This is a genomic window from Rhizobium sp. RU35A (assembly GCF_900156005.1).
GTDB lineage: Bacteria > Pseudomonadota > Alphaproteobacteria > Rhizobiales > Rhizobiaceae > Neorhizobium > Neorhizobium straminoryzae.
On record NZ_FTMR01000014.1, the window covers coordinates 1 to 100,465 of the forward strand.

Annotated in this window: 89 protein-coding genes and 1 tRNA gene; 38 read left to right on the forward strand and 52 right to left on the reverse strand. The window is 64.2% G+C overall.

Translation table 11 applies throughout. The features are described from left to right. The first annotated feature begins 351 nt into the window (after nucleotides 1–351). The 5 genes from F3H95_RS23405 (at nucleotide 352) to F3H95_RS23425 (ending at nucleotide 7,987) form a co-directional block, all read left to right on the forward strand. Nucleotides 352–1,296 carry a phosphoribosylaminoimidazolesuccinocarboxamide synthase gene (locus F3H95_RS23405; protein WP_149747733.1) on the forward strand — a complete coding sequence of 315 codons (945 nt, stop codon included), beginning with the start codon at nucleotides 352–354 and terminating at the stop codon, nucleotides 1,294–1,296. Between the two features lie 22 nt (nucleotides 1,297–1,318). Beyond that, nucleotides 1,319–1,924, forward strand: coding sequence for a TetR family transcriptional regulator (locus F3H95_RS23410; protein ID WP_188134463.1), 606 nt, complete (start codon nucleotides 1,319–1,321; stop codon nucleotides 1,922–1,924). A 152-nt stretch (nucleotides 1,925–2,076) separates the two neighbouring features. Further along, nucleotides 2,077–3,285: an efflux RND transporter periplasmic adaptor subunit gene (locus F3H95_RS23415; RefSeq protein ID WP_143127927.1), complete on the forward strand. Its 1,209-nt coding sequence runs from the start codon at nucleotides 2,077–2,079 to the stop codon at nucleotides 3,283–3,285. A gap of 44 nt (nucleotides 3,286–3,329) precedes the next feature. After that, nucleotides 3,330–6,434, forward strand: coding sequence for an efflux RND transporter permease subunit (locus F3H95_RS23420; protein ID WP_143127928.1), 3,105 nt, complete (start codon nucleotides 3,330–3,332; stop codon nucleotides 6,432–6,434). Nucleotides 6,435–6,547: 113 nt separating this feature from the next. Continuing rightward, a complete protein-coding gene (locus F3H95_RS23425; RefSeq protein ID WP_143127929.1) occupies nucleotides 6,548–7,987 on the forward strand; it encodes an efflux transporter outer membrane subunit in 1,440 nt (479 codons plus the stop codon). A 129-nt stretch (nucleotides 7,988–8,116) separates the two neighbouring features. Here F3H95_RS23425 and efp read toward each other — a convergent pair whose 3' ends face one another. Continuing rightward, the gene (efp, locus tag F3H95_RS23430; RefSeq protein ID WP_143127930.1) at nucleotides 8,117–8,686 is read right to left on the reverse strand and encodes an elongation factor P; all 570 of its coding nucleotides are present in this window, start codon (nucleotides 8,684–8,686) and stop codon (nucleotides 8,117–8,119) included. A gap of 179 nt (nucleotides 8,687–8,865) precedes the next feature. Between efp and epmA the strand changes: the two genes are divergently transcribed. Both epmA and F3H95_RS23440 read left to right on the forward strand, forming a co-directional pair. Beyond that, entirely contained in the window at nucleotides 8,866–9,930 is a 1,065-nt protein-coding gene (gene epmA, locus F3H95_RS23435) for an EF-P lysine aminoacylase EpmA (protein WP_149747735.1), read from the forward strand. Beyond that, nucleotides 9,927–10,985 carry a lysine-2,3-aminomutase-like protein gene (locus tag F3H95_RS23440; protein WP_149747736.1) on the forward strand — a complete coding sequence of 353 codons (1,059 nt, stop codon included), beginning with the start codon at nucleotides 9,927–9,929 and terminating at the stop codon, nucleotides 10,983–10,985. The genes epmA and F3H95_RS23440 overlap by 4 nt, the downstream gene beginning before the upstream one ends. Before the next feature lie 83 nt (nucleotides 10,986–11,068). Here the strand turns inward: F3H95_RS23440 and F3H95_RS23445 are convergent, their stop codons facing one another. Beyond that, nucleotides 11,069–11,944, reverse strand: a complete 876-nt coding sequence (locus tag F3H95_RS23445) for a D-alanyl-D-alanine carboxypeptidase family protein (protein ID WP_149747737.1) — start codon at nucleotides 11,942–11,944, stop codon at nucleotides 11,069–11,071. 282 nt (nucleotides 11,945–12,226) lie between these two features. Here F3H95_RS23445 and F3H95_RS23450 point away from each other — a divergent pair, with 282 nt between their 5' ends. Further along, entirely contained in the window at nucleotides 12,227–14,812 is a 2,586-nt protein-coding gene (locus F3H95_RS23450; RefSeq protein WP_188134464.1) for an aminotransferase class III-fold pyridoxal phosphate-dependent enzyme, read from the forward strand. Nucleotides 14,813–15,216: 404 nt separating this feature from the next. Continuing rightward, the gene (locus F3H95_RS23455; protein WP_143124218.1) at nucleotides 15,217–15,447 is read left to right on the forward strand and encodes a hypothetical protein; all 231 of its coding nucleotides are present in this window, start codon (nucleotides 15,217–15,219) and stop codon (nucleotides 15,445–15,447) included. Between the two features lie 77 nt (nucleotides 15,448–15,524). On the opposite strand, the gene F3H95_RS23460 is transcribed toward F3H95_RS23455, so the two are convergent. Further along, on the reverse strand, nucleotides 15,525–15,761 hold the full coding sequence (locus F3H95_RS23460) for an Lrp/AsnC ligand binding domain-containing protein (RefSeq protein WP_143124219.1): 237 nt from the start codon (nucleotides 15,759–15,761) through the stop codon (nucleotides 15,525–15,527). A gap of 76 nt (nucleotides 15,762–15,837) precedes the next feature. Next, nucleotides 15,838–16,740, reverse strand: a complete 903-nt coding sequence (locus F3H95_RS23465) for a LysR family transcriptional regulator (protein ID WP_149747739.1) — start codon at nucleotides 16,738–16,740, stop codon at nucleotides 15,838–15,840. Nucleotides 16,741–16,848: 108 nt separating this feature from the next. Between F3H95_RS23465 and F3H95_RS23470 the strand changes: the two genes are divergently transcribed. From F3H95_RS23470 to F3H95_RS23480, 3 genes are all read left to right on the forward strand, one after another. Beyond that, complete coding sequence (locus F3H95_RS23470) at nucleotides 16,849–18,132, forward strand: FAD-binding oxidoreductase (protein ID WP_149747740.1); 1,284 nt, start codon at nucleotides 16,849–16,851, stop codon at nucleotides 18,130–18,132. Nucleotides 18,133–18,191: 59 nt separating this feature from the next. Next, on the forward strand, nucleotides 18,192–19,733 hold the full coding sequence (locus tag F3H95_RS23475; protein WP_149747741.1) for an aldehyde dehydrogenase family protein: 1,542 nt from the start codon (nucleotides 18,192–18,194) through the stop codon (nucleotides 19,731–19,733). A 108-nt stretch (nucleotides 19,734–19,841) separates the two neighbouring features. Further along, the gene (locus F3H95_RS23480; RefSeq protein WP_149747742.1) at nucleotides 19,842–20,837 is read left to right on the forward strand and encodes a P1 family peptidase; all 996 of its coding nucleotides are present in this window, start codon (nucleotides 19,842–19,844) and stop codon (nucleotides 20,835–20,837) included. Nucleotides 20,838–20,869: 32 nt separating this feature from the next. Here F3H95_RS23480 and arsK read toward each other — a convergent pair whose 3' ends face one another. The 6 genes from arsK to F3H95_RS23510 form a co-directional block, all read right to left on the reverse strand. After that, nucleotides 20,870–22,075, reverse strand: coding sequence for an arsenite efflux MFS transporter ArsK (arsK, locus tag F3H95_RS23485; RefSeq protein ID WP_143124224.1), 1,206 nt, complete (start codon nucleotides 22,073–22,075; stop codon nucleotides 20,870–20,872). Then, nucleotides 22,072–22,821 (reverse strand): arsenical resistance protein ArsH, encoded by a 750-nt coding sequence (gene arsH / locus F3H95_RS23490; RefSeq protein WP_149747743.1) that lies wholly within the window; start codon nucleotides 22,819–22,821, stop codon nucleotides 22,072–22,074. Before arsH ends, arsK begins: the two co-directional genes overlap by 4 nt. Then, the gene (arsC, locus tag F3H95_RS23495) at nucleotides 22,796–23,218 is read right to left on the reverse strand and encodes an arsenate reductase (glutaredoxin) (protein WP_149747744.1); all 423 of its coding nucleotides are present in this window, start codon (nucleotides 23,216–23,218) and stop codon (nucleotides 22,796–22,798) included. The genes arsH and arsC overlap by 26 nt, the downstream gene beginning before the upstream one ends. Before the next feature lie 3 nt (nucleotides 23,219–23,221). Next, nucleotides 23,222–24,280, reverse strand: coding sequence for an ACR3 family arsenite efflux transporter (gene arsB / locus F3H95_RS23500; protein ID WP_143124227.1), 1,059 nt, complete (start codon nucleotides 24,278–24,280; stop codon nucleotides 23,222–23,224). A gap of 2 nt (nucleotides 24,281–24,282) precedes the next feature. Next, a complete protein-coding gene (locus F3H95_RS23505) occupies nucleotides 24,283–24,630 on the reverse strand; it encodes a metalloregulator ArsR/SmtB family transcription factor (protein WP_149747745.1) in 348 nt (115 codons plus the stop codon). 99 nt (nucleotides 24,631–24,729) lie between these two features. Further along, a complete protein-coding gene (locus F3H95_RS23510) occupies nucleotides 24,730–25,314 on the reverse strand; it encodes a PAS and helix-turn-helix domain-containing protein (protein ID WP_149747746.1) in 585 nt (194 codons plus the stop codon). A gap of 78 nt (nucleotides 25,315–25,392) precedes the next feature. Here F3H95_RS23510 and F3H95_RS23515 point away from each other — a divergent pair, with 78 nt between their 5' ends. Then, nucleotides 25,393–26,115, forward strand: coding sequence for a CoA transferase subunit A (locus F3H95_RS23515; protein ID WP_149747747.1), 723 nt, complete (start codon nucleotides 25,393–25,395; stop codon nucleotides 26,113–26,115). After that, a complete protein-coding gene (locus tag F3H95_RS23520) occupies nucleotides 26,115–26,759 on the forward strand; it encodes a 3-oxoacid CoA-transferase subunit B (protein WP_149747748.1) in 645 nt (214 codons plus the stop codon). Before F3H95_RS23515 ends, F3H95_RS23520 begins: the two co-directional genes overlap by 1 nt. 96 nt (nucleotides 26,760–26,855) lie before the next feature. Here F3H95_RS23520 and F3H95_RS23525 read toward each other — a convergent pair whose 3' ends face one another. The 7 genes from F3H95_RS23525 to F3H95_RS23555 form a co-directional block, all read right to left on the reverse strand. Next, nucleotides 26,856–28,241 carry an FGGY-family carbohydrate kinase gene (locus tag F3H95_RS23525; RefSeq protein ID WP_149747749.1) on the reverse strand — a complete coding sequence of 462 codons (1,386 nt, stop codon included), beginning with the start codon at nucleotides 28,239–28,241 and terminating at the stop codon, nucleotides 26,856–26,858. Continuing rightward, the gene (gene rhaM / locus F3H95_RS23530; protein WP_149747750.1) at nucleotides 28,238–28,558 is read right to left on the reverse strand and encodes an L-rhamnose mutarotase; all 321 of its coding nucleotides are present in this window, start codon (nucleotides 28,556–28,558) and stop codon (nucleotides 28,238–28,240) included. Before rhaM ends, F3H95_RS23525 begins: the two co-directional genes overlap by 4 nt. Continuing rightward, nucleotides 28,555–29,577 carry an ABC transporter permease gene (locus tag F3H95_RS23535; protein ID WP_143124234.1) on the reverse strand — a complete coding sequence of 341 codons (1,023 nt, stop codon included), beginning with the start codon at nucleotides 29,575–29,577 and terminating at the stop codon, nucleotides 28,555–28,557. Before F3H95_RS23535 ends, rhaM begins: the two co-directional genes overlap by 4 nt. Beyond that, nucleotides 29,574–30,563, reverse strand: coding sequence for an ABC transporter permease (locus F3H95_RS23540; RefSeq protein ID WP_149747751.1), 990 nt, complete (start codon nucleotides 30,561–30,563; stop codon nucleotides 29,574–29,576). Before F3H95_RS23540 ends, F3H95_RS23535 begins: the two co-directional genes overlap by 4 nt. A 9-nt stretch (nucleotides 30,564–30,572) precedes the next feature. Further along, entirely contained in the window at nucleotides 30,573–32,105 is a 1,533-nt protein-coding gene (locus tag F3H95_RS23545; protein WP_149747752.1) for a sugar ABC transporter ATP-binding protein, read from the reverse strand. A gap of 163 nt (nucleotides 32,106–32,268) precedes the next feature. Then, nucleotides 32,269–33,213 carry a rhamnose ABC transporter substrate-binding protein gene (gene rhaS, locus F3H95_RS23550; protein ID WP_244618116.1) on the reverse strand — a complete coding sequence of 315 codons (945 nt, stop codon included), beginning with the start codon at nucleotides 33,211–33,213 and terminating at the stop codon, nucleotides 32,269–32,271. 116 nt (nucleotides 33,214–33,329) lie between these two features. Beyond that, nucleotides 33,330–34,142 (reverse strand): DeoR/GlpR family DNA-binding transcription regulator, encoded by an 813-nt coding sequence (locus F3H95_RS23555; protein WP_143127553.1) that lies wholly within the window; start codon nucleotides 34,140–34,142, stop codon nucleotides 33,330–33,332. A 202-nt stretch (nucleotides 34,143–34,344) separates the two neighbouring features. On the opposite strand from F3H95_RS23555, the gene F3H95_RS23560 reads away from it, so the two are divergent. The 3 genes from F3H95_RS23560 (at nucleotide 34,345) to F3H95_RS23570 (ending at nucleotide 39,071) form a co-directional block, all read left to right on the forward strand. Further along, a complete protein-coding gene (locus F3H95_RS23560; protein WP_149747753.1) occupies nucleotides 34,345–36,441 on the forward strand; it encodes a bifunctional rhamnulose-1-phosphate aldolase/short-chain dehydrogenase in 2,097 nt (698 codons plus the stop codon). Nucleotides 36,442–36,598: 157 nt separating this feature from the next. Beyond that, a complete protein-coding gene (gene rhaI / locus F3H95_RS23565; RefSeq protein ID WP_149747754.1) occupies nucleotides 36,599–37,891 on the forward strand; it encodes an L-rhamnose catabolism isomerase in 1,293 nt (430 codons plus the stop codon). Between the two features lie 301 nt (nucleotides 37,892–38,192). Next, nucleotides 38,193–39,071 (forward strand): crotonase/enoyl-CoA hydratase family protein, encoded by an 879-nt coding sequence (locus tag F3H95_RS23570; protein WP_185969966.1) that lies wholly within the window; start codon nucleotides 38,193–38,195, stop codon nucleotides 39,069–39,071. A 155-nt stretch (nucleotides 39,072–39,226) separates the two neighbouring features. Here F3H95_RS23570 and F3H95_RS23575 read toward each other — a convergent pair whose 3' ends face one another. Next, the gene (locus F3H95_RS23575; RefSeq protein ID WP_149747755.1) at nucleotides 39,227–41,719 is read right to left on the reverse strand and encodes an ATP-binding protein; all 2,493 of its coding nucleotides are present in this window, start codon (nucleotides 41,717–41,719) and stop codon (nucleotides 39,227–39,229) included. After that, nucleotides 41,716–43,866: an EAL domain-containing protein gene (locus F3H95_RS23580; RefSeq protein ID WP_143127548.1), complete on the reverse strand. Its 2,151-nt coding sequence runs from the start codon at nucleotides 43,864–43,866 to the stop codon at nucleotides 41,716–41,718. Before F3H95_RS23580 ends, F3H95_RS23575 begins: the two co-directional genes overlap by 4 nt. Before the next feature lie 327 nt (nucleotides 43,867–44,193). Between F3H95_RS23580 and F3H95_RS23585 the strand changes: the two genes are divergently transcribed. Next, the gene (locus F3H95_RS23585) at nucleotides 44,194–44,412 is read left to right on the forward strand and encodes a hypothetical protein (RefSeq protein WP_143127547.1); all 219 of its coding nucleotides are present in this window, start codon (nucleotides 44,194–44,196) and stop codon (nucleotides 44,410–44,412) included. A gap of 152 nt (nucleotides 44,413–44,564) precedes the next feature. Continuing rightward, the gene (locus F3H95_RS23590) at nucleotides 44,565–45,107 is read left to right on the forward strand and encodes a hypothetical protein (RefSeq protein WP_188134465.1); all 543 of its coding nucleotides are present in this window, start codon (nucleotides 44,565–44,567) and stop codon (nucleotides 45,105–45,107) included. Here the strand turns inward: F3H95_RS23590 and F3H95_RS23595 are convergent. Then, nucleotides 45,094–45,312 (reverse strand): DUF1674 domain-containing protein, encoded by a 219-nt coding sequence (locus F3H95_RS23595; protein WP_143127545.1) that lies wholly within the window; start codon nucleotides 45,310–45,312, stop codon nucleotides 45,094–45,096. The two genes, F3H95_RS23590 and F3H95_RS23595, sit on opposite strands and share 14 nt — an antisense overlap. 145 nt (nucleotides 45,313–45,457) lie before the next feature. Here F3H95_RS23595 and htpX point away from each other — a divergent pair, with 145 nt between their 5' ends. From htpX to purH, 4 genes are all read left to right on the forward strand, one after another. After that, a complete protein-coding gene (gene htpX / locus F3H95_RS23600) occupies nucleotides 45,458–46,489 on the forward strand; it encodes a zinc metalloprotease HtpX (protein WP_149747756.1) in 1,032 nt (343 codons plus the stop codon). Next, nucleotides 46,486–47,895, forward strand: a complete 1,410-nt coding sequence (locus F3H95_RS23605; protein ID WP_244618111.1) for an RsmB/NOP family class I SAM-dependent RNA methyltransferase — start codon at nucleotides 46,486–46,488, stop codon at nucleotides 47,893–47,895. The genes htpX and F3H95_RS23605 overlap by 4 nt, the downstream gene beginning before the upstream one ends. A 99-nt stretch (nucleotides 47,896–47,994) precedes the next feature. After that, nucleotides 47,995–49,683, forward strand: coding sequence for a heparinase II/III family protein (locus F3H95_RS23610; RefSeq protein WP_149747757.1), 1,689 nt, complete (start codon nucleotides 47,995–47,997; stop codon nucleotides 49,681–49,683). A 113-nt stretch (nucleotides 49,684–49,796) separates the two neighbouring features. Further along, nucleotides 49,797–51,413: a bifunctional phosphoribosylaminoimidazolecarboxamide formyltransferase/IMP cyclohydrolase gene (gene purH / locus F3H95_RS23615; protein WP_149747758.1), complete on the forward strand. Its 1,617-nt coding sequence runs from the start codon at nucleotides 49,797–49,799 to the stop codon at nucleotides 51,411–51,413. A 216-nt stretch (nucleotides 51,414–51,629) separates the two neighbouring features. Here the strand turns inward: purH and F3H95_RS23620 are convergent, their stop codons facing one another. Both F3H95_RS23620 and F3H95_RS23625 read right to left on the reverse strand, forming a co-directional pair. Continuing rightward, the gene (locus F3H95_RS23620) at nucleotides 51,630–52,958 is read right to left on the reverse strand and encodes an MFS transporter (RefSeq protein WP_143127561.1); all 1,329 of its coding nucleotides are present in this window, start codon (nucleotides 52,956–52,958) and stop codon (nucleotides 51,630–51,632) included. Between the two features lie 96 nt (nucleotides 52,959–53,054). After that, nucleotides 53,055–57,803, reverse strand: a complete 4,749-nt coding sequence (locus F3H95_RS23625) for an NAD-glutamate dehydrogenase (RefSeq protein ID WP_149747759.1) — start codon at nucleotides 57,801–57,803, stop codon at nucleotides 53,055–53,057. Nucleotides 57,804–57,951: 148 nt separating this feature from the next. On the opposite strand from F3H95_RS23625, the gene pdxY reads away from it, so the two are divergent. Then, nucleotides 57,952–58,821: a pyridoxal kinase PdxY gene (gene pdxY / locus F3H95_RS23630; protein WP_149747760.1), complete on the forward strand. Its 870-nt coding sequence runs from the start codon at nucleotides 57,952–57,954 to the stop codon at nucleotides 58,819–58,821. 148 nt (nucleotides 58,822–58,969) lie between these two features. Beyond that, on the forward strand, nucleotides 58,970–59,632 hold the full coding sequence (locus tag F3H95_RS23635) for a carbonic anhydrase (RefSeq protein ID WP_143127539.1): 663 nt from the start codon (nucleotides 58,970–58,972) through the stop codon (nucleotides 59,630–59,632). 50 nt (nucleotides 59,633–59,682) lie between these two features. Here F3H95_RS23635 and F3H95_RS23640 read toward each other — a convergent pair whose 3' ends face one another. Then, entirely contained in the window at nucleotides 59,683–60,495 is an 813-nt protein-coding gene (locus tag F3H95_RS23640) for a lytic murein transglycosylase (RefSeq protein ID WP_143127538.1), read from the reverse strand. Between the two features lie 231 nt (nucleotides 60,496–60,726). Then, a complete protein-coding gene (locus tag F3H95_RS23645) occupies nucleotides 60,727–61,761 on the reverse strand; it encodes an aspartate-semialdehyde dehydrogenase (RefSeq protein ID WP_143127537.1) in 1,035 nt (344 codons plus the stop codon). Nucleotides 61,762–62,180: 419 nt separating this feature from the next. On the opposite strand from F3H95_RS23645, the gene F3H95_RS23655 reads away from it, so the two are divergent. From F3H95_RS23655 to F3H95_RS23665, 3 genes are all read left to right on the forward strand, one after another. After that, entirely contained in the window at nucleotides 62,181–63,269 is a 1,089-nt protein-coding gene (locus tag F3H95_RS23655; RefSeq protein ID WP_143127536.1) for a glycosyltransferase family 4 protein, read from the forward strand. Further along, nucleotides 63,266–64,198 carry an NAD-dependent epimerase/dehydratase family protein gene (locus F3H95_RS23660; RefSeq protein WP_149747762.1) on the forward strand — a complete coding sequence of 311 codons (933 nt, stop codon included), beginning with the start codon at nucleotides 63,266–63,268 and terminating at the stop codon, nucleotides 64,196–64,198. The genes F3H95_RS23655 and F3H95_RS23660 overlap by 4 nt, the downstream gene beginning before the upstream one ends. Before the next feature lie 67 nt (nucleotides 64,199–64,265). Further along, on the forward strand, nucleotides 64,266–66,173 hold the full coding sequence (locus tag F3H95_RS23665; protein ID WP_244618117.1) for a nucleoside-diphosphate sugar epimerase/dehydratase: 1,908 nt from the start codon (nucleotides 64,266–64,268) through the stop codon (nucleotides 66,171–66,173). A gap of 55 nt (nucleotides 66,174–66,228) precedes the next feature. On the opposite strand, the gene F3H95_RS23670 is transcribed toward F3H95_RS23665, so the two are convergent. Then, nucleotides 66,229–67,038, reverse strand: coding sequence for a phosphatase PAP2 family protein (locus F3H95_RS23670; protein WP_188134466.1), 810 nt, complete (start codon nucleotides 67,036–67,038; stop codon nucleotides 66,229–66,231). A gap of 333 nt (nucleotides 67,039–67,371) precedes the next feature. On the opposite strand from F3H95_RS23670, the gene F3H95_RS23675 reads away from it, so the two are divergent. Then, nucleotides 67,372–68,235, forward strand: a complete 864-nt coding sequence (locus tag F3H95_RS23675; protein ID WP_244618112.1) for a glycosyltransferase family 2 protein — start codon at nucleotides 67,372–67,374, stop codon at nucleotides 68,233–68,235. 24 nt (nucleotides 68,236–68,259) lie between these two features. On the opposite strand, the gene rfbC is transcribed toward F3H95_RS23675, so the two are convergent. The 9 genes from rfbC to F3H95_RS23720 all read right to left on the reverse strand — a co-directional run bounded on the left by rfbC (nucleotide 68,260) and on the right by F3H95_RS23720 (nucleotide 75,902). Next, nucleotides 68,260–68,805: a dTDP-4-dehydrorhamnose 3,5-epimerase gene (gene rfbC / locus F3H95_RS23680; protein ID WP_149747764.1), complete on the reverse strand. Its 546-nt coding sequence runs from the start codon at nucleotides 68,803–68,805 to the stop codon at nucleotides 68,260–68,262. Next, nucleotides 68,805–69,689, reverse strand: coding sequence for a glucose-1-phosphate thymidylyltransferase RfbA (gene rfbA, locus F3H95_RS23685; protein ID WP_143127532.1), 885 nt, complete (start codon nucleotides 69,687–69,689; stop codon nucleotides 68,805–68,807). Before rfbA ends, rfbC begins: the two co-directional genes overlap by 1 nt. Nucleotides 69,690–69,696: 7 nt before the next feature. Continuing rightward, the gene (gene rfbD, locus F3H95_RS23690) at nucleotides 69,697–70,581 is read right to left on the reverse strand and encodes a dTDP-4-dehydrorhamnose reductase (protein WP_149747765.1); all 885 of its coding nucleotides are present in this window, start codon (nucleotides 70,579–70,581) and stop codon (nucleotides 69,697–69,699) included. Between the two features lie 3 nt (nucleotides 70,582–70,584). Beyond that, nucleotides 70,585–71,646: a dTDP-glucose 4,6-dehydratase gene (gene rfbB / locus F3H95_RS23695; protein ID WP_149747766.1), complete on the reverse strand. Its 1,062-nt coding sequence runs from the start codon at nucleotides 71,644–71,646 to the stop codon at nucleotides 70,585–70,587. A 130-nt stretch (nucleotides 71,647–71,776) separates the two neighbouring features. After that, the gene (locus tag F3H95_RS23700) at nucleotides 71,777–72,532 is read right to left on the reverse strand and encodes an ABC transporter ATP-binding protein (RefSeq protein WP_143127529.1); all 756 of its coding nucleotides are present in this window, start codon (nucleotides 72,530–72,532) and stop codon (nucleotides 71,777–71,779) included. A gap of 3 nt (nucleotides 72,533–72,535) precedes the next feature. Continuing rightward, nucleotides 72,536–73,339, reverse strand: a complete 804-nt coding sequence (locus F3H95_RS23705) for an ABC transporter permease (RefSeq protein ID WP_149747767.1) — start codon at nucleotides 73,337–73,339, stop codon at nucleotides 72,536–72,538. A 297-nt stretch (nucleotides 73,340–73,636) separates the two neighbouring features. Then, nucleotides 73,637–74,746, reverse strand: a complete 1,110-nt coding sequence (gene leuB / locus F3H95_RS23710) for a 3-isopropylmalate dehydrogenase (RefSeq protein WP_149747768.1) — start codon at nucleotides 74,744–74,746, stop codon at nucleotides 73,637–73,639. Between the two features lie 150 nt (nucleotides 74,747–74,896). Beyond that, nucleotides 74,897–75,502, reverse strand: a complete 606-nt coding sequence (leuD, locus tag F3H95_RS23715) for a 3-isopropylmalate dehydratase small subunit (protein ID WP_143127526.1) — start codon at nucleotides 75,500–75,502, stop codon at nucleotides 74,897–74,899. A gap of 166 nt (nucleotides 75,503–75,668) precedes the next feature. Beyond that, complete coding sequence (locus tag F3H95_RS23720; RefSeq protein WP_143127525.1) at nucleotides 75,669–75,902, reverse strand: hypothetical protein; 234 nt, start codon at nucleotides 75,900–75,902, stop codon at nucleotides 75,669–75,671. Between the two features lie 113 nt (nucleotides 75,903–76,015). On the opposite strand from F3H95_RS23720, the gene F3H95_RS23725 reads away from it, so the two are divergent. Continuing rightward, nucleotides 76,016–76,918 carry a CoA ester lyase gene (locus F3H95_RS23725; protein ID WP_149747769.1) on the forward strand — a complete coding sequence of 301 codons (903 nt, stop codon included), beginning with the start codon at nucleotides 76,016–76,018 and terminating at the stop codon, nucleotides 76,916–76,918. Beyond that, the gene (locus F3H95_RS23730) at nucleotides 76,915–77,121 is read left to right on the forward strand and encodes a DUF1737 domain-containing protein (protein ID WP_143127523.1); all 207 of its coding nucleotides are present in this window, start codon (nucleotides 76,915–76,917) and stop codon (nucleotides 77,119–77,121) included. The genes F3H95_RS23725 and F3H95_RS23730 overlap by 4 nt, the downstream gene beginning before the upstream one ends. An 81-nt stretch (nucleotides 77,122–77,202) precedes the next feature. Here F3H95_RS23730 and F3H95_RS23735 read toward each other — a convergent pair whose 3' ends face one another. Beyond that, entirely contained in the window at nucleotides 77,203–77,646 is a 444-nt protein-coding gene (locus F3H95_RS23735) for a metallopeptidase family protein (protein WP_143127522.1), read from the reverse strand. 171 nt (nucleotides 77,647–77,817) lie between these two features. On the opposite strand from F3H95_RS23735, the gene F3H95_RS27525 reads away from it, so the two are divergent. The 5 genes from F3H95_RS27525 to bfr all read left to right on the forward strand — a co-directional run bounded on the left by F3H95_RS27525 (nucleotide 77,818) and on the right by bfr (nucleotide 84,588). Continuing rightward, nucleotides 77,818–78,795 (forward strand): hypothetical protein, encoded by a 978-nt coding sequence (locus F3H95_RS27525; RefSeq protein ID WP_244618113.1) that lies wholly within the window; start codon nucleotides 77,818–77,820, stop codon nucleotides 78,793–78,795. Between the two features lie 13 nt (nucleotides 78,796–78,808). After that, on the forward strand, nucleotides 78,809–80,263 hold the full coding sequence (locus F3H95_RS23740; RefSeq protein WP_280177856.1) for a DNA polymerase Y family protein: 1,455 nt from the start codon (nucleotides 78,809–78,811) through the stop codon (nucleotides 80,261–80,263). Further along, entirely contained in the window at nucleotides 80,260–83,637 is a 3,378-nt protein-coding gene (locus F3H95_RS23745) for an error-prone DNA polymerase (RefSeq protein WP_149747771.1), read from the forward strand. The genes F3H95_RS23740 and F3H95_RS23745 overlap by 4 nt, the downstream gene beginning before the upstream one ends. Nucleotides 83,638–83,825: 188 nt before the next feature. Then, on the forward strand, nucleotides 83,826–84,137 hold the full coding sequence (locus tag F3H95_RS23750; RefSeq protein WP_149747772.1) for a (2Fe-2S)-binding protein: 312 nt from the start codon (nucleotides 83,826–83,828) through the stop codon (nucleotides 84,135–84,137). Beyond that, on the forward strand, nucleotides 84,103–84,588 hold the full coding sequence (bfr, locus tag F3H95_RS23755) for a bacterioferritin (RefSeq protein ID WP_143127518.1): 486 nt from the start codon (nucleotides 84,103–84,105) through the stop codon (nucleotides 84,586–84,588). The genes F3H95_RS23750 and bfr overlap by 35 nt, the downstream gene beginning before the upstream one ends. 115 nt (nucleotides 84,589–84,703) lie before the next feature. Here bfr and F3H95_RS23760 read toward each other — a convergent pair whose 3' ends face one another. After that, nucleotides 84,704–85,675 carry a quinone oxidoreductase gene (locus F3H95_RS23760; RefSeq protein ID WP_210248585.1) on the reverse strand — a complete coding sequence of 324 codons (972 nt, stop codon included), beginning with the start codon at nucleotides 85,673–85,675 and terminating at the stop codon, nucleotides 84,704–84,706. 109 nt (nucleotides 85,676–85,784) lie between these two features. On the opposite strand from F3H95_RS23760, the gene F3H95_RS23765 reads away from it, so the two are divergent. Continuing rightward, nucleotides 85,785–86,657, forward strand: coding sequence for a LysR family transcriptional regulator (locus F3H95_RS23765; RefSeq protein ID WP_149747773.1), 873 nt, complete (start codon nucleotides 85,785–85,787; stop codon nucleotides 86,655–86,657). Between the two features lie 111 nt (nucleotides 86,658–86,768). Here F3H95_RS23765 and F3H95_RS23770 read toward each other — a convergent pair whose 3' ends face one another. From F3H95_RS23770 to rplU, 14 genes are all read right to left on the reverse strand, one after another. Further along, nucleotides 86,769–87,299, reverse strand: a complete 531-nt coding sequence (locus F3H95_RS23770) for an RNA pyrophosphohydrolase (protein WP_149747774.1) — start codon at nucleotides 87,297–87,299, stop codon at nucleotides 86,769–86,771. A gap of 7 nt (nucleotides 87,300–87,306) precedes the next feature. Continuing rightward, on the reverse strand, nucleotides 87,307–88,503 hold the full coding sequence (locus tag F3H95_RS23775) for a divergent polysaccharide deacetylase family protein (RefSeq protein WP_244618115.1): 1,197 nt from the start codon (nucleotides 88,501–88,503) through the stop codon (nucleotides 87,307–87,309). Between the two features lie 153 nt (nucleotides 88,504–88,656). Next, the gene (locus tag F3H95_RS23780) at nucleotides 88,657–89,991 is read right to left on the reverse strand and encodes a S41 family peptidase (RefSeq protein WP_143127515.1); all 1,335 of its coding nucleotides are present in this window, start codon (nucleotides 89,989–89,991) and stop codon (nucleotides 88,657–88,659) included. Further along, a complete protein-coding gene (locus F3H95_RS23785; protein WP_143127556.1) occupies nucleotides 89,981–91,378 on the reverse strand; it encodes a murein hydrolase activator EnvC in 1,398 nt (465 codons plus the stop codon). Before F3H95_RS23785 ends, F3H95_RS23780 begins: the two co-directional genes overlap by 11 nt. Nucleotides 91,379–91,512: 134 nt before the next feature. Then, nucleotides 91,513–91,995, reverse strand: a complete 483-nt coding sequence (gene rlmH / locus F3H95_RS23790; protein ID WP_149747775.1) for a 23S rRNA (pseudouridine(1915)-N(3))-methyltransferase RlmH — start codon at nucleotides 91,993–91,995, stop codon at nucleotides 91,513–91,515. Between the two features lie 111 nt (nucleotides 91,996–92,106). Further along, nucleotides 92,107–92,550, reverse strand: coding sequence for a ribosome silencing factor (gene rsfS / locus F3H95_RS23795; RefSeq protein ID WP_143127513.1), 444 nt, complete (start codon nucleotides 92,548–92,550; stop codon nucleotides 92,107–92,109). Between the two features lie 52 nt (nucleotides 92,551–92,602). Then, complete coding sequence (locus F3H95_RS23800) at nucleotides 92,603–93,247, reverse strand: nicotinate-nucleotide adenylyltransferase (protein WP_149747785.1); 645 nt, start codon at nucleotides 93,245–93,247, stop codon at nucleotides 92,603–92,605. Nucleotides 93,248–93,288: 41 nt separating this feature from the next. Next, nucleotides 93,289–94,569, reverse strand: a complete 1,281-nt coding sequence (locus F3H95_RS23805; RefSeq protein WP_149747776.1) for a glutamate-5-semialdehyde dehydrogenase — start codon at nucleotides 94,567–94,569, stop codon at nucleotides 93,289–93,291. Beyond that, nucleotides 94,559–95,731 (reverse strand): glutamate 5-kinase, encoded by a 1,173-nt coding sequence (gene proB, locus F3H95_RS23810; protein ID WP_188134467.1) that lies wholly within the window; start codon nucleotides 95,729–95,731, stop codon nucleotides 94,559–94,561. The genes F3H95_RS23805 and proB overlap by 11 nt, the downstream gene beginning before the upstream one ends. Nucleotides 95,732–95,736: 5 nt before the next feature. Beyond that, nucleotides 95,737–96,804 (reverse strand): GTPase ObgE, encoded by a 1,068-nt coding sequence (gene obgE, locus F3H95_RS23815; protein ID WP_143127510.1) that lies wholly within the window; start codon nucleotides 96,802–96,804, stop codon nucleotides 95,737–95,739. A gap of 175 nt (nucleotides 96,805–96,979) precedes the next feature. Further along, nucleotides 96,980–97,552: a GNAT family N-acetyltransferase gene (locus tag F3H95_RS23820; protein WP_149747777.1), complete on the reverse strand. Its 573-nt coding sequence runs from the start codon at nucleotides 97,550–97,552 to the stop codon at nucleotides 96,980–96,982. Beyond that, nucleotides 97,549–98,184 carry a GNAT family protein gene (locus tag F3H95_RS23825; RefSeq protein ID WP_143127508.1) on the reverse strand — a complete coding sequence of 212 codons (636 nt, stop codon included), beginning with the start codon at nucleotides 98,182–98,184 and terminating at the stop codon, nucleotides 97,549–97,551. The genes F3H95_RS23820 and F3H95_RS23825 overlap by 4 nt, the downstream gene beginning before the upstream one ends. A gap of 134 nt (nucleotides 98,185–98,318) precedes the next feature. After that, nucleotides 98,319–98,588: a 50S ribosomal protein L27 gene (gene rpmA, locus F3H95_RS23830; RefSeq protein ID WP_149747778.1), complete on the reverse strand. Its 270-nt coding sequence runs from the start codon at nucleotides 98,586–98,588 to the stop codon at nucleotides 98,319–98,321. A 41-nt stretch (nucleotides 98,589–98,629) separates the two neighbouring features. Continuing rightward, the gene (gene rplU, locus F3H95_RS23835) at nucleotides 98,630–98,941 is read right to left on the reverse strand and encodes a 50S ribosomal protein L21 (protein ID WP_143127506.1); all 312 of its coding nucleotides are present in this window, start codon (nucleotides 98,939–98,941) and stop codon (nucleotides 98,630–98,632) included. A 319-nt stretch (nucleotides 98,942–99,260) separates the two neighbouring features. On the opposite strand from rplU, the gene F3H95_RS23840 reads away from it, so the two are divergent. After that, nucleotides 99,261–99,350 (forward strand) — tRNA-Ser (locus tag F3H95_RS23840). A 284-nt stretch (nucleotides 99,351–99,634) separates the two neighbouring features. Here the strand turns inward: F3H95_RS23840 and F3H95_RS23845 are convergent. Together F3H95_RS23845 and F3H95_RS23850 are read right to left on the reverse strand one after the other, a co-directional pair. Then, nucleotides 99,635–100,048 carry a DUF2190 family protein gene (locus tag F3H95_RS23845; RefSeq protein WP_149747779.1) on the reverse strand — a complete coding sequence of 138 codons (414 nt, stop codon included), beginning with the start codon at nucleotides 100,046–100,048 and terminating at the stop codon, nucleotides 99,635–99,637. Nucleotides 100,049–100,062: 14 nt separating this feature from the next. Continuing rightward, nucleotides 100,063–100,278, reverse strand: coding sequence for a hypothetical protein (locus tag F3H95_RS23850; protein WP_149747780.1), 216 nt, complete (start codon nucleotides 100,276–100,278; stop codon nucleotides 100,063–100,065). Nucleotides 100,279–100,465: the final 187 nt, after the last annotated feature.

The following is a 100,465-nucleotide window of genomic DNA, read 5'->3' on the forward strand; positions in this document are numbered from 1 at the left end:
AAACCCAGCAGCAAAACCGCTAACCCGCCAGAACAAGAGACACCGTCGCCAGCAGCGCCGCCGCCCTCGTTGATGAACCGGCTTATACGAGCCACTCGGACGTCGGTCAACTGCCTCTTTCACAAAAAAACGGAAAAAGTAACAAACCATTGGAATTTAACGGATTTATGAAGGGCTTCAATTTCGGCAGCCAACATTGCCGAAATTTACGGCAGCCAAAGCCTGTTTTCCGGGCACGCTGGCCATCTCTTGCAAGGGCTAGCGTCTTGTCCCCGCGGGAGCGGACATGCGATAGAAAAGGACAGATACCATCCGGCCCGCTGCGGCCCGCTTCAAGGAAAGTCTTCAACCGTGCACCTTCTTGCAGAAGCCTCGATCCCGGAACTCCCCAAGCACTACCGGGGCAAGGTTCGCGACAATTATGATCTTCCCGACGGGCGCCGGATCATCATTGCCAGCGACCGGCTGAGCGCCTTCGACCGGGCGCTCGCCGTCATCCCGGACAAGGGACGGGTCCTGACCCAGACAGCGCGCTACTGGTTCGAACAGACCGCCGATATCTGCCCCAATCACGTTCTCGCCTATCCCGACCCGAATGTCGTGATCGGCAAGCGGCTCGACATCCTGCCCGTCGAGATCGTCGTGCGCGGCTATCTCGCGGGTACAACCGGCACTTCGCTGCTGACCCTTTACAAGAAAGGCATCCGCAGCATGTACGGACTGACGCTTCCGGACGGCCTGCGCGACAACCAGGTGCTGCCCGAACCGGTGATCACGCCGACCAGCAAGGCTTTCGACGGCGGGCATGACGAACCGCTCTCGCCGGGCGACATCGTGAGCAACGGCCTGCTGACGTCGGACCAGTGGGACACGGTCAGCCGGTACGCGCTTGCACTGTTCTCCCGGGGTCAGGCTCTGGCAGCCGAACGAGGCCTGATCCTGGTCGACACAAAATACGAGTTTGGCGTCGACGCGGACGGCACCATCCTTCTCGCGGATGAAATCCATACGCCCGACTCCAGCCGTTACTGGATGGCCGAGAGCTATCCGGCCAGGTTCGGGGCAGGCCAGCGTCCGGAAAGCTTCGACAAGGATTTCGTGCGCAGCTGGGTGGCGGAACGCTGCGATCCCTACAGGGACGCGATTCCGGAAATCCCCGCCGACCTGATCGCGCAGACAGCGACCGTCTATCGCCATGCCTATGCCTGCATCACCGGCGAGGTGCTCGAGCCGATCGCGCCCGGGACGGACATTCTGGCGCGCGTGCGCAAAAACCTGGCCCCGTTCTTCACCTGAGACCCTGACGGGAAGCGACGCCATGGCACGACGACCGAGACGCAAGGCCGAAGATACAAGAGCCGAAATTCTCGCGACGGCGGAGCGCCTGTTTCGCGAAAACGGGGTTGCCGGAAGCTCGGTTGCCCATATCGCCCAGGCCTTGTCCATGTCGCCCGCCAACGTGTTCAAGCATTTCCATTCGAAAGCAGCGCTGACGGATGCGATCTGCGACAGCAAGATCGATGTGATGATTGCAAGACTTCAGGCGCTGGAGGTGGACGCTCCCGCGCCGGAGCGTCTGGGCATCATCGCCCACCGCCTGATGGAGGCGCATCTCGCTTCCCTGCACGATACGCCCTACATCCTCGAAATGCTCTATTTGCTCTCCAAGTCGGACCTGAAGAGCGGCATGCGCTACAAGATGATGCTGGAAGACCTGTTTCTCGATATCATCAGGCATGGCATGGACAGCAGCATTTACCACAGTACGGACCCGCAGCGTGCCGCATGTGCGGCGGCCTCCGCTTTCGCCTCTGTTCTGCACCCGATCTTCCTTGCCAATGCGCCCGAAGAGGAATTGACGCATCGCTGTGATGACCTGATCTGGCTTGTGAACGCTGCGCTGCAAAATCCGCTTGTGAAGTGACGGTTTCTCGATTACGTCACCATTGGTGCAAAACAACCCTGCCACGCGCCGGCTGGCCGATTTGTGTCTTGCCGCCGTAACCCGACGACTGCACACTGCATGGCATTTTCGCGCGCGCGCCCCGCGCCATGCTCCCAGAATGGATGCCCCTGATGACACTACGTCGACTCGCCGTACCTCTGATCCTCTCGCTTGCGCTGGCCAGCTGCAGCGACCAGGGAAAATCCGCCGGTGGCGCGGGCGCAGCCGGTGCAGGTGGCCAGCAGCGGCCGCCTGCCAAGGTCAGCGTCGTCACGTTGAAGCAAGGCGAACGGCCCCTGACGCGGGTGCTTCCGGGACGGGCCGTTGCCTTCCGCACAGCCGATATCCGTCCGCGCGTCAACGGCATGATCGAGGAGATCGCCTTCAAGGAAGGCAGCGAGGTCAAGGCCGGCGACATTCTTTACAAGATCGACGACGAGACCTACGCGGCCTCGCTGGAAGAGGCCAAGGCGACGTTGGCGAAGGCGGAGGCGAGCGTACCGAGCGCGGAAGCCAACTTCAATCGCTACGAGCGACTGGTCAACAGTGGCGCGACGCAGATCGAATACGAAAACGCCCGCGTCTCCCTGCTGCAGGCGCGCGCCGACGTGGCGCAGGCCAAGGCGGCATTGCAGACCGCACAGATCAATGTCGGCTATACCGCAATCCGCGCGCCCTTCGATGGTGTCACCACCATTTCCAATGTCAGCATCGGCAACATTGTCACGGCCAACCAGACGACGGCGCTGACGACGCTGCGCCAGCTTGACCCCGTTTATGTGGACCTGACCGATTCGGCGGCCCATCTTCTGGAACTGCGTGCAGCGATCGCGGCCGGCCGGCTGAAGGGCAACCCGACCCAGGCCGACATCACGCTGGCGCTTGAGGATGGCACGCGCTATCCGCGCACCGGCAAGCTCGACATGTCGGAACTCGCCGTCAGCGAAACCACCGGCACCTACCAGATCCGCGCCGTCTTCGACAATCCGGACAATCTCATCCTGCCCGGCATGTATGTCCGCGCCACCGTGATCGTCGGCTATGAAAACGGCTTCCTCATTCCGCAGCGCGCCGCAACCCGCAATCCGAGCGGCAGCCTGACCGCCATGTTCGTCACCAAGGACAACAAGGTGGAAAGCCGTACCTTCGACAACAGCCAGCTCTCCGGCAACAACTGGCTGGTAACGTCGGGCGTCAACGACGGAGACCGGCTGATCGTCGACGGGCTGCAGAAGATCGCGCCCGGCGCCCCCGTCGAACCGGTCGAGGCCACGGTCAACGATCAGGGCTTCGTGGTGGAGGCACAGGCACCCGCCCAGGCTCCGGCGGCAAAACCTTGAAACGCAGGCATGGACGCGCACAGGCAGGCGTGAAGGGCTGATCAATGGCACATTTCTTTATCAACCGGCCGATCTTTGCATGGGTGATCGCGATCATCATCATGCTGGGTGGAGCTCTCGCGATCACGACATTGTCGATCGCGCAGTATCCCGAAATCGCGCCGACCACGGTGCGCATCTCTGCGACCTATAATGGCGCGAGCGCCGAGACGGTGGAAAAATCGGTGACGACCATCATCGAGGACGCCATGACCGGCCTCGATGACCTCACCTACATGACCTCCTCGTCGAGTACCGGCTCGTCCAGCGTCACGCTGACCTTCGGCAATTCCATTCTGCCGGACATTGCCCAGGTTCAGGTGCAGAACAAGCTGCAACTCGTGCAGTCGCAGCTGCCGGACGTGGTGCAGACCGCGGGGATCACCGTCACGCGCTCCACCTCGAGCATCCTGCTCGTCGGCGCGCTGGTGTCGACCGATGCCAAGCGCACGCCCGTCGAGCTCGGCGACATCTTCTCCACCCAGATCGAGGACCAGATCAAGCGTCTGGAAGGTGTCGGCAGCATTCAGGTGTTCGGCACCGGCTATGCCATGCGCATCTGGCTCGACCCCTACAAGCTCAACAAGTTCCAGCTGACGCCGAACGACATCACAACGGCGATCCAGGCGCAGAATACCCAGGTCTCCGTCGGTTCGATCGGCGCCCAGCCGGTGGTCGAGGGCCAGCAGATCAATGTGACGGTGACCGCGCAGAGCCAGCTTCAGACCGTCTCCCAGTTCGAGGCGATCATCCTGAAGACGGAAACAGGCGGCGCGACCGTGCGTCTCAGCGACGTGGCTCGCATCGAGATCGGTCAGGAAAGCTACTCCACGAACACCCGCTCGAACCGCAATCCGGCTACCGGCTTCGCCGTGAATCTGGCGACAGGGGCCAATGCGCTCGACACCGCAGACCGCGTGAAGACAGCGCTCAACAGCATTGCACCGTCCCTGCCGAAAAATGTCGTCATCACCTATCCCTATGACACGACGCCCTTCGTCCAGCTGTCGATCGAGAAGGTGGTGCATACGCTGATCGAGGCGATCATCCTCGTCTTCGTCGTGCTGCTGGTTTTCCTGCAGAACCTGCGGGCGACCTTCATCCCGATGATCGCGGTGCCCGTGGTCCTGCTCGGAACCTTCGGCATCCTGGCGCTGACAGGCTATTCGATCAATACGCTCACCATGTTCGCCATGGTTCTTGCCATCGGCCTTCTGGTGGATGACGCGATCGTCGTGGTCGAGAACGTCGAACGCATCATGTCGGAGGAAGGGCTGTCACCCAAGGAAGCCACCGAGAAGTCGATGGGCGAGATCACTGGCGCCATTGTCGGCATCGCGCTGGTGCTGACGGCAGTCTTCATTCCCATGGCTTTCTTCGGCGGCTCGACCGGCATCATCTATCGCCAGTTCTCGGTCACCATCGTCTCGGCCATGCTGCTCTCGGCACTGGTCGCCATCGTACTGACGCCGGCGCTGTGCGCCACCATGCTGAAGCCGATCAACCATCACGGCGAGAAGCGCGGCCTGGCCGGCTGGTTCAACCGCAATTTCGACCGCACCACCGGCGGTTACGTGGCAACGATCGGCTATCTGCTGAAACGCCCGCTTCGGGTGATGGTGATGTTCGCCATCGTGGTCGGCGGCTGCGCCTGGTTCTTCGCCAAGCTTCCCAGCGCCTTCCTGCCGCAGGAAGACCAGGGCGTGCTGATGACCATCGTCCAGCTGCCGAACGGCGCCACTGCGGCGCGCACGCAGGAGGTCATCAAGAAGATCGAGGACTACTATCTCGACAAGGAGAAGGATGCGATTCGCGACGTCTTCTCCGTTTCGGGCTTCTCCTTCACCGGCTCCGGCCAGAATTATGCAATGGTCTTCGCCAAGCTGAAGGACTTCGACCAGCGCACCGATCCGAAACTGGCGGCCTCGGCCGTGGTCGGACGGGCAATGGGCTATTTCTTCACGATCCGCGATGCCATGGTCTTCCCGCTGCAGCCGCCGGCCATTCCAGGTCTCGGCAATTCCAGCGGTTTCTCCATGTATCTGGTCGACAGCGGCAAGAACGGAACCGAGGCTCTGACACGTGCCTCGCAGCAGCTGATCCAGCAGGGCAATGCGAACCCGAATGTCAGCTCGCTGCGCTCCAACAGCCCGCCGGCCGAAACACAGCTGAAGTTCCTGCTGGACCAGGAAAAGATGGGGGCCATGGGCCTCGACATCGCCTCGGTCAATTCCATGCTGTCGACCATCTTCGCCGGGCGCGACGTCAACGATTTCACGCTGAACGGCGAACTGAAGCCGGTCTATGTGCAGGGTGATGCACCCTATCGCATGAAGCCGGATGCGATCGACAACTGGTATGCCCGCAACGGCAGCGGCGAAATGGTGCCCTTCTCCTCCTTCATCAAGACGCAATGGGTGAGCGGGGCTCCGACACTGGCACGCTTCAATGGCGTCAGCGCCATCTCCCTGGATGGTTCGGCCGGAGCAGGCGTCAGTTCAGGCACGGCCATGGACACCATGGAACAGCTGACCAGGCAGATGGATGGCGGCTATACCGTTGCCTGGCAGGGTATTTCCTACCAGGAACGCCTGTCCGGTTCGCAGGCGCCGCTACTCTATGCGCTGTCGGTTCTCGTGGTCTTTCTCTGCCTGGCGGCGCTTTACGAAAGCTGGTCGATCCCGTTCTCGGTCATCATGGCGGTGCCCGTCGGCGTGCTGGGCGCACTGGTGGCGGCCACCTGGTTCGGACAGTCCAACGACGTCTACTTCAAGGTCGGCCTTCTCACGACCATCGGCCTGGCGGCCAAGAACGCAATCCTGATCGTGGAATTCGCCAAGGACCGGCAGGCGACAGGCACGGGGCTGGTGGAGGCAACGCTGGAAGCGGCACGCCTGCGCCTGCGCCCGATCATCATGACCTCGCTCGCCTTCATCCTCGGCGTCGTGCCACTGGCAATTGCGACGGGCGCTGGCTCGGCCGCCCAGAACTCGATCGGCATCGGTGTGCTCGGGGGTATGCTTTCTGCAACACTGCTGGGAATTTTCTTCGTTCCCTCGTTTTTTGTGGTGGTGAGAAAGCTGTCTGCGGGTAGAAAAACGACGCATTAACGATTTGTATACGGGATGCTCCATCCCGCTCATATCACGCGGGGCGCCCTTACGGCGGGGCGCCTTATAAAAGAGTATCGGTGAATGAATTCATCGTCCAACAGGGTACAGTTATGACCTCCATTCGCGTAGCAGCTCCCCTCGTCATGCTTCTGCTGTCCGGCTGCGTCCTCGGACCAGACCACAAGGCGCCCGAAATTTCGCTTCCGCAGAAGTTCGCCGAGGGCGGCGCCAAGAGCAATGGCGACGTATCGACCGATGCCTGGTGGACGGCTTTCAGCGATCGGCGCCTGAACGGTCTGATGAAGCAGGGCCTGGATCAGAACATCGACATCAAGACGGCCATGGAGCGCATCAACCAGGCGCAGGCCAATGTCGTCACCGCCGGTGCAGGCGCACTTCCCGACCTGACGCTCGCCTCCTCTGCTTCCCGCAGCGGCGCCGAAGGCCTGGGCAAGACGCCTGATTCGTCGGTCAGCACCAAGGTCTCCGGCGGCCTGGACGTCTCCTGGCTGCTCGACGTGTTCGGCCGCTACAAGCGCAACAAGGAAAGCGCGCTCGCCTCGCTCGACGTGGCCTATGCCAATGTCGACACGGCACGCCTGTCGCTGCTCTCCTCCGTCGCGGCGGCCTATATCGATGCCCGCTACTATCAGGAGCGCATCCAGATCGCTCAGCAGAACCTCAAGTCCCGTCGCGAGACGCTGGACCTGACGCGCCTGCAGCTGGAAGCCGGCGCCGCCTCGCGTCTGGACGTCGTGCAGGCCGAAGGTCTGGTCAACTCCACAATCGCCGACATTCCGGGCCTCGAAACCAACTATCGCAAGTCGGCCCACCGCATCGCGACGCTGCTCGCGCTGCCGGCCTCTTCGCTGGTTTCGGATCTCCAGAAGGGCGCCGGCCAGCCGGTGGCCCGCTTCAACCCGAAGTCCGGCGTTCCGGCCGATCTCATCCGCAACCGTCCGGACATTCGCGCCGCCGAGCGTCAGCTCGCCGCAGCCGTGGCCAATATCGGCGTTGCAGAAGCCCAGCTCTATCCGAGCATCAGCCTCGGCGGCTCGATCACGCCCTCCTATACCAACCCCACTGGCGGCTCGATCACCCGCAACGTCACCTGGTCCTTCGGCCCCAGCCTGAACCTGCCGATCTTCGACGGCGGACAGCTGCGCGCCAACCTGAGCTCGGCCGAATCCAAGGCGCGCGAAGACTATCTGAGCTGGAAGCAGACGGTACTCAGTGCCGTGGAAGAGGTGGAAAACGCACTGGCAGCCGTAACCCGCGACAGCCGCACCGTGTCCGCCCTGCGCGATACTGTCCGCTCCTACCAGGAAGCACTGGAGCTTTCGACTGCAAGCTATCGTGACGGCGCCTCCTCGCTGCTCGACGTGCTCGACGCCCAGCGCTCGGTTTCCAGCGCCCAGGCGAACCTTGCTGCCGCCATCCAGCAGCAGGCCCAGGATTATGTGACCCTGAGCGTGGCAATCGGCGGCGGCTACAACTGGGGCAAGGGTCCGACGGTTCTTGCCGCGGCAGCCACCAAGCGTCCCCAGTAACGCCCGGTGCGATTGACGACCAAAATAAAGCCCCGGATCCTGCAGGATCCGGGGCTTTTTCATGAATAGAACCAGTGGCCGAGAGAGCGAATGGAGGATGCCGTTGCATCCTCCAGACTGGGCCGGAACTCAGTCCTTGGCGCGCTCGACGTAGGAATTGTCTTCGGTGGCAATGACCACACGGGTGCCGGCATCGATATGCGGCGGTACCATGGTGCGAAGGCCGTTCGACAGGATCGCCGGCTTGTAGGAGGACGAAGCCGTCTGGCCCTTTACGACCGGCTCGGTCTCGACGATTTCAAGCGTCACGTGGCGCGGCAGTTCGAGCGCCAGCGGCACGCCCTCATGAATCGACAGGATGCAGGTCATGCCTTCCTGCAGATAGGCCTTCTGCTCGCCCATGGTCTCCTCGCTGACGACGACCTGGTCATAGGTTTCCGGGTTCATGAAGTGGAAGCCTTCGCCGTCTTCGTAGAGGTACTGGAAGTTGACGTCTTCCACGAAGGCGCGCTCGACCTGTTCCGTCGTGCGCCAGCGCTCCGACACCTTCACACCGTCAACGATGCGGCGCATGTCGACCTGAGTGACCGGCGTGCCCTTGCCCGGGTGGAAGTTCTGGGCCGTCAGCACGACATAAAGCTTGCCGTCGACTTCGAGAACATTGCCCTTGCGGACGGAGGAGGCGATAATCTTGACCATGGGGTTTCCTTGTGACTGCCTTGGCTTGTCAGTTCCGTGAATGCGTCGTAGAGGACCAGCCGTGGGCCAGCCTGAAGGACGCCTGATCTTTATTCCCGGGCGACCTACCGCAAATTGGCGAAAAGTGGAAGCCTTCGCACGTCAAGGCTCCGAAGAAAGCCCGAAAAGGAACGTCTCCTGTGTCGCACGCCCCCTCATCCTCACGCGCAAGCTGGTGGCGGCCGGACGTGCATGCGGATCGGCGTCCCTTCCTGATCGCCCGCAGCCGCATTCAGGCGGCCTTTCGCACCTTCTTTGCCGAGCGTGATTTTCTCGAGGTGGATACGGCGACCCTGCAGGTCTCGCCCGGCAACGAGGCGCATCTGCATGCCTTCTCCACCACCGCGATGACGACCGATGGCCGCGCCCTGCCGCTTTACCTGCACACCTCGCCGGAATTTGCCTGCAAGAAGCTGCTTGCGGCCGGGGAGAGGCGCATTGCCTGCTTCGCGCATGTCTATCGCAATCGCGAACGCGGGCCGCTGCACCATCCCGAATTCACCATGCTGGAATGGTACCGGGCGGGCGAGGATTACACGCAACTAATGGACGATTGTGCCGCGCTGCTGGCGCTGGCCGCCGACACCGCCGGCACCCGGCAGTTCGCCTATCGCGGCATGACCTGCGATCCCTTCGCCGAACCGGAGCGGCTCAGCGTCGCCGAAGCCTTCCAGCGCCTTGCCGGCATCGATCTTCTGGCCTCGGTGGAGCCGGACGGAACGACGGACCGCAACCACTTGGGCGACCAGCTGACCAGGGCCGGCATCCGCCATGCGCCGGACGACACCTGGACCGACCTCTATTCCCGCGTGCTGGTGGAAAAGGTCGAGCCCGGTCTCGGCCAGGACCGCGCCACGATCCTCGACCGCTACCCGATCTGCGAGGCGGCGCTGGCGCGCCCTGCCGCGGACGATTCCCGTGTCGCCGAGCGTTTCGAGCTTTACGCCTGCGGCGTGGAACTCGCCAATGCCTTCGGCGAACTGACCGACCCCGTCGAACAGCGCGCCCGGTTTACGGCGGAAATGGCAGAAAAGCAGCGCGTCTACGGCGAGACCTATCCGCTGGACGAGGATTTTCTGGCAGCGCTCGCGCTGATGCCGCAGGCCAGCGGCATCGCGCTCGGCTTCGACCGGCTGGTGATGCTGGCAGCCGGCGCCACCCGCATCGACCAGGTGATGTGGGCGCCTGTGGCGGAGTGGGAATGACCGCACCGCGCGCCCTCAAGACCCCGCAGGATCTCGCCGATGCCGGCCTGCTGCCCGCAGAGCAGCTGGCGGAGGCGCAGGCGGTTGCAGCGCGCTACGCGATTGCCGTGACGCCCGCGATCGCCGGCCTGATCGACCCCGCCGATCCCGCCGATCCGCTGTCCCGGCAGTTCCTGCCCGATATCCGCGAGCTGACGGTGACGCCGGAGGAGAGGGCCGATCCGATCGGTGACGGCGCGCATTCGCCGGTCAAGGGCGTGGTGCACCGCTATCCGGACCGCGTGTTGCTGAAGGCCGTGCATGTCTGCCCCGTCTATTGCCGCTTCTGCTTCCGCCGCGAGATGGTCGGACCGACCGGCGACGGCACGCTGTCGGCAACGGAGCTTGCCGCAGCCCTCGCTTACATCCGCAGCCGCCCGGAGATCTGGGAGGTGATTCTCACCGGCGGCGATCCGCTGGTCCTGTCGCCGCGGCGTCTCGCCGAGATGCTCGGCGGCCTTCGCGACATCGCGCATGTGAAGATCGTACGCTTTCACAGCCGCGTGCCGGTGGTCGATCCTCAGGCCATCAATCCGGCCCTGATCGCAGCGCTGAAGGCAGCCGGCAAGGCCGTCTATGTGGCACTACATGCCAACCACCCGCGCGAGATGACGCAGGAAGCCCGCGCCGCCTGCGCCCGCCTCGTCGATGCCGGCATCGTCATGATCAGCCAGACCGTGCTGCTGAAAGGCGTCAACGACGATCCGGCTGTGCTGGGCGACCTGATGCGCGCCTTCGTCGAAACCCGCATCAAGCCCTATTACCTGCACCACCCGGATCTCGCCCCCGGCACCGGTCATTTCCGCCTTGAAATTGCCGAGGGCCAGCGGATCGTCGCGGCGCTGCGCGGCAACCTCTCCGGCCTCTGCCAGCCGACCTATGTGCTGGACATTCCCGGCGGCTACGGCAAGGCGCCGCTCGGCCCCTCCGCCGTGCGCGCCGCCGGCGAGGGCTGCTATGCCGTCAGCGACTATCGGGGCGAAGAGCATGCCTATCCACCGCAGGATCCTGCCTGATCGATCAAGAAGATGGCCACACCTCTTGTGCGACAGACGATGACCGAGCGGGTCGGAGGCCCGCAGCGGAGCCAACCCGACGCTCAATAAAGCCCGACGGCGCCGCCAATGGTGGGAGAAGATGCGGCCTGGGCAGCGGCGGGGTTTTGCAGATACTGGCGGAAGAGGTTCACCATCTGCTGGTCGCGCGCCTTGTCGGTGGGATAGCCCAGCACGACGCCGATATAACGCCGGCCGCCGGCCATCACCGATGTCACGACATTGTAGCCGGAGGCGCTGGTATAGCCGGTCTTGATGCCGTCGACGCCGGGATAGAGGTCCAGCATGTAGTTGTGGCCGGTGAGCGGCTTGCCACGAAAATTCGTGGTCCTGGTGGCAAACAGCGGGAACTGGCGGGGAAAATGCTGCATCAGGGCAAGCCCCAGCACCGCCATGTCGCGCGCGGTGGTGAACTGGCCATCCGCGGTGAGGCCCGTTGCAGTGCGAAACGTGGTTTTCGTCATGGAGAGCTGGCGGGCTTTGGCCGTCATCATATCGGCAAAGCGGTCTTCTGTGCCGCCGAGACGTTCGGCAAGCGCAACCGCCGCATCATTGGCCGAAATCACGATGATGCCGTTGACCGCCTCGCGCACGCTGACGGTGCCACCCGGCGCAACGCCGAGCTTGTAGGGCACGGTTCCGGCAGCATGGGCGGATATCGGGATCTGCTCGTCCCAGGAGAGCCTGCCCTTACCGAGAGCCTCGAAGGTTAGATAGAGCGTCATCATCTTGGTAAGCGAGGCCGGCCGGATCGGCTGATCGGCGTTGTCGGCCGTCAGGATCGCCCCGGTCGAGGCATTGACAACGAGGCTTGCCTGGGCGGCATAACCCGGCCGCGATGCGCCAAGGGCGAGCGTGAACCCAAGGCCAAGGACAAGCGCCGGCAGCAGCCGTGCCGGCATGCGCATGAAGGGCTGCATGCAGTTCTCCCGGATGTTTGGATCCGCCCGGCACCGCAGCAGCAGTCGGACGGTCCGATCTCCATCTCTGCCATCATCCCGTCGGACAAGACAGGTGCCGACACATAGCGCAGTTTTGCCTGCGGTGGGGAGGAAGACGAGCGCCGTCGATCACAAAGCGGCGAGCACGCCTGCCGAAGGAGGCGGCGCACGCCCCTCGCCCGGACTCTCTTCTGTCTGGAGGCTATGGACGAACCCGCTGATCGCGCTAATCTTCCTGCCATGATGGCGGGGGAGATGCGCATGGCCGACAGTCAGCCTGGGCAGCAGGACGAGATGCATGAACAGCACGGCCAAGTAGACGCAGGCGGGACCTTGCAGGACAGCCCGCCCGCCCCGGAACTGGAGGCGCTGCTCTGGCAGGCGTTCGGGATCTCCGGCACGCTGACCACGCTTCCGGATGCGCCCGGCGCCTTCGCCGTGATCGACACCGAGCACAGCTACCGGCTGGACATCACCGGCGATACCACCCTGTGCGAGACGCTGGTGCGGCAGGCCGGCATCCTGGAGGCGCTGGAGGCAACGGGCAGCCAGACGCTTCTGCAGGTGCCGCATCCCGTGCGCAGCCGCAGCGAACAGCTTCTGGTGCCCCTTTCAGAAAAGGACGGGGAGGCTGGCCCCTGGGTGCGCGTGCTTGCCCTGCCGGACGCCGACCGCAGCAGCGGTCCGCTTCCCGTATCGTCCGCGACCGCCGCCCGGCTTGGCCGTTTCGTCGCCGAACTTACACGCCAGCTGGCAGTGATCGAGGAGGCCGGGCCCGCGAGCGGCGAGGCGTCCGCGACCGCACCGCTTGCCTCACCGCTCGACCTGCGGCAGGCGGGGCCTCTGGTCGTCAAGCTGCTGCGCTCCGTCGGCGATCCGCAGGTGCGCAATCCCGTCGCGAAATGCATGGTGACGGCACTGCGCCAGATCCAGCCGCTCGGCGCCGATCTTCGCCGGCAACTGGTGCATCATGCGCCGACCAGGGCCGAACTGGTGATCGCAGATGGAGACGGGCAGGGCTGGGAGCCCATCGGTTTCCGCACGGCCGGCGCGCTGGGCGAGGGCTGGATCATCGCACCCCTCGCCGCCCTTCTGGCAGACCTGATGTCGGGAGCCGGTGCCGATCCCTTCGCAGGGTTGCCGGCGCTTTCCGCCTTTCATGCCGCGCTACCGCTGACGGAGGCGGAACTGAAGGCGCTGTGGCCTCTCACCCTGATCCGCATCGCCTTCCTGCGCGCCGAGGCCGAACAGCAGGCCGTGGCGGCGCCGGAGGATGCGGCAGGGCTTGAGGCGCGCGAGACGGCGCGCCGTCTGTTCCGCGCCGCAAGTGACGTTCACCCCGCTTTCATGGAGGCAGCGATCCTGGATGCCGTCGGCTGGCCGCAGGAGCCCGTGGCAGCGCTCGAGCCGCTTTTGCCGCAGATCGATGTCGGTGCCATCCGGCTGGCGGATCTGTCCGTGGCAAGTCCGCTGTTTGCCGAGGGCAATTGGGAGGACCCGGAAATCGACTGGCGGCTTCTGGCGCGCGTGGCCTTCGACAGTCGCATGGGCGCGACACGTTTTGGCGAATACCGCCTGTCGCGGGGCGGGGCGCCCGGCGAGGTGGAGGCAGAAAATCTCGCGCTCCATGTGGATCTCTGCGTGCCGGCCGGAACGGTGGTGGCAGCCCCGATGGGAGGCGTGCTGCATCTCGGCGACAACCGCATCGTCCTTGCCGGCAAGGGGGTCAGCCTGCAACTGGAGGGGCTGGACTGCCCGCTGAACGAAGCCACCGCTCTGTTTGCCGGGGATCCGATCGGCGTCGTGGCCGGCACAGAGGGTGCCGTCGGCGGGCTGCGGATCCGTCTGAGCCGCGTATCGGACCTGATGCCGCCCCTGTTTGCCCCGCACCGGCTCACGCCGGTCTGGCGGCGGCTGGCGCTGTCGCCCTCGCTGGTGCTGGGACGCGATGTCGATGCGCCGGAGGTTGCAGCTGCACCGCTGGCGCGCGGCTGGCGCGACACCGTGTTCGACAGCCATGGCCGCGCCTTCATCGATCTGTCCGGGGCGGCGGGCCTGGTCGGCCACGGCCATCCCGACATGGCCGAAGCCGCCTACCGGCAATGGCTGACGCTGGCAGGCGTGCAGGGCACCGGTGCGGATGCCGATTTTCGCCGGGCACTGCTCTCGCTGCTGCCGGACGGGCTGGCGACCATCGTGGCGCTGACCGACGAGGACCAGGCCATGGTGATCGCGCTTGACCTGGCTGAACGGCTGGCATCCGATCCGGCTACCCCCCTGTCGATCGCCGATGAGCGCCGCACCGGCTTTGGCCGTCTCGGCAGCCGTTCATGGGGTTTCGAGACGGAGGAGGTCCTGCCCGATATCGTCGTCACAGGGTCGCCGGTGCCGGGCGCTCCGCTTGCGGCCGTCGTTCTGCAGGCGCGCCACGCGGGCGATGCCGCTGACCCCGATCTCGAGACGGCCGATGCCGTGACCTGCCGCATCGGCTGCGCAGTGCTGGCAAGCTTTGAGCAGCCGGATATAAACGAGGCAACCCGCGAGGTCGCGGATTTTCTGGAAGCGGCGGTGAGGGCCCTCTCCGAGGCCGTGCCGCATCTCCTCAACGTCGAGGGGGGCGGACTGGCGCTCGAACTCGTTCTTGGCCCCGAAGCGCCCTCCGCCTTCGAGCTCGCACGGCATCTGGCGCAGCATGGAATTCTCGCGGCCCGACCGCAGACCCCCGACCGCCTGTCGCTGACGGCACCGCTCTGCCTGTCCCGCGCCAGCGCCGATCGGCTCGTGACGGCGCTTGGTGCCCTGTTTGCAGCACCGCGCCGGGAGCCGGAAACCAGCGCAGAAACCTGATCACGCCTTGCATTTGGCAGCGGAGAGATACGCACCCTTATTTAAGCCCCCTCAAAAATAGGGGTATTATTGCGAACAAGATTTCACAAAGGCGCCCCACTCCTGTCATCAAACAGAAAAAAATTCTAGCTATATCGGTTTGCTATTGAAGTTGTGGAAAGACTCACATATTGTGCGACCTCATAGACGACCGGCACCCGGCCGTCCGGAAGCGCGCAACACCAACAAGGAGAGTGACATGCCGAACCTGATCCGCACTGCCGCCCTTCCCTGGCGTGCGCATGATGTGAAATGCATGGGAACTGTCTCCGCCCCATGCTGTCGAATGTGACGCTTCACCTTCCAGGGTTCTGAACAGTCAAATTCGAATTGCTGTCGTGCACAGCCACACCAGGAGTATGACCATGCAAAAGCAGGTTATCGAATATGGCGGCGAGCCTGTGGGCATCGTCGTTCCCGATCAGGGGCGGCTGAGGTTCATCGCCGTAAAGTTCCACGTCATTGATCTCGACGAGCAGCGTTTTGCTTCGGCAGACGAGGTGCGCCTTGCCATTCGCAACCATGTACGGGCCCAGACGATCGGCGAGAACGCCGTCAATGATCGCGCCGCCACGCTGCGTGCGGCCGTCGCCTGATCCCTCGCCCCATCCCGAAGATCACAGCCGCCCCGCCACTTGGCACGGGCGGCTTCTTTCTGTCTGGACCCGCCTTCTCAGAAGGCGGTGAAGGTGAGCGTCGTCAGCGAGCGCTCGATACCGGCGATGGAGGCGATCTTTTCGTTGACGAACTTGCCGATCTCCTCGCCCTCCGGCAGGTAGATCTTCAAAAGCAGGTCCCAGTCGCCGCTGGTGGAATAAAGCTCCGAGACAAGCTCCGTCTTGTAGATGGCATCGGCAACCTCGTAGGTCTTGCCCGGTGCGCAGCGCAGCTGGACGAAAATCGGCTTCATGACATCTTCCCGCATTGGGGCCGCGAGACAGCGGCCGCACTGATGATGGCCTCGACTATTGGCCGAAGCGGCGTCGTCACGCAACCCGCCCGGACGCGATCTCCTGCAGCAGCCAGTCGCGGAAGGCGGCGAGCGGCGGATAGGAGGCGCGCTCCGGCGGGCAGGCAAGAAAATAGTCGCCGCTGACGATCTCGCCATTGTCGACCGCCGGCACCAGCTGACCGGCCCCCAGTTCGCGCGCAATCAGGAAGCGCGGCAGAAGCGCCACGCCAAGCCCGGCGGATGCCGCCTCCACCATCGTCGAGAACTGGTCGAACAGCATGCCGTGCAGGGCATCGAAGGCAACGGCGCGGGCGCTGAACCAGCCTTCCCAGGCATCCGGCCGGGTGTTGAGGTGCAGGAGCGGCGCGGCGAGCAGATCCGCAGGCGTCTTGATGGCCAGATCCGCGATCAGCGTCGGGCTGCCGACCGGCACCGTCTCCTCCGGCATCAGGAAGGTCAGCGCCGCACCCGGCCAGCGCGCCGTACCGAAATGGATCGCCGCATCCAGCGTGTCGAACCGGAATTCGAAGGGTTCAAGCCGGGTGATGAGGTTCACCGTGATGCCGGGATGCGCCCTGTGAAAGCGCGGCAGGCGCGGTGCAAGCCATCGGCTGCCGAAGAAGGGCAGGATGGCAAGGTTCAGCGTGCCGCCGGCCGGATTGGCGCGCAAATTGAGCGAAGCCGAGGAAATGCGCCGCAGCGCCTCGCGCACCTCGCGGGCATAGGTATCGCCGGCCAGTGTCAGCCGGATCGTCTGGCGCTCGCGCAGGAACAGCACCACGCCGAGCTGCTTTTCCAGCGCCGCGATCTGCCGGCTCACCGCGCTTTGCGTGAGGCCGAGTTCCTGCGCGGCGGCGGTGACGCTGCCGGTGCGCGCCGCCGCCTCGAAGGCCGACAGAAGCGAGAGCGAAGGCAGGAAGCGACGCGGCGGCAGCATGGCAGGATCATTCCTTCCGAGAATGAACTGTTGAGAAGAATTCGCTATCCGCCGTTTCGCGCCGCCTGTAAAGTTTTCACCATCTCTCCCGCATCCGGATATCGTGCCATGTTCAACGATCCCCGCTCCCACGGTCTCTGGGAAAAGACGGCACCGCCCGCGCCAGTCACCGCGCCGCTTGCAGGTGACGCTTCCTGCGAGGTCGTCATCATCGGCGGCGGCTATACGGGCCTGTCGGCGGCGCTGCATCTGGCGGAAGCCGGCCGCTCGGTGATCCTGCTGGAGGCGAAGGCGATCGGCTTCGGCGGTGCCGGCCGCAATGTCGGCCTGATCAATGCCGGTATGTGGGTGATGCCCGACGACCTGCCGGGAGAACTCGGCGCGGTGCACGGCGAGCGCCTGCTGACCCTGCTCGGCAATGGCCCGCAGGTGGTGATGGGCCTGATCGACAGACACGGCATCGAATGCGAGCTGACGCGCACCGGCACGCTGCATTGCGCGGTCGGTGACAAGGGGTTTTCCGAAATCGAGGAACGCGCCCGCCAGTGGCAAAAGCGCGGCGCAGATGTCGAGGTTCTCGGCGCAACCGAAACCGAACGGCGGATCGGCACGCGCGCCTATCGCGGCGCCCTGCTCGACCGGCGCGCCGGAACCTTGCAGCCACTGGCCTATGCCCGCGGCCTGGCGCAAGCGGCGGTGAAGGCGGGCGCGATCCTTTATACCGGCACGCCGGCCCTTGCCTGGCAGGAACGCCAGGGCCGCCACGTGATTTCCACCGGCGGCGGCAGCGTGACGGCCGACTGGGTGATCGTTGCGACCGATGCCTATTCCACCGGCCCCTTCGAGACGGTACGCCGCGAGCAGGTCTACCTGCCCTATTTCAACCTCGCCACCACGCCGCTTTCCGACAATCTCAAGCGCTCCATCCTGCCGGAGCGCGAAGGCTGCTGGGACACCAAGGAGATCCTCTCTTCCTTCCGCATGGATGCGAAGGGCAGGCTGGTGTTCGGCTCCGTGGGTGCGCTGCGCGGCACAGGCGCGGCGATCCACAAGAGCTGGGCCCGCCGGGCGCTGAAGAAGATCTTCCCGCAACTGGGCGATATCGAGTTCGAGGCCGAATGGTACGGCCAGATCGGCATGACCGATAATGCGCTGCCGCGCTTCCACCGCTTTGCCCGTCGCGTCATCGGCTTTTCCGGCTATAACGGACGCGGTATTGCGCCGGGAACCGTGTTCGGCAAGGTGCTGGCCGCGCATGTGACGGGCGAAATGGCGGAGGCCGACCTGCCGCTGCCGCTGACCCTGCCGGAAGAGCCCGCATTCCGCCCGCTGAAGGAAGCCTATTACGAAGCGGGCGCGCAGATCGCCCATCTGGCCGGCGACCGGTTCTGACGCCCCGCCTGACGAAGCCGCCGGACAACGCCCACACGAGAAAGACGAGAGAGATCCTCATGACGCTTGCCACCCTGAACCTTGCCGCGGAAGCGGATGTCCTTCTCTCCCGCCTCGGCGTGGATGCCGCTGCCGTCCAGGGCGGCACGCTGTCCGTCCGCTCGCCGATCACCGGCACGGAAATCGGCAAGGTTGCCGAACTCTCCGCCGAAGCCACGGCGGCTGCCATCGATGCGGCGCATCAGGCCTTTCTCGCCTGGCGCACCGTTCCCGCCCCGAAGCGTGGCGAACTGATCCGCCTGCTTGGCGAGGAGTTGCGGGCCGCCAAGGCCGATCTCGGCCGTCTCGTGTCCATCGAGGTTGGCAAGATCACCTCCGAGGGCCTCGGCGAGGTCCAGGAAATGATCGACATCTGCGATTTCGCCGTCGGCCTCTCCCGCCAGCTCTACGGTCTGACGATCGCCACCGAACGTGCCGACCACCGGATGATGGAAACCTGGCATCCGCTCGGCGTCGTCGGCATCATCTCCGCCTTCAACTTCCCGGTTGCCGTCTGGTCGTGGAATGCGGCACTCGCACTCGTCTGCGGCAATGCCACCGTCTGGAAGCCGTCGGAAAAGACGCCGCTGACGGCGCTCGCCACCCAGGCGATCTTCGAAAAGGCCGTGAAGCGCTACGTCGCCGAGGGCGGTACGGCGCCGGGCAACCTTTCGACGCTGATCATCGGCGGCCGCGAGATCGGCGAAGTCCTGGTCGATCACCCGAAGGTGCCGCTGGTCTCGGCCACCGGCTCGACCGCCATGGGCCGCGCCGTCGGTCCGCGGCTGGCGAAGCGCTTTGCCCGCGCCATTCTCGAACTCGGCGGCAACAATGCGGCGATCGTCACGCCGACCGCCGATCTCGATCTGACGCTGCGCGGCGTCGCCTTTGCGGCCATGGGCACGGCCGGCCAGCGCTGCACCACGCTGCGCCGCCTCTTCGTGCATGACAGCGTCTATGACAGCCTCGTGCCGCGCCTCCAGAAGGCCTACAAGTCCGTCACCATCGGCAATCCCATGGTGGACGGCAATCTGGTGGGACCGCTGATCGACAAGGCGTCGTTCGAGCGCATGCAGGCGGCGCTGGAGGCGGCAAAGGCCGAAGGCGGTTCGGTGACCGGTGGTGAGCGCGTGCTCTCGGATGCGGCGGCAGATGCCTATTATGTCCGCCCGGCGATCGTTGAAATGCCCTCGCAATGCGGGCCGGTGGTAGACGAAACCTTTGCGCCGATCCTCTACGTGATGCGCTACTCCGATTTCGACGCGGTGCTGGACCTGCACAACGGCGTGCCGCAGGGCCTCTCCTCCTCGATCTTCACCAATGACATGCGGGAAGCCGAAACCTTCATCTCCGCCCGCGGCTCCGATTGCGGTATCGCCAACGTTAATATCGGCCCCTCCGGCGCCGAGATCGGCGGAGCCTTCGGCGGCGAAAAGGAAACCGGCGGCGGCCGCGAATCCGGCTCGGACAGCTGGAAGGCCTACATGCGCCGCGCGACCAACACCCTGAATTACGGCCGCACGCTGCCGCTCGCCCAGGGCGTGAAGTTCGATATCGGGTGAGGGAACACTCGGGCGGCGCCTCCGGGGTGTCGCCCTTCCGATTCGGGACAAGTCCATCGTGTCACGATAGTCTCATCCCCGAATCGCCATCGCCCAGGGACCGCGCCCATGACCCATCGCCTGAACCTTCTGACCGATATCGACGGTGTCAGCGTCGGCCATGCGACGGATCTGGCGCTGGGCTCCGGTGTCACCGTGGTGGTGTTCGATGAGCCGGCCATCGCCTCCGGCAGCGTTCTGGGGGGCGCGCCGGGCGGGCGGGATACGGCCCTTCTCGATCCGGCGATGACGGTGGAAAAGGTCGATGCGCTGGTGCTGTCCGGCGGCTCGGCCTTCGGGCTTGATGCGGCGGGCGGGGTGCAGGCGGGGCTGCGCGAGATCGGCCGTGGCTTGCAGGTGGGTTCGACACGGGTGCCGATCGTGCCGCAGGCGATCCTGATGGATCTCCTGAACGGCGGCAACAAGGACTGGGGCCTGCATTCGCCCTATCGCGACATGGGGTACGAAGCGTTCAAGGCGGCTGCCAGAGGCAAATTTTCGCTCGGAACCGTCGGCGCCGGCACGGGCGCGACCACGGCCACCGCGAAGGGGGGCCTCGGCTCGGCAAGCGCCGTCTCGTCAAAAGGCCATCGGGTGGCGGCGCTGGTCGCGGTCAATGCGCTGGGCGCGGCCACGGTGGGCGACGGCCCGCATTTCTGGGCGGCCCCCTTCGAGGAAGAGGGCGAATTCGGCGGCCTTGGTTTACCTCAGCAATTCACCGCCGGCGATACATCGCTTCGATTGAAAGGCGTAAACCTGAAGGCGACGACCATCGGGCTGGTGGTGACGGATGCCGTCCTCACCAAGGCGCAGGCCCATCGCCTCTCGATCATGGCGCAGGACGGGCTGGCGCGCGCGGTGCTTCCCGCCCATCTGCCGGCCGATGGCGATACGGTCTTTGCCGCGGCGACCGGAAGGATCGCCCTCGATGAACCGTTCGATTTCCTGGAACTCTGCCATCTGGCCACACTGACCTTTGCCCGCGCCACGGCGCGCGGGGTCTATGAGGCGACGGCCCTTCCCGTCGCCGGCGCGCAAGCCGCCTGGCGCGACCGGCACGGCTGACCGGCGGCGGACCGAGCAGCGTCCATGCCGTCTCAGGCCGGCTGGAGCGCCAGACGTCCGAGCCGCGCCAGCGCCGCGAAAAAGGCAAGCGCCACAAGGCCAAGACCGATCAGGGACCAGAGCACCATGTCAGGACCGCTACGTTCCATGACAACGGCCAGACCGAAGGGAGAGATCGCGGAGGCAGCCAACCGCACCAACGTGATCTGCCCCTGGCGGGCGCCGTAGCCCTCGCTGCCGAACAGGGTGAGGGGCAGGGTGCCGAAAATGATGCTGGAGAGCCCTGAGCCGAAGCCGAAGATGACGGCGAATACCATGGCACCCGGCACGAAGGGATGGGTCAATGTCAGCACCAGGATGCCAAGCGGCGCGAAGACCGCTGTCAGCACGGCAAGCTGCAGCGCACCGAGGTTCTTGCCGAAGATCATGTTGGTGAAGCGGCTCAGCACTTGCGCCGGCCCGAACAGGGTGGCGACGAGAACCGCTGTCGTACCAAGCCCGAGCCCCGTCAGCACCGGCACCATGTGAAACAGAAGGGCTGCATTGACGAAGGAGAGCAGCCCCATGCCGATGAGCATCAACCGGAATCCCTGCGGGCGGGACGCGTAGGGCAGAAGCCCGAGGACGGCCTGCCCGCCGTCGGATACGGTCTCCGGTGCACGGCGTCCGCCGCGGCCATAAAGGCTGAGCCAGGCATGAAGCGGCAGGCAGAGGACGAGGTTGAGGCCCGCAAACACGAGATAGACCTGCTGCCAGGAGAGATGCGTGTGCAGAAACGTGGTGATTGGCCAGAAGATGGTGGAGGCGAAACCGGCAATCAGCGTGAGATAGGTGATGCTGCGCTTGGCCTCGCGCGGGCGGATTTCCACCAGAAGCGCAAAGGCGGCACCATACTGGACGAGATTGGAGGAGAGTTCGGTCAGCAGGAGACCGGCCATGAAGACGCCGCGATGAGGCGCGGTGGCTGAGATGACCAGCGACAGCGCCGCTGCCAGCGAGCCGAAGGCCATGACGCGGCCAGCCCCGAAACGGTCCATCAGCCGGCCGGCGAAGGGTGCCACCAGCCCCGACAGGAACAGCGAGGCGGAAAGGAGACCGAACACCCAGTCGATGCTCCAGCCGAAATCCCGCGCCATGTCGGGCGCGAGGATGCTGAAGCTGTAATAGAGGGTGCCGTAACCGATGATCTGGGTCAGCCCCAGCGAGAGGATGGCGGCGACCGGCGGACGGGATGTCATAGGGATTTCAGCTGCGTGCGGGCTTCGAGTTTATCAGCCGTTTCCTTGCGCTCGCTGTACCGGTCGGTCAAGTAGGCCGAGGCATCGCGCGTCAGAAGTGTGAACTTCACCAGTTCCTCGCAGACATCCACCACCCGCTCGTAATAGGAGGAGGGCTTCATGCGGCCGTTCTCATCGAACTCCTGAAAGGCCTTGGCGACGGAGGACTGGTTCGGAATGGTGATCATCCGCATCCAGCGGCCGAGCACACGCATCTGGTTGACGGCGTTGAAGGATTGCGAGCCACCGGAGACCTGCATGACGGCCAGCGTCTTGCCCTGGGTGGGGCGGATCGCGCCTACGGACAGCGGAATCCAGTCGATCTGCGCTTTCATGATGCCGGTCATGGCGCCATGGCGTTCGGGGCTCACCCAGACCTGCCCCTCGGACCACTGCGACAAGTCGCGAAGTTCCTGCACCTTCGGATGGCTGACCGGTTCGGCATCGGGAAGCGGCAGGCCCTTCGGATCGAAGAAACGTACCTCGCAGCCAAGTTCGGTCAGAAGCCGCCCGGCCTCCTCTGCCAGGAGCCGGCTATAGGAGATCGTTCGGAGCGACCCGTGGAGGATCAGGATGCGCGGCTTGTGCGTGGAAAAGGCCGGCCTGAGCGCGGCGAGATCGATCGGCCGCAGGTGGCGGGAATCGAGTGCCGGCAGATCGGCACCCGCCTCAAGGGGGGTATCAGCCAAGGCGCTTGCCCTCCGCATCCAGAACCTGCTCGCCATCCTCCTTGACGAAGGGACCCGTGAACGTCTCCGACAGGATCTCCAGCACAAGTTCGGACGGACGCGACAGCCGTGTGCCGAGCGGGGTCACCACGAAGGGGCGGTTGATCAGGATCGGATGTTCGAGCATGGCGTCGAGCAGTTGCTCATCCGTCAGAGCCGGATTGTCGAGGCCGAGTTCGGCAAAGGGGGTACCCTTTTCACGGATGGCCTCGCGCACGGAAAGCCCGGCATCGGCAATCATCGTCTTCAGGGTGTCACGCGAGGGCGGGGTCTGAAGATATTCGATCACGGTCGGTTCGATGCCCGCATGGCGGATCAGCGCCAGCGTATTGCGCGAGGTGCCGCAGGCGGGATTGTGGTAGATGGTGACGTTCATGGGTCAGGCTTTCGTTTCGGTTGCGGCGGCACGCACGGAGGCGCCGGTTTCATACCAGGTCTTGCTGCGGTTCACGATCCAGACGACGGAGAGCATGACGGGCACTTCGATCAGCACGCCGACAACAGTGGCAAGCGCTGCCCCCGACTGGAAGCCGAACAGGCTGATGGCGGCCGCCACCGCAAGCTCGAAGAAGTTGGACGCGCCGATAAGGGCCGAGGGACCGGCCACACAATGGGCCTCGCCGGTGGCGCGGTTCAGCAGATAAGCGAGGCCGGAATTGAAGTAGACCTGGATCAGGATCGGCACGGCAAGCAGCGCGATCACCATGGGCTGCGCGATGATCTGCTCGCCCTGGAACCCGAAGAGCAGAACGAGCGTGGTCAGCAGCGCCACCAGCGAGGCGGGCTGCAGGATCTTCAGGAGATCCTCGAGCGCCCGTTCGCCGCCAGAAGCCAGCAACTGGCGGCGGATCAGCTGTGCGGCAATGACCGGCAGCACGATGTAGAGCACGACCGAGAGGATCAGCGTATCCCACGGCACCGTGATGGCCGACAGGCCGAGCAGCAGGCCGACGATCGGCGCAAAGGCCACCACCATGATCGCATCATTGAGCGCCACTTGAGAAAGCGTGAAATGCGGCTCGCCCTTCGTCAGGTTCGACCAGACGAAGACCATGGCCGTGCAGGGGGCGGCGGCGAGAATGATGAGGCCGGCGATATAGCTGTCGATCTGGTCCGCCGGCAGCAGCGGGCGGAACAACCAGCCGATGAACAGCCAGCCGAGCAGGGCCATGGAAAACGGCTTGATCGCCCAGTTGATGAAGAGCGTGATGCCGATGCCGCGCCAGTGGCGGCTGACCTGCCCTAGCGCCGCGAAGTCGATCTTGATGAGCATCGGAATGATCATCAGCCAGATCAGCACGGCAACCGGCAGGTTGACCTTGGCAACCTCCAGCGCTGCGATGGCGTGGAAGACGCCGGGCAGTGCATAGCCCAGCGACACGCCGACGAGGATGCACAGGAAGACCCAAACCGTGAGGTACCGTTCGAATGTGGACATGATCACGCCTCCGCGGGAGAGGCACAGCACCCCGCATCCGCTGTCGCGGGCAGACAGATTTCGGGGCGGCCGGCGCAGCAATCCTCCATCAGAAAGCGAATGAGGCCGGCCAGATGATCATAGGCGGCGGCATAGATGATCGAGCGGGATTCACGGGTGGCCGTCACCAGCCCGACGCGCTCCAGCTCCTTCAGATGAAAGGAGACGTTCGAGGCGGACACGCCGGCCGCCTCCGCCACCGCACCGGCAGCCATGCCCTGCGGCCCGGCCACCACCAGCATGCGCACGATCTTCAGCCGCGTTTCCTGCGACAGCGCGCCGAACATGCCGACAGCCTGCTTCTCGTCCATTATTTGATATTCCTATGATTATTGAAATTAAGCTAGCGCAAGGATCCGTCGCTGGCAATCCCCCTCGGCATGTTTCATCGGCGGGGAAATTCAGCCGGCTCAGGACTGCTGCACGAACCAGGACATCAGCTGCGCGCTGTTCATCGAGCCGGTGATCTTCATCAGCCGGGCCCGATGCGATTCCACCGTGCGGCGGGACAGCTTCAGTTCGGCGGCAATCTCGCCATTGGTCTTGCCCTGCGAGACAAGCGTCAGGATCTGGTACTGCCGTCCCGTCAGCGACAGCTGATGCGCGTTGACCGGCCGGTTCAGCCGCTGGAAACAGTAGAGGGCGTGGGCGAAAGGGTCGTCGTCCTGAAAGCTGCGCCCGCTGACCTGGCACCAGAAGCGCTGGCCGGTGAGCGTCATCATGATGCGCTCGTCGTAATAGCTGCGGCTGCCCGGCAGGTGCTCGCGCCACATCTTGCCGGTGCGGATGAAATCGGAAATCTTCGGATAGAGGATGGCAAAGCTCTGGCCGACCAGATCCGGCTGGCGGTAGCCGAACAGTTCGGCAAAGGGCGCATTGCAATCGCGGATGATGCGATGGGTGGCATACACCATCGGCACCGGCAGTTCGTGCAGGGAAAATCGCGGACTTGTTTCCTTGCGCGCGGTTTCGGTGATGGGGCGATCCTCAGCCATGCCGTATAAATACTGCTAACGGCTGGTCCATCTCAAGACTTAGATTTCAGGGAACATGCGCTTAGGAGGAGCAACTTCATGCGAAAGGTGTACGACGATGCGTCCTCAGCCCTGGCCGGGCTGCTGAAGGACGACATGACCATCATGGCCGGCGGCTTCGGCCTGTGCGGCATTCCCGAAACGCTGATCGAGGCGGTGCGTCTCTCCGGCGTCAAGGGCCTGACGGTGATCTCCAACAATGCCGGCATCGATGGCGTCGGCCTCGGCCGCCTGCTGGAGACGCGGCAGATCCGCAAGATGATCTCGTCCTATGTCGGCGAGAACGCCACGTTCGCCAAGCAGTACCTGTCCGGCGAACTGGAGATCGAGTTCAACCCGCAGGGCACGCTTGCCGAGCGCATCCGCGCCGGCGGTGCGGGCATTCCCGCCTTCTTCACCAAGACCGGCGTCGGCACCCAGGTGGCGGAGGGCAAGGAACTGCGCCAGTTCGGCGACGACACCTATGTGATGGAGCATTCGCTGTTTGCGGATCTCGCGCTGGTACACGCCTATCGCGGTGATACCGAAGGCAATCTCGTGTTCCGCAAGACGGCGCGCAACTTCAATCCGATGATGGCGACCGCCGCCCATGTGACGGTGGTGGAGGTGGAAAAGCTGGTGGAGCCGGGCACGATCGATCCCGACCACATCCACACGCCCGGCATCTTCGTCTCGCGCATCATCGAGGTGGCCGACACCGTCAAGCGTATCGAGCAGCGCACCGTGCGGCCGCGCACGGCTGCCGTGGAAGGAGCACACTGATGGCCTGGACACGCGAACAGATGGCCGCCCGCGCGGCCCGCGAACTGCAGGACGGTTTCTACGTCAATCTCGGCATCGGCATTCCGACGCTCGTGGCCAATTATATTCCCGACGGCATGCATGTGACGCTGCAGAGCGAGAACGGCATGCTGGGCATGGGCCCCTTCCCCTTCGAGGGCGAAGAGGATGCCGACCTGATCAATGCCGGCAAGCAGACGATCACCCAGCTTCCCGGCAGCAGCTTCTTTTCCAGCGCCGAAAGCTTCGCGATGATTCGCGGCGGCCATGTGGACCTGTCCATCCTCGGCGCCATGCAGGTGGCCCAGAATGGCGATCTCGCCAACTGGATGATTCCCGGCAAGATGGTGAAGGGCATGGGCGGCGCCATGGATCTCGTCGCCGGCGTCAAGCGCGTGGTGGTGGTGATGGAGCATGAAGCGCGCGGCGAGCCGAAGCTTCTGACCCGCTGCACCCTGCCGCTGACCGGCCAGCGCGTGGCCGACCTGCTGATCACCGATCTCGGCGTCTTCACCCTTGCCCGGCGCGGCGAGGAAAGCCTGGTTCTGGTGGAGCTCGCCCCGGACGTCACCGTGGACGAGATCCGCGCCAAGACGCAGGCGAGCTTTTCCGTCGCACTCGGCTGAAGCGCCCCTGCTTATCTCGTCAGCGCGGCCGATCAAACTCCGCGCTGACGGCATTCGACCGATCATCCGCCCCAAGGAGCCGGACGATCGAAAGTCTCAGGTGAGACGGGCGCGCCAGGTGCTGCGATAGGCTTCCAGCCCCTCGACGGCAAGGGGCCGAACGGGGTCTGCGGGCTCCTGTGCTGGCCGCGTGCCGGCCAAAAGGGCTGCGCCATGCGCCGTCCCGGTAGAGCCTGACAGAGCCAGCACCGGGCGGTCGCCGCGCGCGGCAAGAAGGGCCGAAAGCGTTGCGAGATAGGCCGGGTTGGCGGCAAAGGGACCCTCGACCAGCGCCGGACCGTCGGCGCCGATCAGATCGAGGCAGGCCTCGGTCATGAGCGCGAGATAGAGGGTTGCCGCCGCCCAGCGCAGGCGCGTGTCACAGCCTTCGGCATTCAGCCATGTCCGTGCACGCCCCGGAAAGGGACCGGACCCCTCCGCCACGTTCGGCAGCAGCATCACACCGTCACGAACCGCCTCCGCGAGCGCGGGCCTCATCTCGTCAGCCGGATAAGGACCGAGTTCGGCCGCCAGCATCTCGAATTCGCGGCCGCCCATGAAGCGGGAAGAGGGCACGGCGCGGCCATAGGCATCGACATTGGCAAGCGTATCGCGGGCAGGATCGAGGTGCTGCAGATCGCCGCCGACCCCGAAACTGATGACCCAGGTGCCGGTGGAAACGACCGCGAAGGGAGCGTCGCGGCCGACCAGATGCGGCAGCAGCGAGGCATTGGAATCGTGGATGCCGCAATAGACCGGAACCGGGGCCTCGAGCCCGAGTTCAGCCGCAAGTGCCGGAAGAACCGGCCCCAGCGCATCGAAGGCAGAACGCACCGGCGCCATCTTCTCGCGGATGCCGAGCCGGTCGACCAGCGAGGAGAAGTTGCCCGTTGCCGGCTGCCACAGATCCGTGTGGCAGCCGAGCGAGGTCACCTCGTTGGCGACAATACCGGTCAGCCGGAACGCCCAGTATTGCGGATAGGTAAGGATGGTGCGGACGCGCGCAAAGGCATCCGCAAACGCCGTCTTCTGATAATGGATCTGCGCCCCGAGATTGAGGCCGCCGGAAAGCGCCGGCGAGAAGGTTTCCGCAAAGGGCGGCCGGAGCGCCGCATAGGCCGCGCGGATCTCGGCGGAATAGGTGTGCTCGTAGTCCAGTACCGGCAGCACCAGCCCGCCCTCCGCATCGAGAAGAACGCCGGAGGCGCCATGCGTGGTGATCGAGATCGCATCGAAGCCGGTCTCGGCATAAAGGGCCGCAAGCGCCTCGCGGAAGAAGGCCCAGAGCGCCTCGATATCGTAGTGCGGGTAAAGCGGGCCGGACAGCACGCGGTTCGGCCGGCGGCGCACGGAGAGTTCCGCGCCGGTCGCGCAATCGAGCACCAGCACCTTGGCATTGGTCTTGCCGATATCGAGAACGGCGATGCGGCTGATCGTGCTCATGGCAGGTGGAAGACCGGAACGAGATCGACGGCAACCGGCGAATTGTCCGGATTGGTCGCCATGATGTCGGCCATGTGCGCCCACCAGCGCTTCATCACCGGATGATCCGGCAGGCTTGCCATGCCGTGATCGGCCGGGCGCGTGAGAAGACCGAACAGGATGTTCGTCTCGCGGTCGAGATGGATCGAATAGTCGCTGACGCCGGCATCACGCAGCAGACTGACCAGTTCCGGCCAGATCTCGTCATGGCGCTTGCGGTATTCGTCTTCCATGCCGGGGTTGAGCTTCATCCTGAAGGCGTAGCGTTCGAGCGTCATGATCTGGAAGCCTGCTTGATGCGGCGCGCCACGATGGGCAGCGCGATGGTGACGATAAGAAGAAGACCGACGAAGATCGACATCACGATGCCGGGCACGTTGAGGAGACCCAGCCCGAAGGTGACGAGGCCCATGACGAAGGCGGCGATCACCACGCCAGCGATCGTGCCGGCGCCGCCCAGGATCGAAACGCCACCGAGAACCACCATGGTGACGACCTCCAGCTCCCAGCCTTGCGCGATGGAGGGGCGCGTCGAGCCGAGGCGCGAGGTGAGGCAGACGGCCGCGATGCCGCTCATCAAGCCGGTCAGCAGAAACAGGATGAACTTCACCCGCTCCACCGGCACGCCGGAAAAGCGCGCGGCGAACTCGTTGTTGCCGATGACGAAGACCTGACGGCCGAAATTGGTGGCATGCAGCAGAACCGCAAACACGGCGGCGGTGAGCAGGAAAAGGCCGAACTCGAAGGAAAACACCCAGACCAGATAACCCTGCCCGAAATAGGCAAAGCCGTCCGGGTAACCGCCATAGGCCTTGTCGCCCAGCACGATGTAGGAAATGCCGCGGAACAGGCTCATGGTGCCGATGGTGACGACAATGGAGGGCAGTTTCAGCACGGAGACAAGCATGCCGTTGAAGGCGCCGCAAGCCAGGCCTGTGCCGATGCCGATCAGAACCAGTCCCGGCGTGCCGACACCGATCTGCGCCGCCGCCCCCATGGCTGTCGAGGCGAGCGCGATGATCGCGGCGACCGACAGGTCGATTTCGCCGGCGATGATCAAAAGCGCCATGGCAAAGGCGATCATCGCCTTTTCGGTGAAATTGAAGGTGGCATCCGACAGGTTCCACGCATCGAGGAAATAGGGCGAGGCGAGCGAATTGGCGATGAAGATCACCACGGCGACGCCGAACAGCAGCACTTCCCAGCTGGCGAGCACGCGGCTGACGGGGGTGCCGAGACGGTCGGGAATGGCGCGGCGCGGCGCGGCCGGCTCGTGGGTGGAATGGGTCTGGCTCATGCGGTCACCTCGGCACTGGCGCGGTCGCGCAGGATGATGCGGCCCTTCTTCGCCTCGGCACGGGCATTGAAGACGACGGCGAGAATGATGACGATGCCGGAGATCGCCATCTGGGCGAAGGGCGAGATGCCGATCACCGGCAGCGCATTCTTGATGACGCCGAGGAACAGCGAGCCGAGCAGGGCGCCGGCGACGGAACCGATGCCGCCGGCAATCGAGATGCCGCCGATCACACAGGCCGCGACGCTATCGAGTTCGAAGCCGTTGGCGATATCGACATAGGCCACCGCATAGCGCGATACCCAGAGATAGCTGCAAAGCCCCGCCATGGCGCCCGACAGCACGAAGGCGAAGAAGCGCGTGCGGCCGATATCGATGCCGGCATAGACGGCGGCGACGGGATTGCCGCCGGAGGCATAGGCCGAGCGGCCGAAGGGCGTGCGCGTCAGCAGGAAGCCCATGCCGATGACGACGAGGATCGCCACCCAGGAGAGCACGGGCAGGCCGAGAAACACGGTGCGCGGCACGTTGAGGAAGGTCGGCGTCATCTGATGCGCATTCACCCAGCTGCCGCCCGACAGCACGAAGGCCATGCCGCGATAGATGGTGAGCGTGCCAAGCGTGACGACGATCGGCGGGATCTGCAGCACCCAGACGAGAAAGCCGTTGATCGATCCGAGAAAGGCGCCGATGCCGAGCGCCATGACGATCAGCGCGACGAGCGGCAGATCGGGAAAGGCGGCATTGGTCATGGCGACCGCCATGCCGGTGAAGGCAAGGTTGGCAGCGACCGAAAGATCGATCGATTTCGTCAGGATCACCGTCATCTGGGCGAGCGCCAGCATGATCAGGATCGAGGTGTCATTGAAGATGTTGGCAAGATTGCCCGGTTCGGCAAAGCCTTCCGCGCGGGTGGCAAACCCCGCGATCATCAGGATGATGATGCCGGAGAGAAGCAGTTCGCGGCTTTTCAGCAGTTTCGTCATGAAGCGCACTCACGCATTGCCGGTGGCGGCGCGCACCAGCGTTTCCGCCGTGGCCTCCGACCGGTCGTAAAGGCCTGCCATCAGCCCCTCGCGCATCACCATGATCCGGTCCGACATGCCGAGGATTTCCGGCAGTTCGGACGAGACCATGATGATGGACAGGCCCTGGGAGGCAAGTTCGGAAATGAAGCCGTGCACGGCGGCCTTCGAGCCGATGTCGATGCCCTTGGTCGGCTCGTCGAGGATGATCACCTTCGGCTGGGTGGCGAGCCACTTGCCGATCACCACCTTCTGCTGGTTGCCGCCGGAGAGCGTGCCGACCGGCACCGAGAGTGCGGCGGCGCGCAGATCGAGCCGCTCCGCATATTGCCGGGCAAGCTTCAGCTCGTTGGCAGCCTTCAGGAAGCCGGAGCGCGAGGTTTTCGTCAGCGAAGGCAGGGACATGTTCTGGTAGATCGGCATGGGAAGGGCAAGCCCGTGCCGGCCGCGCTCTTCCGGCACATAGACGAGGCCGGCGGCAATTGCATCGCGCGCCGAACGGATCTCGACGGGCGCGCCATTCAGCGTGAGCCGGCCGGACGAGGGGCGGGTGATGCCGAACAGCGACTGGCAAAGCTCGGAGCGTCCGGCCCCGATCAGGCCGTAGATGCCGAGGATCTCGCCGCGCTTCAGCGCAAAGGAGATGTCGCGGAATTCGGTCGGGTGGCTGTAGCCCTCGACCGCGAGCACTGTCTCGCCGATTTCGACGCGGGTCTTCGGGAAGACCTCATGCACGTCGCGGCCGACCATCATGCGCACGATCTCTGCCTGCGGCGTGTCCTTCAGGCGACCGTGGCCGATGGCCTTGCCATCGCGGAAGACGGCGAAATTCTCGGCAATCTCATAGAGTTCATCGAATTTGTGGCTGATGAACAGGATGGCCTTGCCCTGCCGCTTCAGGCCTTCGACGATGCGGAAGAGATCGTCGATCTCCTTGCGCGACAGCGCGGCCGTCGGCTCGTCCATGATGACGATGCGGGCTTCGACGGAGAGTGCACGGGCGATCGCCACCAGATGGCGCTGCGCGATCGAGAGATCCTTCAGCCGGATCGTCGGATCGATCTCGCTCTCCAGCTGGCGCAGCAGCTCGCGCGAACGGGTATTGATGGTGCGCCAGTCGATGGTGCCGAACCGGGTGCGCGGCGCATGGCCGAGGAAGACGTTTTCGCCGACACTCAGTTCGTCGAACAGCACGGTTTCCTGATGGATCGCCGTGACACCCGCATCGATGGCGGCCTGGGCGCTCGAAAACTGTACCGGCTGCCCGTCGAGCAGGATCTCGCCCTCGCTCGGCCGGTAGATCCCGGTCAGGATCTTGACGAGCGTCGACTTGCCGGCACCGTTTTCGCCGATCAGCGCCGTGACCTCGCCCGGATAGAGGCTGATCGACACACGGTCGAGCGCCTTCACGCCCGGAAAGATCTGGCTGATGCCGCGCATTTCCAGAACGGGCGCCTGATCGGCCAGCGGCTTGGTGATGGTCATCGGTGCGACAGCATTCATTGTTGATTTCACCCAAAGACCCCTCCCCAACCCCTCCCCACGAGGGAGAGGGGCTCACCTGCAGCACCCTCGCGGCATCGCGCTGAACGATGCCACAAAGGGTCTCCCCCCTTGTGGGGGAGATGGCCGGCAGGCCAGAGGGGGAATTTTCACAACATGCGGATCAGAAGATCTTCGAGAACTGGTCGATGTTCTTGGCGTCGTAGACGAAGGGGTCGGCCATGGCGGCTTCGCCGTTGTCGCCGATCTTGATCGTGCCCATGCGGCCGGCCTTCACCTCGGTTCCCGGCTTGCCGGTCGCGTCACCCTTGACGAGGTGATAGGCGATCTGGGTTGCCGAATAGCCAAGGTCGATCGGGTTCCAGATCGCGAATTCCTTGGTGGCACCGGACTTGATGGCGCCGGCCATTTCGGAGGGAAGGCCGAGACCCGTGACATAGACCTGGCCGATCTTGCCCGCATCCTTCACGGCCTGCGAGGCCGCAAGAACGCCAACCGTGGTCGGAGCGACGATGACCTTCACATTCGGCTGCGAGGTGAGCAGGCCCTGCGCTTCGCGGTAGCTCTTGTCGGCCAGGTCGTCGCCATAGACGGTGGTGACCAGGTTGAGGCCCGGGAAGTCCTTGAGCTGCTTCTTCATTTCCCCGATCCAGATGTTCTGGTTCGTGGAGGTGGTGGTGGCGGACAGGATCGCGAAATCGCCCTTGCCGCCCGGCAGATGGTCCTTGGCAAGCGTCAGGCACATCTTGCCGATCAGCTCGTTGGACGAGGGGTTGAGGTGCATGATGCGGCCTGCCGGTGCGACACCCGAATCCCAGGAGATGACCTTGATGCCGCGCTGGGCGGCCTTCTTGAGTGCCGGCACGACCGCATCCGGATCGTTGGCGGAGATCGCGATGGCATCCACGCCTTGCGCGATCAGCGAGTTGATCACTTCGATCTGGCCTTCGGCCGTCGTCGAGGTCGGGCCGGTATAGATGATCTTGACGCCGCCCAGTTCCTTGGCAGCCTCTTCCGCGCCCTTGTTGGCAGCTTCGAAGAAGCCGTTGCCGAGCGACTTCACGACCAGCGCGATCTTCACGTCAGCGGCCGAAGCCATTCCGGCCATCGAGACCGATGCTGCGAGCGCCAGCGTTGCCGCACCGAAATGCCGTCTTGTCAGTTTCATAGTCCATCCTCCCAAAAGATAAGCTGGTTGATCTCCCCTTCCCCGGTCGTTGCCTCTCAAGCGACCGAGGAAGCATCCTCTTTGCCGGTCGAAGCCATGGGCTTGACCGTCAGAACCGTCACGCCCGCCGCTTCCAGCATGGCGACCGCCTCATCGGGCACGCCATCATCGGTGATGATGGTCGAGACATTGTCGAGCGGGCAGAGAATCATGCTGGACCGGCGGGCAAACTTGCTGGAATCCACCATGACGATCAGTTCGTCCGCCTGGCGCATCAGCCGCTGTTCACTCTGGATCACGAGTGCATCCGGCTCCATCACGCCATGCGCGGAAATGCCCTGCGCGCCAATGAACATGCGGCGTGCATAGAAATTGCGGATCGCGTCATTCTCGAAGGGCGACAGGATCAGGCTCTGGTCGCGATAGATCGCGCCCCCCGGCACCGAGACCGTGCACTTGGAATGCTTGAGCAGATGCTCGGCAATAGCGAAGGAATTCGTCATCACCTGCAGGCGCCTGGCCGACATGAAGTGGACCATCTGAAAGGTGGTGGTGCCGCCATTGATGATGACGGAATCCCCTTCGTCGCACAGCTCAGCGGCGGCGCGCGCAATTGCGCGTTTCTTGTCGATATTGACCGATTCAGACACCCGGAACGGACGCGCCGCCAGATTGCCCTGCTGCGGCGGATGCACGGCTTCCGCCCCGCCCCGCACACGCCGAAGCCTGCCTTGCACATGCAGTGCCGCAATGTCGCGCCGGATCGTGGCTTCTGAAGCCTCGGTCAACTCGGCAATATCCTGCACCGTCACCACAGGCTTCTCCTGGATGGCGCTCAGAATGATGCGATGACGCTCGCGTTCGTGCATGGGTGTCCTCCTTGCTTCGATCTAGTCGCAAGACCTTTACCCTGTCAATCATAAACGATCAAAAAAGATTATATTGCAGCGCACAATGCGCATTTATGATCGTTTATGATTGACAAGCGCCCCCGGCCTGCGCGATATCCTGCAGGCAAAGGAGATGCTTCGCCCGCCGGGCAAGCGACATGAACACCTGGGAGGACTTTCCATGTCGGGCCAAACCCGCCTTCTCGAAAACCGTTGGGATGATGCTTACGCGGCGACTCTGGATGAGCCCGGCAAGCTGCTTTATCGCTCGAACCTGCTCGGCGCCGACAAGCGCATCACCAATTACGGCGGCGGCAACACCTCCGCAAAGGTGATGGAAACCGACCCTCTGACGGGCGAAAAAGTGCAGGTTCTCTGGGTGAAGGGGTCCGGCGGCGATGTCGGTACCATCAAGCTCGACGGTTTCGCCACGCTCTACCAGGAGAAGCTCGAAGCACTGAAGGGCATCTATCAGGGCGTTCACGACGAAGACCGCATGGTGGGTTTCCTGCCGCACTGCACCTTCAACCTGAACCCGCGCGCCGCTTCCATCGACACGCCGCTCCACGGTTTCGTGCCCTTTACCCATGTCGATCACATGCATCCGGATGCGATCATCGCGATCGCTGCTTCCAAGAATTCCAAGGACCTGACGAGCCAGATCTTCGGTTCGGATATCGGCTGGCTGCCCTGGCGCCGCCCCGGTTTCCAGCTGGGTCTCGACCTCGAAGCCTTCGTGAAGGCCAACCCGACGGCCAAGGGCGTCGTGCTGGAAAGCCATGGCCTGTTCACCTGGGCCAATGATGCCAAGGAATGCTACCTGCTGACGCTCGAGATCATCAACAAGGCGATCGAGTGGTTCGCTGCTCAGACCGAAGGCAAGGTCATCTTCGGCGGCGCTGCCACCGAAAGCCTGTCGGCCGCCGAGCGCCGCGCCATTGCCGCCAAGCTGATGCCGGAAATCCGTGGCCGCATCGGCAAGGCGGAGCGCAAGCTGGGCGATTTCGACGATCAGGATGCCGTGCTCGAATTCGTCAATTCGAAACATCTGAAGCCGCTCGGCGCGCTCGGCACCTCCTGCCCGGACCATTTCCTGCGCACCAAGATCCGCCCGCTGATCCTCGATTTCGATCCGGCCCATCCGGATGTCGATGCGGCGATTGCGGGCCTCGACAAGGCGCTGGAGGATTACCGCGCCGATTACACCCGCTATTACGAAAGCTGCAAACACGACAATTCGCCTGCCATGCGTGACCCGAACCCGGTCATCTTCCTTGTTCCCGGCGTCGGCATGCTGTCCTTTGCCAAGGACAAGGCGACCGCCCGCATCGCCGGCGAGTTCTATGTCAACGCCATCAACGTGATGCGCGGCGCCTCCACCGTGTCCGAGTATCAGGGCCTGCCCGAACAGGAGGCCTTCGACATCGAATACTGGCTGCTGGAAGAGGCAAAGCTGCAGCGCATGCCGAAGCCGAAGAGCCTTGCCGGCCGTGTCGCCCTCGTCACCGGCGGTGCCGGCGGCATCGGCCGGGCAACGGCGGAGCGGCTGATGGCGGAGGGCGCCTGCGTGGTGCTGGCCGATATCGATGCCGAGGCGCTGGATGCTGCCAAAGCCGATTTTGCCAAGCGCTACAGCGCAGATAGCGTGCGCGCCGTTCAGCTTGATGTGACGAAGGAAGAGGCCGTGACCGCCGCTTTCGCGGACGCCAGCGTGGAGTTCGGCGGCGTCGACATTCTCGTCTCCAATGCCGGCATTGCCTCCTCCGCTCCGGTGGAAGAGACGACGCTTGCCATGTGGGACAAGAACATCAGCATTCTCGCCACCGGCTACTTCCTTGTTTCACGTGAAGCGTTCCGCCTGTTCCGCCGCCAGAACCTCGGCGGCAACGTGGTGTTCGTCGCCTCCAAGAACGGTCTTGCCTCCTCTCCCAATGCCTCGGCCTATTGCACAGCCAAGGCCGCCGAGATCCATCTGGCCCGCTGCCTGGCGCTGGAAGGCGCGGAAGCCGGCATTCGCGTCAACACGGTTAACCCGGATGCGGTGCTGCGCGGCTCCAAGATCTGGAACGGCGAATGGCGCGAACAGCGCGCCGCCTCTTCCAAGATCGAGGTGAGCGACCTGGAGGAACATTACCGCAAGCGCTCCATGCTCAAGCTGAACGTGTTCCCGGAGGATATCGCCGAAGCCATCTATTTCCTGGCCTCGGATCTTTCGGCCAAGTCGACCGGCAACATCATCAACGTGGACGCCGGCAACGCCCAGAGCTTTACGCGATAAAAGAACGTCTCCGCTGGGTGGCCTGGTTCCCCTCTCTGACTTGCCAGGCATCTCCCCCCAAGGGGAAGATGTCGGGCAGGACAGAGGGGGATATGCCCCACGACGAAGCCCAAAAGTGGAACGTCATAAACGTGAACGGTCTGTACGGGAGGAACCAATGACAGATCTGAAGATTGCAGGCGATGTGATCGCCGCTGAAAACGAAAAGCGCGCCGCCGCGCTCACCACCGATTATGCGGCACTCGGCGAGAAACTGGCCCGCAGCAATATCGACATCGACGCACTCACTGAGAAGGTCGCCGAATTCTTTGTCGCCGTCCCCTCCTGGGGTGTCGGCACAGGCGGCACGCGCTTTGCCCGCTTTCCGGGTCTCGGAGAGCCGCGCCATATCTTAGACAAGCTGGAGGATTGCAGCGTCATCCAGCAGCTGACACGGGCGACACCGACCGTTTCCCTGCACATCCCGTGGGACAAGGCAGACCCGAAGGAGCTGAAGGCGAAGGGTGATTCGCTCGGCCTCGGTTTCGACGCGATGAACTCGAACACCTTCTCCGATGCGGCCGATCAGGCGCATTCCTATAAATACGGCTCGCTCAGCCACGTGGATGCGGCAACCCGCGCCCAGGCGGTGGAGCACAATCTGGAATGCATCGAGATCGGCAATGCCATCGGCTCGAAGGCGCTGACGGTGTGGATCGGTGACGGCTCCAACTTCCCCGGCCAGTCGAACTTCACCCGCCAGTTCGAGCGCTATCTCGATTCGATGCGCGCCATCTACAAGGCGCTGCCGGATGACTGGCGCCTGTTTTCCGAACACAAGATGTACGAGCCCGCCTTCTACTCGACGGTGGTGCAGGACTGGGGCACCAACTACCTGATCGCGCAGACGCTGGGTGACAAGGCCTTCTGCCTCGTGGATCTCGGTCACCACGCGCCGAATACGAATATCGAAATGATCGTCGCCCGCCTCATCCAGTTCGGCAAGCTGGGCGGCTTCCATTTCAACGATTCGAAATACGGCGACGACGATCTCGACGCCGGCTCCGTCGAACCCTACCGCCTGTTCCTCGTCTTCAACGAACTGGTGGATGCCGAGCATCGCGGGGTCAAGGGCTTCCACCCCGCCCACATGATCGACCAGAGCCATAACGTGACCGATCCGATCGAGAGCCTCATTGCATCCGCCAACGAGATCCGCCGCGCCTATGCCCAGGCGCTGCTGGTCGACCGGGTTGCGCTGGAGGGATTCCAGGAGAGCAATGATGCGCTGATGGCGACCGAGACGCTGAAGCGCGCCTATCGCACCGATGTCGAACCGATCCTCGCCGAGGCTCGTCGCCGGGCGGGCGGCGCGATCGATCCCATCGCCACCTATCGTTCGAGCGGTTACCGCGCGCGCGTTGCTTCCGAACGCCCGGCGGTGAAGGGTGGTTCGGGCGGCATCGTATAACTGAATTTGCCTTGATGGAGCGGCCTGAAAGGCCGCTCCACTCCTGATTTTTCCAGTATGACAAGCTCGATCTATTCGATTAACCAGATTTTTTAATCAAAGTTTAAAATCGGTTAAGGCGCCCTCTTGCGTCGCAGCATGGTCTGATAGACTGTCGGCTATCGAATGACGGGGTGACTTGATGACGGATGTGTCTGAACGACAGCGGCAGGCTGAGCAGGCTTCAACAGCCGTAGACAGCGCTAACATCGCCCTGGAACCGCGACAGCAATCCGCAGCACGCAAGCCTCCGGAGGGACGCTTGGCAGCCTTCGCGGACACGCTGCCGATCGAACTCAGCTTTGCCACGGCCAGCTATGAACAGCTGGAAGTGCGTCTCGACCCGGCACTGAAGACGCTGTGGTACTTCATGAAGCCGACGGAAGCGCCGAGCTACACGCCGGATCTGCTGCGCGACCTCTCCGCCCTTAGAAGCCGTATCCAGAAACTCTTCGAGCGACCGACTGACGAACCGCCTCTGCTCTATCTGGTCAACGGCTCCAAGCAGCCGAACATCTTCAATCTCGGCGGTGATCTCGGTTATTTCGCCGATCATATACGGGCCCGCGACCGCGACGGCCTGCGCCGCTATGCGCTCGACTGCGTCGATCTGGTCTATTCCTCCTCCCAGAGCCTTGACCTGCCGATCTTCCTCATCTCGCTGGTACAGGGCGACGCGCTGGGTGGCGGCTTCGAGGCGGCCCTTGCCTCCGACATCATCATTGCCGAGCGCAAGGCGAAATTCGGATTGCCGGAAATCCTCTTCAACCTGTTTCCCGGCATGGGCGCCTATTCCTTCCTGTCACGGCGGCTCGATCCGACGCGCGCCACGAAGATGATCATGAGCGGGCGCATCTACACCGCCGACGAACTGCACGAAATGGGTCTGGTGGATGTGGTGGTGGACAACGGGCGCGGCGAAGAGGGCGTGCGTGACTATATCGTCCGCAACAGCCGCAAGCATGCCATCCAGCGCACGATGCGCGATGTGCGCCGCCGCGTGAACCCGATCACCCACCAGGAACTGATCGACGTGGTGGATCTGTGGGTGGATGCCGCAATGGCGCTTGAAGATGCGGACCTGCGCAAGATCGACCGCCTGCGCGGCGCCCAGGCCAAGCGCATCGAAGCAAGCCTCTGAGACTTATACCAGGTGTCGATGATCGGAACCCATAAGGATGGCTTATTGCCGGTTTCTGGCTAGGCGCGGCGCAAAGGGCGATGCTTTCGCATCGGCCAAGCGGCGCAACAACGCCAGAAACCGGCCAGCAGGCCTCGACGGCGCACGCCGCATCCTCAGGAGGCGAGCCGGGTTCGGACCTCCTGCTGCAGGCGCTCGAATTCGCTCGTCAGCGTCTGCAGGTGAAGTTCGCCCTGCTGGGCAAGTTCTGGATCGTTGATTTCCCGCCACTCCAGGCACAGCTGGTAGATGCGGGCAGCCCCCACATTGGCTGCGGCGCTGCGCAGCGCATGGGCAGAATTTCGGAAGCCCTGTACGTTCTCCTCGGCCACCGCATGCGACAGTGCCTTCAGCGCTTCGACGGAATCATTGACGAACTGCTCCAGAAGCTGATCGACGAAATCGGCACCGCCCAGTTGCTCGAGCGCCTCGCAGGTGGCCATGTCGATCACCGGCCGGTCCGCGATGGCCGGCGCCGAAAGCTCTGCGGGGACGGCAGGCGACGTCTCCTCGGCCTCGGTTTCGCCAAGAACGGCTTCGATCGCCTCCAGCAGCCGGCGCGGTTCGAGCGGCTTTGTCAGGCATTCGGCCATGCCGGCCTCCAGGCAGCGCTCGCGGGCTTCGCCAGTGGCATCGGCGGTGACGGCAATGATCGGGATCTCCTTCATGCCGAGCGCGGCAAAGCGGTAGAACTTGGTGGCCTCGATACCGTTCATGACGGGCATGTTGACATCCATCAGCACCAGATCGAGATCGCCTTGCAGCATGCGCTCCACGGCCGCCTCGCCGTTTTCCACCACCTCATAGGCATGGCCGCCGGTTTCCAGGATCTTGCCCAGCACCATCTGGTTGGTCTTGTTGTCGTCAGCGATCAGAAGCTTCAGCCGGCGCATTGTGCCGCGGGGCGTAATGGCCTCGGAGGCGCGATCGCCCGGCCCGTCGGCCATCGCGGCCAGCACCGACAGATTGGCGGGGGCCTCTGGATCGATCGCGGTAAAGAACAGATCACGCATGGCGGGCGTCAGACGCACCGTCTCGCTGTGCGGCGCGACCAGCACCAGAAGCGGCGCATCCTCGGGCGGTACCGCATCCAGGAGACGGGCAGCCAGACGGGCCGACGAGGGGTCGCGCATCTGCGCATCGATCAGGACAAGCGGCTGGCCAACCCCGCAACGGCGCAGGCGCGCGAGACAGGCAAGCCCGTCCTCGAGACTGTCCACCTGCTCTGCTGCGGCAAAGGCTGGCGCCGGAAGGGAACCTGCGCCGAAATGGACAAAGGAAGGCAGCGCCACATCGACCTCGTCGACTGCCACAGCCTCCACCGGCAGGCTGAAGTGGAAGGTGCTGCCCTCACCGGGCGCGCTCACCACGCCGATCTCGCCGCCCATGGCGCGCACCAGCTGGCGGACAATCGCAAGCCCGAGGCCGGTTCCGCCGAACCTGTCGAGGATCGTGCCGTCTGCCTGGGTGAACCGCTCGAAGATCCGGCCATGCGCGGCGGGATCGATGCCGATGCCGGTGTCGGAAACCTCCACCTGAAGCGCAGTGCCCCGCTCGGTCTCACAGAAGCCGACATCGATGCGCACATGGCCATGCGCAGTGAACTTCACCGCATTGCTGGCAAGGTTCAGCAGGATCTCTTCCAGATGCCGGCGGTCGGCCAGAATGAACCGTGGTGTCTCGCCACTCATATGCAGGGCCAGCCGCAGACCCTTGGCATGGGCGGCAACGCCCGCAATCGCGCGCACATCCTTCAGCAGGCTTGGCAGGTCAACCCGCTCCAGCTGGATCTTCACCTGCCCGGCCTCGATACGCGACAGGTCGAGCACCGCCTCGATCAGGGATAGCAGCGACCGACCGGACCGGCTGATGGTGCGCACCATGTCCTTGTGCTCTCCCTTCAGCGACATGCCGAGCAGGAGATCGCTGAGGCCGATGATGGCGTTCAGCGGCGTACGCAGTTCATGGCTCATGCTGGCCAGAAACAGGCTTTTCGCCTGGCTTGCCTGTTCGGCCTCGCGCTTGGCCTGCGAGAGCTTGCGGATAAGCTTGGCCGTATAGGCGGGAATGACGATCAGTGCGCCGATCAGACCAATGGAGAGATTGGTCTCCTCCTGCCAGTAGGTCGTGCTGAGGATGACCGCGACGAAGCCCGAGACAGCCGCCACTGCGGCAAGGGCGAGATAAACGACGCCAAAGCGGAAGCCGTTGCCGAGAACCGCCCAGAAATAGACGAGGAACAGGCCGGCACCGGCTTCGCCGCTCACATGCAGGCCATAGGAGAAGGTGCCGACATCCGCCACGATGCCGGCCACCCGGCGATAATGGCAGACATCAGGCACCAGAAGAATGTGCACGAAAAGACAGGCGGCAAAGAGGGCGAAAATGGAGACCGGCAGGGCCGCGACATCGAGCGCCGCCACCGCGGCATCGGAACCGAAGGCGCTGGCAACGACCAGATAGATGATGATGCCGGAGGCCAGCAGCAGGCGGTTCGTCGTCAGTTCGTGTTCGGTATCGGGGCGGTTGCGCAGCAGCGTGCGCAGATCCCGAAGGCTTGCGGGCAGCCGCCACCGCTGCGCCGGCCGCACGGGGCGCGTCACGCTCATGCGTCGACCTCTGCCCGCTGCCCGGACTGCAGGAAGGCGACGAACTGTTCCGCCGGCATGGGGCGCCCGTAGAGATAACCCTGCATCACGTCGCACCCATCGGCCTTCAGGAGCTCCGCCTGGGCGCGGGTCTCGACCCCCTCGGCCACCACGCTGAGGCCAAGGCTATGGCCGAGATTGGCCACCGTGCGCACGATCGTGTGGTCGCTCGGATCTTCCACCATGTTGCGCACGAAGCTCTGGTCGATCTTGATCCGGTCGATCGGGAACTGGCGGATGTAGTTCAGCGAGGAATAGCCGGTGCCGAAATCGTCGATGGAGATGCTTACACCAAGATTGGCAATCTGCTTCAGCGCCGAAACGACGGTATCGGTATTCTCGATCACGATGTTCTCGGTGATTTCCACGTCAAGATAGCGCGGCTCAAGCTGCGACAGCGTGAGCGCGCGCTCCACGAGTTGCGCCACGTTGACCCGGCGGAACTGGACGGGCGAGAGATTGACGCTGATGCGCAAGTCATTCAGCCCCATGCGCTGCCAGGATTTCGCCTCGCGGCAAGCCTCCAGCAGAACCCATTCGTTGATCGGCACGATCAGGCCGTTTTCCTCGGCACGCGACAGGAACAGGCCGGGCGCCAGAACCCCCTGCTCCGGATGGTTCCAGCGCAGCAGCGCCTCGGCCCCTACCACGCAGCCGGTGGCAGACGAAATCTGCGGCTGAAAATAGACGACGAACTGCCGCTCCTGGATGGCCGTGCGCAGCTTTCCGTCCAGCACCGCATTGTTGCGCATCCTTTCGGCCATATTGGTCTCGAAGAAGCGCACCTGGTTGCCGCCGGTTTCCTTGGCCTGATACATCGCCAGCTCTGCATTTTTCACCAGCCGGTTGACATCGGTGCCATCGGCGGGATGCATCGTGGTGCCGATGCTGACGCTGCAGCAGAAGCGCTTGCCCTCGCTGATGAAGGGCTGCGCCACCACATCCATGACCTGCTCGGCAAACTGGATGGCGCTGATGCTGCCCTGCGAAATCGTCTGCAGCACGGCGAACTGATCCCCCCCGACGCGCGCCACCATGTCATCCGCCTCGACAAGCGTCCGGAGGCGGCGCGCCACCTCCTTGAGAAACTCGTCGCCCGCATCGTGCCCGAGCAGTTCGTTGACGCTCTTGAACTCGTCGATATCAACGCAGTGGAGCGCGAAGGCGCGATCGCCGCGCCGTGCCCTTGCCACCTCGCGGCGCAGGCGGTCGAGCATGTAGTTGCGGTTAGGCAGATTGGTCAGCGCATCATGGCGGGCGACATGCAGCAGATGCTGTTCGCCCCGCTTGCGGTCCGTGATGTCCAGCGCACTGGTGACGACGCCGACGACGATGTCGTTGCTGTCGCGCAACGGCGACTTGGTGGTGAGAAGGACGCGCTTCTCACCGGCGGCACTCGTCAGCTCGCGCTCGAAGCTCTGCAGCGGCTGGCCGGTACGCAGCACCTTGCGGTCCAGCATACGGTTTGGCCCGGCCAGTTCCGGATCGACCAGCGTGTCGCTGCTGCGACCGACCAGGCTTGCCGGGTCGCGGTCAAGGAAAGCACCGGCGAGCGCATTGACAAAGAGAATGTTACCGTTGGCATCGCAGGCACTGACCATGGCCGGCACCGTATCGATGACCTGCGCCAGCCGCTCGCTGGAATCACGAAGAACCGCCGCGCGCGATTCTTCACTGGTGGCAAGTTCGACAGCCAGGTTGCGCGCCCGGCTTTCGAGCAGAAGCTGCTGCTTGCGCAGTTTCAGGAGATTGCGCGCGCGCGTGGTGAATTCCTGGTGATCGACCGGACTTTGCAGGAAATCCGTGGCACCCGCCTCCAGCGCACGCATGCGAAAGCTGCGTTCCTCATAGACGGTGATGACGATGACAGGAATTTCCGCGAAGCCGGGCAGGGCACGCAGCGCACGGATGAAGGCAGCGCCATCCATGACCGGCATCTTGAAATCCGTGACGATCAGGTCCGGAACCGTTCCGGCCTCGAAGGCTGCCAGCGCCATTGCGGGATCTGCGTAGCAGCGGATCTCCACCCCCTCCTCGATGGAGGACGCAAGCCTCTCGAAGATGCGGCGATTTGTTTCCTGGTCGTCAAGAATCGCGATGAGGGGCATGTAGCGTTCCGATGGCATCTCGGTGTCAGGCGAATCGGCGGCAGACCCGGGACTGCCGCGCAAGGTTTTCATGCCTTTCCCGGCACGTCATCCAGACGTTAGGAGGCAAAGCGTTAACAGTTCGATACCGCAAACATTAAAACGGGGCCGTTCTGATGCGATCGGGAGACAGATTTTACCCCCCGCATTTCAGGGAGAACAAATGTGGCATAACAACCACACCCGAGGCCCGGATCGGACAGGCCAAACCGGCGCCCGGCGCATTCCTTTGACGATGTCTAATATACGACCTAACCTCCCGCCCGGAAACGGATCAGGGAGGGTGAGATGTCGTTTTCATCCTATGATGCACTGGAGGCGAGCGATCTGTCCCTGCTGCGCAAGGTGCTGGAAGAGGTCTGCCGGGAGCGCGCCATTGCCTTGGACAGCGAGGAAGCCTCCAGCATGGCCCGGGCACTCATCGACTGGTACCTGTTCGGCATCCGCCATCCCCAGCAGTTGAAGGACATGCTGGATCCGCTGCCTCTGACCCACCCATCCCCCTGACCAGAGCCGCCGTCACGTCCCACCGCCTTTATCGCCCTTTTGCCGCCGGGCCGCTTGTCAGCCTGAAACCAGCGACTTACCGCTGCGGCACGGCCAGAGGCCAACCAGCCTGATTCGCCCTCCCTCATCCTCGCCACCACACGGGAAACGGCATGTCCAGAAAAGACAAGCGCAGCCCTCTCGACAAGCTTCGCAAGCATTGGCAACGGGCGGATACGGCAGACCGCCAGGCCTTCGTCGCGCAGCTGCGGCAGGAGGGTTTTCTGGCTGGCGACGAGACGGATGGCATGCAGACGTCCCCTGACGAGCAGCCAGGCTGCGGGATCGATGGGGCCAACGGGTTGATTGCCAATGGCCGCTACCTGCTGCCGCTGACGGTGGCACGGATCGAGGCGATCATGATCCGTCGCCGCATCACGCCGGTCGATGTCATGCGCGAGGCGGGCTTTGCCGGGGATGGTGCGGTGCTGACGCGTGCGTTGATCCGTCAGGCCAGCCTGCGCCTCGCAGTCATTGCGGCCCTCCGCGACTGGCTGCGAGAGAACGAAGCCGAGCCATCGTCCGCCCTTCCGGAAACAGACCCTCTTCCCACCACAGAAACCTCCGGAGAGAGCCCCCGGTCGATCTGCTCCGGCGGCGAGGACGCGGCGGAGCAAGTTTCCGATCCTGAGGTGGCCAGACTCAGAAATCGATAGCGCGGCCGTTGATTTCCCAGTCGCCGAAGCGGGCGGGATCGGCACCACCACGACCGCCCAGTTCCGGCGGCAGGTCGAGCGGCTTTTCGCGGGCGCGGCGTTCCTCGGCTTCCTTCAGCGCCCGTTGCGCGGCCGGCGACAGCACCTTCGGCGCCGCCTCGGTGTGAGCGTCCGTGTCGCGATTGTCGTTGTCCGGCGTCTGCATGGTCTGTCTCGTCATCTTGAAGGCGATCTGGCCGAAAGCGGTCTGGCTGGGTCGCAATATTGAAATGGCGTCCCGAATGACCACATCCTACGGCAAAAGGCGGCGCTCTTGAAGCGCTCAGACGATTTTGCCCGGAGACGTGACGATGAACATGATCCGCACTGCCATGCTGCTGGCCTTCATGACCGCATTGTTCATGGGCGTCGGCTTCCTGATTGGCGGGCGCGGCGGCATGATGATCGCCCTCCTGATCGCCGCCGGCATGAACCTGTTTTCCTACTGGAATTCCGACCGCATGGTGCTGTCCGCCTATGGCGCGCAGGAGGTGGATGCGCACAACGCGCCGGAGTTCTATCACATGATCCGCGATCTCGCGGCCCGCGCCGGCCTGCCGATGCCGCGCGTCTACATCTACCAGAACCCGCAGCCGAATGCCTTCGCCACGGGCCGCAATCCGGAAAATGCCGCAGTCGCCGCCTCAACCGGCCTGCTCGAACAGCTGAGCCCCGAGGAGGTGGCGGGCGTGATGGCGCATGAACTGGCGCATATCCAGAACCGCGACACGCTGACCATGACGATCACCGCGACGCTGGCGGGCGCCATTTCCATGCTCGGCAATTTCGCCTTCTTCTTCGGCGGCAACCGCGAGAACAACAATCCGCTCGGCTTCGTCGGCGTGCTGGTGGCGATGATCGTCGCGCCCTTTGCCGCGATGCTGGTGCAGATGGCGATCAGCCGCACGCGCGAATATTCCGCCGACCGCCGCGGCGCGGAAATCTGCGGCAATCCGCTCTGGCTCGCCTCGGCGCTCGCCAAGATCGCGGGCGCTGCGCATGTCATCCCCAACAACGATGCCGAGCGCAATCCGGCAACCGCCCACATGTTCATCATCAATCCCCTGTCCGGCGAGCGGATGGACAATCTGTTCTCTACCCATCCGGACACCGGAAACCGCATCGCCGCCTTGCAGGCCATGGCGGCCGAGGGCTTTGCAGGCGGCTCCGGCGGTTATGGCCAGACAGGCCCCGCCTCTATGGACACCCGCGCGGCCGATTTCGGTGCCGCTGCCTCGACGCGCGGTGCCTGGACTGATAGACCGACGCGCAAATCGCGTTCCGTGCCGACCACCGGTCCGGTGCGTCGCCCCGATGAACCGCGCAAGGGTCCCTGGTCTTGACCGCAGACGACACGTCCCCAAAGACACGCAAGCCTGAAAAACGCCCGTCGAAACCGGCCGGCACGTCCGCCCCGAAACAGGCAGCGGCGCCCGACAAGCCCGGCCTCGACGTGCGCATGGCCGCCGCCAAGATCCTTGCCGCCGTCATCGATAAGAAGACGCCGCTCGACGGCATGCTCGATGCCGTGCACGGCAACCCGGCCTACAAGGCGCTGAGCGATGCTGACCGCGCCCTGGTGCGCGCCATCCTCAACACCACGCTCCGCCACCTGCCGCGCATCGAAAAGAGCCTGTCCCTGATGCTGGACAAGCCGCTGCCGGAAGGCGCGCGCGCGCTGCAGCACGTTCTGACCACCGCCGCCGCGCAGATCCTCTACCTCGACGTGCCCTCGCATGCCGCCGTCGACCTTGCCGTCGAGCAGGCCAATCGCGATCCGCGCAACCGCCGCTTTGCCAAGCTGGTGAACGCGCTCCTGCGGCGCATGGTGCGCGAGCGCGACGCGATTCTCGCCGCAAGCCACGCCATTCTGCCGGTGCCGGGCTGGTTCCATGCACGGCTGGTGAAGGCCTATGGCGAGGCGGAGGCGCGGCGGATCGCCGAGGCGCAGCTGACGCCGGCGCCGATCGACCTCACGGTCAAGGCCGAGCCCGCGCTTTGGGCCGAGCGGCTGAACGCCAGGCTTCTGCCGACGGGAAGCCTGCGGCTTGCCGCCTTCGAGGGCAGCGTTGCGGCCCTTCCCAGCTTTTCCGAAGGGGTCTGGTGGGTGCAGGATGCGGCCGCCAGCCTGCCCGCGCGCCTGTTCGGCCCGCTTGCCGGCAAGCGCATTGCCGATCTCTGCGCCGCGCCCGGCGGAAAGACCGCACAGCTGGCCGCGCTTGGCGCCGAGGTGATCGCCATCGAGCAATCCGCCAACCGGGCCGAGCGGCTGAAGGAGAACCTCGCACGTCTCTCGCTGTCGGCGGAGGTGCTGAACATCGATCTCTTCGCCTACAAGCCCGACGAACTGCTGGACGGCGTGCTGCTCGATGCGCCCTGTTCTTCCACCGGCACCACGCGCCGGCACCCGGACGTGCTGTGGACCAAGAGCATGAAGGACATCGAGAAACTGGCGGAGTTGCAGGCGCGCATGCTGCGCCACGCGCTGACGCTGGTGAAGCCGGGTGGCCTCGTCGTCTTTTCCAACTGCTCGCTCGATCCGCTGGAAGGCGAGGATCTGGTGGCGGCGCTTCTCCGGGACAATCCGGGCGTGGAGCGCGTGGCCGTGCGCCGCGAGGACTGGCCGGGGCTGGAGGAGGCGATCTCACCCGCCGGCGATTTCCGCACCACGCCGGCGATGATTGCGCCAGGCGAGGGCTATGCGGGCGGCATGGATGGCTTTTTCGCCTGCAGGCTGCGTCGGCGGTAAGACTTTCTTCACCATAAACGACCACAGTCGGGCACAGGAATGGATCGTGCCCGCTGCCCGGGTGCGGGAGGGGTCCATCAGGGATTTCCGGTATTGGTCATGCTGTTCGCCGCGCGCCGCAGACATCTTGCGTTGGGGATGACCGAGGCGCGCCGTCGTCTGGGTCGCCGGATGACGACGCTTGCCATGCAGCGCTGCCGCCTTGGCCTCGATGTTCCGGAGCGGCTGATCGTGGCACCGACGGACCTGCGGGCCATAGACCCCTTCATTGCCGAGGAGATTCTCGCAGGGCGCTTTCCGCTGGCCGGCAAGTTGCTGGAGACAGAGGGCGAATCCCCCTTTCTCGTGCCAGCACCTTCGCGTGCCTTCGCAGAAAGGCTGCATTCTTTCGCCTGGCTACGTCACATGCGGGCGCTGCGCAGCGTGGAAGCCAGGGCGCGAGCCCGCCTGATCGCCATATCCTGGATGAATCACCACCAGAAACGGCTGTCCGGCACCGCCTGGCAGCCGCATGTGGCTGCCGAGCGCATGATCGCCTGGCTGTCCCATTCGCCGGTGATGCTGCAGGGCGCCGAAGGCCATTTCTATCGCCGCTTCATGAAGAGCCTGGCGGTGCAGCGGCTTTATCTGCGCAAGGTCTTTTCCACGCTGCCGGAGGGGGAAACGCGGTTGCGCATCCGCATCGCGCTCGCCATGGCTTCGCTCGCCATGCCTTCCAGCGACAAGCTGATCCGCCGCGAAGGCGTCAATCTCGATCTGGAACTGGAGCGGCAGATCCTCGCCGATGGCGGGCATGTGTCGCGCAATCCGCGCAGCATGCTGGAACTGCTGCTCGATCTTCTGCCGCTGCGCCAGACCTATATCAATCTCGGCCATGACGTACCGGCAAGGCTCATCCCGGCGATCGACCGCATCTATCCGGCGCTGCGCTTCTTCCGTCATCAGGACGGCGATCTCGCCCTGTTCAACGGCGCAACCGCCACGCCGGCCACGGAACTCATGTCGGTGCTGCGCTATGACGAGACGGCGGGCAAGCCCTTCAAGGCCCTGCCGCACAGCCAGTACCATCGGCTGACCGCCGGCGAGACGACGATCCTCGTCGATACCGGCACGCCGCACTCGGCGGATCTGTCGGCCGGTGCCCATGCGGGCTGCCTGTCCTTCGAGATGTCAGCCGGCCGCAGCCGCTTCATCGTGAATGCCGGCGCCCCGAAATTCGCCGATGCGAAACTCCGGCTTCTGTCACGCGCCACCGCCACCCATTCCACAGTGACGCTGGGCGAAACCTCCTCGCAGCGCATCCTGCAATCGACCTTCCTTGGCCCGCTGATGGCCTCCGGCATCGATGAAGTGACATCGACCCGCTGGGAGGATGCCTATGGCAATGACTGGCTGAAGGCGAGCCATGACGGCTATGTGGAGGCCTTCGGCTATGTCCACCAGCGCGAGATCGGGCTGTCGGCCAAGGGCGACAAGATCAAGGGGCACGATCATTTCTTCATGCCGGACGAGGGCGGCAAGCCAAGGCCCGGTCGAAGGGTGGCGGGCACCGCCCGCTTCCACATCCATCCCAATGTGGCCCTGAAGCGCATCCACGACGATCTAATCGCCATGGCAACGCCCGGCGGCGACACCTGGCTGTTTTCCGCCCCCGGCCAGCGGGTGGAGATCGAGGAAGACGTCTTCTTCGCCGATGTCTCCGGCATGCGGGCAAGTCGCCAGCTGGTGATCGCCTTCTCCCTGCCGGAAACCGCAGACCTGCGCTGGATGCTGAAGCAGCAGCATTGAGCGGCCTCTGGCGCCGGCAGCCCGTTTCCTCCGGCGCCAAGCTGTGCTAACGCGCGAGCCATGAAGGCGCCCGATCGCTGTCCGAGGGGCGCGCACCAGCACGGAGTATCCCGATGGCCGTCGTCTCGAAAATGATCCCCGCCCCCGACCAGGTAAAAATCCGCACCGCCCTTCTCTCGGTTTCTGACAAGACCGGCATCGTGGAACTGGCAAAGGCGCTCAGCGAGCACGGCGTGCGCCTGCTCTCCACCGGCGGCACCTTCAAGGCGATCCGCGATGCAGGCCTTGCCGTCACCGACGTGTCCGACGTCACCGGATTTCCGGAAATCATGGATGGCCGGGTGAAGACGCTGCATCCCGGCGTGCATGGCGGCCTGCTCGCCATCCGTGACGATGCGGAGCATGTGAAGGCGATGGAAGAGCACAAGATCGGCGCGATCGATCTCGCCGTCATCAACCTCTATCCCTTCGAGGAAGTGCGCGCCGCGGGCGGCGACTATCCGACGACGGTGGAAAACATCGATATCGGCGGCCCCGCCATGATCCGCGCCGCAGCCAAGAACCACGCCTATGTCACGGTGGTCGTCGATCCGCAGGATTATCCGCAGCTGATCCAGACGCTGGCCAGCAATGACGGCCAGACGGCTTACGCCTTCCGCCAGAAGCTTGCGGCCCGCGCCTATGCCCGCACCGCCGCCTATGACACGATGATTTCCAACTGGTTCACCGAGGCGCTCGACATCGAGATCCCGCGCTACCGTACGCTCGGCGGCGCGCTGTCACAGGAAATGCGCTATGGCGAGAACCCGCACCAGGCGGCCGGCTTCTACCTGACCGGCGAGAAGCGTCCGGGCGTTGCCACGGCCAGGCTGCTGCAGGGCAAGCAGCTCTCCTACAACAACATCAACGATACCGATGCCGCCTTCGAACTGGTCAGCGAATTCTTCCCGGAAAACGCGCCGGCCTGCGCCATCATCAAGCATGCCAACCCCTGCGGCGTGGCGATCGGCTCCAGCCTGACGGATGCCTACAAGCGGGCGCTCGCCTGCGACAGCGTTTCGGCCTTCGGCGGCATCGTGGCGCTGAACACGCTGCTCGACGCGGAAACCGCGACGGAAATCGTCAAGATCTTCACCGAGGTCATCATCGCGCCTGACGTCACCGACGAGGCGCAGGCGATCATTGCCGCCAAGAAGAACCTTCGCCTGCTGGTGACCGGTGGCCTGCCCGACCCGCGCTCGCGCGGCTTCACTGCCAAGACCGTCTCCGGAGGCCTTCTGGTGCAGACCCGCGACAACGCGATGGTGGAAGATCTCGACCTCCGGGTCGTCACGAAGCGCGCCCCGACCGAGCAGGAACTGATCGACATGAAGTTCGCCTACAAGGTGGCGAAACATGTCAAGTCGAATGCGGTGGTCTATGCCAAGGACGGCCAGACGGCCGCCATCGGCGCCGGCCAGATGAGCCGCGTCGATTCCGCCCGCATCGCTGGCCTGAAGGCCGAGGAAGCAGCAAAGGCCATGGGCTGGGCCGAACCGATGACCAGGGGCTCGGCCGTTGCCTCCGAAGCCTTCCTGCCCTTTGCCGACGGCCTTCTGTCGATGATCGCCGCCGGCGCCACCGCCGTGATCCAGCCGGGCGGCTCGATGCGCGACGAGGAGGTGATTGCCGCCGCCGACGAACACGGCGTCGCCATGGTCTTCACCGGCATGCGGCACTTCCGCCACTGAGGAAGGGAGTGCAGCCCATCACCCCGACGTCGTCCAGATAAAGACCCCTCCCAACCCTCCCCACAAGGGGGAGGGCTTTAACCCAGCCGACCCGCCGAAGCCGATCGCAGCCCGGGCGGGTGCCGCAAAGTATCTCCCCCTTGTGGGGGAGAGGGTGGCAGCCAGAGGGGTTTTCCGTCCCGCCCGCCGCCCCGCCCTGGGAACACACCAGAATTCTCAGCGCGCACCCTCGCCCGCCGGATAGGGCGTTCTCAGCAGCAGCAGGAAGCCGGCCGCCAGAAAGACGATGAGCGTCGCCATGCCGAGCCGCGAGGAGCCGCTGGCATAGGTGACGAGCGAAAACGAGAGTGTCGCCATGAAGCTGGTGGCACGGCCGGACAGCGCATAGATGCCGAAATAGCGGCCGGCCTCGTCCGGATGGACGCTGCGGGAGAGGAAGGAGCGGGAAGAGGCTTGCACCGGCCCGAAGGCCATGCCGATCAAGAGGCCGAAGCCGAGATAGACCTTTTCCGCCACTGTGCCGAACAGGCCGCCGGCATCGACGCCGGAGAGCGGCACCAGTCCGAAGAAGACATAGCCGGGCCCGGTTGAGATGATGCCGATCGTTGCGGCAAGAAGCAGGATAAGGCTTGCGATCACCACCACCTTGGAACCGAACAGCCGGTCGAGACGCCCGGCCACCAGGCAGCTGACGATGGCGACGACATTGAGCAGGATGCCAAACAGGCCGATTTCCAGCGTGACCCAGCCGAACATGCCGGCCGCGAAGGCACCGCCGAGGATGAGCAGCCCGTTGACGCCATCCTGATAAAGCATGCGGGCAATCAGGAAGCGCAGGATCAGCCGGCGACGGCCGAGAAGATCGGCAAAGGTGCCGCGCAACTCCCGCAGGCCGGAGCGGATGGCGGGGCCCATCGGCTCGCCGCGCCTTGCATCCGGGGTGAAGGCGAACATCGGCAGGATGAAGACAAGATACCAGAGGGCCGAAAGCGGCCCGGTGATGCGGGCATCCTCGCCGGTTTTCGGATCGAGCCCGAACAATGCGGGAAGCCCAAGCAGCGTTTTCCCCGAAGCGGGGTCGGCAGCGAGGAAGCCGACGACGAAGATCAGCACCAGCATGCCGCCGAGATAGCCGAGGCCCCAGGCAGTGTTGGAAATCCGGCCCACCTCGCTTGCCGGCACCAGCCGCGGCATCATCGAATCGTTGAACACCACGGAAAATTCGGCCGCGATCGAGGCGAGGATCATGAAGGTGACCGGCCAGATGAGCGGCGAGCCGGGTGCCGCGAACCAGAGCATGGACAGCGATGCGATCTTGATCACCGCGAAAAACGCGATCCAAGGCTTGCGTGGCCCGGACTGATCGGCAATCGCGCCGAGCACCGGCGACAGGATGGCAATCACGATGGAGGAGATCGTCGCCATGTTGCTCCACATGGCCTGGGCCGAGACGGGATCGGCCGTCAGTCGTGCGACGAAATAGGGTCCGAAGACGAAGGTGGTGACCACCGTGAAGAAGGGCTGGGCTGCCCAGTCGAACAGCATCCAGCCCCAGATCCCGCGAGAGGGCGCGCGCGGCGCCGTCCCAGTTTCCGTCTTCGTCACGGCGCGCCTCCCCTTGAACCTCGGGGAGGCATTGGATCACCGATGACCGCTCTGGGCAAGGTCGTTGAATAGGCTTGCCGCCACCATCATGCGCGCCAGCGAGGTATCGCCGCTTTCGCTGAGCGCCAGCAGTTCGCTGCTGATGCGGTTGAGCCGCAGCCGGTCGCTGGCCAGCCAGGCCTCCAGCGGCTTGCGATCCTTGCCGTGGGTGGAGAGCGCAACCGTCACGATGTCGCGGCGCGCCGCCGCGATCTGCTGCAGGCTGCGGATGAGGGCAAGGTTCTCATAGTGATCCGCCGTATTGAAACGTTCGCCCGCCTCCAGGAAGCGGTTGACGCGGAAGGTATCGGTCGCATGGAAATAGACTTCCGTCGCCCGCGAGAGCGGCGCGCCGCTGCGCTCCGAGATCAGCATGATTTCCGGCACCAGAACCAGATTGGGCAGGATGTTCAGCTCTTCCGTCAATTCCTCCGGCAGTTCGTCCGAGAGGTTTTCTGCCCGCGGCGAGGTCTTGGAGATGGCGCCGCGCAGGCTGCGGATGCCGGTGCGGATGCGCGCCACCGCCGCCTCCACCGGACCGGCGGTCAACCCCGTCTGCAGGATGAAGATGGTGGCGCCGACGAAGATCTCGCCGATCTGTTCGTAGAGATCGTTCTGCGTCTCGCCGTCCAGCTGGCCGTCCAGCCCGTCGACCGCCGCCCAGAGTTTTGGCAGGTCATAGGCATCGCGAGCGATGAAGGCGGCCTTGACCACCTCCACCGGGCTGCGTCCGCTGATATCGCTCAGCATCTGGGCAAAGCCCGGACCGCCGCGGTTGATCACCTCGTTGGCGAGAACGGTGGCGATGATTTCCCGGTGCAGGCGATGATGCGCGATATCGGCCGCATAGGGCTTCTGCATCTGGCGGGGGAAGTAGCCGCTCAGCACCGCGCCGAAATAGGGATCATCCGGCAGATCGCTTGCCGCCAGCGCATCGAACAGCACGATCTTGGCATAGGAGAGCAACACCCCCACTTCCGGCCGCGTCAGCGGCTTGCCGGCCGCATAGCGATCGGCCAGTTCCGCATCGTCCGGCAGGGTTTCGACCTTGCGGTTCAGCTCGCCGCGCGCCTCCAGCGCCGACATCAGCCGGGCCAGTTCCTCGCGGTTGCGGCTTCCCCGCCGCGTCGTCAGCGAAATCGCCAGCGTCTGCAGGTAGTTGTTGCGCAGCACGAGGTTGCCCACCTCCTCGGTCATCGAGACCAGCAGCTTGTTGCGCTTGTCGCGCGGCAGACGCCCGTCCTGCATGGCGGGGCTCAGCGCAATCTTGATGTTGACCTCGACGTCGGAGGAGTTGACGCCCGCCGAATTGTCGATCGCATCGGAATTGATGCGGCCGCCCCCCAGCGCATAGGCGATGCGGCCCCTCTGCGTGACGCCGAGATTGGCGCCCTCGCCGATCACCTTCGCCTGCACCTCGGAGGCGGTGACGCGGATCGGGTCATTGGCGCGGTCGCCTACTTCCGCATCGGTTTCCGACTGGGCCTTGATATAGGTGCCGATGCCGCCGAACCACAGGAGATCGACCGGGCTCTTCAGGATCGCCGTCATGATCTCGAAGGGGGTTGCGACATCCTTGTCGAGGCCGATCGCCGCCTTCGCCTGCGGCGTCAGCTTCACGGATTTCTCCGAGCGGGCGATGATCATGCCGCCCTCGGACATCACCGCGCGGTCATAATCCTGCCAGCTGGAGCGCGGCAGCTTGAACATGCGGTTGCGCTCGGCAAAGCTCTTCTTCACGTCCGGGTTCGGGTCGATGAAGATGTCGCGATGGTCGAAGGCGGCAATCAGGCGGATGTGGCGCGACAACAGCATGCCATTGCCGAACACGTCGCCGGACATGTCGCCGACGCCCGCCACCGTGAACGGCGTTGCCTGGATATCGACGTTCATTTCACGGAAATGACGCTTGACCGCTTCCCAGGCGCCGCGGGCGGTGATGCCCATCTTCTTGTGGTCATAGCCGGCCGAACCGCCGGAGGCAAACGCATCGTCCAGCCAGAAGCCGGCCTCCTGCGCAAGCCCGTTGGCGGTATCGGAGAAGGTCGCGGTACCCTTGTCGGCGGCGACCACGAAATAGGGATCGTCGCCATCCAGCCGCAGCGTATCGGCAGGGCCGACGACCTCGCCGCCGGAAATGTTGTCGGTGATCGACAGCAGCGTGCGGATGAAGGTCTTGTAGGCCTCCTTGCCGGCGTTGAAGAAGGCATCGCGCTGGGCGGGCGACGGCAGCTTCTTCGGGAAAAAGCCGCCCTTGGCGCCGACCGGCACGATGACGGCGTTCTTCACCTGCTGCGCCTTGACGAGACCGAGCACCTCGGTGCGGTAATCCTCGCCACGATCCGACCAGCGCAGGCCGCCGCGCGCCACCTTGCCGAAGCGCAGGTGCACGCCTTCCACTTCCGTGCCGTAGACGAAGATCTCGCGGAAGGGGCGCGGCTGCGGCAGGCCGTCGAGCAGCTTGGGATCGAGCTTGAAGGCCAGGACCGGCTTCGGCTTTCCATCGGCACCGGTCTGGAAATAGTTGGTGCGCAGCGTGGAATCGATGGCGTTGACGAAGCGGCGGAGCGTCCGGTCGTCATCGAGGTTCGGAACGGCGGCAAGCGCCGTCTCGATCGCCTCGTGATGGTCAGACAGCTTGCGCTCGCGCTGGCGCTCGCCAAGCGCGGGATCGAAACCGTCGCGGAACAGGGCAAACAGGCGGCGGCTGATGTCCGGATAGCGGGAAAGCGTATCGGCGATATGGGCCTGCGAATAGACGATGCCCGTCTGGCGCAGATAGCGGGCATAGGCGCGCAGCACGGTGACCTCGCGCACGGACAGCCCGGTCAGGAGCACCAGCCGGTTGAAACTGTCATTGTCGACAGCACCGGCGAAAGCGGCGAGGAAGGCTTCCTCCAGCAGCGGCGCCTCCCGCTCCAGATCGACCGCGCGGCCCTCCGGAAGCTCCAGTTCCATGTCGTGCAGCACGACGCGGGTGCCGGTTCCCGCCAACCCCAGATCGAAGGTCCGTTCGCTGACCACCTGGAAGCCCAGATTTTCGAGAAGCGGCACGCGGCGCGACAATGCCAGATGGCCACCGGCATGGAAGATCTTCAGCGCAAGGATGCGCCGCGCCTCGTCCTGGCGCTCATAGAGCGAGATGCGGATCGGCTCGCCACGGGTGCAGGCGAGAATGTCGGGCAGGTCGGCAAGCGTCTCTTCCGGTGAAAACGCCTCCTGGAAGGCGAAGCTGGTGTCGAGCGCCGGGCTGTCGGGGCCGGCAAGGCCGGCGAAGCGATCCTGCCAGGGGGTCGCGATCTCGCGGATTGCCTCTTCGAGCTTCGGCTGGGCGATACGCGGCGTCTTGCCGTCGCGCCGGCCGATGATGAAGTGCACCCGCGCCGTGCCACCCTCCGGGAAGGCCGGATAATAGGCGGAGACATGGCCCTGGAACGTGGCGGCCAGATAGGCGCCGATCTTTTCGCGGACCGCCGAATTGTAGTTTTCGCGCGGCACGTAGACGAGGATGGAGACGAAGCGGTCGAAATGGTCGATGCGGGCGAGCGCCCGCACGCGCGGCCGCTCGGCCAGCTCCATGATCTGCTCGCAATAGCGCGCCAGAAGCTCCGCATCGATCTGGAACAGATCATCACGCGGATAGGATTCCAGCGTGTTGCGCAGCATGCGGCCCGAATGGCTGACGGGATCGAAGCCGAAATGATCCTCGACGCGCTCGACCTTGGCCCGCAGCAGCGGAATTTCCGTCACGGAATGGGTATAGGCCGTGGCGGTGAACAGGCCGACGATGCGCAACTCGCCGGTCACCCGGCCGTCGGCATCGAAACGCTTGACGCCGACATAATCCATGTAGGCGCGGCGATGGACGACGGATTTCACATTGGCCTTGGTGACGATCAGAAGATCCGGCCCCTGCAGGAACTGCAGGATTTCCGGCGTCGTTGTCACCTGGTCCTTGCCCTGGCGCAGCACCAGCACATCGGGATCGAAGAGAATGCCGAGCCCGCGGCCCTTGCCGCGCTCCACGGTGGCGCCGGCTCCCTCCCCCGAATAGACATATTCGCGCATGCCGAGGAAGATGAAGTTGCCGTTGCGCAGCCAGGTGAGGAAGGAGACGGCCTCCTCGCGGTCTCCCTTGCGGCGGCCGCCGCCATTGGCGGGCAGTTCGGAGACGGCGGCATCCAGAAGGTCCAGCATCGGCCGCCAGTCGCTGATCGCCGAATGCACCCGGTCGAGCACCTGGCGCAGCCGCTCGATCAGCGCACCGGCCTGCTCTTCGCTGAGGGGGTTCAGGTGAATCTGGACAAAGCTGACATGCCGGCTGCCGGCATCGCTGCGCTCATGCGAATAGAGGCTGGGGCGGCGTCCGGCCTGCACGTCGAGAATGGGATGGACGGCGAGCGTGATGTCGCGATGGGAGGCCGTCACCTCGCCCATGATCGAATCGAAAAGGAAGGGCATGTCGCGGTCGATGACCGTCAGTACCGAGACGGCAACGCCATTCGGCGCCACGCCTTCGACGGGCACGATCGTGATGCGGGGGGCATCGCCCGCCCAGGCTTCAAGTTCCCGCCCCGCATGCAGGGCGGAGGCAACGAGCATCTCTGGCGTGTAGGCAAGGATGTCATCGGGGCTCGCCCGGCCGAACAGGATCTCCGGATCGAGCGCCAACCCGCCCCCTTCCGGCAGCGCTGCCCTTGCCAGCTCGATCTGTTTCTCCCGCTTCGGATTCTTCTTGCCCGGCATGCTTTCCTCCCGTTGTGCTGTTTTTGTCTGAACAACCATCTCGACCTGCTTTATGGCAGTTCTCAGACACAGTTTGGCGCATTTTCATGAGATTTATTGACATGGAGCCGTGAAAAATCGATCAACAGCGGCAAAACAGGGGTGTTTTATGTCCGAAGGCAGTGCCGTCATCGTGATTTCGAGCCATGTGGTGCGTGGCTCCGTGGGCAACCGGGCCGCCGTCTTCGCGCTGGAGACGCTCGGCCTGCCCGTCTGGGCGCTGCCAACCGTGATCCTGCCCTGGCATCCGGGCCATGGCCCCTCGACCCGCGTCGTCATTCCGGAGGCTGAGTTCGAGGCGGTCATCGACGACCTGATCCGCGCGCCCTGGCTCGGCGAGGTGAAGGCGGTGCTGACCGGCTATTTCGGCCATGCCGCGCAGCCGGCCCAGGTGGCACGGCTGGTTGCCGCGCTGAAGGAGAAGAATCCGGATCTCCTCTATGTCTGCGATCCCGTGATGGGCGACAAGGGCGGCCTCTACGTGCCGGAAGCGACCGCAGAGGCAATCCGCGACCATCTGATCCCGCTCGCCTCGCTTGCGACCCCCAACCGCTACGAACTGGCGTGGCTGTCGGGCGCCAGCCTGGACAGCAATGCGGCGGTGATGGATGCGGCGCTCTCGCTCGGGCCTCCGCGCATGCTGGTCACCTCGGCCGTGCCGATGATGGCGGGCGGCACCGGCAATCTCTATCTCACCGGCAGCCATGCGCTGCTCGCCGAACACCGGTTGATCGACAACCCGCCGAACGGGCTTGGCGACCTGCTATCGGCCGTCTTCCTGGCGCGCCTTCTCTCCGGCCTGGAGGAGGAGAAGGCGCTGCAGCTGGCGACCGCCAGCGTCTATGAAGTGCTGGCCCGCACCGCCAAGCGCGGCGGCGACGAGTTGACGCTGGAGACGGACGCATCCAGCCTCTCGACGCCGATGGCCATGGTGCAGATGCGCCACCTGATGCATCCCTCGCGCGGACGCAAGCGTTGAGAGCAAAGGTTCGCGGTGGCGCGCAAGGATTGGCGTTTCCGTGCCATGCGGCAAGGCGCGATGCCTGCACCGCACACGAAAAGGGTTGAGCCATGGCCTTCACCGGTTTAAGCGGGGAGAACAGGCTCGGCCGAAGGACACAACGCGCATGACGGAATTTCCAGCTTCTCTCCTCCTCGGCTACCGCGATTTCATGAGCGGGCGCTATCTGGAGGAGCGCGAGCGCTACCGCATGCTAGCCGAAACCGGCCAGCAGCCGCACACGATGATGATTGCCTGCTGCGATTCCCGTGCGGCACCGGAAACCATCTTCAATTGCGGACCGGGCGAACTCTTCGTGGTGCGCAACGTGGCAAACCTTGTTCCGCCCTACGAGCCGGACGGCCAGTTCCACGCCACCTCGGCAGCACTCGAATATGCGGTACAGGCCTTGAAGATCCGCGACATCGTGGTGATGGGCCATGGCCGCTGCGGCGGCATCCAGACGGCGCTCGATCCGCTGGACGAACCCCTGTCGCCGGGCGACTTCATCGGCAAGTGGATGGGCATGCTGCGCTCGACCGCCGAGCAGATCCCGAGCACCGCCATCATGACCCAGGCCGAACGCCAGACGGCGCTGGAGAGGGTCTCGATCCGCAACTCGATCGCCAATCTTCGCACCTTCCCCTGCGTGCGCATCCTGGAAGAGCGCGGCAGCATGCGCCTGCATGGCGCCTGGTTCGACATCTCGACCGGCGAACTCTGGGTGATGGACGCCAAGACCGGGGATTTCATACGCCCCGAGATTGCCGAGCCGGCTCTGTCGGCCTGAGGCCCGCTGTGGCAGGCCCTCGTTGAAGGCCTGCCTGGACACCCGTGTGGTCAGCGACCGTCGATTTGAGCGCCCATATAGGCGATCGCCTGCTGGTAGACGGTGGCGGCATTCCAGCCCTGGATGGCAACGAAATTCGGCTCGCCTTCCTGATAGCCAAGACCCGGCTTCCAGCCATGGCCGACGAGGAAATTCGCCGTGGAGGCCAGCGCATCGGCGCGCGAGCGCACCATGTCGATATGGCCATCCCCATCGCCATCGGCACCGTAGCGGATCACGTTGAGCGGCAGGAACTGCGTCTGGCCGATCTCGCCATGCGCGGCACCGCGGGCATCCGTGCTCAGGTCCCCGCGCGCGACAAGCTGAAGGGCGGCATAGAGTTGTTCGGTGAAATACTGCGAGCGGCGGCAGTCATAGGCGAGCGTCGCGACGGCCGACAGCGTGTGCTGGTCGCCCATGTAGCTGCCGAAGCCGGTTTCCATGCCCCAGATCGCCAGAATCGGACCGGCAGGGACGCCGAAGCGCCGCTCGATGGAGGCAAACAGGGCGGCGTTGGCCGATTTCATCGTCTTGCCGCGAGCAATGATGGTGGTGGCGCCACGCTTCTTCAGAAACTCGTCGAAGGACAGCTTGAAGCTCTTCTGGCCACGGTCGGCACGAATCGTCGGGCGGTTATAGACGACATTGGCGAAGGCCTTGTCCAGCACCGAGGAGGAGATGCCCTGACGCACCGCCTCGCCCTTGAAGGACTGCACCCAGGCCTCGAAACCGGTGCTGTCATTGCCACATGTGGCGGCCTCGGCCGCGGTGGCACCCGTTGCCATCGCCAGAACCAGGGCTGCCGCCCGCAAAATCTTCGTCATGCCTACCTCGCTTGCGTCGGGTCGCACAGCCCCTGCCGCCGATCCCGATGTCGTGACGGCGTTATGGGTCGCGCCGCCGCCTGCGACAATATCGTGAAACCTGAAAATATCGTGAAGGTGAGGGAGGGAGGCAATCATTCCTCGCGGAAAGCGCCCGACAGCCACTTTCGACTGTCGGGCCGAAGACATCCGGGGCGGGCCCCGAGGCCGTCGCCCTCACCGGGTGAAGGCTCAGGCAGCCTGCTTGCGCGGCTTGATGAGGCCGCGATTGACGAGAAGCTCGGCAATCTGCACGGCGTTCAGCGCGGCACCCTTGCGCAGGTTGTCGGAGACGACCCACATGTTGAGGCCGTTCTCGACGGTCGCATCCTCGCGGATGCGCGAGATGTAGGTGGCATCCTCGCCGGCGCATTCGACCGGGGTCACGTAGCCGCCGTTTTCCCGCTTGTCGACAACGAGGCAACCGGGAGCCTCACGCAGGATGTCGCGGGCCTGATCGGCGGTGATCTCGTTCTCGAACTCGATATTGACCGATTCCGAATGGCCGATGAAGACCGGCACGCGCACGGCCGTGCAGGTAACCTTGATCTTCGGATCCAGCATCTTCTTGGTTTCGGCCAGCACCTTCCACTCTTCCTTGGTATAGCCGTCTTCCATGAAGCTATCGATGTGCGGGATCACGTTGAAGGCGATGCGCTTGGTGAACTTCTTGGATTCGACCGGATCGGCGACGAAGACGGCGCGCGTCTGCGAGAACAGTTCGTCCATGCCTTCCTTGCCGGCGCCGGAGACCGACTGGTAGGTGGAGACGACAACGCGCTTGATCTTGGCAAAATCATGCAGCGGCTTCAGCGCCACGACGAGCTGGGCGGTCGAGCAATTCGGGTTGGCGATGATGTTCTTCTTGGAAAAGCCGGTGACCGCATCGGCATTCACTTCCGGAACGATCAGCGGCACCTCGGAATCGTAGCGCCAGGCCGACGAGTTGTCGATGACGACGCAGCCCTGCGCACCGATCTTCGGCGACCACTTCTGGGAAATGGTGCCGCCGGCCGACATCAGGCAGATATCGGTATCGGAGAAATCATAGTGCTCGAGGTTGGACACCTTCAGCGTCTTGTCGCCGAAGGAGACTTCCGTGCCCTGGCTGCGGGCGGACGCCAGCGCCACCACTTCATCGGCCGGAAAACCGCGTTCCGACAGGATGTTCAGCATTTCCCGGCCGACATTTCCGGTCGCGCCCACAACTGCAATCTTGAAACCCATTTCACTGCTCTCTTTCTCTTCTCTCCTCGGGTCTGGGAGGGGAACCACGACGCAGCGCGCGTGCTGTTCCTTGTCCCCGGCCGAACCGGGGAGAGAGCGGTAGGCCAGAGACGTCAGACGGTTTTCGTCGTCGTTTTGGCCTTGGTTTTGGAGGATGCGCATGCGAGAAGCTGCGCTCCGGCAACAGGTGCCGGACCAAATGAATCGGCGATGTGCATGTCGGCGCGATACATTCTTGCTTCCCTTCGTGCCAACTCCTTAGAAGATTTCACGAACGAGTCAAGCGGTCCGGCGGCCGAAGCGGTGCGGCATCGTCCGGAAAATCCGCGCCAAGAGCAGGGAGAATCCATGAAAACCCTGGAGGACGGGACTGCGACATCCGCAAGCGCTGCAACCGGTCCGCGACAGGACAGAGCGGCATGAACGCGCTCAGCCTTGCAAGCATTATCCTCGCCATCACCCTCAGCGCATGCGTCGTTCTCCTGCTGATCCGCAAGGCAGGCCAGCTTGGTCTTGTCCAGGTGCCAGGCGCGCGCTCCTCACATGTGCGACCGACGCCCACCGGCGGCGGAACCGGCATCGTGGCGGGGACGACCGCGGCCGGCCTTCTGCTGCTGAAGGGCACCGATCACGCCCTGCAGCCGGCCTCCACCCTTCTGTTCTGCGGTCTGGCCATGGCGGCGATCGGCCTCATCGATGACCGCTGGCCTCTGTCGCCACGGATACGCCTGCCGGCGCAGGCGCTGTTGGTGGCTGCCGCGATCTGGGCGACGGGCGGCGCAGCCGCGCTTGCCGGCGAAGCAGGAACCGTCGCGGCGGCCCTGCTGGCCGTGCTCCTGCTGGTCGGCGGCGTCTGGTGGATCAACCTCTTCAATTTCATGGACGGCATAGATGGCATTGCCGGCCAGCAGGCGGCGGCGATGATGGCCTCGGCCATGACAATCGCCCTGCTGACGACGGACGGCGCCGGCCAAAGCTGGCTGTGGTGGTACATGGCGGCCCTCGCGGCCGCGACACTCGGCTTCCTCGCCTTCAATCTTCCGCCGGCCCGGATCTTCATGGGCGATGCCGGCAGCCTGTTTCTCGGCTTCTCGATTGCCGCGATCGCCATGGCAAGCCTGGCCGCGGGCTGGGTGAGCCTGCCGCAATGGCTGCTGCTGGCAGTGGTGTTTGCCGCGGATGCGACGGTGACGCTTATCGTGCGGTTCCTCCGCCGCGAGCAACTGACCGAAGGCCACCGTTCGCATGCCTATCAGCGCCTGTCGCGCCGGTTCGGTGGCGCACGGCCCGTGACGCTCGCGGCGGCCGGCCTCAATATGCTTGTGCTGCTGCCGCTTGCCCTCCTGGCAGGCCACGGCGTTATCGGCTGGGTGATCGTGGTCTGCGTCTATGCTCTGGCCGCAACCGGTGCTCTGGTCGCCGGCGCCGGCCTTCCGGACGATCAGCCGGCGAGCCTTGGCGCCTATCGTCGGCTGCTCGGTCGCCCGCCCGTCGGAGAGCGCCGATGATCCTGGTGACCGGTGCCACCGGTTTTGTCGGCGGGCATCTCTGCCGTATCCTGCGGGAACGCCAGATGGACTTCCGCGCCGCAAGCCGGCGCTCTGCCCCGGGCTGCATCACGACCGGTCCCCTGTCGGCCGGGACGGACTGGGGCCCGGCGCTTGCGGGTGTGGACACCGTCATCCATCTTGCCGGCCGCGCCCATGTGCTGAGGGAAACAGCCGCCGATGCCGAGGCTGCCTTTCGCGCCGTCAACGTCGAGGGTACGCTCGCCCTTGCGCATCAGGCCGCCCATGCCGGCATCCGCCGTTTCGTCTTCGTCAGCTCGATCAAGGTGAACGGGGAACATACCGAGCCCGGCCGCCCCTTCACGCCGACCGATCCCCCTGCCCCGCAGGATGCCTACGGCCGCTCCAAGGCAGACGCGGAAGCTGCCCTCGTCGCGCTCGCCGCACAAAGCGGCATGGAGTTGACTGTGGTGCGCCCTCCGCTCGTCTATGGTGCGGGCGTCGGCGCCAATTTCAGCCTGCTGATGCGCTGGGCCGGCAGCGGCCTGCCCTGCCCCTTCGGCGCCTTGGACAACCGTCGCTCGCTGGTCTATGTCGAAACGCTCTGCGATCTTCTGGTCCGTGCCGCAGGCCATCCGGCGGCGGCAGGCGAGATCCTGATGGTGAGCGATGACGAGGATGTCTCCACGCGCGAGCTGTTCGCCCGGCTGGCAACACTGCAGGGGCGGCGCGCCCTGGCGCTGCCCGTACCCGTTTCCTTGTTGCGGACGATTGCAACCCTTGCAGGCAAACGAAGCATGAGCGATCGCTTGCTTAGCAGTCTTCAGGTGGATATAGGCCAGACCAAGGCTCGTCTCGACTGGCTTCCGCCCTATTCTCTGGCCACAGGGCTTCAGCGGACCGTGACACACGCAAGGACACCTCGATGAGATCGCATGTGGGTGGAGAGAACGGGTTCGGTCCCTTCCAGTGTCGGGCGGCGGTGCCTGCACCATGATGACGGGCCTGCTGCGCCACGTGATGGAAACGACACCACGTCTCTGGAAGCGGATCCTGCTGGTCGGCTTCGACGTGATGACACTGCTGCTTGCGCTATGGGCGAGCTACGCGTTGCGCTACGCCGACTGGATGCCCGAACTCACGTTCGAACGCATTGCTCTTGCGGTGATGGCACCGGCCGTGGCCATCCCGGTCTTCATCCGTCTCGGTCTCTACCGTGCGGTGATCCGCTACTTGCCCGACAGCGCCATGTGGACCATCGTGCGCGCCATGGGCCTTGCGACGATCCTGTGGGTGATGCTGGTCTTCGTGCTGGAAATGGCGGGGCGCGATATCGTGCCGCGCTCGATCCCCTTCTTCTATTTCGCGATCGGTTCGGCGCTGATCGGCGGCTCGCGCTTTTCCGCCAAGATCATCCTCAGTCACGGAACGGGCATGCGACGGGAGGATCAGCCGATCTTCATTTACGGTGCCAGCACCTCCTCGGTGCAGCTCGCCGCCGCGCTGAGGGGAACCAGCAACCGTTTCATCGTCGGCTTCCTCGACGAGGATCCGACCCATCACGGTCGCGATGTCGGCGGTTACCGGGTCTATGATCCGAACCAGTTGCCAAGGCTGATCCGGCTCTACGGCATCCAGGAAATCATCCTGTCGCTTTCCACCCTGCCCGCCGATAGGCGCCGCAGCGTGATCGGTCGCCTGAGCGGGCTCGGGGTGAAGATCCGCACCGTGCCCGACATTACCGATCTGGTCGATGGCCGCTATCTTGCCAACCAGATCCGCGAGATCCGCATCGACGAGCTGCTCGGCCGTTCCTTCGTGCCGCCAGATCGCGCCCTCATCGCAGGCATGCTGAAGGACCGGGTCATCATGGTCACCGGGGCCGGCGGCTCCATTGGCTCCGAACTGTGCCGGCTGATCGTGCAATGGCAGCCCAGGAAGCTGGTACTGTTCGAAGCCAACGAGTTCGCTCTCTACCAGATCGACAGGGAGCTTGCCGCGCAGGCACGGTGCGAGGTCGTGCCCGTGCTCGGCTCCATCACGCATGAGGCCCGCATCCGGGCAGCCATCGAGACGCATGGCGTCGAAGTGCTTTACCATGCAGCAGCCCACAAGCACGTACCGCTGGTGGAGGCCAATGTGCTGGAAGGCATCGAGAACAACGTGTTCGGGACGCAGACCGTGATGAGGGTGGCGCTTGAGACCGGTGTCGGCCATTTCGTGCTGATCTCGTCCGACAAGGCCGTCCGCCCGACCAATGTGATGGGTGCCACGAAGCGCTGGGCCGAGCTGATCATGCGGCATATGGCGGTGACGGCAGAAGCGTCTGGCCGCGGCCAGCGGTTCTGCGCGGTGCGCTTCGGCAATGTGCTGGGTTCGAACGGCTCGGTAGTGCCGCTCTTCAAGCAGCAGATCGCCCAGGGCGGCCCGGTGACGGTGACCGATCCGGACATGCAGCGTTATTTCATGTCGATCCCGGAGGCCGTTGAACTGATCGTGCAGTCGAGCGCACTGTCGGAAGGCGGCGACATCTTCCTCCTCGACATGGGTGAGCCAGTGCGTATTGGCGACCTCGCGGAAAACATGATCCGTCTTGCCGGCTTCACAGTGCGTGACGCCGGCAACCCGAATGGCATCGAGATCCGCGTCACCGGCAGCCGGCCGGGCGAGAAGAAGTGCGAGGAGCTGTTCTACGATATCGCCAATGCGCTTGCGACCCAGCATCCGAAAATCATGCGCGCCAATGCGCGGGCCGCAGCCCAGAACGACCTGCCGGAAAGCCTGCAGGCCCTGCGGGCGGCCGTGCAGCGCCAGGATGAGAATCGCGCCCGCGAGATCCTGTTCTGCACCATCGGCATGGATGCGGTCTCACAGCCCCAGGCTCTCGACCAGGCCACGTCCTGACACGCCTTCATCCGGGCACAGGCCTTGGAGTTTGTCCGGGGAAGATGCAACCGGATCAGCCGATCCGCAAAAGCCGCACGGGGCTCGGAAGGGTGATCGCTCCTGGCCAGCGCCAGCCGGCCCGCCGCGGCAGGCGACGGAGTGGAAGCCGGCGCATCAGGCGGGGCAGGCCTTCGGCAGGCACATCGAACAGCAGGCCGTGGCGGGCGAACTGGCTGGCCATGAAGACGGAAAACCAGGCGCCGAACAGCAGGCCTGCCATCACGTCGCTCGGGAAATGCGCGCCGATGATGACGCGGGAAAAGCCGAGCCAGAGCGCCAGCACCAAGCAGGGAACCCGATAGCGCGGCGCCATCAGCGCCACGGCCATCATGATGGCGCCGATCGTGGTGGCATGACCGGAAGGGAAGCTTTCGAACCGGTAGCTGCCGTGCAGCGGCGAGAGGTCCAGAACGCTACCATCCGTCTGGAACAGCGGGCGGGCCCGGCCGATCAGCCGCTTGGCAAGGTTGGCAAGCAGGCCGGAAAGAGCAATGGAGAGAAAGACATAGGCCGCCACGTGCCCGATGAACAAGGCCTCGAAGCGGGCCTTGCAGTGGCGCGCCAGCCGTGCGCTGGTGAGAGCTTCGAAAAACAGGACAGAGCTGGCCAGCAGAATCCAGCCAGAGGTGCCGAAATCCGTGATGGCATTGCTGATCGGCTTCAGGAAAGACGGCGACTGGCGGACATAGGCCGAAACCGGCGCATCCAGCAGAAAGACAGCAAGCAGAATAAAGTTGACCGCAAGAAGAAGGAAAGCAAAATGGCAATTTGCCCGACTTCCCGTGCAGTAACGTTGCTGACGCCTTTTCAGCTTCGCGATCATTCGGCCCGCTCTCCCACAATGGAGCGTGAGTGTCGCCGCCTTCTGTGACAGCCGTTTCACGAAATCGGATTTTTGAACGTGTTTGATGAATTTTTTCCGCTGGCATCGATCGCATCTCACACCGGTGGATGCAGAACTGTGCCATGCACACTTGACGCAGGAGACGGACGCCAGGCGGAACATTCCCGCTGCATTTGACTGCTCCCCCTCGCCTTGCCACAGTTCGCTGCCATATCCACGCCGGGAAGCGACTATCCGGATCATGATAGGCATTGATGCGCCAACGGTTGGCCCCTAGACCACAGGATGCGCAACAGGAAGGAAGACGCACAGGTGGCGGACAGCAAGGTTTCTGCAGCCATGGTCGGCTCGATGACAGGCACGGTGGAAAGAGACACCATGGCACCCCCCAGCCTTTCGGTATCGATCGTCACCTACCGACCTGACCGGACGGAGCTGGAGCGAACGCTGACAAGCCTTGCCCTTGCGGCCAGCCACCTCGCCGGCCCTGTCGCCATTACCATCATCGACAATTCGTCGCCCTCCGATCTCGCCCCCCGCATCGCGCAAGGCTTTGCCGGCCTGCCGGTCAGCGTCATCGCCGGACAGGGCAATGTTGGATATGGCCGCGCCAACAATCTGGTCCTGGACCGTCTCGGCCGCTTCCATCTGGTGTTGAACCCCGATGTGGAGATGGCACCGGACGCACTGGCGCAAGCACTCCATTTCATGGAGGCTCATCCGGACTGCGGGCTTCTGACACCCTTCGCCGAAGGGCGCGACGGGCAGCGGCAGTTTCTCTGCAAGCGCTATCCGGCACTGGTCGATCTCGCGCTGCGGGGATTTGCACCAGCCGGTCTGCGTCGGCTGTTTCGCCGCAGGCTCGACCACTACCAGATGGCGGACATGTCGCCAGACGCGGTGTCTTGGGATCCGCCGATCGTCAGCGGCTGCTTCATGCTCTTCCGCAGCGGGGTGCTGAGGGCACTCAAGGGTTTCGATCCGGACTATTTCCTCTATTTCGAGGATTTCGACCTGTCGCTGCGGGCGGGCCGGATGACCCGCATTGCCTATGTCCCGCAGGTGCGGATCGTGCATGGCGGCGGCAATGCGGGGGCCAAGGGGTTCTGGCACATCCGGCAATTCGCCCGATCCGCCCTGACCTTCTATCGCAAGTTCGGCTGGCGGGTCGTCTGAGGCCGCAGCCTGCGCAAACGACGATTACGGATAGGTTTCGGCACGCTCCAGCGTGATGGCCGCCGCGTCCTTGGCCGAGAGCGTCGGCGCTGCCTCGACCGGCCATTCGATGCCGATGGCGGGATCATTCCAGAGGATGCTGCGCTCATGTTCGGGCGCATAGAAATCGGTGGTCTTGTAGAGGAACTCCGCGCTGTCGCTCACCACCAGAAAGCCGTGGGCAAAGCCTTCCGGCACCCAGAGCTGCCGGCGGTTTTCAGCGCTGAGCATGACGCCCACCCAGTGCCCGAAGGTCGATGACGACCGGCGCAGATCGACGGCGACATCGAAGACGGCACCCTGCACCACGCGCACCAGCTTGCCCTGCGGCTGGTGCAGCTGATAATGCAGGCCGCGCAGCACGTTTTTGGCCGATTTCGAATGATTGTCCTGCACGAAGCTACGCTCAAGGCCGGTCGCCTCGCGAAACTGCCGTGCATTGAAGCTTTCGAAGAAGAAGCCGCGCTCGTCGCCGAACACCTTCGGCTCGAGGATCACGACATCGGGAATGGCGGTTCTCACAGCCTGCATCAGAACACGTCCTCTTTCAGAATGGTCTGCAGATAGGCGCCGTAGCCGCTTTTCAGCAGCGGCTTTGCCAGCGCCTCCAGCTGCGCTGCATCGATCCAGCCGGCGCGGTAGGCAATTTCCTCGGGGCAGGCGACGCGCAGTCCCTGGCGCTTCTCGATGGTGGCGATGAAATAGCCGGCTTCGAGCAGCGAATCATGAGTGCCGGTATCGAGCCAGGCATAGCCGCGCCCCATGATTTCGACATTCAGCTGGCCGCGCGCGAGGTAGACATTGTTGAGATCGGTGATCTCCAGTTCGCCCCGCGCAGACGGACGGATGCTGGCGGCGATGTCACAGACCTGATTGTCATAGAAATAGAGCCCCGTCACCGCATAGTTCGATTTCGGAACCTGCGGCTTCTCCTCGATCGAAAGCGCCCGGCGCTCGGCATCGAATGCTACGACACCATACCGCTCCGGATCCTTCACGTGGTAGGCGAACACAGTGGCTCCCGCCTCCCCGGCTGCGGCATTGCGCAGCAGCTTCTGGAAATCGTGACCGTAGAAGATGTTGTCACCGAGCACGAGCGCGCTTGGCCGATCGCCCAGAAAATCCCGGCCGAGGATGAACGCCTGCGCGAGCCCATCGGGACTCGGCTGCACGCAATAGTCGATGCTGATGCCCCATTGCGAGCCATCGCCCAGCAGGGACTCGAAGCGGGGCGTATCCTGCGGCGTCGAGATGATGAGGATCTCGCGGATCCCCGCCAGCATCAGCGTGGTCAGCGGATAATAGATCATCGGCTTGTCGTAGACCGGCAGCAGCTGCTTGGAGATGGCCAGTGTTGCAGGATGAAGGCGTGTGCCGGCCCCGCCTGCGAGAATGATACCTCTGCGTGATGTCATGGCTGCCCTAGAGTATCTGCTGGAGAACGTGATCGACGCCATCCCGCCAGTGGGGCAGGACGAGACCGAAGGTGTTGCGGAGTTTTTCCGTATCGAGCCGCGAATTGGCCGGCCGCCGGGCGGGTGTCGGATAGTCGGCAGCGGGGATCGGCCGGATGGCATCCTCGGCAACGCGAAGGGGCCGGCCGGCGGCTCTCGCCCCGGCAATCACGTGGGATGCATAGGCATGCCAGCTGGTTTCGCCGGCAGCCGCCAGATGATAGACGCCATCCGGCACGGAGGCAGGCTCCCGCAGTGCCTGGCGCAGCGCATGTGCGGTGACATCGGCAATCAGGCTGGCTGCAGTCGGCGCGCCGATCTGGTCTGCCACAACCGACAGAGCCTCACGCTCGGCGGCAAGCCGCAGCATGGTCTTCAGGAAATTGGCCCCATGCGCACCGAACACCCAGCTAGTGCGAAAAATCAGGTGGCGCGCGCCGGTCCGGGCCAGCGCCTGTTCTCCGGCAAGCTTGGTGCGGCCATAGACGCCCTGCGGGCCGGTCGGGTCCGCCTCACGCTGGAAACCGGTTGCCTGCCCATCGAACACGTAATCGGTGGAATAATGAATGACGAGCGCCCCGAGCCGTTCCGCCTCTTCGCCGAGAACGCCCGGCGCGACCGCATTGATCGCCTCGGCCGTTTCGCTGTCGGTTTCCGCCCGGTCGACGGCAGTATAGGCGGCCGGATTGACGATCGCATCCGGCCGCAGGTCACGCAGCCGCGCACGGATCGCCGTCTCGTCGGCAAGGTCGAGACCGGCGCGATCGAAGGCAAGGACCTCTCCGAGCGGCGCCAGCGCGCGCTGCAGCTCGAACCCCACCTGGCCATTGCGGCCCGTCAGAAGAATGCGCATGGCTCAGGCTCCGTATTGCTGGCCGATCCAGCGCTGATAGGCACCACTGGTGACGTTCTCGACCCAGTCCTGATGATCGAGATACCACCGTACCGTCTTGGCAATGCCGGTCTCGAAGGTCTCTGCCGGCCGCCAGCCGAGCTCACGCTCGATCTTCGTGGCATCGATCGCATAGCGGCGGTCATGACCAGGCCGATCGGTCACGAAGCGGATCTGCTCGGCATAGGAGAGGCCATCGGCGCGCGGCTGAAGCTCATCCAGAACGGCGCAGAGCGTGCGCACCACGTCCAGATTGGCCTTCTCGTTCCAGCCACCGATATTGTAGGTTTCGCCAAGGCGCCCCTTTTCGAGCACCGCACGAATGGCAGAGCAATGGTCCGTCACGTAGAGCCAGTCGCGGATCTGCTGACCGTCACCATAGATCGGCAGCGGCTTGCCCGCGAGCGCATTGTGGATGCACAGCGGGATGAGCTTTTCCGGGAAATGGTAGGGGCCGTAATTGTTGGAGCAATTGGTGGTCAGCACCGGCAGGCCGTAGGTGTGGTGATAGGCGCGCACCAGATGATCCGAGGCCGCCTTGCTGGCCGAATAGGGGCTGTTGGGCTCGTAGCGATTGGTTTCCCGGAACGGCGCATCCTCTGCGGCGAGCGAACCGTAGACCTCATCGGTCGAGACATGCAGGAAGCGAAAGCCCTGGCGGGCCTCGGGCGAGCGCGCCGCCCAGTCGGCCCGCACCGCCTCCAGCAGGCGAAACGTGCCGACCACATTGGTCTCGATGAAATCGGCCGGCCCGTGAATGGAGCGGTCCACATGCGATTCAGCGGCAAAATTGACGATTGCGCGCGGCTGGTGACGGGCCAGGAGATCGGCGATGACCTGGCTGTCACCGATATCGGCGCGCACGAAGACGTGCCGGTCGTCGCCGGCAAGCAATTCCAGGTTCTGCAGGTTACCGGCATAGGTCAGCTTGTCGACATTGACGACCGTCTCGTCGCTGCCGGACAGCCAGTCCAGCACGAAATTGCTTCCGATGAAGCCTGCCCCACCCGTCACCAGTATCGTCATGCCGTCCCGTCTCTCCAAGCCGTTCCACAACCGCGATTTGCGGCACGCAAATCCTCTTAGGCCAATTCGGAAGCCAAAACCATGCACAGGGGCGAAAAGGCCGCTCTTCTCCCCGTGCGGCCACACGCCTCTAACCCGCCAGTGATTCCTTGTAAGCCTTGATGACCTCGTCAATCCTGCCCTGCATCCGGATGCGGCCATGCTCCATCCAGATGCCCTTGGTGCACCAGGAGAGCAGCAGATCGTTGGAATGCGAGGCCATCACGAGAATGCCGGCCTTGCCGATGAACTTGCGCATGCGCTCCTGCGCCTGGCTGAGGAAGGCGGCATCGCCAGCGCCGATCCCCTCGTCGATCAAAAGGATCTCCGGGCTGATGGCGGTGGAAATGGCAAAGGCAAGGCGGGTGGACATGCCGGCGCTGTAGGTCCGGAGCGGCATGTCGAGAAACTCGCCAAGTCCGGTCAGTTCGCCGATCTCCTGGGAGCGGGCCTCGATCTCGCGGCGACTGAAACCGAGATACATGCCGCGCAGGATGATGTTGTCCCAGCCCGTGGCATCCGGGTCCATGCCAAAGCCGATGTTGAACATCGAGGCCACCTCGCCATCGATGGAGACCGAACCGGCCGTCGGTTCATAGATGCCGGACATAACGCGCAGGATTGTCGATTTTCCCGCGCCATTGTGACCGATCAGCCCGACCCGGTCACCATGCGCGACATGCAGATCCAGCGCATCGAGTGCACGCACGACAATGCGGTTGGTGCCGTCCCGCGGACGGATCTGACCGCCGGTTGCCACCGACAGGACGCTATTCTTGATCGAACGGCTGCCGTTGTCATAGATCGGAATATCGACGACAACCCCGGAAAGGGTAATGCTGGCCAAGGATCAGCTCCAATACACGATACGCGCCCGGTAGCGGGCAAAGAACAGCACGGCGACAGCGCCCATGACGACGGTGATGACGCCACAGACCAGCCAGTTTTCCAGCACGCTCGGCTGCCCCATCAACGGCCGGCGGACGATCTCGATGAAATGGTAGAAGGGGTTCAGCATCAGAAGCCAAAGCCCTTTCGACAGCTGCTCGCCATGCCAGACAATGGGCGTCATGTAGAACAGGAGCTGCATCAGGCTGCCAATCATCATCGGCACGTCGCGAAAGCGGGCACAGACGGGCCCCAGGATCATCGTGGCAAAGATGCCGTTCAGGACGATCAGGACAAGTCCCGGAAAGACCAGCAGCGCATCCCAGCTAAGTGGCACGGCAAAGACGATGGCGACGATGACATAGATGACGAAATTGTGGGCGAAGGTGAGGATCTGACTCCAGACGAACTGGAAGATATACACACTGAGGGGTACCTTGATCTGGCGCAGCGCATCACCGGCCTGCGTGAAGACGGTGCAGGCATCGGTGATCAGGCGGCCGATCAGTCCCCACAGGATGATGCCGACCGCCATGTAGGGCAGATAGACCTGTACGTCGATGCGGAAGATCTGCGAGTAGAGAATACCGATGCCAAGCACCATGATACCCATCGACAGCGTCAGCCAGAAGGGGCCGATGACCGAACGGCGGTAATGCTTGCGCACATCCTGCCAGCCGAGATAGAGCCACAGCTCGCGGCGCGACAAGCCGCCTGCGATATCCTCAATGGCACGCCCGAAATTGCTGCTTGATCGCATTACCATTCCTTCTTTCCGGCCGCCACCCGGCGCTTCATATCAGCCGGACATCAAGGACGAAATGTCCCGCCTGCCACACTCGATGTTCTTGCGGCCGGGCGCATCCCGCAACGCACCCGGAAGGGGTTATAGGGCGCCGCAACGGCGACGCAACCATAGACCGCCCCCTCGGGATCCACGCGACGGACGAGACTGCTCCTATGCGAGGACCTTGGCGGACTTGCGGCACACATGAAAATGCCCCGCACGACGGCGGGGCATGTGATCGATGAGAAGGCGCAAGAGAGCGCGAACCCTGCCTGATCAGGCAGACAGCGCCTTGAACTCTGCGAGGATGGCATCGCCCATCTCGGAAGTGCCGACGCGGGTTGCGCCTTCGCTCATGATGTCGCCGGTGCGGATGCCCTTGTCGAGCACGTTGGCGATCGCCTTTTCCAGGCGGTCGGCTTCGACCACCATGTTGAACGAATAGCGCAGGCACATGGCGAACGAGGCGATCATGGCGATCGGGTTGGCGATGCCCTTGCCGGCAATATCCGGCGCCGAACCGTGCACCGGCTCGTAGAGCGCCTTGCGCTTGCCGGTCTTGGCATCCGGAGCGCCGAGCGAGGCCGACGGCAGCATACCGAGCGAGCCGGTCAGCATGGCGGCAACGTCGGACAGCATGTCGCCGAACAGGTTGTCGGTGACGATCACGTCGAACTGTTTTGGCGCGCGCACCAGCTGCATGCCGCCGGCATCGGCCAGCATGTGCTCGAGCTTCACGTCGGAAAACTTCGCCTTGTGGGTTTCGGTGACCACCTGGTTCCAGAGCACGCCCGACTTCATGACGTTGCGCTTTTCCATGGAGCAGACGGTATTGTTGCGGGTGCGCGCCAGCTCGAAGGCGACGGAGGCGATGCGCTCGATCTCGTAGGTGTCGTAGACCTGCGTGTCGATGGCCCGCTTCTGGCCGTTGCCGAGATCGGTGATGGTCTTCGGCTCGCCGAAATAGACGCCGCCGGTCAGCTCGCGCACGATCAGGATGTCGAGGCCTTCGACCAGCTCGGGCTTCAGCGATGAGGCACTGGCCAGCGCCGGATAGCAGATGGCCGGGCGCAGGTTGGCAAACAGTTCGAGATCCTTGCGCAGGCGCAGGAGGCCGGCTTCCGGGCGCACCTCATAGGGCACGTGATCCCACTTCGGACCGCCGACGGCGCCGAACAGAACCGCATCGGCCGCCATGGCCTTGGCCATGTCCTCTTCGGAAATGGCAACGCCGTGCGCATCATAGGCCGAGCCGCCGACCAGGCCCTCATCGGTGGTGAAGCCGGTGCCGAGGGCTTCGTTCATGTGGGCGATGATCTTGCGAACCTCGGCCATGGCCTCGGGGCCGATGCCGTCGCCGGGAAGAAGGAAGAGCGAGTGAGACATAAATCCGGTGTCCTTGAACTGGGCAGGCTCACCATGACGCGCCTTCAGGGGCACGCTCCCCCAAACCCCGACCGAGCCTGCCGCAGGACGAGGCGCAGAGTGTTTCAGACCGTCCGGACGCCCCCGAAGACCGAGGGCGCGGAGGCCGGCTCAGAGCCAGGGACGCTCCGACTGGACCTTCGTTTCGAAGGACGCGATCGCCGCATCGCTCTTCAGCGTGGTGGCGATGTCGTCGAGACCTTCCAGCATGATGTGCTTGCGGGCCGGGTCGATGTCGAAGGTGATCTTGCCGCCATCGGGACCCGAAATTTCCTGGGCTTCCAGATCCACCGTCAGAACCGCGTTCGAGCCGCGCGAGGCATCGTCCATCAGCTTGTCGAGGTCATCCGGGGAGACGACGATCGGCAGGATGCCGTTCTTGAAACAGTTGTTGTAGAAGATATCGGCAAACGAGGTGGAGATGACGCAGCGGATGCCGAAGTCGAGAAGCGCCCAGGGCGCATGCTCGCGCGAGGAGCCGCAGCCGAAATTATCGCCGGCGACCAGGATCTTGGCGCTCTGGTATTGCGGCTTGTTCAACACGAAATCGGGGTTCAGCGAGCCGTCGTCGCGATAGCGCGCCTCGGCAAACAGACCCTTGCCGAGGCCGGTGCGCTTGATGGTCTTCAGATAATCCTTCGGGATGATCATGTCCGTGTCGATGTTGACGACCGGAAGCGGCGCAGCAACGCCGGTGAGCTTGACGAATTTTTCCATGACCTGCCTCCGCGAGACGTTTGATGCGGATGCTGCCATAGACCAATTCCCGGACAATTTGAAGGTCACATTCCTGTCAAACGGTACTGTGACCTGTCAAACGCCACGCTGGCCGGTCGGCCAGCGGAAACACGGTGATTCGCGGAAGACCGCCGAAGACCGTGGATCAGAGATCGATGATCGTGCCGCGACCGTCGTTCCAGACGCGCATGTCGGGGCGGGCGCCCTTGGCGCGGGCGCGCACCGGTGCCGGCTTCAGGCGCGGGGTCAGCGCACGCACAACGGTGAAGACGGCCAGCATGCCGGCAAAGGCGAGGGTGATGGAAGCCGTCAGCACCACAAGGCTACCAATCGCCGCAATGCCGATGAGACCGAGGAAAACTGCGCGGATGTTCTGCATGGTTTTATGAACCTTTCTTCTTGCGTGAATGTGGGCCTTTCCGTTTCCACTTGCAAGTGCCTTGGCAGCTGTGCGCTCTTGCGTCTCATCCCGAAGCTTGTCACAAAGTCGCGATGCCCAGCACCCTTTCTCTCACGCCGCGTCCCTATCGCTCCCTGCTCAGCGTCCCCGCCATCAACCCGCGGGCCCTGGACAAGGTTCCGCAGCTTGCCTGCGACGGCGTGATCTTCGACCTGGAGGATTCGGTGTTTCCCGAGCGGAAAGACGAGGCGCGCGAGGCCCTGCGCGAGCGTCTTCCCGCTCTTGCCCGCGACGGCAGGACCCGCATCATCCGCATCAACGACCTGTCCTCCCCCTTTGCGGCCGCCGATCTTGACCTGGTGCTGGCGGTCCGGCCGGATGCGGTGCTTTTGCCGAAGGTGGAGCGCCCGCAGGATATTCTTTTTGTCCAGGAGAGGCTCGATGCCGCCGGCTGCGGGCCGGAGGTGGCGATCTGGGCGATGATGGAAACGGCGCGCGGCACGCTGAATGCCGGGGCAATTGCCGCCACGCGCGACAGGGCAGGGCGCCTTCAAGCCTTCGTGATCGGCCTCAACGACCTGCGCAAGGAAACCCGCGTGCTGCCGCGGCCCGGTCGCGCCTTTCTGGTCCCCTGGCTGATGCAGGTGGTGCTGGCAGCGCGCGCGCACGGGCTTTGCGTCATCGACAGCGTGTTCAACGATTTCCGCGACGAAGACGGCTTCGAGGCCGAATGCCGGCAGGGCCGCGAGATGGGGTTCGACGGCAAGATGCTGATCCACCCGGCCCAGATCGACGCCGCCAACCGGGCCTTTGCCCCCTCGGCCGAGGAGATCGCCGATGCGAAGGCCATCGCCGCCGCCTTTGCCCGGCCGGAGGCGGAAGACCGGAACGTCATCCCCCTTGACGGCCGCATGATCGAACGCCTGCATCTGGAGGAGGCCGAACGGCTGCTCGCTCTGGTGCAGGTCCTTGAAAACAGAAAGACAGTGCCATGAAAGTCTACCGCTTCCTCACCGGACCCGATGAGTCCAGCTTCTGCCACCGGGTGACCGACGCCCTCAACAAGGGCTGGGAACTGCACGGCGCGCCGAGCCTTTCCTTCAACCACGCCGAAAACAGGATGTATTGCGGCCAGGCCGTGGTAAAGACCGTTCACGGCAAGGACTACGACCCGAGCATGAAGCTCGGCGAGCAGTAAGACCCCTTGAACGTGCCGCCCCGGACCGGACATGACGGCCGATCCGGGGCACTCTTTGCGAAGGGGATGCGCTGGCCCCGCTCAGCCCGTGCGGTCGGCCGCCTCTTCGGCGCTTTCCTCGATGCGCTCCATGTCGTCATCGGAGAGGCCGAAGTGATGGCCGATCTCGTGGATCAGCACGTGGGTGATGATATCGCCCAGCGTCTCCTCGTTCTCCGCCCAGTAATCCAGGATCGGGCGGCGATAGAGGCGGATGCGGTTCGGCAATTCGCCGGTTTCCACGGTAAAGCGCTCGGAAATGCCGCGGCCTTCGAACAGGCCGAGCAGATCGAAGGGGGTTTCCAGCGCCATGTCCTCGAACACGTCGTCATCCGGAAAATCCTCGATCTCGATGGTGAGGTCCTGGGTCAGCGCGCGGAATTCCTGCGGCAGATTCCCATAGGCCTCGATTGCCAGCGATTCGAACGTGCTGATGGTCGGGGCGTGGCGATCCCGCCAATCATCGGTCTGGTCGACACGGGCCATGTGTGCTCCTTTTTGGGAGCCATATAAGGTTTTTGAGAATTTTTTTCGAGAGCGGATTCAAGCAGCAGGCGCGCAGCGTAAATGAATCTCGCGCACCGCCCTGTTGACTCTTCCGCCGGCCTCTGGAATCCATAAGAACATAAAGTGAACATTTCGAATGGAGCCGACGTCATGGCACGACCTGCCCTGGCGCAGGAGAGGGTTTTTGCCCTGCGCGAAACGATTGCCCGCCTGGAAGGCCGCGCTCTTCCGGAACAGGCGGCCGCAGAGGCCGGGCTGCTGGCCGAACGGCTGGCGGAATGTCCGGATCGCGCGGTCGCGCCGCAGGGGCGGGCAGAAGAGGCGCGGCTGAAAACCGATGTCGCGGCCTTCGATCAGGCGCTGGAGGGCGGCCTGCCGCGCGATGCACTGACCGAGATCCGCAGCCTCGGCTTTCGCCATGCCGGCGCGGCAAGCGGTTTTGCGCTGTCGCTCGCGGCCCTTCTGCAGGCTGCGGAGCCGGATGGGACATGCAGCCCAGTCCTGTGGATCGGCGAGCGGATGGGGGGAGGCGAGGCGGGCCTGCCCTATCCGCCCGGGCTGAAGGCTTTCGGGCTCGACATCAGCCGCTTTTTCCAGGCGCTGCCGCAGCGGCTGGAAGATGCCCTGTGGCTGGCGGAGGCGGCGCTGGACAGCGGATTGTTTGCCGCGACGCTTCTCGAGCTACGCGGCAATCCGGCCGCCTTCGGGCTGACGGAAAGCCGCCGACTGAGCCTTCGGGCAAAGGCGGCGGGGCGGCCGCTTCTGCTTCTGCGCCAGGCCGGCGAGGAGGAGGCATCGAGTGCTGCCTTCCGCATCCTCGCCGAACCGGCGCCGGCACTTGCGCGGCGCCTTCCCGACGGATCGATGCTCGGCGGCAGCATCGGCCATCCCGTCTTCCGTCTCACCCTGGAGAAGAGCCGCAACCCGGCTCCCCTCTCTTTCTTTCTGGAGTGGAACCCCCATGACCGCCGTTTCCTGGCTCTCGACCCCGCAAGACAGGCTCAGGCTTTCGAACCGAAGGCCGCGCATTCTGGCGCTTCATTTTCCGCGTCTGCCGACCGACCGGATCCTGCGCCGGCGCTGGGGTCTGTCCTGGCGTTTGAACGGGCGTTCGAACGGGCGTCCTGACGACACACCCGTCGTGGTGGCCGGCCGGCGTGACAATGGCATGCGTCTTCTGGCACTCGACGAAACCGCAGAGACCGCCGGGCTGCGCATGGGGCAGGGGCTGGCGGAAGCGCGCGCCATCTGTCCGAACCTGATCGTCATCGAGGAGGATGCGGCCGCCGACCGGCGCCTGCTGGAGGCGCTCGCCGACTGGTGCGACCGCTTCACCCCGCTGGTCGGGCTGGACGGCACCGACGGCCTCTTCCTCGACATCACCGGCTGCACGCATCTGTTCGGCGGCGAGGCGGCGATGCTGCAGGAGATCCTGACCCGGCTGACGCAGATGGGCCTTGCGGTGCGCGGCGCGATATCCTCGGCCCCCGGCCTCTCCTGGGCGCTTGCCCGTTTCGATGGCAACCGGATCGTCGCCGAGGACGAACAGGAGGGCGTGCTGGCGCCGCTGCCGGTCGCAGCGCTGCGCCTCGACGACACGCTGGTGCAGGCGCTCCACAAGGTGGGCCTCCGGCAGGTGTGCGATCTCCTGGAGGCGCCGCGGGCGCCGCTCGCCCGCCGCTTCGGCGCGGACCTGATGCTGCGTCTCGACCAGGCGACCGGTGCCGACGAGGAACCGATCTCGCCGCGCCGGCCGGTTGCGCATCTGTCGGCGGAGCGGCGGCTGGCGGAACCGATCCGGGCGCAAGACGACATCCTGGCCCTTGCCGCCACCGTCGCCGAAGGACTGAAACCGGGGCTGGAAGCGCGCGGGGCGGGCGGGCGCGTGTTCGAACTGGTGCTGTTTCGCGTGGATGGCCAGGTGTTTCGCCTGAACGCCGGCGCCTCGCGTCCCTTGCGCGATCCGCCGCGCATCGCAAAGCTGTTTGCCGAGCGGCTGAAGGGATTGCATGACGATCTGGATGCCGGCTTCGGTTTCGAGATCCTGCGCATCAATGTGCTGCACCACGAGGTGTTCGACAGCGCCCAGGGCGATTTCGAGGGCGATGACCGCCGGAGCCTGTCGCTGTCCGATTTCGTCGATCAGGTCTCGGCCCGGCTGGGACCGGAGGCCCTGCAGACCTGCCAGCTGCGCGAAAGCCATGTGCCGGAACGGGCGTTTCGCATGGAACCCGCCTTGCGGCAGGCACCGGCCCGCATTCCGCTGCGGGAGGCGCCGCCGCTGGGCGTGACCGTGTCGCGGGCGGAGCGGCCGCTTCGGCTGTTTGCCCGGCCGGAGCTCCTGGAAACCTTTGCGGTGGAGGTGCCGGACGGCCCGCCGATGCGCTTTCGCTGGCGCCGGCTGACCCACCGGGTGCTGAGGGCCGAAGGACCGGAGCGGCTGGCGGCGGAATGGTGGCGGGACGGCGAGGAAGCCCTGACGCGGGATTATTTCCGGCTGGAATCCGACAGCGGCCAGCGCTTCTGGGTCTATCGCCAGGGCCTCTATGACGAGGTGGCGCATCCGCGCTGGTTCATGCACGGGATCTTTGCATGACGATGCCCCCGGCCTTCTGCGAGATCGGCGCGCGCACCAATTTCTCCTTCCTGGAGGGTGCCTCGCATCCGGAGGAAATGGTGCAGGCCGCCGCCGAACTGGCGAGATGCGGCGAGCTTTGCGGGCTTGGTATTGCCGACCGCAACACGGTGGCTGGCGTGGTGCGCGCCCATGCGAAGCTGCGCGATCTGCCGGACGACGTGAACCTGAAAGTGCAGCCGGGCGCCCGCCTCGTCTTTGCCGACGCAACGCCCGACGTGCTGGCCTTTGCCTGCAACCGCACCGGCTGGGGCCATCTCTGCCGGCTGTTGAGCGCCGGCAACCTGCGCAGCGACAAGGGGGACTGCCGGCTGTTTCTCGACGACCTCCTGACCTGGGGCGATGGGCTGATGCTCGCCGTTCTGCCGGGCCGCCATCTGCTTGATGATGCGGCAGCGGGCGAGGCCTTTGCGCAGCTGCTTGCCAGGCTGCGCGAACGCTTTGGCACGCATCTCAGCGTGGGGCTTTCGGCCGAATATGACGGGCGCGATTCGCTGGCCTTTGCCAGCGTGGCCCAATGGGCCGAAGCGGCGCGGCTGCCGCTGATCGCCACCAACCAGCCGCTCTATCACCACCCGGGCCGGCGGCCGCTCTGCGATGTGGTGACCGCCATCCGCGCGCATGTGACGGTGGAAGAGGCCGGCTTCCGCTTTGCCGCCAATGCGGAACGTTTCCTGAAGCCTGCCTCCCGCATGGCCGGCATCTTCCGGCGCTATCCGCAGGCGCTGGCCGAAACTACCCGCTTCTTCGAGCGGCTGCAGTTTTCGCTGCGCGAGCTGCGCCACAACTATCCGGAGGAACGCATTGCCGGCGAAACACCCTCCGAAACGCTGGAGCGGCTGGTGCAGGCCGGCGCGGAAAGACGGTTCGGACACGAAATCACCGACACGATCCGCCGGCAGATCCGCGAGGAGCTGGACCTGATCCGCGAGAAGCAATATGCGCCCTATTTCCTCACCGTGCGCAACATCATGGACTATGCCCGCTCGCAGGACATTCTCTGCCAGGGGCGCGGCTCGGCCGCCAACTCCATCGTCTGCTATTGTCTTGGCATCACCGATGTCGATCCGCGCAGATCCTCGCTGCTGTTTGCCCGCTTCCTCTCGACCGAGCGGGACGAGCCGCCCGACATCGACGTGGATTTCGAGCACGAGCGGCGCGAGGAGGTGATCCAGTTCATCTACCGCACCTATGGGCGCGAGCATGCGGGGCTGGCGGCGGCCGTCACCAGCTATCGCACCCGTTCCTCAGGCCGTGAGGTCGCAAAGGCCTTCGGCCTGTCGGAAGACGTGCAATCGGCCCTTTCCAGCACTGTCTGGGGCTGGTCGACCGACGGCCTGTCGGAGCGGGAGGCGAAGAATGCCGGGCTCGACACGGAGGATGCGACGACGCAGCGCGTGCTGACCTATGCCCGCCAGCTGATGGATTTTCCCCGCCACCTGACCCAGCATGTGGGCGGCTTCGTGATCACCCGCGACCGGCTGGACGAGGTGGTGCCGATCATGCCGACGGCGATGCCCGGCCGCTACATGATCGAATGGAACAAGGACGATCTCGACACACTCGGCATCCTGAAGGTCGATATTCTCGCACTCGGCATGCTGACCTGCCTCGCCAAAGCCTTCCGGCTGCTGGAAAGCCACTACAGGCGGCCGGAAAGCCTGCCTTCGATCCTCGCCGACCAGAACGACGCGGTCTATGACATGATCTGCCGGGCGGATACGGTGGGCGTCTTCCAGATCGAGAGCCGCGCGCAGATGAGCATGCTGCCGCGCCTGCGCCCCCGCATTTTCTACGATCTCGTCATCGAGGTGGCGATCGTGCGCCCCGGCCCGATCCAGGGCGACATGGTGCACCCTTACCTGAAGCGCCGCGAGGATGAGCGGAGGGGCCGCGACATTCCCTATCCCAGCGAGGAACTGAAGGCCGTGCTGGCGCGCACGCTGGGCGTGCCGCTGTTCCAGGAACAGGCCATGCAGATCGCCATCGTCGCCGCCGAGTTCAAGCCGAGCGAGGCCGACCAGCTGCGCCGCGCCATGGCCACCTTCCGACGCACCGGCACCATTCATCACTTCCGCGAGAAGATGGTGGGCAACATGATCCGCCGCGGCTACGATCCGGATTTTGCAAGGCGCTGTTTCAGCCAGATCGAGGGTTTTGGCGAATACGGCTTTCCGGAAAGCCATGCCGCTTCCTTCGCGCTGCTGGTCTATGTCTCCTGCTGGTTCAAGGCGCTCTATCCGGATGTGTTTCTCGCCGCGATCCTGAACGCTCAGCCGATGGGTTTTTATGCCCCCGCCCAGCTGGTGCGCGACGCGCGCGAGCACGGGATCGAGGTGCTGCCGGTCGATGTGAACTTTTCCGACTGGGACGCGAGCCTGGAAGACGGCAAGGGGTTCGACGCCCGCCATATGGCGCCGCAGCACCGGGACATGAGCACTGTCATTCAGGCGCGAAAATCCGTGCGCTTGGGCTTCCGGCTGGTCAAGGGCCTGTCGGAAACCGAGATCCGTGGAAAGCTGGTGGCGGCGCGCGGCGAGGGCTATCGCTCGGTCCGCGATCTGTGGCTGCGCTCCGGCCTCAACCGCGCCGCCATCGAAAAGCTGGCGGAGGCGGATGCCTTCCGCTCGATGGGGCTCGACCGGCGCCAGGCGCTCTGGGCGGTGCGGGCGCTCGATACCGCAAGTGCCCGCGACAGCCTGCCACTGTTCGAACGGGCCGGCCACGAGGACCTGCAGCACGAGCCCGCGATGGACCTGCCGGAAATGCCGCCCGGTGAACAGGTGATCGAGGATTACCGCAGCCTCACTCTGTCGCTGAAGGCGCATCCCGTTTCCTTCCTGCGCGGGGAGCTTGCGGGGCGGGCGATGGTGACCACGGCCACCCTCAGAACCGCCGAGAAGAACCGCCGGGTGGAGGTGGCAGGGCTGGTGCTGATCCGCCAGCGACCCGGCACGGCCAAGGTGATCTTCATGACGCTGGAGGACGAGACAGGCACCGCCAACATCATCGTGCGGCCAAAGATCTTTGCCCGTTACCGCGCCGTGGTCATGGCGGCCCGGCTGGTGCGCATTCGCGGACTTTTGCAGCGGGAAAGCGACGTGATCCACGTGATCGCCAACCAGATCGAGGACCTCACCCCGATGCTGGGGCTGTTGCAGGCAGAGAAGCGCTGCTTCGGCGTCTGCGAGCGCGCTGACGAGGTGCTGCGCGCCACGCTCGACCATCGGGAAAGGATGGCCCGCAAGGCGGCCAGTGCGCAACGCGCAGCCTCTGCGCAAGGCCCGCTCGACGAGAGCGCGCGGGTTCTGCCGAAGGGCCGCAATTTTCATTGAAAAGGCGGAAGAACCACGGCCTCCGCCAATTCCGGCCTCCTGCTCGAACGACCCGTCACGCCCTTGTGAGCGGCAAGAGCCGACGGGCAGCCCCGTCGCGGCTGGACGGACGATTCATTTTTCTTGACATCTGTCGTCCTGTTTATCAAAAAGGGGACATCCAACATCATGTTTGATGGCTAATACGCATGCTCGTCTGCAGTTGCAATTACATTACCGATCGGGAGATCAGGGACGTGATCAACAGCCTCCTCGATGAGGACTGTTGGCAGCTGATCGTGCCTTCCAAGGTGTATCACGCCATGCAGAAGCGCGGCCGTTGCTGCGGCTGTTTCCCCAATGTCGTCGACCTGATCATCCGCACCACGGAAGAATATCACGCGCTCCGCCACTCGACGGAAGCCGAGGTTGTCGATTATATGTCTCGCCTCAGAAAGTTCCATGAAGACAACAGGAGAGCGGACATTGAAAGGCGACAAAAGAGTCATCGAGCGGCTTAACGAGGCCCTTTTTCTCGAACTCGGCGCAGTGAACCAGTACTGGCTGCACTACCGTCTGCTCGAAGACTGGGGCTACACCAAGCTCGCCAAGAAGGAACGCGCCGAATCCATCGAGGAAATGCAGCACGCCGACAAGCTGGTGGCACGCATCATCTTCCTGGAAGGCCATCCGAACCTGCAGACGCTGGCACCGCTGCGCATCGGCCAGAACGTGCGCGAAGTGCTCGAAGCCGATCTCGCCGGCGAATACGACGCCCGCACCTCCTACAAGACCTCGCGCGACATCTGTTACGAGGCCGGTGACTACGTCACCATGAAGCTGTTCGAGGAACTGCTGATCGATGAGGAAGGCCATATCGACTTCCTCGAAACCCAGATCGAGCTGCTCAACAAGCTCGGCGAAGAGCGCTACGGCCTGCTGAACGCCGAATCCGCCGACGCTGCCGAATAAGGTTTTCTCTTGCCACATCGAAAGCCGGCTATCGAGTGTAGCCGGCTTTTTTCATGCCCGCATGCCAGTGCTGTCGGCCGGAGGGATAGTCCGCGGCCCTCCTCTCACCGCTGAATCAGGGGCGGAGCCAGGCGCTGCCAGTGATGCGGCCCGCCTCCAGATCGGCATGCGCCCGCGCAGCCTCCGTGAGCGGATAGGCCTGCTGCGGCGCCTCGAACAGGTTCTCCTGCATCAGCGACAGCACGGCATCGACCGCCGGTCCATAGACCTCCCGGTTTGCGCTGAAGGCCATGACGCTGGGGCGCGACAGGGCATTGGAGCGCAGCGCGGCAAGCGGCACCGGCGGCGCGACGCCCGCCACCTGACCGATGCTGGCGGTCATGCCGAAGGGGCGCACGCAGGCGATCGTCCCGGCAAGCGTGCCGCCGCCGATACCGTCGATCGCCAGATGCACGCCGTCACCCGCCGTCAGCGCCGCTACCTCGGCGGCGAAATCGACGTCGCGTCCGACGACCACGTGATCGGCGCCATGTCCGCGGGCCAGCGCTTCCTTTTCCGGGCTGCCGACGGTGGCGATGACCTCTGCGCCGAGCCGCTTTGCCAGCCGCACGAGGATCGAGCCCAGACCGCCGGCCGCGGCATGCACGAGCACCCGCATGCCGGCCCGCAGCGGATACACATGCGAGAGCAGCATATGGGCGGTCAGACCGCGCAGCAGATTGCTGCCGGCCTGCTCGAAGGCCAAGGTATCGGGAAGCGGGATCGTCCGCCAGGCCGGCAGAAGGCGATGCGTGGCATAGGCGCCAACCGCCCCGGCATAGACAACCCGCTCACCGACCGCGAGATGATCGACGCCCTCGCCGATGGCCTCCACGACACCGGCGCCCTCCACGCCGGGAATGCCCGGCAGAGGCAGCGGATAGGCGCCGCTGCGGTGATAGACGTCCACGAAGTTGAGCCCGATCGCCTGCTGCGCGATCAGAACCTCACCCGGACCGGGCAACAGGCGCGGAAGCTGAACGGCGCGCAGAACCTCGGGGCCACCGACGGCGGACACCTGCATGGAATAAGGCGTTGCATGGGACATGGCTGATCTCCTTTGCGGCAGACTGTACGATGTGTGCCCTCTGTGCGAAATTCCTCTATATTGCCCAACACATGGGAAGAAACGCACAACGGACGAGGCTGGCAAGAGGATGGACTGGGACGATCTTCGGCACTTTGCCGCCTTTGCCGAACAGGGCAGCCTGCTGTCTGCGGCCCGCGCGCTTCACGTGGAACATGCCACGATTTCCCGCCGCATCGAAGCGCTGGAGCGCAGCCTTGCGCTGAAACTCGTCGACCGGCGCGGCCGCAAGCTGCGGCTGACGCCCGAGGGAGAGCGGATCGCCGCGATCGCCCGCCGGATGGAGGAGGAGGCCGAGGCAATCGCCCGGATCGTGCGGGGGGCTGCGGAGGATGTCTCGGGCGAAGTCACGATCTCGGCACCGCCCGCCTTCGGCAGCATCGTGGTGGCACCGGCGCTGGCCGGCCTCAGCCAGCATCACCCGCGCCTGACAATCCGGCTGTTCGGCGAGGCCCGCACCGCAGCCCTCAACCGGCGCGAGGCGGACATCGCCATCCGGCTCAGCCGACCGGGCGAGGGCGACCTGACGCTGACGAAGCTTGGAACGCTTGCCTTTTGCGCCTATGCCGACCCGGCGCATCTGGCGGCCAACGAGCCACAGGACTGGCTGTTCATCGGCTCGGATGGCGAGGTGCGACAGTCGCCGCAGCAGCGCGAACTGGAAAGGCTTGCCGCCGGGCGCCGCTTTGCCATCTGGTCCGGCGAGGTTGCGATGCAGATGGCGCTCGCCTGCCACGGCGCCGGCATTGCCATGCTGCCGGATTTCCTGCAGCCGGAGCGCCAAGGGCTGGCGCTGGCCTTTCCGGAGGCCGCGCCCTTGATGCGTGAGGCCTGGCTGGTCGTCCACAGCGACCTCACCCATGCCCCGGCCGTCAGAACCGTGATCGATCATCTCACCGCGGCGATCCGGGCGGTACTGCGGCAAGGCAGCGGTTCGCCCTGACGCCACAGAGCGCCGTACATCCCCCTGAGCGGCCACGGCATAACGCGCCGTGAAACCGATCATCTCCCGTCCGAAAAATCCTCACCGGATATCCGGCCGAGGGGCTGACCCTCAGCCCGGCACACCGGCCAGATGCGAAAACTCTGCCACGACCTTCTCATAGGCCGGACGCTTGAAGGAGACGATCAGCCCAGGAAGGTCCGCCATCGGCTTCCAGTCCCAGGCGTCGAATTCCTGGTGCTGGCCGCTCGGCGGGTTCTCGATGTTGATCTCGCTCTCCTCGCCTTCGAAACGGAAGGCAAACCAGCGCTGGGTCTGGCCCCGGAACTTGCCCTTGAGACCGATGCCGATCAGATGGGCCGGCAGATCGTAATTGATCCAGTCCTTCGCCTCGGCCAGCAGAGAAACCGTCTTCATGCCGGTTTCCTCGAACAGCTCGCGATAGGCGGCCTTCAACGGGTCCTCGCCCTTGTCGATGCCGCCCTGCGGCATCTGCCAGAGCTGCGGCGAGCCATCCGACTCGCTGTTGTTTTCCGAGAGCCGCCTGCCGACCCAGACCAGTCCCTGCCGGTTCAGCACCATGATGCCGACACAGGGGCGATAGGGCAGTTCATCTGCCGTGCGGTGTTTGTCGTGGCTCATCCAGTCCTCACTGCTGTTGTTGCGGCGCGGAGACGAGGGCGGACACGCCGACCACCTCGATACCCCTGCCCTCTGCCTGTTTCATCCATTCGGCCACGGCATCGACTGTCTCATCGAAGGCAGAGCCGATGCCAATGGCGTTGCCCCGGCGCTCCGCAATCCGCTGCAGGTCGTCCAGCTTGCGCAGGATCGCATCACGCCGCAATTCGCCATCCAGCGTCAGATCGGCAAAGCCATGCGGCAGATCGAGGGTGCGGGCAAGCGTTTCCGTCTTCGACTGCGCAAAGGCGCCGTCATCGAGAAACAGCAGGCCGCGTGCGGCAATATCCTTCAGAACGGGTTCGAGCGCGCCCGCATCGGCCAGATAGCGGCCGCCGAGAAAGTTCACGATGCCGGTATAATTGGTGATCCGCCCCATGGCCTGATGCAGCGCCTTCAGATTCTGCGCGACGGGCTTGCCCGTCACCAGCGTCAGGGGGCCGGGATCGTTTGCCGGGTAATCAAAGGGTTCCATCGGCACCTGCAGCAGGATTTCGTGGCCGCCGGTGCGCGCCTCCTGCATCCAGCGCTGCAGGCTGTTGCCGCTTGCCGCAAAGGCCAAAGTCACGCTGCCGGGCAAGGTGCGGATGGCGCGCTGCGTGCTGGTCTGGCTGATGCCGAGCCCGCCGATGACGATGGCGATGCGGTTGCCGCGCGCTCCGGACCAGGGCCGCGCATACTGGTCCATCGGCCGCAATCCGTCCGGCGCCCGCACGGGCAGGCGGCCGAAGGACGTCTCTTCCAGCAGGTCCTCATTCGGCTGGGCGGCCATGCGCGGGTCCTGCCCCGCCAGACGCGCATCGATCAGCTTTGGCCCGCTGCCATCGCGCAGACGCGGCGAGACGGTGGTCACGACGGAACCATCCTCCGGCACCGAGCGTGCCACAGTCGCGCCGGACTGGCCGGAAACGGGAGCAACTGACGGAGTCGGAGGAGAGGTGGCACGGAGCGGGGCCGGAGCCGCAGGCGCTGCCGGCGGCACGGCAAGCGTCACTGCGACGGGTTCGCCGGGCGGCAATCCGGCGGTGCGCATCAGATAGAAGGAAACGCCGAGCAGGGCAGCCGCGCCGAGGCCCGTCAGAACGGTCGCGAGCGTCAGGCGGGACCCGGTCGCGCGCCGGCGCCCGTCCTTGCCCTTGAGCGGCGCTCGAAGATCTGTCCCCACGGGTTCCGCCTGCCCCCAAAGTCGTTCTCATTGCCAAGCGCGCCAGAGCGGAAACGCTTGCTTCTCGGGAAGAGACAAGCGTCAGAACGTCAACACGCTCATGGAAAACCCGCCCGGCCGGAAGGGCAGGGCGGGCTGCAAAACAAAGTCAGGTCAGGGCTTGGTCGCCGAGGCCGTCGGGCTGTCCTGATGCGGCGGGAAGGACGGGTCCGTCTTCGTGCCGTGCAACAGGTCCAGCGCGTAGTTCAGCTGCACATCATCCTTGGCTTCCGGCGGCACATAGGCGCTGGAGCCGGACCCTTCCTCGGTCTCGTTCTGACCCTGGATATGGCCGCGCAGGCTGGATTCGCCTTCGGGGCGGATCTTGCCCTGCAGGTCGGCCGGCAGCGGCTGCTCGACCTTGATGTCCGGCTGGATGCCGGTGCCCTGGATCGACTTGCCGGACGGCGTATAATAGAGCGCCGTGGTCAGACGCAAAGCACCCGCCTCGCCGAGCGGGATGATCGTCTGGACCGACCCCTTGCCGAAGGAACGCGTGCCGAGCACGGTGGCGCGCTTCAGATCCTGCAGCGCACCGGCCACGATTTCCGAGGCGGATGCGGAGCCGCCGTTGATCAGCACGATCACAGGCTTGCCATCCGTCAGGTCGCCCGGACCGGCATTGAAGCGGCGGGTTTCCTCCGGATTGCGACCGCGGGTGGACACCACCTCGCCGCGCTCCAGGAAGGCGTCGGAAACGTTGATCGCCTGGTCGAGCAGACCGCCCGGGTTGAGACGCAAATCGAGCACATAGCCCTTCAGCTTGTCGGCCGGAACATCGGCCTTGATCTTCTTGATCGCCTTTTCGAGATCGTCATAGGTCTTTTCGGTGAAGGAGATGACGCGCAGATAGCCGATGTCACCCTGCTCGACGCGCGATTTCACGGCGCGCACGGCAATCACGTCACGCACGACGGTAAGTTCGATCGGCTTGTCGGCGCCCTTGCGCAGGATGGTCAGCTTGATCGGCGTCTTGACCGGACCACGCATCTTTTCGACCGCGTCCTCGAGCTTCATGCCGCGCACCGGCTTGCCGTCAATCTCGGAGATGTAATCGCCCGAGAGAACGCCTGCCTTTGCCGCAGGCGTATCGTCGATCGGGGTGATGACCTTTACCAGCTCGTTTTCCATCGTCACTTCGATGCCGAGGCCGCCGAACTCACCCTTCGTCTGGGTGCGCATGTCGGCCGCATCCTTGGCATTCATGTAGCTGGAATGCGGATCAAGCGACGACAGCATGCCATTGATGGCATTTTCGATCAGCTTCTGTTCATCCGGAGGCGTGACATACTGGGCACGGACACGTTCGAACACGTCCCCGAAAATCGACAGCTCACGATAGGTCGACGATCCCGCAGCCTGGGCCGGCACGCCCGCGGAATACACGACACTCATGGCTGTGGCGCCGAGCAGCGCCCCAACGATGACAAGAGAAGCCCTACGAATCATTTCGTGCCCTTCCAGTTTCCTTTGTGGACCACCACGGCTTCGAATCGACCGGAGTGCCGTCCTTTCTGAATTCAATGTAAAGCGTTGGACGATCTGTTTCCAGCGCCAACGCCGTTGCGCTCGCCACTCTTTTCTCGCCCATGACGGCTATCGGTTCGCCCGCGAAAACGAACTTTCCCTGCCGCACATTGACCTTTTCCATGCCTGTCAGGACCAGGTGATACCCATCGCCTGCATTGAGAATGATCATCTGCCCATAGCTTCGGAAGGCGCCGGCAAAGACGACAAGACCGTCGGCGGGTGCCGTGACCACGGCACCGGGGCCTGAGGCAAGGGTCACACCCTTGGCCGGATGGCCGGTGCCGTCGGGATCGCCATAGGCCCTCAGCACATCGCCTTCGACCGGATAGGTCAACTTTTGCTTGAGGCTCGCGAACGGATATGCGGGCGCAATACGGTTTTTGTCGGGCACGCCACCTTCGGCCAGCTGCTCGGCCTTCTCGCGCTGCTCCGCCGTCAGCTGCTTGCGGCGCTCCTCCTCCTGACGCGCCTGCGCCATCGCATCACGCACGGAAGAAATCTCGCCCTCCAGCGACTGGATCAGTCCCTGCAGGCTGGTCGCCCGGCTGGCCAGCTCCTCGGAACGGCGCCGTTCGGCATCGAGTTCGGCGGCGCTCTGGCGGCTCTGCTTGTCGTTTTCCGCAAGCAGCAGATCCATCCGCCGGTCTTCCTCCAGGCTGGCGCTCATCGCGCCGGCAGCCTTGTCCTTCTCGGCCGCAGCATCCCTTTCCAGATCGGAGAGGGACTGCAGATCGGTCATCAACCGCTCCGCCTCGGCGCGCATGCCGGGAACGACGGCACCAAGAAGGATGGCGCTCCGCACCGATCCCAGCGCATCTTCGGGCGTGACGAGCAGCGCCGGCGGCGGATTGCGCCCCATGCGCTGCAGCGCGGCCAGAACCTCCGCCAGAACGCCGCGCCGTTCGTGCAGCGAGGCGCGAATGCCATCCTGCCTGACGCGCAGCTCCGCCATCCGGTTCTCGCTCTTGCGGATCGTCGCTTCCAGCTGCTTGCGCCGCGCAGCCGATTCGATCAGTGCCTGACGGATCGAGGCGCTGCTCTTGTCGAGCGCGGCAATTGCCTCGCCGATCGATTTCGCCTTGTCGCCGGACAGGCTCAACGTCTTCGACAGCTCCTCCAGTTCGGCACGCGTCTGGTCACGTTTCTGCTCAAGCGCATCGACGGTGGGAGAGGAGGCTGGCGTACCATCCGCCGGCTGATCGGCGGGCGTTCCGATATCGACAGCCTGAGCATCCTGCGCATGAAGCTGCCCAGCGCCTGCCAAGACAAGCAGCACCACCGCAACCAGCGGCGGCGCCAGGCGCATGCTGTCTTGTCCCTTGCGCATTCCCACTCTTTGCGTCAGCCCTGATCGAAGCAAGCTAAGGCCTTTTGCCGGCCAGCACCAGAAACAAGATCGTGTAGGCAAAATCTGAGGCCCCGGTCCGCCACGCTTCCACATCAGACGCGGTGATAGGGATGGCCGGAGAGGATGGTGACGGCGCGGTACAACTGTTCAGCGATCAAAATGCGCACCAGCTGGTGCGGCCAGGTCATGGAGCCGAGATTGATGACGGCATCCGCGCGATCGTAGAGCACAGGATCAAGCCCATCGGCGCCGCCGATGGCAATCATCATCTCCCGCTTGCCCTGATCGCGATATCGTCCGACGAGACTTGCGAAGGCGGGGCTATCCAGCGCTTTGCCGCGCTCGTCGAGCAGGATCAGCACGGCCCCCTCAGGCAGGCTCTTTTCCAGAAGCCCGGCCTCCTCGCGCTTGCGGGTGTCCGCCGCGGAGGCGCGACTTTCGTTCACTTCCGTCACGCGCGCAAACTCAAGGCTCACCGCCGGGCCAGCCTTGGCGAAGCGGTCGAGATAGCGTGACGCAAGTTCCTTCTCAGGTCCGGCTTTGAGCCGTCCCACGGCAAAAAGGCCAATCCGCATGTCTGCCACCGCATATTCTGGTGCCGCAAGAAGAGCTTTCGGCTGAGCCAGTGCCCAGCCGCCCGTTGCGGCTCATCGCACCTGCGGCGGTCAGCTCTGGCTGATCGGGCGCTAGTGCAGCGTTCCTTCCTCATCGGGAGCCGCCCACATCTTTTCGATGTTGTAGAACTCCCTGATTTCCGGGCGGAACACATGGATGATGACGTCACCGGTGTCAATCAGCACCCAGTCACCCGTGTCCATGCCTTCGACGCGGGCGCTGCCAAAGCCCTCGTCCTTCAGGTCGGTCAACAGATGTTCCGAGATTGCCGAGACATGCCGGTTCGAGCGCCCGGTGACCACGACCATGTAGTCGCCCAGCGCGGATTTTCCGGCAATGTTGATGGTGACGATGTCTTCGGCCTTGGAGTCCTCGAGGCTGGCGAGGACCACTTCGAGAGCGCGGGCGGCGGCATCGGCGCCACGTTCCAGGCTCTTCGGGATAACGCTGAGCGTTCTCCCCTTGGCGTGTACTGTTGTCAGAGGTCTTCCTTTCGTCACGAACAGAACAGGCACGACGCGAATCTTCCGATGGAAGATCCACGATCATGAAGGTGGCATCGAATGGTTAATCTTTCAAGGCGCGGCGCAGTCCGCCGGAAGCCTCGCGCAAGCCCGGCATCGGGACCGGGCGGGCAGCCTGCCGGATTTCCGTGGAACTCAGCGTGGAGCGCGGGCCGTGAATGAAGGTCCAGGCTGGCGGGCGGTGCAGGCCAAGCGAACGCGCCGCATTTTCATCCACTCGCGCAAAGGAGAGGGCACGCGCCGCGGGCGAGGAGAGGAAGGAGAGCGTGGCGCCCGGCCGGTCCACCACGACGATCGGCACCAGAGCGGCGATCTCGCGCCATTTCTGCCAGCGGTGAAAGGTCTTCAGGCTGTCGGCGCCCATGATCCAGACAAAGCGCACGCCCGGATGGCGCGCCACCACATGGGCGAGCGTATGAGCGGTGAAACTCGTCTTCAGCCGCTCCTCGAAGGCGGTGATCTTGATGCGCGGATTGCGCGCCAGATCACGGCTGAGCGCGATGCGCTCTGCCAGCGGCAAGAGAATGGACCGGCTTTTCAGCGGATTGCCGGGCGTCACCATCCACCAGAGCTGATCGAGGCCGAGCCGCTTCAGCGCGATCTCGGCAACCAGCCGATGGCCGGGATGCGGCGGATTGAACGACCCGCCGAACAGGCCGACCACCATGCCGCGCTCCACATGCGGCATGGAAAGATAAGGTGTCAGGCGTTCCCCCTCCGCCACGCGCGTCAGGGCCGCGTCTGGCCGGTGCCGTGCACCCGGTACTTGAACGAGGTCAGCTGCTCGACACCGACCGGGCCGCGCGCATGCATCTTGCCGGTAGAAATGCCGATCTCGCCGCCCATGCCGAATTCGCCGCCATCGGCAAACTGGGTGGAGGCATTGTGCAGGAGGATCGCCGAATCGATCTCGTTGAAGAAGCGTGCCACAACCGCCGGATCCTCCGCCAGCACCGCCTCCGTGTGGTTCGAGGAATAGGTGTTGATGTGACGGATCGCCCCCTCGATGCCATCCACCAGCGCCACCGAAATGATCGCCTCCAGATATTCCGTGCACCAGTCCTCTTCGGTCGCGGGGATGAGACCCGGCACGCGTGCGCGCACCTCTTCGGAGGCGCGGATCTCGCAGCCCCTGGCCGCCAGCGCCTCAAGGATCGGTTTCAGGTGCGTGTCGGCCGCGGCCTGATCGACCAGCAGCGTTTCGGCGGCTCCGCAGATGCCGGTGCGGCGCATTTTCGCATTGACCACCACATTGACGGCCATTTCCAGATCGGCAGAGGCATCGACATAGATGTGGCAGAGGCCTTCCAGATGCGCAAAGACTGGCACGCGGGCTTCCGTCTGGACGCGGGCCACAAGGCTTTTGCCGCCGCGCGGCACGATGACGTCAATTGCGCCATCGAGACCGGACAACATGGCGCCGACGGCCGAACGATCGGCGACCGGGACGATCTGGATCGCCTCTTCCGGCAGGCCGGCAAGGGCCAGGCCCTTCGACAGGCAGCGATGGATTGCCTGCGATGAATGGAGGGAGTCAGAGCCGCCGCGCAGGATGACCGCATTGCCGGCTTTCAGACACAGCGCGCCGGCATCGGCCGTCACGTTCGGGCGGCTTTCATAGATCACACCGATCACGCCGAGCGGCGTGCGCACGCGCTCGATCTTCAGGCCGTTGGGGCGTTCCCAGGCGGCAATCACACTGCCGACCGGATCGGGAAGGGCGGCAATCGCTCTCAGCCCCTCGGCCATTTCGGCGACACGCTTTTCGTTGAGCGTCAGCCGGTCGATGAAGGAAGGCTGCAGGCCCTTGTCGGCGACCGCAGCCAGATCCTGCGCATTGGCGGCGAGAATGTCTGGCGTCGCGGCGATGATGGCATCGGCGGCGGCGGTCAGCGCCGTGTTCTTCGCGTCCGTCGAGGCCGTGGCCAGACGGCGCGCTGCCGCCTTCGCGTTGCGGCCGATCGCCTGCATCAGCTGTTCGATGTCGGAAACGGCAATCTTATCCAGCATGGGCGGTATCCTCCTCAACAGTGCCCTTGGTTTCAGCCACCAGCAGGCCGGTGATCACCAGATCATCGCGATGCACCATGGCGGCGCGGCCGGCATAGCCGAGAATGGATTCGATCTCGCCGGACTTGCGTCCGGCAATGGCGCGCGCCTCGTCGGCATCATAGCCGACCAGGCCGCGGGCGATCTCGCGGCCCTGCGTGCCGATGATGGCAACCGTATCGCCGCGGCTGAAGGGGCCGATAACGGCGCGCACACCCGCGGGCAGCAGGCTCTTGCCGGAGGCAAGCGCCCTTTCAGCACCCGCATCGACCGTCAGCGTGCCCGCCGGCTGCAACTGGCCCGCAATCCAGGTCTTGCGCGCCGTAACGGGCGTGCCGGAGGGCGCAAACCAGGAGGAGCGGGCACCGCTTTCGATCGCCCTTAGCGGATGATCGGTCTTGCCCGAAGCGATGATCATGCCGCAGCCGGCGCTGGTGGCGATCTTGCCGGCATCGATCTTGGTGCGCATGCCGCCGCGCGACAGTTCGGAGGCAGCGCCGCCCGCCATGGCCTCGATCTCCGGCGTGATCGACGGGATCGTATCGAGGAACTTCGCATCCGGATCGAGATGTGGCGGCGCCGTATAGAGGCCGTCGATATCAGAGAGCAGGATCAACAGGTCCGCACCGGTCATGGTGGCGACACGGGCCGCCAGCCGGTCATTGTCGCCATAGCGGATTTCGGTGGTCGCCACCGTGTCGTTCTCGTTGATGATCGGCACGGCACCGAGCTTCAGCAGCTGGTTGATGGTGGCGCGACCGTTGAGATACCGGCGACGCTCTTCCGTATCGCCGAGCGTCAGCAGGATCTGGCCGGCGACGATCCCATCCCGCGACAGGCTTTCCGACCAGGCACGCGCAAGCGCGATCTGGCCGACCGCCGCCGCCGCCTGGCTTTCCTCAAGCTTCAGCGCGCCCGGCGCCAGCCCAAGAACGGTTCGGCCGAGCGCGATGGCGCCGGAGGACACCACCAGCACCTCGATGTTGTTCGCCCGCAGCGCCGCGATATCGGCGCAGACCGAATCGAGCCAGCCGGATTTCAGGCCCGTCTTGCGGTCCACCAGCAGGGCGGAACCGATCTTGATGACGATGCGGCGATGAGCATTCAGGGGCTTGCGCGACATGACGATCAGTCCTCGTCCCCGGCATCGTCGAGATCGTCCGCATCCGCGACCGGAAGGCTGCGGTCGGGCAGCGCCGTCTTTTCGCTGGAGGCCACGATGACGTCGCGGAGCGCCCGCAGCGCCTCCGTGACGCCCATATGCGCGGCGGCCGAGAGAAGCAGCGGCGGCGAACCGCAAGCCTTCTGCAACTCCTTCGCCTTCTTCTTCAGTTCCTTCTCGTCCAGGACGTCGATCTGCGACAGCGCCACGATTTCCGCCTTGTCCTCCAGACCGCCGCCATAGGCTTCCAGCTCGTGCTTGACGGTCTTGTAGGCCTTGCCGACATGTTCTTCCTGCGCGGAGACCAGATGCAGCAGCACGCGCGTGCGCTCCACATGGCCAAGGAAGCGGTCGCCGATGCCGACGCCTTCATGCGCGCCTTCGATCAGGCCCGGAATATCGGCCAGCACGAATTCGCGGCCATCGATGGTGGCAACACCGAGATTGGGATGCAGCGTGGTGAAGGGGTAATTGGCAATCTTCGGCCGCGCACGGGTGACCGTGGCAAGGAAGGTGGATTTGCCGGCATTCGGCAGGCCGACCAGACCCGCATCGGCAATCAGCTTCAGCCGCAGCCAGATGGTCTTCTCGTCTCCCGGCAGGCCGGGATTGGCCCAATCCGGCGCCTGATTGGTGGAGGACTTGAAATAGGCATTGCCGAAGCCGCCATTGCCGCCGGCGGCAAGACGGAAGCGCTGCCCCTCTTCCGTGAGATCGACGATCAGCGTCTCGTTGTCTTCCTCGAACACCTGAGTACCGACCGGCACCTTCATGGTGACACTGGCGCCATTGGCGCCGGTGCGGTTGCGGCCCATGCCGTGAATGCCGGTGCCGGCCTTGTAATGCTGCTGGTAGCGATAATCGATCAGGGTGTTGAGGCCGTTGACCGCCTCGATCCACACATCACCGCCACGGCCGCCATCGCCGCCATCCGGGCCACCGAACTCGATGAACTTCTCGCGGCGGAAGGAAACGGCGCCGGCGCCACCATCTCCGGAACGAATATAGACTTTGGCCTCGTCGAGGAATTTCATGGGTTCTGCCCGTTCGTCATGCGGTTGATCGAGACGATAACCGGATTGTTTTCCGGGCTTTTCGTTATCGTCGCTTTGCTGTCACGTCAAAGCCTATCGTGGTTGCCGGGCCCTCCGGCAGCCGTTCGGCCGGCCCGCAGAGGGAATTTCTCCCACGGACCGGCCATTCCAAGGCTCACGGCTGGCGAAAGGCCTCCGCCGTCAGGCTGGTTTCCAGATGCGGCGCCATGGCATTGCGCGCCATGCTGAACAGGTCCGCGCAGCGCAGGATGGAGAAGCCGAGCTTTTCCTGGATGCGCAGCGAGGCGGCATTATCGGCAAAGGCACCGGAATGCAGGACCGTCTCCGGCATGCGCCGGAAGAAGCGTTCCACGACCGCGCCCGCGGCTTCCGTCATGAGCCCCTGGCCCCAGTAGAAACGGTTCAGCCAATAGCCGAGATGCCACCGGCCATGCCGCAGTTCCACCGCAACGCAGCCGATATGCACGCCATCGCCCTCGGTGATGGCGAAATGCCAGTCCGTGCTGGTGCGGTTGGCGTTCAGCCAGTCCACCGCATCGCTGCGGCTGTAGGGCGCGGGCACCCGCGACAGCATGCGAGTGACCTGCCAGTCGCCGAGCGAGTTTGCGATGGCATCGGCATCGCTCATCTGGTGCGCACGCAGCACCAGATGGCGCGTTTCGATGATCGGGCAGGGGCCGAGCGCCCCCATGGTGCGGGGCGGCCGTGCGAGAAGGGTCGCGGTCATCGCATCTCCCCCCAGCTCTTCAGCGACATCCAGGTCTTGCGGTCGAGCCGGAACCACTCCACGGGCACCATACCGCCGAGTGCCAGCGAGCCGACCATGCCGGACCCCTGGAACTGGAAGCCGCACTTCTGAATGACCCGGCGCGAGGCGACATTGGTGACCCGGCAGCGCGCATCGATCTGCTCGATGTCACGGGTGCGAAACGCCATGTCGATCAGCGCATGCGCCGCTTCCGTGGCATAGCCCTGGTTCCAGTAGGGTTCGCCCAGCCAGTATCCGATCTCCAGTGTCAACGCATCGTTGACATGCGGCTCCAGCGCGCAGCAACCAAGGAAAGCGCCATTATCGGCTCGGGTAATGGCATAGACGCACTTGCCAATCTCGCCGGCTTTCGTACGTCGTACGAAATCGGCGGCGTCTTTTGCCGTGTATGGGTGCGGCATGCGCGACACCATGGTCGCGATATTGGCGTTGTTGGCGAGATGGGAAAGGGCGTCGATGTCTTCTTCGTGCGGGGCGCGCAGAACCAGTCTCTGCGACAGTAAGACGGGGCAATCGCTCCTTAACCGTTGCGGCCTCAACCGCTCCTCGGGCGACCGGCTCCGGTCGCTCCTTAACATTTCGCCTTGCATGGTTCAGTCCTCCTTTTGGACAAAGAAAAAGGGAAGGTGGGTGGCGCCCCATCTCCCCTGTTTTCTGGACTGAACCTTTTGCGGGTGTCAGCCGGGTCGATGAGACGCCGGCTGTTTTAACGCGCTACCGGCTTTTATTCCGCGGCTTCCGCTTTCGGCATCACAGACACGTACACGCGGCCATTGGCCTTCGTACGGTAGTCCACGTTACCGGCGGTGAGCGCAAAAATGGTGTAGTCCTTGCCGAGGCCGACATTGGCGCCCGGATGCCACTGCGTGCCGCGCTGACGCACGATGATGTTGCCGGCGACGACAGCTTCGCCACCGAACTTCTTCACGCCAAGGCGCTTGGAATTGGAATCGCGACCGTTGCGCGAGGAACCGCCAGCTTTTTTATGTGCCATGGGAGTGCTCCTTTAAATCTCTCGAAAACCCTGGTGACCGATCAGGCGCTGATCGCCGTGATACGAACGACCGTATGATGCTGGCGATGGCCGCGAATCCGCTTGGAATTCTGGCGACGACGCTTCTTGAAGGACAGGACCTTCTTGCCACGGTTGTGTTCGACCACTTCGGCCTTCACGACGGCGCCGGCCACGAAGGGCGCGCCGATCTTGGCATCGGCGCCTTCGCCAACGACCAGGACTTCATTGAATTCGATGACTTCGCCTGCGGCGACGTCGAGCTTCTCGATGGTGACGACATCGTCAGCCGCTACGCGGTACTGCTTACCGCCGGTCTTGATGACTGCGAACATTTTTTATCCTTTCATGTTCGATCCGGCTCTGCCCGCGCCCTCCAGAAAGGGGAGGCGGCCGTCTTTTTATCAGTCCACGTTTGAGCAGGATTACAAAAGAAGAACTCTTTTGAACCGGTCTGCCGGTGAAACCGGACCCTCGAAAAGGCCCCGGTCAGGCTCCGCACGGAATACCCCATGGCGGAATGCGTGGGGATTAATTCAGCCCCCTTGACCTGTCAAGGAAAAAGACGGGAATTGCTGCGATTTCTCCCTTGCCAGCCCGTCCGTTCATCGCTATGTAGCGCACCGCACCTGACGGGTGCCGACCAGATTGACCGGAGAGGTGGCTGAGTGGTCGAAAGCACCGCACTCGAAATGCGGCATACGGGCAACCGTATCGTGGGTTCGAATCCCACCCTCTCCGCCAGGTTGTGTTCACTCTCCGTCAATTACCTGCAAGCCCTTGGGTTTCCTCACTGTAGCTTGACGGGGATTTCCGGAATTTTGACACCTAAAACCGGAAACTTCAAAAATCGGACGTCTGCTTAAAATGCCGTTCAAAATCCGTTTCAGAACAATTTGAATGCGCCCTGGTGGAGTGACCGGCGGAGCCTCCGACGTTTTCTGGCTTATCATAACACGCGCCGTTTAACTTAAGAGCCAAATGGCACGCCCGCTTTCAGTTCTCCCTTTGGGTGAGCGGAGAGAGGATCAGCGTCGCAACAACACTTCGGAGAGGCGGTCAAACTCTCCATCCTCAAGCGCGTCGGCGAACACGTATTCGGGGAGGTCGGCCCCCTCGAAGATGGTTGTCCCGTTTGCGTTAACGCTTGTCACTGGCGTGTTGCCAGCCTTTAGAGCCATCTGTCCTGAAGCTTTCACCGCGCGGCCTTGGGCATCCACAATGAGGCTATCACCCCTGTGGAATGAGCCCCCACATCGAACGATTGTGGTGCCCAGAGCATCGGCATCACTGTACGAGCCGGACTGCACGTCGCGCCCCGACACTCCGAGCACCTTTTGACCCTTGACACTCGCTTGAGCGCCGTCAAATCCAACAGCTCTGTACGCGCCCACTGCGCCAGAAGCCTTGAATGTCAACGTTAGGATTGCGATCTTCTGCACGGTCTCTCCCCCCGTTACCAGCGCAATTGCATTTCGACGACCCGAACCGCATCCCAATAGCTTACGCCGTTCTGGCGCATGTACAGGATGGCTAGTCTATCGATCTCAAGCTTCTCATGGTCGGCACTATAGCCATTCGGAGGGGTGAACTGGCTCTCTTCGAAATCCATCGGGCGTCCTGCCAACTCGGCGGTCACGACAGGGACCGGGATTTTTGTCAGGAATTGCAAAAACCATTCCTGAGCCGCAAATTGCGCTATCTGTCCTTCTTCCGAAAAATCAAAAGTTGCTTGGGGGTCCAGCGCCTCCGCAAAGGCAAGGGTTGACCTTGCCCCGTTGAACTAATCCATTTTGAAGTAAGCTCTGGCCCATTGAGAGGACCAGAGGATGAAACGCAACCGTTTCACAGACGAACAG

Bases quoted from the DNA above. Each gene is read 5' to 3' on its own strand.
- F3H95_RS23410 (WP_188134463.1), top strand. From the start codon at position 1,319: ATGGCACGACGACCGAGACGCAAGGCCGAAGATACAAGAGCCGAAATT.
- F3H95_RS23415 (WP_143127927.1), top strand. From the start codon at position 2,077: ATGACACTACGTCGACTCGCCGTACCTCTGATCCTCTCGCTTGCGCTG.
- F3H95_RS23420 (WP_143127928.1), top strand. From the start codon at position 3,330: ATGGCACATTTCTTTATCAACCGGCCGATCTTTGCATGGGTGATCGCG.
- F3H95_RS23425 (WP_143127929.1), top strand. From the start codon at position 6,548: ATGACCTCCATTCGCGTAGCAGCTCCCCTCGTCATGCTTCTGCTGTCC.
- efp (WP_143127930.1), bottom strand. From the start codon at position 8,686: ATGGTCAAGATTATCGCCTCCTCCGTCCGCAAGGGCAATGTTCTCGAA.
- F3H95_RS23440 (WP_149747736.1), top strand. From the start codon at position 9,927: ATGACCGCACCGCGCGCCCTCAAGACCCCGCAGGATCTCGCCGATGCC.
- F3H95_RS23445 (WP_149747737.1), bottom strand. From the start codon at position 11,944: ATGCAGCCCTTCATGCGCATGCCGGCACGGCTGCTGCCGGCGCTTGTC.
- F3H95_RS23450 (WP_188134464.1), top strand. From the start codon at position 12,227: ATGGCCGACAGTCAGCCTGGGCAGCAGGACGAGATGCATGAACAGCAC.
- F3H95_RS23455 (WP_143124218.1), top strand. From the start codon at position 15,217: ATGCAAAAGCAGGTTATCGAATATGGCGGCGAGCCTGTGGGCATCGTC.
- F3H95_RS23460 (WP_143124219.1), bottom strand. From the start codon at position 15,761: ATGAAGCCGATTTTCGTCCAGCTGCGCTGCGCACCGGGCAAGACCTAC.
- F3H95_RS23465 (WP_149747739.1), bottom strand. From the start codon at position 16,740: ATGCTGCCGCCGCGTCGCTTCCTGCCTTCGCTCTCGCTTCTGTCGGCC.
- F3H95_RS23470 (WP_149747740.1), top strand. From the start codon at position 16,849: ATGTTCAACGATCCCCGCTCCCACGGTCTCTGGGAAAAGACGGCACCG.
- F3H95_RS23475 (WP_149747741.1), top strand. From the start codon at position 18,192: ATGACGCTTGCCACCCTGAACCTTGCCGCGGAAGCGGATGTCCTTCTC.
- F3H95_RS23480 (WP_149747742.1), top strand. From the start codon at position 19,842: ATGACCCATCGCCTGAACCTTCTGACCGATATCGACGGTGTCAGCGTC.
- arsK (WP_143124224.1), bottom strand. From the start codon at position 22,075: ATGACATCCCGTCCGCCGGTCGCCGCCATCCTCTCGCTGGGGCTGACC.
- arsH (WP_149747743.1), bottom strand. From the start codon at position 22,821: ATGCGGAGGGCAAGCGCCTTGGCTGATACCCCCCTTGAGGCGGGTGCC.
- arsC (WP_149747744.1), bottom strand. From the start codon at position 23,218: ATGAACGTCACCATCTACCACAATCCCGCCTGCGGCACCTCGCGCAAT.
- arsB (WP_143124227.1), bottom strand. From the start codon at position 24,280: ATGTCCACATTCGAACGGTACCTCACGGTTTGGGTCTTCCTGTGCATC.
- F3H95_RS23505 (WP_149747745.1), bottom strand. From the start codon at position 24,630: ATGGACGAGAAGCAGGCTGTCGGCATGTTCGGCGCGCTGTCGCAGGAA.
- F3H95_RS23510 (WP_149747746.1), bottom strand. From the start codon at position 25,314: ATGGCTGAGGATCGCCCCATCACCGAAACCGCGCGCAAGGAAACAAGT.
- F3H95_RS23515 (WP_149747747.1), top strand. From the start codon at position 25,393: ATGCGAAAGGTGTACGACGATGCGTCCTCAGCCCTGGCCGGGCTGCTG.
- F3H95_RS23520 (WP_149747748.1), top strand. From the start codon at position 26,115: ATGGCCTGGACACGCGAACAGATGGCCGCCCGCGCGGCCCGCGAACTG.
- F3H95_RS23525 (WP_149747749.1), bottom strand. From the start codon at position 28,241: ATGAGCACGATCAGCCGCATCGCCGTTCTCGATATCGGCAAGACCAAT.
- rhaM (WP_149747750.1), bottom strand. From the start codon at position 28,558: ATGACGCTCGAACGCTACGCCTTCAGGATGAAGCTCAACCCCGGCATG.
- F3H95_RS23535 (WP_143124234.1), bottom strand. From the start codon at position 29,577: ATGAGCCAGACCCATTCCACCCACGAGCCGGCCGCGCCGCGCCGCGCC.
- F3H95_RS23540 (WP_149747751.1), bottom strand. From the start codon at position 30,563: ATGACGAAACTGCTGAAAAGCCGCGAACTGCTTCTCTCCGGCATCATC.
- F3H95_RS23545 (WP_149747752.1), bottom strand. From the start codon at position 32,105: ATGAATGCTGTCGCACCGATGACCATCACCAAGCCGCTGGCCGATCAG.
- rhaS (WP_244618116.1), bottom strand. From the start codon at position 33,213: ATGGCCGGAATGGCTTCGGCCGCTGACGTGAAGATCGCGCTGGTCGTG.
- F3H95_RS23555 (WP_143127553.1), bottom strand. From the start codon at position 34,142: ATGCACGAACGCGAGCGTCATCGCATCATTCTGAGCGCCATCCAGGAG.
- F3H95_RS23560 (WP_149747753.1), top strand. From the start codon at position 34,345: ATGTCGGGCCAAACCCGCCTTCTCGAAAACCGTTGGGATGATGCTTAC.
- rhaI (WP_149747754.1), top strand. From the start codon at position 36,599: ATGACAGATCTGAAGATTGCAGGCGATGTGATCGCCGCTGAAAACGAA.
- F3H95_RS23575 (WP_149747755.1), bottom strand. From the start codon at position 41,719: ATGAGCGTGACGCGCCCCGTGCGGCCGGCGCAGCGGTGGCGGCTGCCC.
- F3H95_RS23580 (WP_143127548.1), bottom strand. From the start codon at position 43,866: ATGCCCCTCATCGCGATTCTTGACGACCAGGAAACAAATCGCCGCATC.
- F3H95_RS23585 (WP_143127547.1), top strand. From the start codon at position 44,194: ATGTCGTTTTCATCCTATGATGCACTGGAGGCGAGCGATCTGTCCCTG.
- F3H95_RS23590 (WP_188134465.1), top strand. From the start codon at position 44,565: ATGTCCAGAAAAGACAAGCGCAGCCCTCTCGACAAGCTTCGCAAGCAT.
- F3H95_RS23595 (WP_143127545.1), bottom strand. From the start codon at position 45,312: ATGCAGACGCCGGACAACGACAATCGCGACACGGACGCTCACACCGAG.
- htpX (WP_149747756.1), top strand. From the start codon at position 45,458: ATGAACATGATCCGCACTGCCATGCTGCTGGCCTTCATGACCGCATTG.
- F3H95_RS23610 (WP_149747757.1), top strand. From the start codon at position 47,995: ATGCTGTTCGCCGCGCGCCGCAGACATCTTGCGTTGGGGATGACCGAG.
- purH (WP_149747758.1), top strand. From the start codon at position 49,797: ATGGCCGTCGTCTCGAAAATGATCCCCGCCCCCGACCAGGTAAAAATC.
- F3H95_RS23620 (WP_143127561.1), bottom strand. From the start codon at position 52,958: ATGCTGTTCGACTGGGCAGCCCAGCCCTTCTTCACGGTGGTCACCACC.
- F3H95_RS23625 (WP_149747759.1), bottom strand. From the start codon at position 57,803: ATGCCGGGCAAGAAGAATCCGAAGCGGGAGAAACAGATCGAGCTGGCA.
- pdxY (WP_149747760.1), top strand. From the start codon at position 57,952: ATGTCCGAAGGCAGTGCCGTCATCGTGATTTCGAGCCATGTGGTGCGT.
- F3H95_RS23635 (WP_143127539.1), top strand. From the start codon at position 58,970: ATGACGGAATTTCCAGCTTCTCTCCTCCTCGGCTACCGCGATTTCATG.
- F3H95_RS23640 (WP_143127538.1), bottom strand. From the start codon at position 60,495: ATGACGAAGATTTTGCGGGCGGCAGCCCTGGTTCTGGCGATGGCAACG.
- F3H95_RS23645 (WP_143127537.1), bottom strand. From the start codon at position 61,761: ATGGGTTTCAAGATTGCAGTTGTGGGCGCGACCGGAAATGTCGGCCGG.
- F3H95_RS23655 (WP_143127536.1), top strand. From the start codon at position 62,181: ATGAACGCGCTCAGCCTTGCAAGCATTATCCTCGCCATCACCCTCAGC.
- F3H95_RS23660 (WP_149747762.1), top strand. From the start codon at position 63,266: ATGATCCTGGTGACCGGTGCCACCGGTTTTGTCGGCGGGCATCTCTGC.
- F3H95_RS23665 (WP_244618117.1), top strand. From the start codon at position 64,266: ATGACGGGCCTGCTGCGCCACGTGATGGAAACGACACCACGTCTCTGG.
- F3H95_RS23670 (WP_188134466.1), bottom strand. From the start codon at position 67,038: ATGATCGCGAAGCTGAAAAGGCGTCAGCAACGTTACTGCACGGGAAGT.
- rfbC (WP_149747764.1), bottom strand. From the start codon at position 68,805: ATGCAGGCTGTGAGAACCGCCATTCCCGATGTCGTGATCCTCGAGCCG.
- rfbA (WP_143127532.1), bottom strand. From the start codon at position 69,689: ATGACATCACGCAGAGGTATCATTCTCGCAGGCGGGGCCGGCACACGC.
- rfbD (WP_149747765.1), bottom strand. From the start codon at position 70,581: ATGCGCATTCTTCTGACGGGCCGCAATGGCCAGGTGGGGTTCGAGCTG.
- rfbB (WP_149747766.1), bottom strand. From the start codon at position 71,646: ATGACGATACTGGTGACGGGTGGGGCAGGCTTCATCGGAAGCAATTTC.
- F3H95_RS23705 (WP_149747767.1), bottom strand. From the start codon at position 73,339: ATGGTAATGCGATCAAGCAGCAATTTCGGGCGTGCCATTGAGGATATC.
- leuB (WP_149747768.1), bottom strand. From the start codon at position 74,746: ATGTCTCACTCGCTCTTCCTTCTTCCCGGCGACGGCATCGGCCCCGAG.
- leuD (WP_143127526.1), bottom strand. From the start codon at position 75,502: ATGGAAAAATTCGTCAAGCTCACCGGCGTTGCTGCGCCGCTTCCGGTC.
- F3H95_RS23720 (WP_143127525.1), bottom strand. From the start codon at position 75,902: ATGCAGAACATCCGCGCAGTTTTCCTCGGTCTCATCGGCATTGCGGCG.
- F3H95_RS23725 (WP_149747769.1), top strand. From the start codon at position 76,016: ATGCCCAGCACCCTTTCTCTCACGCCGCGTCCCTATCGCTCCCTGCTC.
- F3H95_RS23730 (WP_143127523.1), top strand. From the start codon at position 76,915: ATGAAAGTCTACCGCTTCCTCACCGGACCCGATGAGTCCAGCTTCTGC.
- F3H95_RS23735 (WP_143127522.1), bottom strand. From the start codon at position 77,646: ATGGCCCGTGTCGACCAGACCGATGATTGGCGGGATCGCCACGCCCCG.
- F3H95_RS27525 (WP_244618113.1), top strand. From the start codon at position 77,818: ATGGCACGACCTGCCCTGGCGCAGGAGAGGGTTTTTGCCCTGCGCGAA.
- F3H95_RS23745 (WP_149747771.1), top strand. From the start codon at position 80,260: ATGACGATGCCCCCGGCCTTCTGCGAGATCGGCGCGCGCACCAATTTC.
- F3H95_RS23750 (WP_149747772.1), top strand. From the start codon at position 83,826: ATGCTCGTCTGCAGTTGCAATTACATTACCGATCGGGAGATCAGGGAC.
- F3H95_RS23760 (WP_210248585.1), bottom strand. From the start codon at position 85,675: ATGTCCCATGCAACGCCTTATTCCATGCAGGTGTCCGCCGTCGGTGGC.
- F3H95_RS23765 (WP_149747773.1), top strand. From the start codon at position 85,785: ATGGACTGGGACGATCTTCGGCACTTTGCCGCCTTTGCCGAACAGGGC.
- F3H95_RS23770 (WP_149747774.1), bottom strand. From the start codon at position 87,299: ATGAGCCACGACAAACACCGCACGGCAGATGAACTGCCCTATCGCCCC.
- F3H95_RS23780 (WP_143127515.1), bottom strand. From the start codon at position 89,991: ATGATTCGTAGGGCTTCTCTTGTCATCGTTGGGGCGCTGCTCGGCGCC.
- F3H95_RS23785 (WP_143127556.1), bottom strand. From the start codon at position 91,378: ATGCGCCTGGCGCCGCCGCTGGTTGCGGTGGTGCTGCTTGTCTTGGCA.
- rlmH (WP_149747775.1), bottom strand. From the start codon at position 91,995: ATGCGGATTGGCCTTTTTGCCGTGGGACGGCTCAAAGCCGGACCTGAG.
- F3H95_RS23800 (WP_149747785.1), bottom strand. From the start codon at position 93,247: ATGCCGCATGTGGAGCGCGGCATGGTGGTCGGCCTGTTCGGCGGGTCG.
- F3H95_RS23805 (WP_149747776.1), bottom strand. From the start codon at position 94,569: ATGCTGGATAAGATTGCCGTTTCCGACATCGAACAGCTGATGCAGGCG.
- proB (WP_188134467.1), bottom strand. From the start codon at position 95,731: ATGTCGCGCAAGCCCCTGAATGCTCATCGCCGCATCGTCATCAAGATC.
- obgE (WP_143127510.1), bottom strand. From the start codon at position 96,804: ATGAAATTCCTCGACGAGGCCAAAGTCTATATTCGTTCCGGAGATGGT.
- F3H95_RS23820 (WP_149747777.1), bottom strand. From the start codon at position 97,552: ATGACCGCGACCCTTCTCGCACGGCCGCCCCGCACCATGGGGGCGCTC.
- F3H95_RS23825 (WP_143127508.1), bottom strand. From the start codon at position 98,184: ATGCAAGGCGAAATGTTAAGGAGCGACCGGAGCCGGTCGCCCGAGGAG.
- rpmA (WP_149747778.1), bottom strand. From the start codon at position 98,588: ATGGCACATAAAAAAGCTGGCGGTTCCTCGCGCAACGGTCGCGATTCC.
- rplU (WP_143127506.1), bottom strand. From the start codon at position 98,941: ATGTTCGCAGTCATCAAGACCGGCGGTAAGCAGTACCGCGTAGCGGCT.